Annotated in this window: 95 protein-coding genes and 1 pseudogene (1 of these 96 only partly in view); 48 read left to right on the forward strand and 48 right to left on the reverse strand. The window is 54.5% G+C overall.

Annotated features, from left to right (window positions below; genetic code table 11):
- From infA to trxB, 5 genes are all read right to left on the reverse strand, one after another.
- Positions 1 to 126, reverse strand: partial view of a translation initiation factor IF-1 gene (infA, locus tag ACMV5H_RS09685; RefSeq protein WP_002211347.1) — the 5' portion only. The gene continues 93 nt to the left of window position 1, outside the view; the window shows 126 of its 219 coding nt (coding positions 1-126); the start codon lies at positions 124 to 126; the stop codon falls past the left edge of the window.
- A 106-nt stretch (positions 127 to 232) separates the two neighbouring features.
- Positions 233 to 958 (reverse strand): leucyl/phenylalanyl-tRNA--protein transferase, encoded by a 726-nt coding sequence (aat, locus tag ACMV5H_RS09690; RefSeq protein WP_414821750.1) that lies wholly within the window; start codon positions 956 to 958, stop codon positions 233 to 235.
- Positions 959 to 988: 30 nt separating this feature from the next.
- Entirely contained in the window at positions 989 to 2,725 is a 1,737-nt protein-coding gene (gene cydC, locus ACMV5H_RS09695; RefSeq protein ID WP_115159635.1) for a heme ABC transporter ATP-binding protein/permease CydC, read from the reverse strand.
- A 2-nt stretch (positions 2,726 to 2,727) separates the two neighbouring features.
- On the reverse strand, positions 2,728 to 4,494 hold the full coding sequence (cydD, locus tag ACMV5H_RS09700) for a heme ABC transporter permease/ATP-binding protein CydD (RefSeq protein WP_179253657.1): 1,767 nt from the start codon (positions 4,492 to 4,494) through the stop codon (positions 2,728 to 2,730).
- 258 nt (positions 4,495 to 4,752) lie between these two features.
- Positions 4,753 to 5,724, reverse strand: a complete 972-nt coding sequence (gene trxB / locus ACMV5H_RS09705; protein ID WP_115159636.1) for a thioredoxin-disulfide reductase — start codon at positions 5,722 to 5,724, stop codon at positions 4,753 to 4,755.
- A gap of 697 nt (positions 5,725 to 6,421) precedes the next feature.
- On the opposite strand from trxB, the gene lrp reads away from it, so the two are divergent.
- The 12 genes and pseudogenes from lrp (at position 6,422) to ACMV5H_RS09765 (ending at position 23,400) form a co-directional block, all read left to right on the forward strand.
- Positions 6,422 to 6,916: a leucine-responsive transcriptional regulator Lrp gene (lrp, locus tag ACMV5H_RS09710; RefSeq protein WP_021804943.1), complete on the forward strand. Its 495-nt coding sequence runs from the start codon at positions 6,422 to 6,424 to the stop codon at positions 6,914 to 6,916.
- A gap of 120 nt (positions 6,917 to 7,036) precedes the next feature.
- On the forward strand, positions 7,037 to 10,498 hold the full coding sequence (locus tag ACMV5H_RS09715) for a DNA translocase FtsK 4TM domain-containing protein (RefSeq protein WP_414821751.1): 3,462 nt from the start codon (positions 7,037 to 7,039) through the stop codon (positions 10,496 to 10,498).
- A gap of 185 nt (positions 10,499 to 10,683) precedes the next feature.
- Positions 10,684 to 11,295: an outer membrane lipoprotein chaperone LolA gene (gene lolA / locus ACMV5H_RS09720; RefSeq protein ID WP_024529867.1), complete on the forward strand. Its 612-nt coding sequence runs from the start codon at positions 10,684 to 10,686 to the stop codon at positions 11,293 to 11,295.
- 7 nt (positions 11,296 to 11,302) lie between these two features.
- Positions 11,303 to 12,646: a replication-associated recombination protein A gene (locus ACMV5H_RS09725; protein ID WP_037375016.1), complete on the forward strand. Its 1,344-nt coding sequence runs from the start codon at positions 11,303 to 11,305 to the stop codon at positions 12,644 to 12,646.
- 108 nt (positions 12,647 to 12,754) lie between these two features.
- Positions 12,755 to 14,047: a serine--tRNA ligase gene (serS, locus tag ACMV5H_RS09730; protein ID WP_115159637.1), complete on the forward strand. Its 1,293-nt coding sequence runs from the start codon at positions 12,755 to 12,757 to the stop codon at positions 14,045 to 14,047.
- Between the two features lie 261 nt (positions 14,048 to 14,308).
- On the forward strand, positions 14,309 to 16,759 hold the full coding sequence (ynfE, locus tag ACMV5H_RS09735) for a selenate/tellurate reductase subunit YnfE (protein ID WP_115159638.1): 2,451 nt from the start codon (positions 14,309 to 14,311) through the stop codon (positions 16,757 to 16,759).
- A 211-nt stretch (positions 16,760 to 16,970) separates the two neighbouring features.
- Positions 16,971 to 19,420, forward strand: a pseudogene (gene dmsA, locus ACMV5H_RS09740) (dimethylsulfoxide reductase subunit A).
- A 10-nt stretch (positions 19,421 to 19,430) separates the two neighbouring features.
- Complete coding sequence (locus tag ACMV5H_RS09745) at positions 19,431 to 20,048, forward strand: DMSO/selenate family reductase complex B subunit (RefSeq protein WP_021804936.1); 618 nt, start codon at positions 19,431 to 19,433, stop codon at positions 20,046 to 20,048.
- 1 nt (position 20,049) lies between these two features.
- The gene (locus tag ACMV5H_RS09750) at positions 20,050 to 20,910 is read left to right on the forward strand and encodes a DmsC/YnfH family molybdoenzyme membrane anchor subunit (RefSeq protein ID WP_094982381.1); all 861 of its coding nucleotides are present in this window, start codon (positions 20,050 to 20,052) and stop codon (positions 20,908 to 20,910) included.
- 48 nt (positions 20,911 to 20,958) lie between these two features.
- Positions 20,959 to 21,567 carry a Tat proofreading chaperone DmsD gene (gene dmsD / locus ACMV5H_RS09755; RefSeq protein ID WP_021804934.1) on the forward strand — a complete coding sequence of 203 codons (609 nt, stop codon included), beginning with the start codon at positions 20,959 to 20,961 and terminating at the stop codon, positions 21,565 to 21,567.
- Complete coding sequence (gene napF, locus ACMV5H_RS09760; RefSeq protein ID WP_021804933.1) at positions 21,567 to 22,133, forward strand: ferredoxin-type protein NapF; 567 nt, start codon at positions 21,567 to 21,569, stop codon at positions 22,131 to 22,133. The genes dmsD and napF overlap by 1 nt, the downstream gene beginning before the upstream one ends.
- Positions 22,134 to 22,254: 121 nt before the next feature.
- Positions 22,255 to 23,400, forward strand: coding sequence for an MFS transporter (locus tag ACMV5H_RS09765; protein WP_414821752.1), 1,146 nt, complete (start codon positions 22,255 to 22,257; stop codon positions 23,398 to 23,400).
- Positions 23,401 to 23,452: 52 nt separating this feature from the next.
- Here ACMV5H_RS09765 and pflA read toward each other — a convergent pair whose 3' ends face one another.
- The 4 genes from pflA to ycaO all read right to left on the reverse strand — a co-directional run bounded on the left by pflA (position 23,453) and on the right by ycaO (position 29,919).
- The gene (gene pflA, locus ACMV5H_RS09770; RefSeq protein WP_059200390.1) at positions 23,453 to 24,193 is read right to left on the reverse strand and encodes a pyruvate formate lyase 1-activating protein; all 741 of its coding nucleotides are present in this window, start codon (positions 24,191 to 24,193) and stop codon (positions 23,453 to 23,455) included.
- Between the two features lie 309 nt (positions 24,194 to 24,502).
- The gene (gene pflB / locus ACMV5H_RS09775) at positions 24,503 to 26,785 is read right to left on the reverse strand and encodes a formate C-acetyltransferase (protein ID WP_021804926.1); all 2,283 of its coding nucleotides are present in this window, start codon (positions 26,783 to 26,785) and stop codon (positions 24,503 to 24,505) included.
- A gap of 60 nt (positions 26,786 to 26,845) precedes the next feature.
- Complete coding sequence (gene focA, locus ACMV5H_RS09780) at positions 26,846 to 27,706, reverse strand: formate transporter FocA (RefSeq protein WP_024484609.1); 861 nt, start codon at positions 27,704 to 27,706, stop codon at positions 26,846 to 26,848.
- Positions 27,707 to 28,155: 449 nt separating this feature from the next.
- The gene (gene ycaO / locus ACMV5H_RS09785) at positions 28,156 to 29,919 is read right to left on the reverse strand and encodes a 30S ribosomal protein S12 methylthiotransferase accessory factor YcaO (RefSeq protein WP_179253665.1); all 1,764 of its coding nucleotides are present in this window, start codon (positions 29,917 to 29,919) and stop codon (positions 28,156 to 28,158) included.
- 148 nt (positions 29,920 to 30,067) lie between these two features.
- On the opposite strand from ycaO, the gene ansB reads away from it, so the two are divergent.
- From ansB to lpxK, 10 genes are all read left to right on the forward strand, one after another.
- Positions 30,068 to 31,114, forward strand: coding sequence for an L-asparaginase 2 (gene ansB / locus ACMV5H_RS09790; RefSeq protein WP_414821753.1), 1,047 nt, complete (start codon positions 30,068 to 30,070; stop codon positions 31,112 to 31,114).
- A gap of 85 nt (positions 31,115 to 31,199) precedes the next feature.
- A complete protein-coding gene (locus ACMV5H_RS09795; protein ID WP_059200392.1) occupies positions 31,200 to 31,892 on the forward strand; it encodes a DUF421 domain-containing protein in 693 nt (230 codons plus the stop codon).
- Positions 31,893 to 32,140: 248 nt separating this feature from the next.
- A complete protein-coding gene (serC, locus tag ACMV5H_RS09800; RefSeq protein WP_094982378.1) occupies positions 32,141 to 33,226 on the forward strand; it encodes a 3-phosphoserine/phosphohydroxythreonine transaminase in 1,086 nt (361 codons plus the stop codon).
- A 116-nt stretch (positions 33,227 to 33,342) separates the two neighbouring features.
- Entirely contained in the window at positions 33,343 to 34,629 is a 1,287-nt protein-coding gene (gene aroA, locus ACMV5H_RS09805) for a 3-phosphoshikimate 1-carboxyvinyltransferase (RefSeq protein ID WP_021804921.1), read from the forward strand.
- Between the two features lie 192 nt (positions 34,630 to 34,821).
- Complete coding sequence (gene cmk / locus ACMV5H_RS09810) at positions 34,822 to 35,511, forward strand: (d)CMP kinase (protein ID WP_021804920.1); 690 nt, start codon at positions 34,822 to 34,824, stop codon at positions 35,509 to 35,511.
- Between the two features lie 191 nt (positions 35,512 to 35,702).
- Complete coding sequence (gene rpsA / locus ACMV5H_RS09815; RefSeq protein WP_021804919.1) at positions 35,703 to 37,379, forward strand: 30S ribosomal protein S1; 1,677 nt, start codon at positions 35,703 to 35,705, stop codon at positions 37,377 to 37,379.
- Positions 37,380 to 37,441: 62 nt separating this feature from the next.
- A complete protein-coding gene (ihfB, locus tag ACMV5H_RS09820) occupies positions 37,442 to 37,726 on the forward strand; it encodes an integration host factor subunit beta (RefSeq protein WP_004928264.1) in 285 nt (94 codons plus the stop codon).
- A 231-nt stretch (positions 37,727 to 37,957) separates the two neighbouring features.
- Positions 37,958 to 40,246 (forward strand): ComEC family protein, encoded by a 2,289-nt coding sequence (locus tag ACMV5H_RS09825; RefSeq protein WP_414821754.1) that lies wholly within the window; start codon positions 37,958 to 37,960, stop codon positions 40,244 to 40,246.
- Positions 40,247 to 40,281: 35 nt separating this feature from the next.
- Positions 40,282 to 42,027, forward strand: coding sequence for a lipid A ABC transporter ATP-binding protein/permease MsbA (gene msbA / locus ACMV5H_RS09830; protein ID WP_021804917.1), 1,746 nt, complete (start codon positions 40,282 to 40,284; stop codon positions 42,025 to 42,027).
- Complete coding sequence (lpxK, locus tag ACMV5H_RS09835) at positions 42,027 to 43,004, forward strand: tetraacyldisaccharide 4'-kinase (protein ID WP_209522290.1); 978 nt, start codon at positions 42,027 to 42,029, stop codon at positions 43,002 to 43,004. Before msbA ends, lpxK begins: the two co-directional genes overlap by 1 nt.
- Before the next feature lies 1 nt (position 43,005).
- Here the strand turns inward: lpxK and ACMV5H_RS09840 are convergent, their stop codons facing one another.
- Positions 43,006 to 44,412: a VOC family protein gene (locus tag ACMV5H_RS09840; RefSeq protein ID WP_021804915.1), complete on the reverse strand. Its 1,407-nt coding sequence runs from the start codon at positions 44,410 to 44,412 to the stop codon at positions 43,006 to 43,008.
- Positions 44,413 to 44,929: 517 nt separating this feature from the next.
- On the opposite strand from ACMV5H_RS09840, the gene ACMV5H_RS09845 reads away from it, so the two are divergent.
- The 6 genes from ACMV5H_RS09845 to ACMV5H_RS09870 all read left to right on the forward strand — a co-directional run bounded on the left by ACMV5H_RS09845 (position 44,930) and on the right by ACMV5H_RS09870 (position 49,151).
- Positions 44,930 to 45,139: a cold shock domain-containing protein gene (locus tag ACMV5H_RS09845; protein ID WP_021804914.1), complete on the forward strand. Its 210-nt coding sequence runs from the start codon at positions 44,930 to 44,932 to the stop codon at positions 45,137 to 45,139.
- 220 nt (positions 45,140 to 45,359) lie between these two features.
- On the forward strand, positions 45,360 to 45,581 hold the full coding sequence (locus tag ACMV5H_RS09850) for a cold-shock protein (RefSeq protein ID WP_021804913.1): 222 nt from the start codon (positions 45,360 to 45,362) through the stop codon (positions 45,579 to 45,581).
- A gap of 110 nt (positions 45,582 to 45,691) precedes the next feature.
- Positions 45,692 to 46,918, forward strand: a complete 1,227-nt coding sequence (locus ACMV5H_RS09855; protein ID WP_414821755.1) for a winged helix-turn-helix domain-containing protein — start codon at positions 45,692 to 45,694, stop codon at positions 46,916 to 46,918.
- Between the two features lie 273 nt (positions 46,919 to 47,191).
- Positions 47,192 to 47,374, forward strand: coding sequence for a Trm112 family protein (locus ACMV5H_RS09860; RefSeq protein WP_021804911.1), 183 nt, complete (start codon positions 47,192 to 47,194; stop codon positions 47,372 to 47,374).
- Positions 47,371 to 48,120 (forward strand): 3-deoxy-manno-octulosonate cytidylyltransferase, encoded by a 750-nt coding sequence (gene kdsB / locus ACMV5H_RS09865; protein WP_021804910.1) that lies wholly within the window; start codon positions 47,371 to 47,373, stop codon positions 48,118 to 48,120. Before ACMV5H_RS09860 ends, kdsB begins: the two co-directional genes overlap by 4 nt.
- 134 nt (positions 48,121 to 48,254) lie before the next feature.
- Entirely contained in the window at positions 48,255 to 49,151 is an 897-nt protein-coding gene (locus tag ACMV5H_RS09870; protein ID WP_021804909.1) for a YcbJ family phosphotransferase, read from the forward strand.
- On the opposite strand, the gene elyC is transcribed toward ACMV5H_RS09870, so the two are convergent.
- Positions 49,148 to 49,921: an envelope biogenesis factor ElyC gene (elyC, locus tag ACMV5H_RS09875; RefSeq protein WP_021804908.1), complete on the reverse strand. Its 774-nt coding sequence runs from the start codon at positions 49,919 to 49,921 to the stop codon at positions 49,148 to 49,150. The two genes, ACMV5H_RS09870 and elyC, sit on opposite strands and share 4 nt — an antisense overlap.
- Positions 49,922 to 50,073: 152 nt before the next feature.
- Between elyC and cmoM the strand changes: the two genes are divergently transcribed.
- The 7 genes from cmoM to ACMV5H_RS09910 all read left to right on the forward strand — a co-directional run bounded on the left by cmoM (position 50,074) and on the right by ACMV5H_RS09910 (position 60,838).
- Positions 50,074 to 50,859, forward strand: a complete 786-nt coding sequence (cmoM, locus tag ACMV5H_RS09880) for a tRNA uridine 5-oxyacetic acid(34) methyltransferase CmoM (RefSeq protein ID WP_414821756.1) — start codon at positions 50,074 to 50,076, stop codon at positions 50,857 to 50,859.
- Positions 50,856 to 52,178 carry a chromosome partition protein MukF gene (gene mukF, locus ACMV5H_RS09885; protein WP_021804906.1) on the forward strand — a complete coding sequence of 441 codons (1,323 nt, stop codon included), beginning with the start codon at positions 50,856 to 50,858 and terminating at the stop codon, positions 52,176 to 52,178. The genes cmoM and mukF overlap by 4 nt, the downstream gene beginning before the upstream one ends.
- Entirely contained in the window at positions 52,159 to 52,887 is a 729-nt protein-coding gene (gene mukE / locus ACMV5H_RS09890) for a chromosome partition protein MukE (protein ID WP_021804905.1), read from the forward strand. The genes mukF and mukE overlap by 20 nt, the downstream gene beginning before the upstream one ends.
- On the forward strand, positions 52,884 to 57,323 hold the full coding sequence (gene mukB / locus ACMV5H_RS09895) for a chromosome partition protein MukB (RefSeq protein WP_414821757.1): 4,440 nt from the start codon (positions 52,884 to 52,886) through the stop codon (positions 57,321 to 57,323). The genes mukE and mukB overlap by 4 nt, the downstream gene beginning before the upstream one ends.
- 219 nt (positions 57,324 to 57,542) lie before the next feature.
- Positions 57,543 to 59,393, forward strand: coding sequence for a L,D-transpeptidase (gene ldtD, locus ACMV5H_RS09900; RefSeq protein ID WP_094982374.1), 1,851 nt, complete (start codon positions 57,543 to 57,545; stop codon positions 59,391 to 59,393).
- A 180-nt stretch (positions 59,394 to 59,573) separates the two neighbouring features.
- Positions 59,574 to 60,122 (forward strand): YcbK family protein, encoded by a 549-nt coding sequence (locus ACMV5H_RS09905; protein ID WP_021804901.1) that lies wholly within the window; start codon positions 59,574 to 59,576, stop codon positions 60,120 to 60,122.
- 68 nt (positions 60,123 to 60,190) lie between these two features.
- Positions 60,191 to 60,838, forward strand: coding sequence for an MBL fold metallo-hydrolase (locus tag ACMV5H_RS09910; protein ID WP_414821758.1), 648 nt, complete (start codon positions 60,191 to 60,193; stop codon positions 60,836 to 60,838).
- A 62-nt stretch (positions 60,839 to 60,900) separates the two neighbouring features.
- Here ACMV5H_RS09910 and ACMV5H_RS09915 read toward each other — a convergent pair whose 3' ends face one another.
- From ACMV5H_RS09915 to ACMV5H_RS09935, 5 genes are all read right to left on the reverse strand, one after another.
- A complete protein-coding gene (locus ACMV5H_RS09915) occupies positions 60,901 to 62,091 on the reverse strand; it encodes an amino acid aminotransferase (protein ID WP_021804899.1) in 1,191 nt (396 codons plus the stop codon).
- A 246-nt stretch (positions 62,092 to 62,337) separates the two neighbouring features.
- On the reverse strand, positions 62,338 to 63,450 hold the full coding sequence (gene ompC, locus ACMV5H_RS09920; protein ID WP_414821778.1) for a porin OmpC: 1,113 nt from the start codon (positions 63,448 to 63,450) through the stop codon (positions 62,338 to 62,340).
- 303 nt (positions 63,451 to 63,753) lie between these two features.
- Positions 63,754 to 65,154: an asparagine--tRNA ligase gene (gene asnS, locus ACMV5H_RS09925; protein ID WP_414821759.1), complete on the reverse strand. Its 1,401-nt coding sequence runs from the start codon at positions 65,152 to 65,154 to the stop codon at positions 63,754 to 63,756.
- Between the two features lie 279 nt (positions 65,155 to 65,433).
- A complete protein-coding gene (pncB, locus tag ACMV5H_RS09930; RefSeq protein ID WP_115159649.1) occupies positions 65,434 to 66,639 on the reverse strand; it encodes a nicotinate phosphoribosyltransferase in 1,206 nt (401 codons plus the stop codon).
- 253 nt (positions 66,640 to 66,892) lie between these two features.
- Positions 66,893 to 68,593, reverse strand: a complete 1,701-nt coding sequence (locus tag ACMV5H_RS09935) for a GGDEF domain-containing protein (RefSeq protein WP_059200404.1) — start codon at positions 68,591 to 68,593, stop codon at positions 66,893 to 66,895.
- A gap of 344 nt (positions 68,594 to 68,937) precedes the next feature.
- Between ACMV5H_RS09935 and pepN the strand changes: the two genes are divergently transcribed.
- Positions 68,938 to 71,553 (forward strand): aminopeptidase N, encoded by a 2,616-nt coding sequence (gene pepN, locus ACMV5H_RS09940; protein ID WP_179247838.1) that lies wholly within the window; start codon positions 68,938 to 68,940, stop codon positions 71,551 to 71,553.
- 31 nt (positions 71,554 to 71,584) lie between these two features.
- On the opposite strand, the gene ssuB is transcribed toward pepN, so the two are convergent.
- The 5 genes from ssuB to ssuE are packed head-to-tail and all read right to left on the reverse strand — an operon-like array spanning position 71,585 to position 75,887.
- Positions 71,585 to 72,358, reverse strand: coding sequence for an aliphatic sulfonates ABC transporter ATP-binding protein (ssuB, locus tag ACMV5H_RS09945; protein WP_094982372.1), 774 nt, complete (start codon positions 72,356 to 72,358; stop codon positions 71,585 to 71,587).
- Positions 72,358 to 73,149, reverse strand: coding sequence for an aliphatic sulfonate ABC transporter permease SsuC (gene ssuC / locus ACMV5H_RS09950; protein WP_046808141.1), 792 nt, complete (start codon positions 73,147 to 73,149; stop codon positions 72,358 to 72,360). The genes ssuB and ssuC overlap by 1 nt, the downstream gene beginning before the upstream one ends.
- Positions 73,150 to 73,160: 11 nt before the next feature.
- Complete coding sequence (gene ssuD, locus ACMV5H_RS09955) at positions 73,161 to 74,309, reverse strand: FMNH2-dependent alkanesulfonate monooxygenase (protein ID WP_179247839.1); 1,149 nt, start codon at positions 74,307 to 74,309, stop codon at positions 73,161 to 73,163.
- Between the two features lie 15 nt (positions 74,310 to 74,324).
- Positions 74,325 to 75,290 carry a sulfonate ABC transporter substrate-binding protein gene (locus tag ACMV5H_RS09960; RefSeq protein ID WP_115159653.1) on the reverse strand — a complete coding sequence of 322 codons (966 nt, stop codon included), beginning with the start codon at positions 75,288 to 75,290 and terminating at the stop codon, positions 74,325 to 74,327.
- A gap of 18 nt (positions 75,291 to 75,308) precedes the next feature.
- Complete coding sequence (gene ssuE, locus ACMV5H_RS09965; protein WP_115159654.1) at positions 75,309 to 75,887, reverse strand: NADPH-dependent FMN reductase; 579 nt, start codon at positions 75,885 to 75,887, stop codon at positions 75,309 to 75,311.
- Positions 75,888 to 76,363: 476 nt separating this feature from the next.
- On the opposite strand from ssuE, the gene pyrD reads away from it, so the two are divergent.
- Complete coding sequence (gene pyrD, locus ACMV5H_RS09970; protein ID WP_021804888.1) at positions 76,364 to 77,374, forward strand: quinone-dependent dihydroorotate dehydrogenase; 1,011 nt, start codon at positions 76,364 to 76,366, stop codon at positions 77,372 to 77,374.
- Between the two features lie 156 nt (positions 77,375 to 77,530).
- Entirely contained in the window at positions 77,531 to 78,079 is a 549-nt protein-coding gene (locus ACMV5H_RS09975; RefSeq protein ID WP_021804887.1) for a cell division protein ZapC, read from the forward strand.
- Positions 78,080 to 78,085: 6 nt separating this feature from the next.
- On the opposite strand, the gene ACMV5H_RS09980 is transcribed toward ACMV5H_RS09975, so the two are convergent.
- The gene (locus ACMV5H_RS09980; protein WP_414821760.1) at positions 78,086 to 79,189 is read right to left on the reverse strand and encodes a YcbX family protein; all 1,104 of its coding nucleotides are present in this window, start codon (positions 79,187 to 79,189) and stop codon (positions 78,086 to 78,088) included.
- 104 nt (positions 79,190 to 79,293) lie between these two features.
- Between ACMV5H_RS09980 and rlmKL the strand changes: the two genes are divergently transcribed.
- The 6 genes from rlmKL to rmf all read left to right on the forward strand — a co-directional run bounded on the left by rlmKL (position 79,294) and on the right by rmf (position 87,342).
- Positions 79,294 to 81,414: a bifunctional 23S rRNA (guanine(2069)-N(7))-methyltransferase RlmK/23S rRNA (guanine(2445)-N(2))-methyltransferase RlmL gene (gene rlmKL, locus ACMV5H_RS09985; RefSeq protein ID WP_414821779.1), complete on the forward strand. Its 2,121-nt coding sequence runs from the start codon at positions 79,294 to 79,296 to the stop codon at positions 81,412 to 81,414.
- A 5-nt stretch (positions 81,415 to 81,419) separates the two neighbouring features.
- Positions 81,420 to 83,324, forward strand: a complete 1,905-nt coding sequence (locus ACMV5H_RS09990) for an ABC transporter ATP-binding protein (RefSeq protein WP_115159656.1) — start codon at positions 81,420 to 81,422, stop codon at positions 83,322 to 83,324.
- Positions 83,325 to 83,443: 119 nt separating this feature from the next.
- Positions 83,444 to 84,718, forward strand: coding sequence for a membrane integrity-associated transporter subunit PqiA (gene pqiA, locus ACMV5H_RS09995; protein ID WP_223499623.1), 1,275 nt, complete (start codon positions 83,444 to 83,446; stop codon positions 84,716 to 84,718).
- The gene (gene pqiB / locus ACMV5H_RS10000) at positions 84,705 to 86,351 is read left to right on the forward strand and encodes an intermembrane transport protein PqiB (protein ID WP_059200412.1); all 1,647 of its coding nucleotides are present in this window, start codon (positions 84,705 to 84,707) and stop codon (positions 86,349 to 86,351) included. Before pqiA ends, pqiB begins: the two co-directional genes overlap by 14 nt.
- A complete protein-coding gene (pqiC, locus tag ACMV5H_RS10005) occupies positions 86,348 to 86,905 on the forward strand; it encodes a membrane integrity-associated transporter subunit PqiC (protein ID WP_021804881.1) in 558 nt (185 codons plus the stop codon). The genes pqiB and pqiC overlap by 4 nt, the downstream gene beginning before the upstream one ends.
- Positions 86,906 to 87,174: 269 nt before the next feature.
- Positions 87,175 to 87,342 carry a ribosome modulation factor gene (gene rmf / locus ACMV5H_RS10010; RefSeq protein ID WP_071680718.1) on the forward strand — a complete coding sequence of 56 codons (168 nt, stop codon included), beginning with the start codon at positions 87,175 to 87,177 and terminating at the stop codon, positions 87,340 to 87,342.
- Positions 87,343 to 87,412: 70 nt separating this feature from the next.
- Here the strand turns inward: rmf and fabF are convergent, their stop codons facing one another.
- The 4 genes from fabF to ACMV5H_RS10030 form a co-directional block, all read right to left on the reverse strand.
- The gene (gene fabF, locus ACMV5H_RS10015) at positions 87,413 to 88,687 is read right to left on the reverse strand and encodes a beta-ketoacyl-ACP synthase II (RefSeq protein ID WP_094982367.1); all 1,275 of its coding nucleotides are present in this window, start codon (positions 88,685 to 88,687) and stop codon (positions 87,413 to 87,415) included.
- A complete protein-coding gene (locus tag ACMV5H_RS10020) occupies positions 88,684 to 89,208 on the reverse strand; it encodes a winged helix-turn-helix transcriptional regulator (RefSeq protein WP_115159657.1) in 525 nt (174 codons plus the stop codon). The genes fabF and ACMV5H_RS10020 overlap by 4 nt, the downstream gene beginning before the upstream one ends.
- Before the next feature lie 117 nt (positions 89,209 to 89,325).
- Entirely contained in the window at positions 89,326 to 89,844 is a 519-nt protein-coding gene (gene fabA / locus ACMV5H_RS10025) for a bifunctional 3-hydroxydecanoyl-ACP dehydratase/trans-2-decenoyl-ACP isomerase (protein ID WP_024485665.1), read from the reverse strand.
- 68 nt (positions 89,845 to 89,912) lie between these two features.
- Positions 89,913 to 91,661 carry an AAA family ATPase gene (locus tag ACMV5H_RS10030; protein ID WP_181817547.1) on the reverse strand — a complete coding sequence of 583 codons (1,749 nt, stop codon included), beginning with the start codon at positions 91,659 to 91,661 and terminating at the stop codon, positions 89,913 to 89,915.
- Positions 91,662 to 91,869: 208 nt separating this feature from the next.
- Between ACMV5H_RS10030 and matP the strand changes: the two genes are divergently transcribed.
- On the forward strand, positions 91,870 to 92,328 hold the full coding sequence (matP, locus tag ACMV5H_RS10035) for a macrodomain Ter protein MatP (protein ID WP_037375184.1): 459 nt from the start codon (positions 91,870 to 91,872) through the stop codon (positions 92,326 to 92,328).
- Positions 92,329 to 92,393: 65 nt separating this feature from the next.
- On the opposite strand, the gene ompA is transcribed toward matP, so the two are convergent.
- Complete coding sequence (gene ompA, locus ACMV5H_RS10040) at positions 92,394 to 93,476, reverse strand: porin OmpA (RefSeq protein ID WP_021182055.1); 1,083 nt, start codon at positions 93,474 to 93,476, stop codon at positions 92,394 to 92,396.
- Positions 93,477 to 93,835: 359 nt separating this feature from the next.
- Positions 93,836 to 94,342 carry an SOS-induced cell division inhibitor SulA gene (sulA, locus tag ACMV5H_RS10045; RefSeq protein WP_115159659.1) on the reverse strand — a complete coding sequence of 169 codons (507 nt, stop codon included), beginning with the start codon at positions 94,340 to 94,342 and terminating at the stop codon, positions 93,836 to 93,838.
- A 232-nt stretch (positions 94,343 to 94,574) separates the two neighbouring features.
- Here sulA and ACMV5H_RS10050 point away from each other — a divergent pair, with 232 nt between their 5' ends.
- Positions 94,575 to 95,231: a TfoX/Sxy family DNA transformation protein gene (locus tag ACMV5H_RS10050; protein ID WP_115159660.1), complete on the forward strand. Its 657-nt coding sequence runs from the start codon at positions 94,575 to 94,577 to the stop codon at positions 95,229 to 95,231.
- Positions 95,232 to 95,235: 4 nt separating this feature from the next.
- Here ACMV5H_RS10050 and yccS read toward each other — a convergent pair whose 3' ends face one another.
- Both yccS and ACMV5H_RS10060 read right to left on the reverse strand, forming a co-directional pair.
- On the reverse strand, positions 95,236 to 97,371 hold the full coding sequence (yccS, locus tag ACMV5H_RS10055; protein ID WP_179247845.1) for a YccS family putative transporter: 2,136 nt from the start codon (positions 97,369 to 97,371) through the stop codon (positions 95,236 to 95,238).
- Between the two features lie 34 nt (positions 97,372 to 97,405).
- The gene (locus tag ACMV5H_RS10060) at positions 97,406 to 97,849 is read right to left on the reverse strand and encodes a YccF domain-containing protein (protein ID WP_024485658.1); all 444 of its coding nucleotides are present in this window, start codon (positions 97,847 to 97,849) and stop codon (positions 97,406 to 97,408) included.
- 155 nt (positions 97,850 to 98,004) lie between these two features.
- Between ACMV5H_RS10060 and helD the strand changes: the two genes are divergently transcribed.
- Complete coding sequence (gene helD, locus ACMV5H_RS10065) at positions 98,005 to 100,059, forward strand: DNA helicase IV (protein ID WP_209527723.1); 2,055 nt, start codon at positions 98,005 to 98,007, stop codon at positions 100,057 to 100,059.
- A gap of 33 nt (positions 100,060 to 100,092) precedes the next feature.
- Here helD and ACMV5H_RS10070 read toward each other — a convergent pair whose 3' ends face one another.
- A complete protein-coding gene (locus ACMV5H_RS10070) occupies positions 100,093 to 100,551 on the reverse strand; it encodes a methylglyoxal synthase (protein ID WP_414821761.1) in 459 nt (152 codons plus the stop codon).
- Positions 100,552 to 100,678: 127 nt separating this feature from the next.
- Positions 100,679 to 101,338: a DUF2057 family protein gene (locus ACMV5H_RS10075; protein WP_414821762.1), complete on the reverse strand. Its 660-nt coding sequence runs from the start codon at positions 101,336 to 101,338 to the stop codon at positions 100,679 to 100,681.
- A 238-nt stretch (positions 101,339 to 101,576) separates the two neighbouring features.
- On the opposite strand from ACMV5H_RS10075, the gene ACMV5H_RS10080 reads away from it, so the two are divergent.
- Positions 101,577 to 101,990, forward strand: coding sequence for a CoA-binding protein (locus ACMV5H_RS10080; protein ID WP_414821763.1), 414 nt, complete (start codon positions 101,577 to 101,579; stop codon positions 101,988 to 101,990).
- 98 nt (positions 101,991 to 102,088) lie between these two features.
- Here ACMV5H_RS10080 and hspQ read toward each other — a convergent pair whose 3' ends face one another.
- From hspQ to ACMV5H_RS10160, 16 genes are all read right to left on the reverse strand, one after another.
- Positions 102,089 to 102,406 (reverse strand): heat shock protein HspQ, encoded by a 318-nt coding sequence (gene hspQ / locus ACMV5H_RS10085; protein WP_021182046.1) that lies wholly within the window; start codon positions 102,404 to 102,406, stop codon positions 102,089 to 102,091.
- A gap of 61 nt (positions 102,407 to 102,467) precedes the next feature.
- Positions 102,468 to 103,652: a 23S rRNA (cytosine(1962)-C(5))-methyltransferase RlmI gene (gene rlmI, locus ACMV5H_RS10090; RefSeq protein ID WP_414821764.1), complete on the reverse strand. Its 1,185-nt coding sequence runs from the start codon at positions 103,650 to 103,652 to the stop codon at positions 102,468 to 102,470.
- A 67-nt stretch (positions 103,653 to 103,719) separates the two neighbouring features.
- The gene (locus ACMV5H_RS10095; protein ID WP_414821765.1) at positions 103,720 to 104,775 is read right to left on the reverse strand and encodes a tyrosine-type recombinase/integrase; all 1,056 of its coding nucleotides are present in this window, start codon (positions 104,773 to 104,775) and stop codon (positions 103,720 to 103,722) included.
- A complete protein-coding gene (locus ACMV5H_RS10100; RefSeq protein ID WP_414821766.1) occupies positions 104,717 to 104,968 on the reverse strand; it encodes an excisionase in 252 nt (83 codons plus the stop codon). Before ACMV5H_RS10100 ends, ACMV5H_RS10095 begins: the two co-directional genes overlap by 59 nt.
- 830 nt (positions 104,969 to 105,798) lie before the next feature.
- Positions 105,799 to 106,452 carry a hypothetical protein gene (locus ACMV5H_RS10105; RefSeq protein ID WP_414821767.1) on the reverse strand — a complete coding sequence of 218 codons (654 nt, stop codon included), beginning with the start codon at positions 106,450 to 106,452 and terminating at the stop codon, positions 105,799 to 105,801.
- 199 nt (positions 106,453 to 106,651) lie between these two features.
- Entirely contained in the window at positions 106,652 to 107,191 is a 540-nt protein-coding gene (locus ACMV5H_RS10110) for a hypothetical protein (RefSeq protein WP_414821768.1), read from the reverse strand.
- Positions 107,192 to 107,200: 9 nt separating this feature from the next.
- Complete coding sequence (locus ACMV5H_RS10115) at positions 107,201 to 107,401, reverse strand: hypothetical protein (RefSeq protein ID WP_414821769.1); 201 nt, start codon at positions 107,399 to 107,401, stop codon at positions 107,201 to 107,203.
- Positions 107,402 to 107,438: 37 nt separating this feature from the next.
- Positions 107,439 to 107,729: a hypothetical protein gene (locus ACMV5H_RS10120; protein ID WP_414821770.1), complete on the reverse strand. Its 291-nt coding sequence runs from the start codon at positions 107,727 to 107,729 to the stop codon at positions 107,439 to 107,441.
- Positions 107,722 to 108,087: a hypothetical protein gene (locus ACMV5H_RS10125; protein WP_414821771.1), complete on the reverse strand. Its 366-nt coding sequence runs from the start codon at positions 108,085 to 108,087 to the stop codon at positions 107,722 to 107,724. Before ACMV5H_RS10125 ends, ACMV5H_RS10120 begins: the two co-directional genes overlap by 8 nt.
- Positions 108,087 to 108,473 carry an HNH endonuclease gene (locus ACMV5H_RS10130; RefSeq protein WP_414821780.1) on the reverse strand — a complete coding sequence of 129 codons (387 nt, stop codon included), beginning with the start codon at positions 108,471 to 108,473 and terminating at the stop codon, positions 108,087 to 108,089. Before ACMV5H_RS10130 ends, ACMV5H_RS10125 begins: the two co-directional genes overlap by 1 nt.
- 38 nt (positions 108,474 to 108,511) lie before the next feature.
- Complete coding sequence (sra, locus tag ACMV5H_RS10135; protein WP_414821772.1) at positions 108,512 to 108,727, reverse strand: stationary-phase-induced ribosome-associated protein; 216 nt, start codon at positions 108,725 to 108,727, stop codon at positions 108,512 to 108,514.
- Entirely contained in the window at positions 108,717 to 108,956 is a 240-nt protein-coding gene (locus ACMV5H_RS10140; protein ID WP_414821773.1) for a hypothetical protein, read from the reverse strand. Before ACMV5H_RS10140 ends, sra begins: the two co-directional genes overlap by 11 nt.
- A complete protein-coding gene (locus tag ACMV5H_RS10145; protein WP_414821774.1) occupies positions 108,953 to 109,216 on the reverse strand; it encodes a hypothetical protein in 264 nt (87 codons plus the stop codon). The genes ACMV5H_RS10140 and ACMV5H_RS10145 overlap by 4 nt, the downstream gene beginning before the upstream one ends.
- Positions 109,213 to 109,767 (reverse strand): hypothetical protein, encoded by a 555-nt coding sequence (locus ACMV5H_RS10150; protein WP_414821775.1) that lies wholly within the window; start codon positions 109,765 to 109,767, stop codon positions 109,213 to 109,215. Before ACMV5H_RS10150 ends, ACMV5H_RS10145 begins: the two co-directional genes overlap by 4 nt.
- Positions 109,764 to 110,357 carry a hypothetical protein gene (locus ACMV5H_RS10155; protein WP_414821776.1) on the reverse strand — a complete coding sequence of 198 codons (594 nt, stop codon included), beginning with the start codon at positions 110,355 to 110,357 and terminating at the stop codon, positions 109,764 to 109,766. The genes ACMV5H_RS10150 and ACMV5H_RS10155 overlap by 4 nt, the downstream gene beginning before the upstream one ends.
- The gene (locus ACMV5H_RS10160; protein ID WP_414821781.1) at positions 110,357 to 111,058 is read right to left on the reverse strand and encodes a PD-(D/E)XK nuclease-like domain-containing protein; all 702 of its coding nucleotides are present in this window, start codon (positions 111,056 to 111,058) and stop codon (positions 110,357 to 110,359) included. The genes ACMV5H_RS10155 and ACMV5H_RS10160 overlap by 1 nt, the downstream gene beginning before the upstream one ends.
- Between the last annotated feature and the right edge of the window lie 124 nt (positions 111,059 to 111,182).

A 111,182-nucleotide genomic window follows, 5' to 3' on the forward strand; every position in this document is an offset into this window, starting at 1 on the left:
TTTGCGCATTTTACCGGAGATATGAGCGGTAACCACGTGCCCGTTTTCCAATTCAACACGGAACATGGTGTTCGGCAGCGTATCAAGAACGGTGCCCTGCATTTCAATATTGTCTTCTTTGGCCATCGAATCCTCTAGGTGTAACTACCTTAGTTTTTAACCGGCAAGATAATGCCGAAAAACCCACATTATGTAAAGGAGTGTCGGTGAACAATGCACCGATTCCACAAAATTAGTCAGTTTGGGAGGGCAGTTCAACCAGCTGTGGGGGTATGACTTGCGCTGTCCAGCATTCCGGCGCTAACACCCTGCGCTGAAGGTTGCTCAACTGCTGCAAAAATTGGCGGCGGGGAATTTCTCTCGCTCCAAGCCGGGCAGTGTGAGCGTTAAGCACCTGACAGTCAACCAATTCTCCTCCATAAGCGGCAAAATGGCGGCAAAACTCCCATAAAGCACACTTTGATGCGTTGGTGGTGCGGCTAAACATCGATTCACCGCAGAACAGCGCTCCCTGGGCGACACCGTACAGGCCGCCGACCAGCTCTTCCCCCTGCCACACCTCAATGGAATGGGCGTGCCCAAGGTGATGCAGTTGTAAATAGGCACGCTGTACCTCCTCGCCGATCCAGGTGCCTTCATCGGGGCGGTATGCACAGGCGGCGATCACGGCGGCAAAATCATGATTGAGGGTAATGCGGAACGGCGGGTTGCGCAGGAATCGCTTGAAGCTGCGGCTGACATGGTAATCCGTTGGGAACAGCACCGCTCGAGGGTCCGGTGACCACCATAGGATGGCTTCCCCAGGCGAATACCAGGGGAAGATCCCGCGCTCATAGGCTGCCAGCAGCCGCGCAGGCGTCAAATCGCCACCGATGGCCAGCAGTCCGTTAGGATCGTGCAGGGCGGCCTCTGGTGAGGGAAACGCTACAGACTGCGATGACAGCTTAACAATGCGCATAAAACCTCTTAGCGTCGCCCACAGGCGGTTCTACAGCGATAGATTACTGATACGTTGGTGGAATTGGGCGTAGCGGCCAGGTTGGCGCATTAGCGCCGCGTGGCTGCCTTGTTCCACGATACTGCCGCCATCCATTACGCAGATGCGATCGAAATGCTCCAGCCCATAGAGTCTGTGAGTCACCAGAATTAACGTCTTGCCGCGGCAATGCTGGCGGAGCAGGGCCAGGATCTGTTGTTCGGTTTCGGCATCCAGTCCTTCGGTTGGCTCATCAAGCAGCAATAGCGGGGCTTGATGCAGCAGGGCACGGGCAATGCCCAGACGGCGTTGCTCACCACCGGAAAGCTGGCGGCCACCTTCACCCAGCCAGGCATTCAGCCCCTCATTTTCCAGCAGCTTATCCAGACCAACTTGTTGCAGTGCGAGGTTTAAGTCCTCATCGCTGGCCGCAGGTGCGGCGATACGCAGGTTTTCACGCAGCGTGCTGCTGAAGATATGCACCCGCTGGCTCACTACCGTAGTCATGGCGCGCAGCGTAGCTTCATCATAGCTGGCCAATGGTTGGCCGTTGAGCAGGATTTGGCCGCCGTCGGCATTCCAGGCGCGGGTCAGCAATTGCAATAGGGTCGATTTACCACAGCCGGTACGGCCCAACAGCGCAATGTGCTCTCCAGCGGCGATGTTCAGCGTCACGTTGTTCAACACCGGCAGCGGCTGGTCGGGATAGGTGAAAGACACCTCGCTCAGTTGCAGTTCTGCGCCCGGCTGTGAAGCTGGGCCACTGGCAGGGAAGGTGACTTCCGGTTGCTGATCGATGATCTGCTTGACCCGGGTCGCCGAAGCGATCACCTGGCCCAGATGTTGGAACGCGGCGGCGACGGGCATCATGGCTTCAAAAGAGGCCAGGGCGGCAAAGGCAAACAGGGCAATCAGGGCCCCGGGTTGGGTATCGCCACCGATCCCCGCAGCGGCAAGCCACATCAATAGCGTGACGGTGAGGCCACTTGCCAGGATCATCAGCGCCTGGGCAATCCCCCCAAGTGAAGCCTGTTGCCACTGACGGCTCTGCCAGCGCTGTTCGGTTGCGTTGAGCTTATGCCGGAAACTGTCCAGCGCACCAAACACCACCAGTTCGGCCTGCCCCTGGAGCCAGGCGGTCAGGTCGGTGCGGTACTGGCTGCGTAACAGGGTCAACTCTCCCCCGATGGGCTTACCTGCGCGATAGAAGACCGGCGGAACGGCCAGCAACAGCAATAACAATATTCCGCCCAGCGTCAGGGCTAACGGAACATCCAGCCAACTGAGGCCGAAGGTGACTACCACAATCACCACCGCAGCGCTGACCATTGGCGAGATAACGCGTAGGTAGAGGTGATCTAGCGTATCAACGTCGGCAACCAGGCGGTTAAGCAGCTCAGCCTGACGGAAGCGGGCAATACCACCCGGTGACAGCGGCAGGATCTTGCGGAAGGTAAATACCCGCAGATGGGACAACACGCGGAAAGTGGCGTCATGGCTGACGACCCGTTCTGCATAACGCCCGGCGGTACGGAAGATTGCCGCGCCCCGTACGCCAGCGGCCGGTAGCATGTAGTTGAAGGTATACAACCCCGCCAACCCGGCGAGCGAAGAGGCGGCCAGGAACCAGCCGGACAGCGCCAGCAGGCCGATACTGGCCAGCAGGGTGACGATAGCCAGCACGATACCCAGTAAAATCAGAAACGTGTGGCGGCGATACAACGCCAGGAATGGCAGCAAAACGCGCATGATTATAGCTCCCCGCTGCGGTGTGCAATCAGTTTGGCAAACAGACCGGGCTGGGCGCTCAGCGTGGCGTAGTTGCCCTGCTGCACGATTTTGCCGCTGTCCATCACCCAAATCTGGTCATAATCTTCGGTATCTTCCAACTGGTGCGTGACCAACAGCGTGGTCTGCTGATGGGAGGCGGCATTAAGCGCCTGCATCACCAAACGTTCGCTGTGGGCGTCCAGGCTGGCCGCAGGTTCATCCAGTAACAGCAAGCGGCGGGGGCTGAGCAGTGCTCGCGCCACGGCCACACGCTGAGCTTGCCCAACGGAAAGGCGGGCAGCGCCATCGCCCAGATCGGTTGCCAATCCCTTCGGTAAATGCGGCAGGAATTCACTGACGTAAGCCTGTTCGACGGCCTGCTGCAATTGGGTTTCGCTGGCCTGTGGGTAGCCGAGCAGAATATTGTCCCGCAGAGTTTGGGCTGGCAGATGGGGGTTTTGCCCCACCCAGCCCAGTTGCTGACGCCAGTTAACCGCATCCAGCTCGCGCAGTTCGATGCCGTTGATCAGCAACGAGCCACGATAGGGCAGGAAGCCCAGCAGCAGATTCAACAACGAACTTTTCCCCGCACCGCTAAGCCCGACTAAGGCAATGCGCCGGTTGGCAGGCAAGGTAAAATCAAGGGGGCCTGCAAGCACTATCCCATTGGGCGAGAGGATTTCCAACTGCTGTGCCCGTATGGTCAGTGGTTCTTCGCTATTTAGCGTTTGAGAGCCATTGCCAACCTGCTCGCCCTCGGCGGCCAGGAAGGTTTCCAGCGCTTCGGCAGCGCCCACGGCCTGGGCTTTGGCATGGTAAAAGGCGCCCAGATCGCGCAGCGGTTGGAAAAACTCCGGTGCCAGGATCAGCACCAGAAAACCGGCAAACAGCGTTACGCCCATGCCATAGCTGCCAAAGTCCAGTTCACCGAGGTAGGAGAAGCCAAAATAGACCGCCACCACGGCGATGGAAATCGAGGCGAAGAACTCCAGCACGGCGGAGGAGAGGAAGGCCAGACGCAGCACTTCCATGGTGCGCTGGCGAAAATCTTCTGAGGATTTGGCAATGTGATCGGTTTCCGCCTGGCCGCGATTAAACAGACGCAGGGTATCCAGGCCGCGCAGGCGATCGAGGAAATTGCCGCTGAGCCTTGCCAGCGCGACAAAGTTACGGCGATTGGCATCGGCCGCACCCATACCGACCAGTGCCATAAACAGCGGGATCAGTGGGGCGGTAGCCAGCAGGATAAACCCGGCCGCCCAGTTGATCGGGAAGACGGTGATCAGGATCAGCACTGGGATAAACACGGCCAAATACATTTGCGGCAGATAGCGGGAATAGTAATCCTGCATATCCTCAATCTGCTCAACGATGATGCTGGCCCAGCTCCCGGCGGGCTTGCCCTGGATCCAGGCGGGGCCAAGCTGTTGCAGCTTATCCAGCACCTGCGAACGCATACGCTGGCGAATGACCTGCCCGCAGATGAAGCCAACCCGTTCGCGCAGCCAGCTCAGGAAGGCGCGCAGGGCAAAGGTGGCGGCCAACCAGATAAACGACGAAACCAGTTCGCCACGGGGCTGATGTTCAATAATCAGCGCATGGAGCAGTGAGGCCAACAGCCAGGCCTGGGCGACGATCAAAATGCCGCTTGCCAGGCCTAACAGCATGGATAAACGTAGCCAACGCTGCGCCAACGTACTCTGTGTTTTGAGCCAACGGGTTAACTGGTGCTGTCTGGTTTTTTTCATCAGGTGTCTGCGTCGCCGATGCCTGTTGTAGCAGGCTTGGTTAACGTACTGTTAAAAAAGTGTTTGTCTCAGCGGGAAATAAGACAAGTGAATGCTAATGTTACCTCGTCACTCGGTAGACGTGAACTAAATATCCCTTTCATCACTTGGGTAACAGTCACGTTTTTAGCGCGGATGGGGTTGTTTTGAACTTTGAGGGGCGGGGGGATAGAAATAAGGCGGCCAACAGGCCACCTCGCTATCATTGCTGATGGGGGCTTACTTAACTTCGGCCTGTGCGATACCGTCGAGATAGCGTTCGGCATCCAGTGCGGCCATACAGCCGGTTCCGGCTGAGGTGATCGCCTGGCGGTAAATGTGATCCATGACGTCACCTGCGGCAAATACGCCAGGAATGGAGGTCTGGGTCGCGTTGCCGTGAATACCGGACTGCACCTTGATATAGCCGTTTTCCAGCTCAAGCTGCCCGCCAAAGATCGCGGTGTTCGGGCTGTGACCGATCGCGATAAATACGCCGGCAAGCTCTAACTCTTTGGTTTGCTCTTCGTCCTTGGTGCTGCGTAAGCGCATCCCGGTGACGCCCATCTGATCGCCCAACACTTCGTCCAGCGTGCAGTCCGTATGCAGGATGATGTTGCCGTTCTTCACTTTTTCCATCAGGCGATTGATCAGGATCTTTTCGCTGCGGAAAGTGTCACGGCGGTGCACCAGGTGAACCTCAGAGGCGATGTTTGACAGATACAGTGCTTCTTCCACGGCGGTGTTGCCACCACCGACTACGGCGACCTTCTGGTTGCGATAGAAGAAACCATCGCAGGTGGCACAGGCGGAGACCCCTTTGCCCTTGAAAGCTTCTTCCGATGGCAGGCCTAAATAACGGGCCGATGCGCCAGTAGCGATAATCAAGGCATCGCAGGTATATTCGCCGCTATCACCCAACAGGCGGAAAGGGCGGTTCTGCAGATCGACACTGTTGATATGGTCAAACACGATCTGGGTGTCGAACTTTTCTGCGTGCTCACGCATCCGCTCCATCAGCGCCGGGCCGGTCAAACCTTCGGCGTCGCCTGGCCAGTTCTCGACTTCGGTGGTGGTGGTCAGCTGACCGCCTTGCTCCATACCGGTGATCAATACCGGGTTCAGGTTCGCGCGTGCTGCATAAACCGCTGCGGTGTAGCCAGCCGGGCCAGAGCCCAGGATCAATAATTTGCTATGTTTAGCCGTGCCCATGAATAACCTCGTTTCCCACAATGGCGGACAATGAAACCGATTGTAGGGAAAATGCGGCAGTAAAAAAAGCGCCAGGGGATGTTGTTACCGATTTGTTTGATAATCAGCGCCTATTAGCCGCGATTTTATCCTTGGGCTGGGAGAGGTAACAGCAGCAATAATTTTGTACAGCAATGGGTTAAAAATGCGTTTTTTGTCGGGTTTATGTGGGCAACTACCCGGTTTCGGGTAGGGGAAATTCCTAATAAAAAATCAGGTGCTCAGTTTTGCTGGCGGTACGTTCTACTGATTTTAGTTCTTTTACTTTGACAATCCGCTGCGCATTTGCGAAAACATCATTGGAAGAAGAAATTAACCCCGTGTCAGCTGCAAATCGTAGGCATTTTCGCCACCCAGGCAGAATATTGTCGGGGCGCGACGGGTGAGGGAGGGTTTGCCCTGACGGGGTTGATGGATTTCTGAACGTAAATCATTTGAATTCGTTGCCCAGAGGTGACAGACAGGCTGGGCAACGGCGGAAGATGGTAGTGACAAAGAGTGACGAAGCACAAGGGCGGTTGGTATTACGTATCCTGTTCCCTCAGGGGGATGAACCGCTAAACACTGGCATCGGGTCTTCGCTTGGAACAAATCCTTGCACATTGACGTTGGCTAGGGTGTGGCAAGTGCAGGGAAGAACATAAGAGAGACAATAATAATGGTAGATACTAAAAAACGCCCGGGTAAAGATCTCGACCGTATCGATCGCAACATCCTTAATGAGTTGCAGAAGGATGGGCGCATTTCGAACGTCGAACTTTCAAAGCGCGTGGGGTTATCCCCAACCCCTTGTTTGGAGCGTGTGCGCCGTCTTGAGCGTCAAGGCTTCATTCATGGGTATACCGCATTGCTTAACCCGCATTATCTGGACGCTTCCCTGCTGGTCTTCGTGGAAATCACGTTGAACCGCGGTGCGCCGGATGTGTTTGAGCAATTCAACTCTGCGGTGCAAAAACTTGAAGAAATTCAGGAGTGTCATCTGGTTTCCGGTGATTTCGACTATCTGTTGAAAACCCGTGTACCAGATATGTCAGCTTATCGTAAGCTGTTGGGCGAAACTCTGTTGCGTTTACCGGGGGTGAATGACACCCGTACTTACGTCGTGATGGAAGAAGTCAAACAGAGTAACCGTCTGGTTATCAAAACACGGTAAGGTGCAGGTGCAAAACCTGATTAAATTCGTTACACTCCTGTTTATTCATACAGTTTTGGCGCCGGGGAAACTTCTCGGCGCCGTTACTCTATCCGTCAACAGGAACCTGGAGTGCCTTTCTTGAGCCAGGAATACACAGAAGATAAAGAAGTTACCCTGAAAAAACTCAGCAGTGGGCGACGTTTGCTCGAGGCTGTGTTGATCGTGGTGGCAATTTTTGCCGTTTACCTTATGGCTGCATTGGTCAGTTTCAATCCTTCCGATCCTAGTTGGTCGCAAACTGCCTGGCATGAGCCTATCCACAATCTGGGCGGCGGGGTAGGCGCATGGTTGGCCGACACGTTGTTCTTCACCTTTGGGGTCCTTGCCTATGCGATCCCACCGATTATGCTGGTGTTGTGCCTGTCTGGTTACCGTCGGCGCGATAACGGCGATTACGTCGATTTCTTTGGGCTCTCGTTACGTTTGATCGGCACATTGGCGCTGGTGCTCACCTCGTGTGGCCTGGCGGCGTTGAACGTTGACGATCTCTATTACTTCGCTTCCGGCGGGGTGATTGGCAGCCTGCTAAGCAATGCCATGTTGCCGTGGTTTAACGGCATTGGCGCCACTTTGGCGCTGCTCGGCATTTGGGCAGTGGGGCTGACGCTGTTCACCGGTTGGTCATGGCTGGTGATTGCGGAAAAAATTGGTGGTGTCGTGCTGGGCGCCGCTACCTTTATGACTAACCGTTCACGCCGTGAAGACCGCTATCACGACGATGACGATGTCGTGTTCGACGATCGCGAAGAAAGCGGCCAACCTGTGGCACCTGCTGCCATGGCAGTAGATGAGGAAGACGCGTTGTTCTCTGCCTCTTCCGTGACCGAAACCGCCGAAGAAGCAGCGCAAGATGCCGCAGATCCTTTATTAAGTGGGTTGCGTGCCAGCGATGATGACCTCCCGCTTGCCGAGCCAGCGCCGGTCGTTACTGATATCCCGGTAATGCCGAAAGCGGCCGTTCAGGCTCCGGTCACCGTAGCCCCGACAGCGCCTGCTTCCATCAATCAGCATCCATTAACCCCTGCGCAGCCACAAGACACGCCGCCGCTGTATTCGTTTGAACTGCCTGAAGAGACACCGGCACCGAGAACGACGCGCGTAACGGAGCCTTATCTTGAGGAACATGAGCCGCGCCTGGGTGACTGGCAGACCCCCGTTACGCCAAAACCAGAGCCGTCACCGTTTGATTTCTCTGCGGCTCAGCGGGATAGCGACGATGTTATTGGCTCAACGGGTTTCAGCGCCAGAGAGGTAGTGAAGCCAGCGGCGGTTGCCACAGCAACCGCTGGCGCGGTGAACAACACCTTCATGCCTGCGTTTACAGCCACCAGTGATGCGAGCTCGCAGATCAAGCAGGGCATCGGCCCGGAACTGCCACGGCCAAATCCGGTGCGTATTCCAACCCGGCGTGAGCTGGCCTCCTACGGCATCAAGCTGCCTTCGCAGCGGATCGCGGAGCAGGAGCAGCGCAACCGTGGGGATGAACCTCAGCCAGAACCGTTCAGCAACCCGCAGGAAGAAGATGAAGTCCTGCAAGAAGCTGCATTGCGTCAAGCCTTTGCCGAACAGCAAAGCCAGCGCTATGGCGAAGAGTATTCGCAAGAACAACAAGATGACGAAGATGCGCAGCGTGAGGCCGAACTCGGTCAGGCATTTGCTGCGCAGCAACAGGCACGCTATGGCGTAGAAGAGCCGCAGCCTGAACCAGAACCGGCTCCGGTGACTCGCCCGGTGGATACCCGCCAGGCCTACAGTTTCTCACCGATGGCAGATCTGGTGGATGACGGCCCAACCGAGCCGCTGTTTACCTTGTCGCCACAGCTTGAGGATAGCATCGAGCTGGAAAGCGAGTTGGAAGATGATGTGCCGTTCGGGCAGTTTGAGCCTGAGGTGCCCGCTTATCAGGCGCCGCGTCCGCAAACTAACCCTGCGCCTGGTTACCAGCCGCAACAGACTTATCAGCCACCCGTTCAGCAGCAACCGCCAGCACCAGCGATGGACAGCCTGATCCATCCATTCCTGATGCGTAATGATATGCCGCTGCAGAAACCGACTACGCCACTGCCAACGCTGGATCTATTGACCGAGGCCCCGAAAGAGGTCGAACCGGTCGATACCTTTGCGCTGGAACAGAAAGCGCGGCTGGTGGAAGCCAGCCTGGCGGATTACCGCGTCAAGGCCGACGTGGTCGATATTCTGCCTGGTCCGGTCATTACCCGCTTCGAACTGGATTTGGCTCCTGGCGTCAAGGCCGCGCGTATCTCCAACCTGTCGCGCGATCTGGCCCGCTCATTGTCAACTTCCGCCGTGCGTGTGGTGGAAGTGATCCCGGGTAAGCCATACGTCGGCCTGGAACTGCCGAACGTCAAACGGCAAACCGTGTATCTGCGCGAAGTGCTGGATTGCCCAGCCTTCCGCGACAACCCATCGCCTCTGGCGATCGTATTGGGTAAAGATATCGCGGGTCAGCCAGTGGTCGCCGATCTGGGTAAAATGCCGCATCTGCTGGTGGCCGGTACCACCGGTTCCGGTAAGTCGGTTGGGGTCAACGCCATGATCCTCAGTATCCTGTATAAGGCCACGCCGAAAGAAGTGCGCTTTATCATGATCGACCCGAAAATGCTGGAACTGTCGGTCTACGAAGGCATCCCACACCTGCTGACCGATGTGGTTACCGACATGAAAGACGCCGCCAATGCATTGCGTTGGTGCGTGGCCGAGATGGAGCGCCGCTATAAGCTGATGTCTGCCCTGGGGGTTCGTAACCTGGCAGGCTACAACGAGCGGGTCGATCAGGCCGAGGCGATGGGGCGACCAATCCCGGATCCGTTCTGGAAGCCAAGCGACAGCATGGATATCACGCCGCCGGTGTTGGAAAAAGAGCCGTACATCGTGGTGATGGTGGATGAATTTGCCGATCTGATCATGACGGTGGGCAAAAAGGTTGAAGAGCTGATCGCTCGTCTGGCACAGAAAGCGCGTGCTGCGGGGATCCACCTGGTGCTGGCAACCCAGCGTCCTTCGGTGGATGTGATCACCGGTTTGATCAAGGCCAACATCCCGACGCGTATCGCCTTTACCGTATCGAGCAAGATCGACTCCCGCACCATTCTCGATCAGGGCGGAGCGGAATCCTTGCTGGGGATGGGTGACATGCTGTATCTGGCACCGAACTCTTCAATACCGGTGCGTGTGCACGGGGCGTTTGTCCGCGATCAGGAAGTTCATGCCGTGGTCAAAGACTGGAAAGCGCGTGAGCGGCCGCAGTATAAAGAGGGTATTCTCAGCGCCGGTGAAGACGGTGAGGGTGGCGCAGGCGGTGGTCTGGACGGTGACGAAGAGCTGGATCTGCTGTTCGATCAGGCGGTCGAGTTTGTGGTGGATAAACGCCGCGCCTCGATTTCCGGTGTACAGCGTCAGTTCCGCATCGGCTACAACCGCGCCGCGCGTATCATCGAACAGATGGAAGCGCAGGGCATTGTCAGCGAGCAGGGGCATAACGGTAACCGTGAGGTGCTTGCCCCGCCACGGCATGATTGATTGCCATCAGGCGCTGTAACCATCATAAAAGGGCCGCTTTGCGGCCCTTGTGCAAAGAAGCGTAAACCCCTGCTTTATCGGAATCGTGCTCTGGCTGTCGGCCGAGCGCTTCGGGTAGAGTGGAGGTGTTCAGGGTTATATTGACCCAGCTTGCGGTAAACGCATTTCATAAGGTAGCTGAAATAATGAAAAAACTGTTGATGGCCTGTTGTCTGCTTTCGGGATTCGCGTCTACTTCCGTGTTGGCGGATGCTGCGCAAGATTTGCAAAGTCGTCTGGCGAAAGTAAACAGTTTCCATGCCAGCTTCTCCCAATCTGTCACCAGTAGTGACGGCGCTGCTGTGCAGCAAGGGGAAGGCGAATTATGGGTAAAACGCCCCAATCTGTTTAACTGGCACATGACCTCGCCGGATGAGAGCGTGCTGGTTTCGGACGGCGAGACCCTGTGGTTCTACAACCCGTTCGTCGAGCAGGTGACGGCCACCTGGCTGAAGAACGCCACTGGCAATACGCCCTTTATGCTGATCACCCGTAACGATGCTAACGACTGGAAAAAATACAACGTGAAGCAGAAGGGCGATGATTTCGAACTGACGCCAAAGGCCAGCAGCGGTAATCTGAAGCAGTTTGCCATCACCGTGACCAATAGCGGCACCATCAAGAGCTTTGCTGCGGTTGAGCAAGATGGCCAGCGCAGCGCTTATCAGTTGAAGAGCCAGCAGAGCAGCAGCGTTGATGCTGCCAAATTCAAATTTACCCCACCGAAGGGGGTGACGCTGGACGACCAGCGCCAGTGAGGTCTACGTGAGCAACATGTCACTCGATTTTTCCCACAATGAGTTCCAGCCACTGGCCGCGCGTATGCGGCCAACCACGTTGGCACAATACATTGGCCAGCAGCATTTGCTGGCCCCGGGCAAGCCGTTGCCACGCGCCATCGAGGCTGGGCAGTTGCACTCTATGATCCTGTGGGGGCCGCCGGGAACCGGGAAAACGACGCTGGCAGAGTTGATTGGCCGCTATGGCCGGGCCGATGTTGAGCGCATCTCAGCGGTAACCTCCGGCATCAAGGAGATCCGCGAAGCTATCGAGCGCGCCCGGCAAAACCGCGATGCAGGCCGCCGCACCATCCTGTTTGTTGACGAAGTCCACCGCTTCAATAAAAGCCAGCAGGATGCCTTCCTGCCACATATCGAAGACGGCACCATTACCTTCATCGGCGCCACCACGGAAAACCCCTCCTTTGAGCTGAACTCGGCGTTGCTGTCCCGCGCGCGGGTCTATCTGCTCAAAGCGCTGACGGCGGACGACATCGGCCAAGTGCTGGATCAGGCCATGGAAGACAAGGCACGAGGTTTTGGCGATCAAAACATCGAGCTGCCGCCGGAAACCAAGCGCATGCTGTCGGAACTGGTGGGTGGCGATGCCCGCCGCGCCTTGAACAGCCTGGAGATGATGGCCGATATGGCGGAAATCGACGGCAAAGGCATGCGGGTATTAACCCCGGAACTGCTCAAAGAGGTCTCCGGTGAACGCAGCGCACGCTTCGATAACAAAGGCGATCGCTATTACGATCTGATTTCAGCGCTGCATAAATCCGTGCGTGGCTCGGCACCGGATGCCGCCTTGTACTGGTATGCACGTATTATTACTGCTGGTGGCGATCCTCTATATGTGGCGCGCCGCCTGTTGGCCATTGCCTCTGAAGACGTTGGCAACGCCGATCCACGCGGAATGCAGGTGGCCATTGCCGCCTGGGATTGCTTCACCCGCGTTGGCCCCGCGGAAGGGGAACGCGCCATCGCACAGGCGATCGTTTATCTGGCCTGTGCGCCAAAAAGCAACGCCGTCTATACCGCTTTTAAAGCCGCCATGCGTGATGCCAAAGAGATGGCGGACTATGACGTGCCGGAGCATCTGCGTAACGCACCGACCAAGCTGATGAAAGAAATGGGGCTGGGCGCAGAATACCGCTATGCCCATGACGAACCCAACGCCTACGCGGCCGGAGAGAGCTATTTCCCGGCGGAAATGGCCACCACGCGCTACTATCATCCAACCTCGCGCGGGCTGGAAGGCAAAATCGGTGAAAAGTTGGCATGGCTGGCTGAGCAGGATCAAAATAGCCAGACAAAACGCTACCGCTAGCGTTGCCGTTGCGGTAAGGTTAGCGGGTATCACACTTCTTTTATGCGGCTATACCGTTGCGGCATAAAACACAATTTCTCTTTCAATAACAACAAGCACAGGATTAGCATGCTCGATCCCAATCTGCTGCGTAATGAGCTAGACGCAGTCGCCGTAAAACTGGCTCGCAGAGGCTTTAAACTCGATCTGGATCTGCTGCGTTCGCAAGAAGAGCGCCGTAAGGTTCTGCAGGTAGAAACTGAAACACTGCAGGCAGAACGTAACTCCCGATCGAAATCCATCGGCGCGGCCAAAGCGCGCGGTGAAGATATCGAGCCACTGCGTCGCGAAGTGAACGAACTGGGTGACAAGCTGGATGCTGCCAAGGCCGCACTGGATAAGCTGCAGAACGAGATCCGTGATTACGCGTTGGTGATGCCGAACGTGCCGGACGATGCGGTGCCGGATGGCAAAGACGATAGCGAAAACCTGGAAATCTGCCGCTGGGGCGAACCGCGTCAGTACGATTTCCCGGTACGCGATCACGTTGAGCTGGGCGAAATGGCCGGTGGGCTGGACTTTGCCGCAGCGGTGAAACTGACCGGTGCGCGCTTTGTGGTAATGAAAGGTCAAATGGCTCGTATGCACCGTGCGTTGGCCCAGTTCATGCTGGATCTGCACACGCAACAACACGGCTATCTGGAAACCTACGTGCCCTATCTGGTGAACCATGCCACGCTGTACGGGACTGGCCAGTTGCCGAAGTTTGGTGAAGATCTGTTCCATACCAAACCGCTGGAAGAGGAATCAGAAAGCAGCAACTATGCGCTGATCCCAACTGCGGAAGTGCCAGTCACCAACCTGGTGCGTGACGAGATCCTCGATGAAGAAGATCTGCCACTGAAGATGACCGCGCATACACCATGCTTCCGTTCAGAAGCCGGTTCTTACGGGCGTGACACCCGTGGCCTGATCCGTATGCACCAGTTCGACAAGGTCGAAATGGTCCAGATCGTGCGCCCAGAAGACTCGATGAATGCGCTGGAAGAGTTGACCGGCCATGCGGAGAAAGTGCTGCAGCTGCTGAACCTGCCATATCGTAAAGTGCTGCTGTGCACCGGTGATATCGGTTTTGGTTCCTGTAAAACCTACGATCTGGAAGTGTGGCTGCCTGCGCAGAACACCTATCGCGAGATCTCTTCCTGCTCCAATATGGGAGATTTCCAGGCTCGTCGTATGCAGGCTCGTTGCCGCAGCAAGACCGAGAAGAAGCCACGCCTGGTGCACACGCTGAACGGCTCTGGTTTGGCCGTAGGCCGTACTCTGGTTGCCGTGCTGGAAAACTACCAGCAGGCAGATGGCCGTATTCAGGTGCCAGAAGCATTGCGCCCTTACATGGGCGGCCTGGAATATATCGGTTAACCCACCTCACGGTGTTAACGAAATAGTGTATCGAAAGCGCCTACGGGCGCTTTTTTTGTATGAATGTTTTTTATTTACGAATGAAAGCACCATTTATTGATAGCAGACAAAGTTTCTTACCTCCTTGTGAGTAATATCCTTACCTATGGAGGGGGAATTATTTTTCCACATCAAACCACCCAGCACTAATTCAGCTTCCTCCTGTCTCTGCCGACCAAGGCATGACTTTTCCCGTTGTTCGGGCAAGACCTGGAGTGAGCTATGTCGAAGCAAAAATCTGCAACATCATCCAACGGTATCAGCCGCCGTACGCTAATGAAATCCGGCACGGTAGCGGGTTTGACCCTGGCTGCTGGCGGTTTTTCGTTGCCTTTTAGCCGTCATGCCGTGGCAGAAACGGTCGGCACCGCGGTACAACCCGTGCCGCAGGATAAAGTGGTGTGGGGAGCTTGCTCGGTTAACTGTGGCAGTCGATGCGCCTTGCGGCTGCACGTGCGCGATGATGAAGTTTACTGGGTGGAAACCGACAACACGGGCGACGATGTTTACGGCAACCACCAGGTGCGTGCCTGTCTGCGTGGCCGCTCCATGCGGCGGCGCATGAACCATCCGGAACGACTGAATTACCCGATGAAACGCGTCGGCAAACGTGGCGAAGGCAAATTCAAACGCATCAGTTGGGAAGAGGCTTACAGCGAAATTGCCGCCAACCTGCAACGTATCGTCGCCAAATACGGCAATGAAGCGGTTTACATCAACTACACCTCCGGCATTGTCGGCGGCAATATTACCCGTTCTTCACCCTATGCCTCGCTGGTCGCCCGCCTGATGAACTGTTACGGCGGTTTTCTCAGCCACTATGGCACCTACAGTACCGCCCAGATCGCCTGCGCCATGCCTTATACCTACGGCAGCAATGAAGGTAACAGCACCTCTGATATCGAAAACAGTAAGCTGGTGGTGCTGTTCGGCAACAATCCGGCGGAAACCCGCATGAGTGGCGGTGGTATCACCTACTTTCTGGAGCAGGCACGGGAACGTTCAAACGCGCGCATGATCGTCATCGATCCGCGTTATACGGATACGGCTGCTGGGCGAGAAGATGAGTGGATCCCGATCCGGCCTGGTACAGATGCTGCACTGGTCGCCGGATTGGCGCATGTGTTGATCAGCGAGGATTTGGTCGACCAACCGTTCCTGGATAATTACTGCGTGGGTTACGATGAAAAAACCTTACCCGCCGGTGCACCTGCCAACGGTCATTACAAGGCCTATATTCTGGGGCAGGGCGAGGACGGTGTTGAGAAAACTCCCCAGTGGGCATCGCAAATCACCGGCATTCCGGCCGAGCGCATCATCAAGCTGGCACGTGAGATTGGCAGTGCCAAACCGGCCTATATCTCTCAAGGTTGGGGGCCACAGCGCCAGGCAAATGGTGAGCTCACCTCGCGGGCCATTGCCATGCTACCTATCCTGACCGGCAACGTAGGGATTAACGGCGGTAACAGCGGTGCGCGTGAATCAACCTATACCATCACCATAGAGCGGATGCCGGTGCTGGAAAACCCGGTAAAAACGCAGATTTCCTGCTTCAGTTGGACCGATGCCATCGCCCGTGGCCCGGAAATGACCGCCAAACGTGATGGGGTACGCGGCAAAGACAAGTTGGACGTGCCGATCAAGTTCATCTGGAACTATGCCGGTAACACCATTACCAACCAGCACTCCGATATCAACAAAACCCACGACATTCTGCAGGATGACTCCCAGTGTGAAATGATCGTGGTGCTGGAAAACTTTATGACCTCTTCGGCGAAATACGCCGATATTCTGCTGCCGGATCTGATGACGGTCGAGCAGGAGGACATCATCCCGAACGATTATGCCGGCAATATGGGCTACCTGATTTTTATCCAGCCGGCCACTTCTGCCAAGTTTGAGCGTAAACCTATCTATGAAGTGATGAGCGAGGTGGCGCGTCGCCTTGGGCCTGAGGTACACCAAAAATTTACCGAAGGGCGCACCCAGGAGCAGTGGCTGCAATACCTGTACGCCAAAATGCTGGCGAAGGACCCGCAGCTACCTTCCTATGAAGCCTTGCGCAGCATGGGGATTTACAAGCGTAAAGACCCGAATGGGCACTTTGTGGCCTATAAAAAATTCCGTGACGATCCCGTAGCTAACCCGTTGAAAACGCCTTCAGGCAAGATCGAGATCTATTCTGCCAAGTTGGCAGAGATCGCCAACAGTTGGGAGCTGGAGAAGGACGAGACCATCAGCCCGCTGCCGGTCTACGCCTCAACCTTTGAAGGTTGGGATGATCCGTTGCGTAACACCTACCCGCTGCAAATGTTCGGTTTCCACTATAAGGCCCGGACCCACTCCAGCTACGGCAATATCGATGTGCTGCAGGCGGCTTGCCCGCAGGAAGTCTGGATCAACCCGCTGGATGCCAGCCAGCGCGGCATTGCCAGCGGTGAAACGGTGCGGGTATTCAATGGCCGTGGCGAAGTTCGCGTGGCCGCCAAGGTGACACCGCGCATCATGCCAGGCGTGGTAGCTATGGGGCAAGGAGCCTGGCATCAGGCCAACATGAACGGCGATCGTATCGATCACGGTGCCTGCATGAATACGCTCACCACCCACCGGCCATCGCCGCTGGCGAAAGGTAACCCGCAGCATACCAATCTGATCGAGATCGAAAAGGTATGAAATAATAATCATTATCAACAATGGCAGTGATATCAACTATTTATTGATTGTGAACAAGGTGGAACTACCTATTTAGGAGGATAGTTCCACCTAGAGCAGGTCAAAATAAAAAAACCATTACCTGCCATTTTAAAACCGATCTGCGTAGTTGATTGCAGATTTTCCTGTAGCCATACCCCTGGCTGATTGAAGCAACCCAGAGCGAAATATTATGAGCGAGTCCCCCAAAAAACCTTTAACCGGCTTTCAGTGTTCCAGACGAAAGCTGGTTAAAAATAGTGCCATTGGCGGGCTTGCCCTTGCCGTTGGTGGCGTTTCCCTGCCTTTCAGCCGTCGTGCCAACGCTGAAACCTCTCCGACATCCGCCCTTGCCAAACCCGAAGAAAAAGTGGTGTGGAGTGCTTGTACGGTAAACTGCGGTAGCCGTTGTCCCCTGCGGATGCATGTGGTCGACGGTATGATCAAATATGTCGAAACGGATAATACTGGCAACGATGAGTACCAAGAGTTGCATCAGGTTCGTGCCTGCCTGCGTGGGCGCTCAATGCGCCGCCGCGTGTATAACCCGGACCGCCTGAAGTACCCCATGCTCCGCGTGGGCAAGCGGGGCGAAGGAAAATTCAAGCAGATAAGCTGGGATGAAGCCTACACGCTGATCGCTGACAACATGAAGCGCATCATCAAAGACTATGGCAATGAAGCCATCTATTTGAACTACGGCACCGGCACCTGGGGGGCACAATAACCCGCTCTTGGCCACCGGGCTCTACGTTGATCGCGCGCCTGATGAACTGCTGCGGCGGCTATCTGAACCACTATGGTGACTACAGCACCGCGCAGATCGCCATGGGGCTGAATTATACCTATGGCGGTTGGGCGGACGGTAACAGCCCGACGGACATCGAAAACAGCAAGCTGGTGGTGCTGTTCGGCAATAACCCAGGCGAAACCCGCATGAGCGGCGGTGGGGTCACCTACCTGCTGGAGCAGGCGCGTGAGCGTTCGAATGCGCGCATGATTGTGATCGATCCGCGCTACACCGATACCGCTGCCGGTAGGGAAGACGAGTGGATCCCGATTCGCCCTGGCACCGATGCGGCACTGGTTGCCGGGTTGGCGCATGTGTTAATCAGCGAGAACTTGGTCGATCAGCCGTTCCTGGATAAATACTGGGTGGGTTACGACGAAAAAACCTTACCTGCGGGGGCTCCAGCTAATGGGCACTATAAGGCCTATATCCTGGGCCAAGGTGAAGACGGCATTGAGAAAACGCCTGTCTGGGCCTCAAAAATTACCGGTATCCCGGCCGATCGCATCGTCAAACTGGCGCGCGAAATTGGCAGTACCAAACCGGCGTTCATTTCCCAAGGTTGGGGGCCGCAACGCCATGCCAACGGTGAATTGACCTCACGCGCCATCGCCATGTTGCCGATCCTCACCGGTAACGTCGGGATCCATGGCGGTAACACGGGGGCGCGCGAAGGCTCCTACGGCCTGCCGTTTGTTCGGATGCCGACCTTGGAGAATCCGGTTAAAACCAGCATCTCCATGTTTATGTGGACCGATGCCATTCTGCGTGGGCCGGAAATGACCGCCAAGCGTGACGGCGTGCAGGGCAAGGACAAGTTGGACGTGCCGATCAAGTTTATCTGGAACTATGCCAGTAACTGTCTGATCAACCAGCACTCAGAAATCAACCGTACCCATGACATTCTGCAAGACGAGAAGAAGTGCGAGATGATCGTGGTAATCGATAACCACATGACCTCGTCGGCGAAATATGCCGATCTGGTGCTGCCAGATTGCACCGCCTCTGAGCAGATGGACTTTTGCCTGGATGCCTCAAGCGGCAATATGGGCTACGTCATCTTCGCCGATCAGGCGATCAAGCCGCAGTTTGAATGTAAGAACATTTATGAAATGACCAGCGAGATCGCCCGGCGTATGGGGGTTGAGCAGGCCTTCACCGAGGGGCGGACTCAGGAAGAGTGGCTGCGTCACCTTTATCAGCAATCCCGCGAAGCCATTCCGGCGCTACCGGAGTTTGAACAGTTCCTCAAGCAAGGGATCTTCAAGCAGCGCGATCCCGATGGTCACCATGTGGCTTACAAAGCATTCCGGGCCGATCCGCAGGCTAATCCACTGAAAATACCTTCAGGCAAGATCGAGATCTATTCTGCCCAATTGGCAGAGCTGGCAGCGACTTGGGAATTATCCAAGGACGACGTTATCGATCCGCTGCCGGTGTATGCGGCCGGTTTCGAAAGCCTCGAGGATCCGTTAAGCGGCAAGTATCCATTGCAGATGACCGGTTTCCACTACAAGGCCAGAACCCACTCTACCTATGGCAACGTCGACGTGCTGAAGGCCGCTTGCCGCCAGGAGATGTGGATCAACCCGATTGATGCGCAATCCCGCGGCATAGCCAACGGAGACCTGATCCGTATTTACAACGATCGGGGTGAGGTACGTATTAATGCCAAGGTGACGCCGCGCATGTTGCCGGGCGTGGTAGCAATGGGCGAAGGAGCATGGTATGCGCCAGATGGTAGCCGTATCGATCATGCTGGCAGTATCAACGTCTTGACCACCCAGCGGCCGTCGCCGCTGGCCAAGGGCAATCCTTCTCACACCAATCTGGTCCAGGTCGCCAAACTTTAAGGAGTAGCTGATGACTACGCAATATGGATTCTACATTGATTCAAGTCGTTGCACCGGCTGCAAAACCTGCGAGCTGGCCTGCAAAGACTATAAAAACCTGACCCCGGACGTCAGCTTCCGCCGCATCTACGAGTATGCCGGGGGCGACTGGCAGCAGGACGGCGATAGCTGGCACCAGAACGTGTTTGCCTATTACTTGTCGATCGCCTGTAACCACTGCGAAGACCCGGCCTGTACCAAAGTGTGCCCAAGTGGCGCCATGCACAAGCGGGAAGACGGCTTTGTGGTGGTGAACGAAGAGATATGTATCGGTTGCCGCTACTGCCATATGGCTTGCCCATACGGCGCACCGCAGTACAACGAAGCGAAAGGCCACATGACCAAGTGCGATGGCTGCTACGAGCGCGTCGCCGTTGGCCAAAAGCCGATTTGTGTCGAGTCCTGCCCGCTGCGTGCCCTGGACTTTGGCCCGATCGACGAACTGCGTAAACAACATGGCACCCTGGCGCAAGTGGCACCGTTACCGGCCGCGCATTTCACCAAACCGTGCATCGTACTGAAACCTAACGCCAACAGCCGCCCGAGTGGTGACACTACCGGCCATCTGGCTAATCCGAAGGAGGTTTAAAATGGGAACGGGATGGCATGAATGGCCGCTGATGGTGTTCACCGTATTAGGGCAGTTTGTGGTGGGCGGCGTCATCGTAATGGGGCTGGCGTTGATCGCCGGTAATCTGACCGATCGCCAGAGCAAGGCGGTACACGGTTCTATGTTTTTCCTGTGGTTGCTGATGGGGATCGCCTTTATCGCCTCCGTGATGCACCTGGGGACGCCGATCAGGGCCTTTAACTCGCTCAATCGCATCGGTGAGTCGGCGTTGAGTAATGAAATCGCCAGCGGTTCGGTATTCTTTGCGGTTGGTGGCCTCTATTGGCTGCTGGCCGTGTTGAAAAAAATGCCGCCGGCGCTGGGTAAAGCCTGGCTGGTGCTTACCATGGTGCTAGGCCTGCTGTTTGTCTACGCCATGACGCGTGTCTACCAGATTGATACCGTACCGACTTGGCACAACGGTTACACCACGCTGAACTTCTTCCTGTCGGTGTTTATCGGCGGGCCGCTGTTGGGCGTGTTGCTGCTGCGGGCCGCCGGTCTGCAAGTGGCTGGTCGTGGTCAATTGATGATGATCAGCGTGCTGGCGCTGCTGCTTAGCCTGTGCTCGGCGCTGTTGCAGGGCAGTGAGTTGGCGACCATCAGCAGCTCGGTACAGCAGGCGTCGGCGCTGATCCCGGAATACGGTCAACTGATGGTATGGCGGCTGGTATTGCTGGTTCTCGGCCTGGGGTGCTGGATTTGCCCGCAGTTGCGCCGTGGTAACGCCAGTGTCATGGGGTTGATCTTGGGCTTTGTGTTAGTCTTTGCCGGTGAGTTGATTGGCCGTGGCGTGTTCTACGGCCTGCATATGACCGTTGGCATGGCCGTGGCTGGCTAACGTTAATCTGGGCGCGGCCTGGCTGCGCCCCTGGAGAAGCCCCAAGTTATGATGCTTGAAAAAATTGCCCTGACTGGCCGTGTGCTAGGTGTTTTATTGTATGCCCCACCGGAGAGCAAAGAGTGCCAGCCTTTACTGGACTCCCTGGCCGACCCGCAGTGGTTGACTGAATGGCCTTATGAAGGCGCTCAAGAGGCAGCAGCCCTGATTGCGGAAGGTTTGACTGGAAACCAGCCAGAGACGCTGTCAGAAGCTTATCAACGCCTGTTTGTTGGCCCACATACGCTGGTTGCTCCGCCTTGGGGCTCGGTCTATCTGGATAGAGAGAGCGTGCTGTTTGGTGATTCGACGCTGCGCCTGCGCCAATGGCTGCGGGTGAACGGTATCGAAGCCCAGCGCGACCAGAATGAGCCGGAAGACCATATTGGCACTTTGCTGATGATGGCGGCCTGGTTGGCCGAAGAGAAGCAGCACAAAATGATTTCCGGGCTGATTGCGCTGCACATTCTTCCTTGGGCTCCGCGTTATCTGGAGCTGCTGCAGCAACATGCCGGACATCCGTTCTATCAAGGTGTGGCTCAGCTGGCACAAATCACGCTGGCAGCCTGGGCGGAAGAGTGCCCGTCACCGGTGCCGAGCCTGGAGCTGTATTTCTAATGAACAACGACCAGCAGTTATCTGCGCAAGGCAATAGCCGCCGCCGGTTGCTGACTGGTTGGCTGGATCGTAGTAAAGCCTTGCCGGAGCAGGAAGTCCCCTCTGTGACATTGCCTGCGGTGGCTCGTCCACCTCAGGCTTTGCCGGAGGCGTTGTTCAGCGCGTTGTGCAACGGCTGTGGCGGTTGCGTGAGCAGTTGCCCGTACGGTTTATTGAACCTCGAGCAAGGCAAGCCGGTATTGAGCATCGATTTCACCGAGTGTGATGTCTGCCGCAAATGCACCGCCGCCTGTCAAACCGGGGCGCTGCGTGACAAAATGCCCTGCGACACGCTGCTGCGCCCGCAAATCAGCCATAGCTGCCTGGGGCGGCAAGACAGCTGCCGGATGTGTACCATCAACTGCCCGCAACAGGCATTATCCTTCCAGCTTTCTGAAAACGGTGCCCGCCAATTGCAGTGTGACGATACGCTGTGTAATGGCTGCGGGCTCTGCAAGCTATCCTGCTTTCACGGGCATATTTCCCTGGCAGCTTCGGGTGAAAAATCGTTGCCGGAACAGCTATAAAGCCAGTTTTAACCCGTTGTTAAACATATTGTGCGATCGCCCGTTAACCGCCGATTGACTTTTTTATCGCCAGTGGCATGATGCGCGCACTCTACTCTGTCTGTTCGGTTTCAATTTCACTATGTCCGCATATTCTCGCCCAGTGCTTATGTTGCTCTGCGGCCTATTGCTGCTTACGGTTTCCATCGCCGTTTTGAACACTTTGGTTCCCCTCTGGTTAACCCATGCTCAATTGCCAACCTGGCAAGTGGGAGTGGTCAGTTCGTCTTACTTTACCGGGAACCTGATGGGAACGCTGGTGGCGGGCAAACTGATCAAGCGGATTGGCTTTACCCGCAGCTATCATCTTGCCTGTCTGGTCTTTGCCTTCGCTACCGTGGGTATGGTGCTGTCGCTGGACTTCTGGAGCTGGATCGGCTGGCGCTTCTTTGCCGGGGTAGGGTGTGCCTGGATTTGGGTGATCGTTGAAAGCGCGCTGTTGCGCAGCGGTAATTTGAGTAACCGTGGCCAACTGTTGGCGGCGTATATGATAGTTTACTACCTCGGTACGGTTGCGGGGCAGTTGCTGCTAAGCAGTGTTTCAACCGAGCTGCTGGATGTGGTGCCGTGGGTGACCGCCGTTGTGATGGCCGCTATGTTGCCGATGCTGTTTGCGCGGGTTAATAACCAAGATGATGAGCCACAGCAGGCCTCAATCTGGCAGATGTTTAAACGTCGTGACGCCCGGTTGGGCATCAACGGCTGTATTATCTCGGGGATCGTGCTGGGTTCGCTGTACGGCCTGATGCCGCTGTATTTAAACCATCAGGGGATGAGTGATGCCAACGTGGGTTACTGGATGGCGCTGCTGGTCAGTTCCGGCATCGTGGGTCAGTGGCCTGTAGGGCGTTTGGCCGATCGCTATGGCCGCCTGTTGGTGCTGCGCATTCAGGTGTTCGTGGTGATCCTTGCCAGCATCGCGATGCTGGGTAACTATGCAATGGCTCCGGCGCTGTTTATTCTGGGCTGTGCTGGTTTTACCTTATACCCGGTGGCGATGTCCTGGGCCTGCGAAAAGGTGCTGCCGCATCAGTTGGTGGCGATGAACCAGACATTGTTGATGAGCTATACCGTCGGCAGCTTGCTAGGGCCCGCGATGACGTCGATGCTGATGCAGAGCTACTCTGATCGGCTGCTGTTTGTGATGATTGCGGTAGTGGCTTTGGTTTATCTGGTTATGCTGCTGAAGAAGCCCGACCATCACCACACCCCGCTGGCTGCGGCCTGAAAGACAAAACCCGGCAGATGCGCCGGGTTTTTTGTTTCGAGCAGGGGGAGGCTTAATAGATCACTTTGTGACCATAGCCTTCGAGGATCCCTTTCACGCGATCCATGGTGTCGGCCTTAGGCGGATGAACGCCGTCCAACTTGTACTCTTCACCCATCGCGATCCATTTGTGCTTGCCCAGTTCGTGGTAAGGCAACAGCTCGATCTTCTCGATATTGGTCATATCCTTGGTGAACTCACCGAGCAGATGCGTCGATTTATCATCATCAGACCAGCCTGGCACCACCACGTAGCGGATCCAGGTGCGTTGATTACGTTTGGCCAGATAACGAGCAAACTCCAGCGTACGATGGTTGGAAACTCCCACCAGGTTCTGGTGAATATCATCATTCATCTGTTTCAGATCGAGCATCACCAGATCGGTGGTATCCAGCAGCTCATCAATCACCGGGTCATAACGGCGGACAAAACCGTTGGTGTCCAGACAGGTGCTGATCCCTTCCTTGTGACAGGCGCGGAACCAGTCGCGAACAAATTCGGCCTGCAGGATCGCTTCGCCGCCGGACGCCGTTACGCCGCCGCCGGAAGCGTTCATAAAGTGACGGTAGGCCACGGTATCAGTCATCAGCTCTTCAACCGTGACCTCCTTGCCGCCGTGGGTGTCCCAGGTATCGCGGTTATGGCAGTACAGGCAGCGCATCAGGCAACCCTGGAAGAACACGATAAAGCGGATACCAGGGCCATCAACGGTGCCACAGGATTCGAAAGAGTGGATGCGGCCTTTCAAGGACATTGCGGGTTTCTCCAAAATCGACTGTCAAACGCAGTCTACAATAGGCTGGTAACCGCCAGGCAGGGATCAACGATGTGGCGAAAAAAGGCGCCAGGTAAAACGATTCCTGTTGGCCGGTTACGTACCGGTTCACTGTTTTGCCAGATATCCATGCAGTATATACCCATCACAGGCTAATCAGCAGCGTAGATACCTGGCAAAACAGACTCAAGACCAGAGTCAGGGGGGACTTAGTAAAAAGGCCGGAATATCCGGCCTTGGTAACACTTGTTCAGTGGGGCAGAGTGATCCGCCCCGGAGAAACCGCGATTAGATCGACTGGGTGAAAGTACGAGTAATCACGTCTTGTTGCTGTTCTTTAGTCAACGAGTTGAAGCGCACTGCGTAACCCGATACGCGGATGGTCAGCTGAGGATATTTCTCAGGGTTTTCCATCGCGTCCAGCAGCATTTCACGGTTCATCACGTTCACGTTCAGGTGCTGACCGCCTTCGATGGACGCTTCGTGGTGGAAGTAACCATCCATCAGACCCGCCAGGTTGGCTTTACGCACGTCGTCATCTTTACCCAACGCGTTAGGCACGATGGAGAAGGTGTAAGAGATACCATCTTTCGCATAGGCAAACGGCAGTTTGGCTACGGAGGTCAGAGAGGCTACAGCACCTTTCTGATCGCGGCCGTGCATTGGGTTGGCACCTGGACCAAATGGAGCGCCAGCACGACGGCCATCTGGGGTGTTACCGGTTTTCTTACCATAAACCACGTTAGAGGTGATGGTCAGCACGGACTGAGTTGGTACCGCATTACGGTAGGTACGCAGTTTCTGAATTTTCTTCATGAAACGTTCTACCAGGTCGCAAGCGATGTCATCTACGCGAGAATCGTTGTTACCGAACTGCGGGTATTCACCTTCGATTTTGAAGTCGACAGCCAGGCCGTCTTCATCACGGATGGTGGATACTTTGGCGTACTTGATGGCAGACAGGGAGTCGGCTGCTACGGACAGACCCGCGATACCACAAGCCATGGTGCGATAAACATCACGGTCATGCAGAGCCATCAGCGCAGCTTCATAGCTGTACTTGTCGTGCATGTAGTGAATGATGTTCAACGAGGTCACATACTGCTTGGCCAGCCAGTCCATGAAGTGGTCCATACGTTCCATGACTTTGTCATAGTCCAGTACGGTGTCCATCATTGGGGCTTCTTTCGGGCCAACCTGCATTTTCAGTTTTTCATCAACGCCGCCGTTGATTGCGTACAACATGGTTTTCGCCAGGTTGGCACGCGCACCGAAGAACTGCATTTGCTTACCGACAATCATCGGGCTGACGCAACAGGCGATGGCATAGTCATCGTTGTTGAAGTCTGGGCGCATCAGGTCGTCGTTTTCATACTGTACGGAGGAGGTGTCGATAGACACTTTCGCGGCGTATTTTTTGAAGTTCAACGGCAGTTTTTCAGACCACAGGATGGTCATGTTTGGCTCTGGAGATGGCCCCATGGTGTACAGCGTGTTCAGGAAGCGGAAGCTGTTTTTGGTTACCAGCGTACGACCATCAACACCCATACCGGCCAGGGATTCTGTTGCCCAGATTGGGTCACCAGAGAACAGCTCATCATATTCAGGAGTACGCAGGAAGCGAACCATACGCAGTTTCATGACCAGGTGGTCGATCAGTTCCTGCGCTTGCAGTTCGGTCAGTTTACCGGCCTTGATATCGCGCTCAATGAACACGTCCAGGAAGGTAGATACGCGGCCGAAGGACATGGCTGCACCGTTCTGGGATTTCACCGCGGCCAGGTAGCCGAAGTAGGTCCACTGCACGGCTTCTTGAGCGGTGCTGGCTGGGCCGGAAATGTCGTAGCCGTATTTGGCGGCCATTTCTTTAATCTGCCCCAGGGCGCGGTGCTGTTCAGCAATTTCTTCGCGCAGCTGGATGGTCATTTCCAGATCTTCGCCATTTTCCAGACGAGTCTGCAGAGACTTGAACTGGTTCAGCTTGTCGGCCATCAGGAAGTCGATACCGTACAAAGCAACGCGACGGTAGTCACCGATGATACGGCCACGGCCATACGCATCTGGCAGACCGGTCAACACGCCAGATTTACGGCAGTTCAGGATGTCTTTGGTGTAAACATCGAATACGCCCTGGTTGTGGGTTTTACGGTATTCGGTGAACACTTTCTTCACTTGTGGATCCAGTTCACGGCCATAAACCTTGCATGAACCTTCAACCATCTTGATGCCGCCGAATGGGATCAGCGCGCGCTTCAGAGGAGCATCAGTCTGCAAACCAACGATGGTCTCCAGATCTTTGTTGATATAGCCCGCATCATGAGAAGTCACGGTGGAGACGACGTTGGTATCGAAATCAACTGGCGCATGGGTGCGGTTTTCCAGTTTGATCCCTTCCATAACCTTGTCCCACAGAGTGGTAGTGGCTTGACTTGCACCAGCCAGGAAGGATTCATCACCCTCGTAAGGAGTGTAGTTTTTCTGGATGAAGTCACGTACGTTGACTTCTTTCTGCCAGTCACCTTCGCTGAAACCTTGCCAAGCGGTCGCTAACTTCTCGTTAAGTTCGGTCATTATACACCTACCTTCTAATGTGGATTTCTTTGTAAACCCGGCGCCGTGCCAGCCAACAGATTAGTGATTCTGTTTGCCGCCACGCAGATAAATTACCCAGTAAGTCAACCCAACCAGTAGACCACCGCCAATGATGTTACCGATGGTGACGGGGATCAGGTTGTCGATGATAAAGTTGCTTACGGTCAGATGAGCGAATTGCTCGGGTGCTGCCCCCACGGCTTGCCAAAACTCTGGCGTGGCAAAGTGCTTAACCACTATACCCATAGGGATCATAAACATGTTGGCGATACTGTGCTCAAAGCCGCTGGCAACGAACATGGCTACCGGCAGGATCATGGCGAACATCTTGTCCATCAGGCTGCGGCCGGAGTAGCTCATCCAGACGGCCAGGCAAACCATCAGGTTAGCCAGAATGCCCAGACAGACGGCTTCGATAAAGGTGTGGTGCAGTTTATGGTCGGCGGTTTGCAATACGTTCAAACCCCACAGGCCATTGGCCGCCATATACTCGCCTGAGAACCAGATCAGAGCAACGAAGAACAGGGCACCAATCAGGTTGCCAATATAGACGTTTAACCAGTTAAGAGCCAATTGCCCCCAGGTAATACGCCCGCTGGCTTTGGCAATCACGGTCAGTACGGTGGAGGTAAACAGGTCCGCCCCGCAGACGACGACCAGCATTAACCCCATGGAAAAGCAGATACCACCCACCAGCTTGGCGAGGCCGAAAGGAATGGCGGCGGTGCCGGTGGTCGCTGTGATATAAAAAACAAAGGCGATAGAAATGAACACACCTGCGGTGATCGCTAAATAAAAAGTCGTCAGCGGATGCTTGGTGGCTTTATACACCCCCGCATCCTCGGCAACTTTCGCCATCGCGGCAGGTAACAGCATATCGAAGGGGTTGTCAGCTCTCACACTAACTCTCGCTCTTAAGGGTTATTACAACACACTGAGATACTAGCAAAGCAGTATAGGGTAAAAATTGACTTGGATCATAACGCGCGGAAGTAAAACGGCTTAAAACCGCAAATTTAGTAGGGTTTATTGAGTTATATTATTGATTTTAATGTAAAAAATATTTTTTAATGTTTACAAAAAATTTTGAAGTTAACGGCGTTTTGGACTGGGAAGGGTTAAATTTTTGTACTTATTGTCGCTTTTTGATGAATAAGCATTAATTGACGGTTAATTAATATTTCACGCTGACGTAACAATTGGCGATGTAATTATCCTGTTGGCTGATAAGTGCGCTTTTGATAAAAACATTCAACGTCAGGGTTTGCCTGTTTTTTGATCGGCAATCGGGTCAAGGCTGCTTCTTTGGGAGTAACGCCGGTAAGGTTCTACCGGCGTATCAATCTGGCTTATGCCTGCGCCCAGTGACGGCGTTTGGCAGTTTGCAGCTTTTCGTAAGCCGCCAACAGCGCTTGGTGGGCCGGCAGGGCTTTCAATTCACTGTCGATGGCAAACAGGCCGTTGAAGCGCTCTTCACCGCTCATGGCCTTCGATGCCGCGTCAACCGCATCCTGACCATACATCTTCACGAAGGCCGTGTGATATTGAGCAGGATCGCGTTCTGGCTCCAACGCCAACAGCAGCAGTGTCTGCAGGCAACGATAGTAGTTACTGCGCTCTGGGGTAAACAGCGAGGCGTTGAACTCCTGCGTCCACTCGGCCCAGATCAGTGCCTGCTCGAGATCGCCACCGGCCAATGCCAGCATGGATTTCAGTTCGCCAACGCGCAGGGTGTACCAGGCGTTGTCTTTACCAGAGGCAATGCCCAGCAATTCACGTACGCGGGTGAAATCGTCCAGCCCTTCATCATCCAACTGCTGGATCAGAGCCAGGTACTCTTCCGGCTCCCACTCGCTGCCCGGCAGTTGCAGCAGGGTTTCACGCAGGTGCGCGCCCATGCTGTTGTTTGCCAGCAGCAGATCCTCTGCCGGATAGATGTCGGACATCCCCGGTACGATGATACGGCAGGCGTACACGTCCAGGTGCTCGTAATCGGCGATGTACACTTCGGCATCTTCTTTATTAAAGATGCTCATCAGGGTGGCGAACTCTTCCTGCGTGCTGCCGCTGAAACTCCAGTCGACAAACGGATAGTCGGCATCCTGTTTGAACAGATCCCAGGAGATCAAACCGCTGGAATCGATGAAGTGAGTTTCCAGGTTGGCGTGCTCGGCGACTTCTTCGTCGTCGAAGGTTGGTGCGGTAAATACATCCAGATCTTTCAAGCCGCGGCCTTGCAACAGCTCGGTAACCGTACGCTCCAGCGCGACCCCGAAATCAGGGTGAGCCCCAAAGGAGGCAAAGCAGGTGCCGTTGGCAGGGTTGAACAACACCACGCAGATCACCGGGTAGTTGCCGCCTAACGAAGCATCATAAGAGAGGATCGGGAAACCTTCGGCTTCCAGCTTGGCGATCGCCTCAACCACGTCAGGATAGCGGTTCAGCACTTCGCTCGGGATTTCCGGCAGGCTGATGGACTCGGCGATGATGCGGTTTTTCACATAACGCTCGAACACCTCGGAGAGGCCCTGAACCCGCGCTTCGTTGGCGGTATTGCCAGCGGACATGCCGTTGGACACGTACAGGTTGCCGATGATGTTCATCGGAATATAAACGGTCTGCTGATCTGACTGGCGGGTGAATGGCAGGGCGCAGATGCCACGATCGCTATTGCCAGACTGCAGATCGATCAGATCGCTGGCAGTCAGTTCCTGCTCCGGATCGTAGAAAGCGTGCGTGCGCTCATCCAGGATGCCTTGTGGCAGTGAGTTGTCAGCCGGGATCGGGAACCATTTCTCATTGGGATAGTGAACGAAATCGCCTTCGGCAATCTGTTGGCCCAAATAGAAATCGGCGAAGAAATAGTTGGTCGACAGGCGCTCGAAATACTCGCCCAGCGCGGAAGCCAGCGCGGCCTTTTTGCTGGCACCTTTACCGTTGGTGAAGCACAGCGGGCAATCGCGATCGCGGATATGCACTGACCAGACGTGTGGCACCGGATTCAGCCAGGAGGCTTCTTCGATATTGAAACCCAGATCGGTTAATTTCTGCTGAAAACGGGCGATGGAGTCTTCCAGCGCAGCGTCTTTGCCAGGAATAAAAGTTTGCGTCATTGTCTTCACTTATGTGGCGTACTAAAAACGCGCAATGATACGGGGTTTTGTTCTCAAGCTCCACGTATTCCTAAAGCCGATCAGAAGTCACAGTTTTTCTAGGGATAAAGACGATAATTCAGCGGGTTAACAATAATGGAGAAACGTAATGAAATCAGTGAAACTCAGCGTGTTGGCACTACTGTTGGCCGGGGCATGCGGCTCGGCACTGGCGTTACCTAACATCACCTTGCTGGCCACCGGCGGGACTATCGCTGGCGGCGGCGACTCGGCCACCAAGTCTAACTACACCGCAGGTAAACTGGGTGTAGAGGCGTTGGTGGATGCGGTGCCGGAGTTGAAAAAGGTTGCCAACGTGCAGGGCGAGCAGGTGGTCAACATCGGTTCGCAGGATATGAATGACGAAGTTTGGCTCAAGCTGGTCAAGAAAATCAATGCGGACTGTGCCAAAACCGATGGCTTCGTGATCACCCACGGTACCGACACGCTGGAGGAGACCGCTTATTTCCTGGATCTCACCGTCAAGTGCGATAAGCCGGTCGTGATCGTGGGGGCGATGCGCCCGGCAACGGCCATGAGTGCCGATGGTCCATTTAACTTGTATAACGCAGTTGTCACAGCCGCTGACCCTCAATCGGCCAAGCGTGGCGTGCTGGTGGTGATGAATGATACGGTGCTCGATGGCCGCGACGTGACCAAAACCAATACCACCGGCGTACAGACTTTCCAGTCGCCTAACTTTGGCCCGCTGGGGTACATCCACAACGGCAAAATCGACTACCAACGTTCGCCACAGCGCAAGCACACTAGCGAAACGCCGTTTAACGTCGACCAGATGAGTACGCTGCCGACGGTTGGTATTATCTATAACTATGCTAACGCGTCCGACGCGCCAGCCAAGGCGCTGATCGCCGAAGGTTATCAAGGGATCGTCAGCGCCGGGGTGGGTAATGGCAACCTGTATAAAACCGTGTTTGATACGCTGGCCACGGCGGCCTATAACGGCGTAGCGGTAGTGCGTTCCTCCCGTGTGCCTACTGGCTCCACTACTGAAGATGCGGAAGTGGATGATACTAAACTCGGTTTTGTGGCAGCCGGAACGCTGAATCCGCAAAAAGCGAGAATTCTGCTGCAACTGGCATTAACTCAAACCAAAGACGCCAAACAGATCCAGGCGATGTTTAATCAGTATTGATCCCTGACTCAAGTGGGGGCGTAATGCCCCCATTTTCCCCGCTCCGACTATGCTGTAGGAAATCTCTTTTCGCAGGAACGATTTCATGCAGGCATTTGATATCCAAAGAATGGCATTTGACGAGACCACGCCAGAGTTCCTGGCCGAGGTGGCGCTACGCTGCCTGTTCACTTTTCTGCTGGTGTTTATCTTCTTAAAAATGACCGGGCGCCGTGGCGTACGCCAAATGTCGCTGTTTGAAGTGCTGATCATCCTGACTCTGGGGTCCGCCGCGGGTGACGTCGCGTTTTATCACGATGTTCCTTTGCTACCGGTGCTGATGGTTTTCGTTTGTATGATGGTGATGTACCGCTTTTCCACCTGGTTGATGGATCGCTTTCAAAAACTCCAGACCTGGATGGAGGGCGAGCCGCTGATTCTGGTCAGTGAGGGGCTGTTCGATTGGGATATCCTGTGCCGGGAAAATATCACCCATGATGAGTTCTTTATGGAACTCCGTCAGGCCGGTGTTGAGCACCTTGGGCAGGTGAGATTGGCCATCCTTGAGGTGAACGGCACCATATCGGTGTATTTCTACCCGGATGAGCAGGTACGGCCAGGATTACCAGTGTTACCGGCACAATGCGTCAAAAGCGTGGTTGAGATTGATGTGGAGGGTGACTATGCCTGCGGGATGTGTAGCCTGATCTCCACCTTGACGCCATCACCCGAACACGACTGCCCACGCTGTGGTAACCGTAAATGGATCGCAGCCTTGTCCCATAGCCGGGTAAGCTGAATACAGCACAAAAAACCGCGTTAACCCGCTGAATACGCCAGTGTCACAGCGTTTTATGGCATAAATAAACCCTGAGGCCGCAGAGCCTGTTATTTGCGGTCTCGCCAGTTTCTCACCCTTGGAACAATAAGCATTGCAGCCGGGTTACGTGAGTGATAAAACCGATAGAGTTGGTTAACATCAGAGTTAACTTCGGGCATATGTCGAAAGCCGATTTTTACGGCGCACAGTGAATGTGGTGAGGGGAAATGACTCAGGTTTATAATTTTAGCTCAGGCCCGGCGATGCTGCCGGTTGAAGTGTTGCGTCGTGCGGAACAAGAGCTGTGCAACTGGCACGGTCTTGGCACGTCGGTGATGGAAATCAGCCATCGCAGTAAAGAATTTATCGCCGTCGCCGAACAGGCCGAACAGGATCTGCGCGATCTGCTGAAAGTCCCCGCCAACTATAAAGTGCTGTTCTGCCACGGCGGTGCCCGTGCCCAATTCGCCGCGTTGCCACTGAACCTGTTGGGTGATAACACCACCGCCGACTATATCGATGGTGGCTACTGGGCGCACAGCGCGATCACCGAAGCGGAAAAATACTGCCAACCCAACGTGATCGACGTCAAAACCACCGCTGACGGCTTAAGCGGCATCAAGCCGATGAAAGAGTGGCAACTGAGCGATAACGCGGCATACGTCCACTATTGTCCGAACGAAACCATTGACGGTGTGGCCATTGATGAAACGCCAGACTTTGGCGATAAAGTGGTGATTGGCGATTACTCTTCGACCATCCTTTCCCGTCCGTTGGACGTCAGCCGTTTCGGCGTTATCTATGCGGGCGCACAGAAAAACATTGGCCCCGCTGGCCTGACGCTGGTGATTGTGCGTGATGACCTGCTGGGTAAAGCACGCCGTGAAGTCCCGTCGATCCTGGATTACACCGTGTTGGCAGAAAACGACTCGATGTTCAACACGCCGCCAACCTTCGCCTGGTATCTGTCTGGCCTGGTATTCAAATGGCTGAAAGAGCAGGGCGGCCTGGTGGAAATGCAAAAGCGTAACCAGGCCAAGGCCGAGTTGCTGTATAGCACTATCGATCAGTCGGACTTCTACCGTAGCCGTGTGGCCGTTGCCAACCGCTCCTGGATGAACGTGCCGTTCCAGCTTGCCGATCCTGCGCTGGATAAAGTGTTCCTGAGCGAAGCAGAAGCCATTGGCCTGCAGGCGCTGAAGGGCCACCGCGTAGTAGGCGGCATGCGTGCTTCCATCTATAATGCGATGCCGCTGGCCGGCGTGAAGACCCTGACCGACTTTATGGTCGACTTTGAACGCCGCCATGGTTGATTGCCACCGCCCGCATTGAACGGGCGGTCGTACCGCTGTTGTCCTTTTGCATTAAAGCGGCTCCGGCATTATCCCGGGGCCGTTTCGTTTATCAGATTCTGGAGAGTTTTGTTCACATGGTGGATTCCCTGACGTTACAACCGGTTGCTTTGGTCGATGGCACCGTCAACTTACCCGGCTCCAAGAGCGTATCCAATCGGGCTTTGCTACTGGCTGCACTGGCGCGGGGAACGACCCGGCTGACCAACCTGCTGGACAGCGACGACGTGCGTCATATGTTGAATGCCTTGCAGGCGCTGGGAGTGAGTTACCAGCTCTCCGACGATCGCACCACCTGTTCCGTTGAGGGTAATGCTGGCCCGTTGGTTGCCGCGCAGCCGCTGGAGCTGTTCCTCGGTAATGCCGGTACGGCAATGCGTCCATTAGCGGCAGCACTGTGTCTGGGAGAGGGCGACGTGGTGTTGACCGGCGAACCGCGCATGAAAGAGCGCCCGATCGGCCATCTGGTGGATGCCTTACGCCAGGGCGGGGCGCAAATCGATTACCTTGAACAAACCGATTATCCACCTGTGCGCCTGCGTGGCGGTTTCCGCGGCGGCGACGTAAGCGTTGACGGCAGCGTATCCAGCCAGTTTCTGACCGCCTTGCTGATGATGGCACCGTTGGCGGCCCAAGACACCGCTATCCATATTTTGGGTGAGCTGGTTTCCAAACCTTATATCGATATTACCCTGCACCTGATGAGGACTTTCGGCGTGGAAGTCACGCACGACAACTATCGCGTGTTCCATATCCGTGGGCAGCAGACTTACCGTTCACCAGGCGACTATCTGGTAGAAGGCGATGCCTCTTCAGCATCCTATTTCCTGGCCGCTGCGGCGATTAAGGGCGGCACAGTGCGTGTTACCGGTATCGGTAAGAAAAGCGTGCAGGGCGATACCAAATTTGCCGACGTGCTGGAAAAAATGGGCGCGCGCATCACCTGGGGCGATGACTTTATCGAGTGCAGCCGCGGTGAGCTCAAAGGCATCGATATGGACATGAACCACATTCCAGATGCGGCGATGACCATTGCCACCACCGCGCTGTTCGCGGCCGGGCCGACCACCATCCGCAATATCTACAACTGGCGGGTAAAAGAAACCGACCGTCTGGCGGCGATGGCAACAGAACTACGTAAAGTTGGCGCCGAGGTGGATGAAGGTGAGGATTACATCCACGTCGTGCCGCCAAGCAAGCTGCAGTTTGCCGAGATCGGCACTTACAACGATCACCGTATGGCGATGTGCTTCTCGCTGGTGGCGCTGTCGGATACGCCGGTGACCATTCTTGATCCGAAGTGTACCGCCAAGACCTTCCCGGACTATTTTGAGCAGTTGGCGCGTATCAGCCAGTTGGCCTAATCTTCTCTATATCCGTTATCAATGGGCCTCGTTTGAGGCCTTTTTTGCGATTAGTGCCCATCTTTTCGGCAATCAGACAGTTCGCGGTAACAGTAAACTCCACAGGCGCGTATAATACGCCCCCGAATCTGCTCCTACTTGGGCAGACAGCAGGGCGTGTTCCTGTGAGGTTCCTACCTGAAGGAGAGAGAAATGACGGCTACAGTTCCGGTGATAACCGTTGATGGACCAAGTGGTGCAGGCAAAGGCACGCTGTGCAAGGCGCTGGCAGAATCCCTTGGTTGGCGTTTGCTGGATTCCGGCGCGATTTATCGCGTACTGGCCCTGGCAGCGTTGCACCATCAGGTGGATATCACCTCTGAAGAGGCGTTAGTCCCCTTGGCCGCCCATCTCGACGTCCGCTTTGTTGCTCAGGACGGCAAGCTGCAGGTTATTTTGGAAGGTGAGGACGTCAGTAATGAGATCCGCACCGAAACCGTTGGCAATACGGCTTCGCAAACGGCCGCATTCCCACGAGTTCGTGAGGCGCTGCTGCGCCGCCAACGCGCATTTCGCGAGGCACCGGGCCTGATCGCCGATGGCCGTGACATGGGCACGGTGGTGTTCCCGGATGCGCCGGTTAAAATTTTCCTTGACGCCAGTTCCGAAGAGCGTGCGCATCGTCGCATGCTACAGTTGCAGGAAAAGGGCTTTAATGTTAACTTTGAACGTCTTTTAGCCGAGATAAAGGAGCGGGATGACCGTGACCGTAATCGGGCTATTGCGCCACTGGTACCGGCTCTCGATGCCCTCGTGTTGGATTCTACCAGCATGTCGATCGAGGAAGTGATCCAGCGGGCGTTGGCATATGCACATGAAGTTTTGGCGTTGCCGCAGCAATAAGCGCGGCGGCGTTTTTAGCTTTTTGTCATATTTGTCATCGTACTGCATAGCAGTAACTGAATATATCGGGTAAAATTTTACCCCTGTAACCTAAACCTTGTCGGCAGGAAGCCAATGGCAAGGTATGTGAAACAACCCCATTCGGCGGGACGCTAAATGGACGTTAAACTATAGAACCCTGAAGATTAAACATGACTGAATCTTTCGCTCAACTCTTTGAAGAATCCCTGAAAACAATCGAAACCCGTCCGGGTTCCATCGTTCGTGGTGTTGTTGTTGCTATCGATAAAGATGTCGTACTGGTTGACGCCGGTCTGAAATCTGAATCTGCCATCCCGGCTGAGCAATTCAAAAACGCCCAGGGCGAGCTGGAAATCCAGGTTGGTGACGAAGTTGACGTTGCGCTGGACGCTGTTGAAGATGGCTTCGGTGAAACTCTGCTGTCCCGTGAGAAAGCTAAGCGTCACGAAGCTTGGATCACGCTGGAAAAAGCTTACGAAGAAGCTGAAACTGTCGTCGGTGTTATCAACGGCAAAGTTAAGGGTGGCTTCACTGTAGAGCTGAACGGTATTCGTGCGTTCCTGCCAGGTTCCCTGGTTGACGTGCGTCCAGTTCGCGACACTCTGCACCTGGAAGGCAAAGAGCTTGAGTTCAAAGTCATCAAGCTGGATCAGAAGCGCAACAACGTTGTTGTTTCTCGTCGTGCAGTAATCGAATCCGAAAACAGCGCAGAGCGCGATCAACTGCTGGAAAACCTGCAGGAAGGCATGGAAGTTAAAGGTATCGTTAAGAACCTCACTGACTACGGTGCATTCGTGGATCTGGGCGGCGTTGACGGCCTGCTGCACATCACTGACATGGCTTGGAAACGCGTTAAGCACCCAAGCGAAATTGTCAACGTGGGCGACGAAATCACTGTCAAGGTGCTGAAGTTCGACCGCGAGCGTACTCGTGTATCTCTGGGCCTGAAGCAACTGGGCGAAGATCCATGGGTTGCTATCGCTAAACGTTACCCAGAAGGCACCAAGCTGACTGGTCGTGTTACCAACCTGACTGATTACGGCTGCTTCGTGGAAATCGAAGAAGGCGTTGAAGGTCTGGTACACGTTTCTGAAATGGATTGGACCAACAAAAACATCCATCCGTCCAAAGTTGTTAACGTGGGCGATGTAGTGGAAGTGATGGTTCTGGACATCGATGAAGAACGTCGTCGTATCTCCCTGGGCCTGAAGCAGTGCAAAAACAACCCATGGCAGCAGTTCGCAGAAACCCACAACAAGGGCGACCGCGTTGAAGGTAAAATCAAGTCTATCACTGACTTCGGTATCTTCATCGGCCTGGACGGCGGCATCGACGGCCTGGTTCACCTGTCTGACATCTCCTGGAACGTTGCAGGCGAAGAAGCAGTTCGTGAATACAAGAAAGGCGACGAAATCGCAGCTGTGGTTCTGCAAGTTGACGCAGAGCGCGAGCGTATCTCCCTGGGCGTGAAGCAACTGGCTGAAGATCCGTTCAATAACTACCTGTCTATGAACAAGAAAGGTACTATTGTTACTGGTAAAGTCACTGCAGTTGACGCCAAAGGTGCTACAGTTGAATTAGCAGGCGGCGTAGAAGGTTACCTGCGTGCTTCTGAAGCCTCTCGCGACCGTATTGAAGACGCAACTCTGGTTCTGAACGTTGGTGACGAAGTTGAAGCTAAATTCACTGGCGTTGACCGTAAGAACCGCGTTGTAAGCCTGTCCGTCCGTGCGAAGGACGAAGCTGACGAGAAAGATGCAATCGCTACGGTTAACAACACCAAACCGGAAGAAAGCAACTTCTCTAACGCTATGGCTGAAGCTTTCAAAGCGGCTAAAGGCGAGTAATGACGGGGGGCGGTTTCTGACCGCCCCGATACGGTAGTTTAGCTGCAAAGCTTGGAGGAACTATGACCAAGTCTGAACTTATTGAAAGACTTGCTGGCCAGCAATCTCATATTCCGGCGAAGGCCGTTGAGGATGCAGTGAAAGAGATGCTCGAACACATGGCAGCTACGCTAGCCGAAGGTGAGCGCATCGAGATCCGCGGATTCGGCAGTTTTTCTCTTCACTACCGTGCTCCGCGCGTCGGCCGTAACCCTAAAACGGGTGACAAAGTTGAGTTGGACGGCAAGTACGTCCCTCACTTCAAGCCAGGTAAAGAGTTACGTGACCGTGCCAATATCTATGGCTAGTCGCTGACCACCCATAGTGTTGTTGCTTGTAAAGAATATAAAACGGTGCCTTAGGGTGCCGTTTTTTTTCGCCTGAAAACCCTCCCATACCTGCCAAAATTTGCGCTCCGCTCCGCAACCTTTCCTGCAAATGCCAAATAGCCAACCGATTGTTTACGACCTCCTTTCCTGAGTAGCAACCTGCAACTGGCGGTTATTCGTCTGAGAAGTCACATTTGTTGCAGGATAAACTTGGCAAGGAGCGCGGAAATCAGGATCTCACTGGATAGGGCCGCCATCGCTTTGGTGATGGGGATGCTGCCGATACTGTTTTTGCCCCACTTACCATCGTGGCCTTTATTGATGGGGCTAGCCGTTGCGGCTTTGTGGCTCTGGCGATATAAGCCGAATCCATGGCGCCAGGCACTATGCTGCTGCCTGCTGGGCTTTATCTACGCCACCGGCAGTGCCAGCCTGTTGATGCAGCAAGTCGCAACGTTGACGACCAACGGCGATAAAGCCGTGATTGCTTCCGTGCGTAGCATTTGGCTGAACGGGGCTGAAACGCCACAGGTGCAACTGCGTATTGAGCAGGTTGGCGGGCGATGGCTGGTTCCTGCATTGTCCTTTACGGCAAACTGGCGTGGCGAAAAGCCCTGTGCGGGGCAACGTTGGGCAATGAAGATTCGCTTCCGTCCGGTACATAGCAGCCTGAATGAAGGGGGCTTTGACGGGCAGCGTTGGGCCATTGCTAATCGGCAACCGTTGCGTGGCTTTGTACGTTCTGCAACGGCACTGGATAAGGGCTGCAACTGGCGCCAACTGATCGTCAAACAAATGGATCAATCGTTCATTCCACTGACGCAACGCCCGGTGTTGCTGGCGCTGGCGTTTGGCGAACGCTCGCTGATGAGTAATGAACTGCGTGGGCAACTGATGAAAACCGGCGTGGCTCACCTGATGGCCATTTCTGGCCTGCATATTTCCCTGGCCGCTGCCTTTGCCTGGGGGCTGGCACGTGGCGTGCAGTTTTTGTTGCCCGCGCGATACATCGGCTACCGTTTGCCGCTGGTCGTCAGTTGGTTGATGGCGCTGTGCTATGTGTGGTTGGCAGGTGGGCAACCTCCGGCAATGAGGGCCTTTATTGCCTTGTCTCTGTGGCTTTGGCTGCGCCTTAAAGGAGTTTCCTGCACTTCCTGGCAAATCTGGCTGTGGTGTATCAGCCTGCTGTTGCTGTGCGATCCTATGTCGGTGCTTTCGGACAGCTTCTGGCTCTCCGCCCTGGCGGTTGCGGCCTTAATCTTTTGGTTCGAATGGGCACCGTTGCCCAGGCGCTTCAGCACTTCTTGGGGTTGGGCACCTCTGCGTTGGCTACACATGCAACTAGGTATGACGCTATTGCTGATGCCGTTACAATTTGGCCTGTTTCATGGCTTGAGCTGGACATCGTTACCCGCCAACCTTTGGGCGGTACCGATCGTTTCTCTGCTGTCGGTTCCGTTGATATTGTTGGCATTGATGCTGTTTTTTATTCCGCCGGTAAGCCACTGGTGTTGGCAATTGGCCGATCTTACCGTCAGTTGGGCCTTATGGCCGCTTCCCGGGCTCGAGCAAGGGTGGCTAGAGGTTGGGGCTGCCTTGCTGCAATTTAGCGCCCTTGGGTGGTTAGCCGTGGTTTGCTGGCGTTTTCGCTGGTGGTATCACTTTCCTGTTGGTTGTGCCGTTGTGGTACTAGGTTGCCTATTCGGGCGGGAAAGATCGCCAGAATATCGCTGGCGGGTAGATATGCTCGACGTAGGGCACGGCCTGGCGGTGGTGATCGAGCGAGAAGGTAAGGCCGTCATCTTTGATACGGGCAACCGCTGGCAAGCCTCCAGCGCGGCAGAGCGCAACATTTTGCCATTCCTGCGTTGGCGGCAGATCTCGCTGGAGCAAATCGTGATCAGCCATAGCCATCTGGATCATATCGGCGGCTTGCCGGTACTCGAAGCGGCGTTTCCACAGGCCAGCGTGCGTACGCCGATCGTTAACGTTGGCCACCTGCCTTGCGTACAAGGGCAGCGATGGGTGTGGCGAGAGCTAAACTTTCAGGTGTTGTGGCCTCCTGCAAGGGTGGATTATGCCGCTAACGATGATTCCTGCGTAGTGCGTGTCGATGACGGCAAGTTCAGCCTGTTGCTGACGGGTGATATTGAACGCCGAGCTGAGCAGGCATTGCTGAAACAACGTGCGAATTTACCCAGCACTATCCTTCAGGTGCCACATCACGGCAGCAAGACATCTTCAACGCCGCCATTTTTGCGTGCCGTTGCCCCCGAGCTGGCGTTTGCCTCGGCATCCCGCTATAACGCTTGGCGGTTACCGGCAGCAAAAATAGTCAAACGCTATCGGGAAAATCACATTCCCTGGCGTGATACGGCCCGCTCAGGGCAGCTCAGCGTGTATTTTTATCGTCATGATTGGCAAGTTAAAGGCTTTCGCGAACAACTAAATCCACGTTGGTATCATCAGCGGTTTGGCGTTGAGGGGGATAATGAGTAGAATGGGCCGCTATTTCTTCCGATGCTGGTATTTGCATGATGAATGATAAAGATCTGTCCACCTGGCAGACGTTCCGCCGCCTCTGGCCGATGATCACACCGTTTAAAACCGGGTTGGTGGTCGCCGCCATTGCGCTGGTTTTAAACGCCGCGGGGGATACGTTGATGCTGTCCCTGCTCAAACCGTTATTAGACGACTTTGGTAAAGCCGATAGCCGAGTCTTGCATTGGATGCCGTTGGTCGTGATTGGCCTGATGCTGATGCGTGGCATCACCAGCTATGTCTCCAGCTACTGTATTTCCTGGGTGTCTGGCATGGTGGTAATGCAGATGCGCCGCCGCCTGTTCGGCCATATGATGCGAATGCCGGTGGCCTTTTTTGACCAGCAATCAACAGGAACTCTGCTTTCACGTATTACCTACGACTCGGAACAGGTAGCTTCATCCTCTTCCAGCGCGTTGGTTACCGTGGTGCGTGAAGGGGCCTCGATCATCGGCCTGTTCATCATGATGTTTTATTACAGCTGGCAGCTCTCACTGATCCTGATCGTGCTGGCACCGATCGTTTCCTTCGCGATCCGCCTGGTCTCCAAACGTTTCCGCAATATCAGTAAAAATATGCAAAACACCATGGGGCAGGTGACGACCAGTGCAGAACAGATGCTGAAAGGGCATAAAGAAGTGCTGATCTTTGGTGGCCAACAGGTGGAAACCGAGCGCTTCAACACCGTCAGTAACCGCATGCGTCAACAGGGGATGAAGCTGGTTTCGGCTTCTTCTATTGCCGATCCTATTATTCAGTTGATCGCCTCATTGGCATTGGCGTTTGTGCTGTTTGCAGCAAGCTTCCCTAGCGTGATGGATACGCTGACCGCCGGTACCATTACCGTGGTGTTCTCCGCCATGATTGCCTTGATGCGTCCACTGAAATCCTTGACCAACGTGAATGCCCAGTTCCAGCGCGGCATGGCGGCCTGCCAGACGTTGTTCTCGATCCTGGATTTGGAACAGGAAAAGGATACCGGTACTCGCCAGGTTGAACGTGCCAAAGGTGATATCGAATTCCGTAATGTGACCTTCGCCTATCCTGGGCGCGAGATCCCAGCGCTGCGTGATATCAATCTGAGCATTTCAGAAGGTAAAACGGTAGCGTTGGTTGGTCGTTCTGGTTCGGGTAAATCGACGATTGCCAACCTGCTGACGCGGTTCTACGACGTGCAGGAAGGGCAGATCCTGATGGATGGCCACGACCTGAGGGAATATACCCTGGCCTCGCTGCGCGATCAGGTTGCCCTGGTCTCACAGAACGTCCACCTGTTCAATGACACCATTGCCAACAACATTGCCTATGCTCGTGAAGAGCGCTACAGCCGTGAAGAGATCGAGAAAGCGGCGCGCATGGCCTATGCCACCGACTTCATTGATAAAATGGAGCAGGGTCTGGATACGGTGATCGGTGAGAACGGCGTGATGCTTTCCGGTGGTCAGCGTCAGCGTATTGCCATCGCTCGTGCCTTGCTGCGAGATTGCCCAATCCTGATCCTGGATGAAGCCACCTCCGCGCTGGATACCGAATCCGAGCGTGCGATCCAGGCGGCCTTGGACGAACTGCAGAAAAACCGTACCTCATTGGTGATTGCCCACCGTCTGTCGACTATCGAGAAAGCCGACGAGATCCTGGTGGTTGAAGATGGGCGTATCGTTGAACGTGGCCAGCATGCCGAGTTGATCGAGCAGAAAGGGGCTTACGCACAACTTCACCGCATGCAGTTTGGTCAGTAATGATAGAGCGTATCTGGTCAGGTAGTTCACTGGTTTACCTGCTGCTGTTGCCGCTCTCCTGGCTGTATGGCCTGGTGAGCGGCCTGATCCGCCTTAGCTACCGCTGTGGCTTGCGCAAGAGTTGGCGTGCGCCGGTGCCAGTGGTTATCGTGGGGAACCTCACTGCGGGTGGCAACGGTAAAACACCGATGGTGATCTGGTTGGTTGAACAGCTGCAACAGCGTGGCTACCGGGTCGGCGTGGTTTCCAGAGGTTACGGCGGCAAGTCGGCGGTCTATCCGCTGGTGCTGGATGCTCAGACTACCACCCGGCAGGCCGGTGATGAACCCGTGCTGATCTTTCAGCGCACCGGGGCACCGGTGGCTATTTCGCCAAAGCGCGCCGAAGCGGTGCAAGCCTTGTTGAACCAGGGCAAGCTTGATTTGATCATCACCGACGATGGCCTCCAGCACTATGCTTTACAGCGTGATTTTGAGCTGGTGGTGATCGATGGCGTTCGTCGCTTTGGCAATGGCTGGTGGCTACCTGCTGGCCCAATGCGTGAGCGTGTGTCCCGCTTAAAGACGGTGGATGCCTGTGTGGCAAATGGCGGTGTTGCCCAGCCGGGGGAAATCGCCATGAAGCTCCAGGCGCAGGATGCGGTGAATATCGCCAGCGGTGAGCGCCGCCCGGCGATCGAATTGCCCCACGTGGTGGCGATGGCAGGGATCGGTCATCCTCCAAGATTTTTTGCCACGCTAGAAAAGTTGGGGGTTGAAGTCGATCGCGAGGTTGCTTTTGCCGATCACCAGGAATACAACCACGGGCAGTTAGCCGCATTGGCGAGCCAAGGCCAAACGCTGCTGATGACCGAGAAGGATGCGGTGAAATGCCGTGCCTTTGCCCAGCCTGACTGGTGGTATTTACCGGTTGAAGCGGTACTTCCCACCGAGCAGGCCGAGCAACTGTTGCAAGGGATCCAGAAGTTAATCAAATAATCTAAGCTTCCAAAGCGTGCAAGCCCAAGGCTTGCGCGCAAGCTTGCAGTGAGCGCTGCTGTGTTTGCTGGTAAAGCGCCAACTCATCAATCACGCCTGCCCCTAATGCCTGTTCAAACGCCGCACGGCTTGATGACGCCGCGTATTGCGCATGGCGGCTCCCCCCCAGATTAGACTGAAAAATTCCGGCGGCGCTGACCGGCAGGAAATCCTCATACACCAACGGCTGGAAGCGGATGTAGTCCAGTGCGATGAGCTGTTCAAGCGTGCTGTGCTGCTCAACGGTCTCTTTAGCCGCCAGCCCGCATTCGGTAGGGAAATAGCGGAACCAGGCTAATTGCTGCACGCGCAGTGTATTGTAATCATCCGGGAAGGCTTGGAAATGCTCAGCCAGCAGTTGGTAATAGCGTGGAGCATTATCTTCCGTAGCCGGAACCTGTAATGCATCCTGGGCGGCCTGCAGCAGGCGATCGTAAAGCGCTCGCCCTTTGGCGGTCAGGGCTACGCCCCGTTGCTCAATTTCACCGAAACGCGCGGTATGATGGCCCGCAACCTGATGACCGTCGGGTTCGATAAACAGGACTTGTTCCTCTAACGCTTTGAAACTGGTCTGGCGTAGCAGAATAGGGCAGTTGCGTGTAGGTGGGCCTTCGATCACCGCTTTAGGCGGGATCCCGCGTTCTGGCATTGCCGCCTGTACTCGATCGATATCCAGCGTTCTTGGTGTCAGGTGGTTGATATGCGGCCCTTTGAAGGCGACGATATCGGCGATCAGGCGATGTTGATTGTGCAACTGTTGATACTCGCTGGCGCTGACGGTGGCCAAACGGTGCCAACGGAAGGTTTCGAGCGCCTGGGCAACGAATTCTTGCGCTTGTTCAGCATCGAGCCCGCCCTGAACTTCATGTAACGCTATCAGCTCCAAAGCCCGCTCGGTAAAAATGCAGCGGCGATCCAGCAGCCGTTGTGCCAGCTCGCGTAGCGCCACATTCTCAATCAGTTCCAGCCGTAGCAACGAAGTAAAGATGCGAAACGGGCTGACTTGCAGATCGGCTTCATGTACGGCACGAAAGGCGGTGGAGTGGACAGGGACGCCAGCAGCGGTGAGATCGTAATAACCCACAGGAGACATGCCCATGACGGCAAACAGTCGTCGTAAAGTCTGCAATTCAGCTGCCGTGCCGACGCGGATAGCGCCGTGGCGCTCCATCGATAATCGACCGATTTCACCGGTAATCTGCAACCCATGTGCCAAGGCTGAATCTTTACTCAGCACCTCCCGATTGGTTTCAGCGACCAGTTCGATCAAGTCACCATACAGTGGCACCTCTTGTTGATACATGGCCGACATTGCCAGGGAAAATTTGGCGCGAATGTCATTCGGCGAGACGAAGTGCTGGTCGATCATACTGCTAGCTCCTTAGCTCAATAAAATCTGAAAAATGCGGTTTAGGCCGCCAATAGTGCTGGCCAGATGACACCTCACCGTGTTTTTGACTCAAGTCTAGTCAGTTGGTTCGTGATTTGTTATCGATTGGCTAACGATATTAGTGTTTTATGCGTTGGCTCTCATTTGCAGGTATCACCCCAAGTGGTGAGTGATGAGCGAAATGCTCTTTCGGTGAGCTAAAAAAAAGAGGGGTTTAAATTTTGAAAATCAGTGTGATAGGAATATTTTTGGCGGATATAGCTAAAAAGTGTGATAAACCTCTTGTCTTGATGATGAGTTTATGAGTTAATGCATACCGGCCTGTGATGCAGCGCTATTTATGTACGAGTATAGATTAAGTAGTTCCTCCCAAGACGTTATCATCTGATTCCGCTTCAAAGACGAACCTTCTAAGTACCTCCCATAAGTAATGATTCTGAAAAACGGCCAAATTGCCATAGGGCAGGTTTTTGTAACTATTTAAAAGGTAATAGTAATGTCTAAGAAGACTGGTCAGGTTAAGTGGTTCAACGAAAGTAAAGGTTTTGGTTTCATTGAACAACAAGATGGCGGCAAAGATGTATTCGTACACTTCTCTGCAATCATGACCGAAGGTTTCAAGACTCTGGCAGAAGGCCAGCGTGTTGAGTATACCATTCAGGACAGCCCGCGCGGGCCGGCTGCCGCCAACGTTGTTGCTCTGTAAGTTTACAGGGAATAGCGTATAGAGAGCTTAATACAACCATAATGACGCGTTTATGCTGAGTTATGCGGAAGATATTAAGCTCAAACAGCCCGCCGTAGTGCGGGTTTTTAATTTTTGCTCACGAGAGGTTTGTTACGAGAAACTTTAGGATGGGCTGGTAGCGTCCACACAATAACAAAAATAACGTTGTGAAGGATGCTCAAGTGAAAGGATATAAAATATGTTTAAGAATACAATGCTAAAAATGGGCCAAGTGAAATGGTTTGATCAGGCTCAAGGCTATGGTGTTATTTCACCGGTCGATGGTAGTGACGAAATTTATGTTAGCCGCCGTGCTATCGCCAATACCAAGAACAAGTCATTAAACGAAGGTCAGAACGTCGAGTTCTCGATTTATCGTAGCTCTCACGGGCTGTCAGCGGCAGACGTTATCGCGTTCTGACCCAAACTTTCCTCGCCAGTGCCGGTGCCGCCACCCCATGCACTGGCGAAGAAAATTTCTCCAGGATCCTCTATCATCAGGCCATTGCTCAATGACCCTTGGATATCAGGATGCCAATCCCCGTTATTTCGCTTTCCTCTGCCCGCGCGCTTCATCTTGCCGCTCAAGGGCTGCTATCCCCGATCAAACGCCAGGCTTGCCCCGATGATGTAATTACCGCCATCGATCGTATGGGGTTGCTGCAAATTGACACCATCAGCGTGGTGGCCCGCAGCCCTTACCTGGTGCTGTTCAGTCGCTTGGGTGATTATCGGCCAGAATGGCTGGAACAGGCCTTGGCTAGCCGCAAACTGTTTGAGTACTGGGCGCACGAAGCCTGTTTTCTCCCTATCGATGACTTTGGTCTGTTACGCCACCGCATGCTGCAACCTCAGGGGATGGGGTGGAAATACTCGCAGGAATGGGTGCAACAGCACCAACAGGCTATCGATGAACTGCTACAGCATATCGCGGTAAATGGGCCGGTGCGTTCGGCCGATTTTAGCGCCGAAAAGAAAGGCGCTAACGGCTGGTGGGATTGGAAGCCGGAAAAGCGTCATCTGGAAATTCTGTTTACCTCTGGCAAGTTGATGGTGGCTGAACGCCGTAATTTTCAACGTGTCTACGATCTCACCGAACGTTTATTGCCGCAGTGGGATGATGATGTACATGCCTTACCTCTGGCGACGGCGCAGCAACAGATGCTCACCCGCAGTTGCCGCTATCTCGGCGTGTTTAAAGCCGAATGGCTGGCGGATTATTACCGCTTGAAACGCGTCGCCCCCAGACCGTTGTTGGCAATGCTATTACAGCAGGGAGAGATCTCCCAGATCGCTATCGACGGGCTGGAAGGGGAATTTTATGTCCATCAGTCGCTGGCAGCCGAGTTGGCGCTGGCGGTACAAGGGAAGTTGAAATCTACGGTAACTTGCCTGCTGTCTCCTTTTGATCCGGTAGTGTGGGATCGGCGGCGCGCGCTGGAACTGTTCAACTTTGACTATCGGTTGGAATGCTACACGCCAAAAGAAAAACGCCAGTACGGCTATTTCACTTTGCCGTTGTTGCAACGGGGTGAACTGATTGGCCGGGTAGATGCGAAAATGCACCGCAAACAGGGCGTGTTTGAAGCGATCAGTTTCCATCTTGAATCTGGGGTCAAGCTGGGTAAGCAGCGTTGTCAGGATATTCGTCAGGCAATCACCCGTACGGCGAAATGGCACGGGGCGCAGCAGATTTCGCTGGGCGATGTTCCGGCGCTGTTGGCCGCAGAGTGGGGGCAGGGCTGGGAAGTAGAATAACTAACGCCCCTCGCCCTAAGCTTTGTTAGTTGCTGTAGTTGGCAAACAGCGCGATGATTTTATGAAGACGTTTGATCATTTGCAGGTTCTCATTTTTTTGTGATGTAAATCACAAAAAATTCTACGCCTGCTAATGGAGTGATTCAACCCCCGCAGAAAAATTTCCCGTTCGGCAACCGTCTGAGCAAATCAGGCGGTGATTAACCGGCCCTATGGCGTTATGCTATCGTCACGCACTTTCCCTAGTTAGCATATCTTCCCCCTGGAGGAAGCATGGATCACCGTTTACTCGAAATCATTGCCTGCCCGGTTTGCAACGGTAAGCTCTATTTCAACAAAGAACATCAGGAACTGGTCTGCAAACTGGACGGCCTGGCCTACCCATTACGTGATGGTATTCCGGTATTGCTGGAAAACGAAGCGCGCACCATCCCACTGGACGAGAAACACGCATGAGTTTTATCGCTATCATCCCGGCGCGTTATGCGTCCACCCGCTTGCCGGGTAAACCGTTGGCGGATATCCACGGTAAGCCGATGGTGGTGCATGTGATGGAACGAGCCCGTGAATCAGGGGCTTCCCGCGTGATTGTCGCCACCGATCACCCTGAGGTGGCCAAAGCGGTCGAGGCTGCCGGCGGTGAAGTTTGCATGACCAGCCCGGACCACCATTCCGGCACCGAACGCCTGGCGGAAGTGATCGAAAAATGTGGCTTTGCCGATGATGAAATCATTGTCAATGTGCAAGGCGATGAGCCGATGATCCCGCCGGTTATCGTGCGTCAGGTGGCAGAAAACCTGGCGGCCAGTAGCGCAGGGATGGCCACGCTGGCGGTACCGATCGAAACCGCAGAAGAAGCCTTCAACCCGAATGCGGTCAAGGTGGTGATGGATGCGCAAGGCTATGCGCTCTATTTCTCACGTGCCACCATCCCTTGGGATCGTGAGCGTTTTGCTCAATCAAAAGAGACTATTGGCAATAGCCTGCTGCGGCATATCGGGATTTATGCTTACCGCGCCGGTTTTGTCCGCCGCTACGTCAACTGGCAACCAAGCCAGCTGGAACAGATTGAACTGCTGGAGCAGTTGCGTGTGCTGTGGTACGGCGAAAAGATCCACGTCGCGGTGGCGCAGGCCATTCCGAGCGTCGGTGTCGATACCCCGGAAGACTTGCAACGAGTGCGGGACAGCATCAAGCGTTGAGTCATCTATTGGCCGGAGACCCCGGCCATCTCAATTCCCTGATTTACCCTTTTTATTGATCTGCATTGAAGAATTTCTCCGCTCACCGTTCAATGATGACAGTTGCTTATCCTTAATGTGGAGGGGGTCGTTCCATGGAGCAGCTGCGTGCCGAATTGAGTATTGTGCTGGGAGAGTCCGTTGGTCGTCTGGAACGCGTCAGCGAACAGCCTTATGCCCATCTGTATTCACTGTACGATCGCCAGGATCATGCGATCCCGCTGATGGCGAAAAGCTTCGTCTGTGAGGGCATTGCCCAGCAGGAAGCTTACAAGTTATCCATGCTGGCGCGTGAAGGGGACATTCGTCTGCCAACGGTGTTTGGCGTGGTCTACACCCGGCAAGCGCCCTACAAAGAGATATTGCTGATCGAACGCCTGCGTGGCGTCTCGGTCGAGGCTCCAACCCGGACTTTGGCCCGTTGGGAAGCCTTGATGGACCAGATTGTCGACGGCATGCTGGCCTGGCACCGTATCGATAGCCACGGCTGCGTGGGCACGGTTGACAGCACGCAGGAGAATGACTGGTGCAGTTGGTACCAGCAGCGTATCGAAGTACTTTGGTCAACTCTGGGTAATATGAACTCGCCGCTGTTAAGCATGGCAGACCGCCGCCTGCTGTACCGCACGCGCGAAATGCTGATCGACTTCTTTGCCGATTTTGATGACCCTTGCGTGCTGGTGCACGGTAATCTGGGGTTACGCAGCATGCTGAAAGATGCCAAAACCGACCAACTGCTGGCGATGCTCAACCCAGGCATGATGCTGTGGGCGCCACGGGAATATGAGCTGTTCAGGCTTTGCGAGGCGGAGATGCCGGATCAATTGCTGTTCCACTACCTACAGCGTGCGCCAGTGGCGGAGTCTTTCCTGTCTCGTCGTTGGCTTTATGTGGTGTGGGAGGCGGTAGCCAGGATGATCCATACCGGCAAGCTGGATCGCCCGGCGTTCGATCAGGCCGCACAACAGCTACGGCCCTGGCTGGCTCACTAATTGCTGCTGACTTCACCATCCCCTTTTAGCTGCTGCCACAGGCTGCCCAGCGTTTCATATGCCGCCCGTTCGCTGTGCCCAAGGAACATCGCGGAAGGCATCACCCGATCCCAGATATTCAGCGGTGAGGTAATGGCCAGTTGATTGGCCGGAGCCGGGATTGGGTGCAGGCCCTGAGCCTCAAAGAAGCGCATGGCACGCGGCAAGTGATTGGCAGATGTCACCAGCGCAAACGGCTGTTTCCCTACCAATTTGGCGACCTCTGCGGCTTCCTGTTCGGTATCCCGCGGGCGGTCCACCAGCACGATGTCGTTGGCAGGCACACCCAGGCTTTCCGCCACCAGTGCTGCGGTGGCCGCGCTGCTTTGCGTTTTCGCGCCTTTTCCACCGGTAAAGACCATCTTGCTACCCGGGTGCGACAGGTATAGCCTGACGCCTTCGGTCACTCGTGGCAGGCTGTTGTTGAGCAGGTTAGAGCTGGGGGCCCAGTCCGGGTTATAGGTATAACCGCCGCCAAGCACCACGATATAGTCAATCTGGCCGTTGCCTCTATAGGTCGGGTAACTGGATTCTAACGGCTTCAACAGGCGATCGGCGACCGGTTGCAGGCTGAGCAACAGCAACAGCAGCCAACTCAGGCTTAATATGACTTTGCCGCATTTCTGCCAACGGGTAAACCACAGCAGCAATAATGCCAGCCCCATTAACAACAGCAGGGCGGGTAGAGGCATCATCAGGCCGCCAATGAATTTTTTTAAGTGAAATAACATCAAAAATCAGGTCCTTTTGGGCGAAAAAACGACATCTGGCCGCATTCATGCGGCAAGAAGATTTATTCTAAGCCAGTCTGTGCCAAAATAGCAGGTTTGAATGGGCAGGCGCTTTGCCGTCGGCCAAGATAGAATCAGCGGAGCCGTTGTCCATGCAGGATCGCAATTTTGACGATATTGCCGAGAAGTTTGCGCGTAATATTTACGGCACCACCAAGGGGAAAATCCGTCAGGCGGTAGTCTGGCAGGATCTGACCACGCTGCTGGATCAGTTACCACAGCGGCCGCTGCGCATTCTGGATGCTGGTGGGGGCGAAGGCCACATGGCCTGCCAACTGGCAGAATTAGGACATCAGGTCTTGTTGTGCGATCTTTCTGGTGAGATGATCCAACGCGCTGCGTTGCTGGCCGAGCAGAAAGGTGTGAGCCAGAACATGCAATTCATACAAAGTTCGGCGCAAGAGATTGGTCAGCATTTGGCACAACCGGTCGATCTGATATTGTTCCATGCGGTTTTGGAGTGGATCGCCGAACCGCAGGTGGCCTTGCAGGCGTTGTATGACTGCCTGGTGCCCGGGGGCGCACTGTCACTGATGTTCTTTAATGCCAACGGTTTGTTGATGCGTAATGTGGTGTTGGGCAACTTCCAACTGGTGGATCCCGAGGTCAGGCGGCGTCGCAAGCGCTCGCTGTCGCCGCAGTATCCACACAGCCCACCGCTGGTCTACGGCTGGTTGGAGCAGATGGGCATGCAGATTTCAGGCAAAACCGGCGTGAGGGTTTTCCATGATTATCTGCAAAGCAGGCAGCTACAGACCCAAAAATTTGAAGAGTTACTGGCGCTTGAACAGCTTTATTGTCGGCAAGAGCCTTACGTGAGTTTGGGGCGCTATATTCACGTCTCGGCGCATAAACCGAACCTGAAGGACGAACTATGAGTGAATTTTCCCAGACAGTACCCGAACTGGTCGCCTGGGCACGGAAAAATGATTTCTCTATTTCGCTCCCCACTGAGCGTCTTGCGTTTTTGCTGGCTATCGCCACGTTAAATGGTGAGCGGCTGGACGGCGAGATGAGCGAAGGTGAGCTGGTTGATGCATTTCGCCATGTCAGCAAAGGGTTTGAACAGACGCATGAAACGGTGGCGATACGCGCCAACAATGCGATTAACGACATGGTGCGCCAGCGCCTGTTGAACCGTTTTACCAGCGAGTTGGCGGACGGCAATGCCATCTATCGCCTGACGCCGCTGGGTATTGGTATTACCGATTACTATATCCGCCAGCGTGAGTTTTCGACCCTGCGCCTTTCCATGCAGTTGTCGATCGTGGCGGAAGAGTTGAAGCGTGCGGCAGATGCTGCCGAAGAGGGTGGCGATGATTTCCATTGGCACCGCAACGTCTTTGCTCCGCTGAAATACTCGGTAGCGGAAATCTTCGACAGTATCGATCTGACCCAGCGCCTGATGGATGAACAGCAACAGAGCGTGAAAACCGATATCGCGGCGCTGCTCAACCAGGATTGGCGTGCGGCGATCTCCAGCTGTGAGATGCTGCTGTCGGAAACCTCCGGTACCTTGCGTGAACTGCAGGATACGCTGGAGGCCGCAGGTGATAAACTCCAGGCCAACCTGCTGAGGATTCAGGACGCCACGCTGGGTGAGATGGAGCTGGGCTTTGTCGATAAGCTGGTGTTTGATTTGCAAAGCAAGCTGGATCGCATCATCAGTTGGGGCCAACAGGCGATTGACCTGTGGATCGGCTATGATCGCCACGTGCACAAGTTTATCCGTACCGCCATCGATATGGATAAAAACCGCGTGTTTGCCCAACGCCTGCGCCAATCGGTACAAAACTACTTCGATAATCCTTGGACGCTGACCCATGCCAACGCCGATCGTCTGCTCGATATGCGTGACGAAGAGCTGGCGTTGCGCAGTGAAGAGGTCACCGGGGAACTGCCGCCAGATCTGGAATATGAAGAGTTCAGCGAAATTCGCGAACAGCTGGCAGCGATGATCGAACAGGCACTGAAGATTTATCAGGAACAAAAGATGCCGCTCGATTTAGGGGCAGTGATGCGCGATTATCTGGCGCAATATCCGCGTGTGCGTCACTTTGACGTTGCCCGCATAGTGGTCGACCAGGCAGTGCGCCTTGGTGTGGCTGAAGCTGATTTTTCAGGGTTGCCCGCGCAGTGGCAGGCAATCAATGATTACGGAGCCAAGGTACAGGCCCATGTCATCGACAAATATTGAACAAGTAATGCCAGTCAAGCTGGCCAAGGCATTGTCTAACACGCTGTTTCCGGCGTTGGACAGCCAATTGCGCGCAGGTCGTCACATCGGTATCGATGAGTTGGACAACCACGCATTCCTCATGGATTTTCAAGACGAGCTGGAAGAGTTTTATACCCGTTACAGCGTCGAGCTGATCCGGGCGCCGGAAGGGTTCTTCTATTTGCGCCCGCGCTCGACCACGCTCATTCCACGCTCGGTGCTTTCCGAGTTGGACATGATGGTCGGCAAGATCCTGTGCTACCTCTACCTGAGCCCCGAGCGCCTGGCGCATGAAGGTATTTTCAGCCAGCAGGAGCTGTACGATGAGCTGCTGAGCCTGGCGGATGAGAGCAAGCTGCTGAAGTTCGTCAACCAGCGCTCCACCGGTTCGGATCTTGACCGTCAGAAGCTGCATGAAAAAGTGCGCTCCTCGCTCAATCGCCTGCGCCGTCTGGGCATGGTGTATTTCATGGGCAATGACAACAGCAAATTCCGCATTACCGAGGCGGTGTTCCGCTTCGGTGCCGATGTGCGTAGCGGTGACGATCCGCGCGAAGCCCAGTTGCGGATGATCCGCGACGGTGAGGCGATGCCGGTAGAAAACAGCCTGTCACTGAACGATGAAGTTGATGCGGAAGATGCGCAGGCAGAAGCCACCCAGGACAGTGCAGAGGATGAACAGGAATGATTGAACGCGGTAAATTTCGCTCACTGACGCTGGTTAACTGGAACGGTTTCTTTGCCCGAACCTTTGATCTCGATGAGCTGGTCACCACGCTTTCGGGCGGTAACGGGGCCGGTAAGTCCACCACCATGGCGGCCTTCGTCACGGCGCTAATCCCGGATCTGACGCTGCTGCACTTTCGTAACACCACCGAAGCCGGCGCCACCAGCGGTTCACGCGACAAAGGCCTGCACGGTAAATTGCGTGCCGGTGTCTGCTACTCAACGCTGGACGTAGTCAACTCACGCCACCAGCGTGTGGTGGTCGGGGTTCGTCTGCAACAGGTTGCGGGGCGCGATCGTAAGGTCGATATCAAACCTTTCACCATTCAGGGGCTGCCAACGGCAGTGCAACCGACCGAACTGCTGACCGAGACCGTCGGTGAGCGTCAGGCTCGGGTTCTTTCGTTGCAGGAACTGAAAGAGCGTGTTGAAGAGATGGAAGGGGTGCAGTTCAAGCAGTTCAACTCCATCACCGATTACCACGCCCTGATGTTTGATCTGGGGGTGCTGCCCAAGCGCCTGCGCACTTCCTCCGACCGTAGCAAGTTCTATCGTCTGATCGAAGCCTCGCTGTACGGCGGGATTTCCAGTGCCATTACACGTTCTCTGCGTGATTACCTGCTGCCGGAAAACGGCGGCGTGCGTAAAGCGTTCCAGGATATGGAAGCCGCTCTGCGCGAGAACCGCATGACGCTGGAAGCGATCCGCGTCACCCAGTCGGACCGCGACCTGTTCAAGCATCTGATTTCCGAAGCGACCTCGTACGTTGCCGCAGACTACATGCGCCATGCCAATGAACGGCGTATCCATCTGGATGGGGCGCTGGTATTGCGCAACGAGTTACTGAGCAGCCGCAAACAGCTGGCCGCCGAGCAGTTCCGCCACGTTGAAATGGCGCGTGAGCTGGCTGAGCAAAGCGGTGCCGAATCCGATCTGGAAACCGATTATCAGGCCGCCAGCGATCACCTCAATCTGGTGCAGACCGCAATGCGCCAGCAGGAAAAGATCGAACGCTATGAAGGCGATCTGGAAGAGCTGACCTACCGTCTGGAAGAACAGAATGAGGTTGTCGCCGAAGCGAGCGAGCAGCAGGCGGAAAACGAAGCGCGTGCCGAAGCCGCAGAGCTGGAGGTGGATGAGCTGAAAAGCCAGCTCGCCGATTACCAGCAGGCGTTGGACGTGCAGCAAACCCGTGCCATTCAATATCAGCAGGCACTTCAGGCTCTTGAGCGCGCCCGTGCGCTGTGTCAGGTACCGGAACTCACCGCCGAAAATGCCGAAGAGTGGCTGGATACATTCCAGGCGCGTGAGCAGGAAGCGACAGAGTCCCTGTTGCAGTTGGAACAAAAGTTAAGCGTGGCGGATGCCGCTCACAGCCAATTCGAGCAGGCCTATCAGCTGGTGGGTAAAATTGCGGGCGAAGTCAGCCGCAGTGAAGCCTGGCAAACCGCGCGTGAACTATTGCGTGACTGGCCTTCGCAGCAGCATCAGGCCGAGCGTGTGCAGCCGTTGCGGATGCGTTTGAGCGAGTTGGAGCAACGTCTGCGCTCGCAGCAGGATGCCGAACGTCTGTTGCAGGAGTTCTGCAAACGTCACGGGCAGAGTTATCAGCCGGATGAACTTGATGCCTTGCAGCAAGAGCTGGAAGAGCGTTTGGAATCGTTGTCCCAAAGCGTCAGCGAGGCCGGTGAGCGCCGGATGGAAATGCGCCAGGAGCTGGAGCAGATCCAGCAGCGCATCAAGGAGCTGACTGCCAGGGCACCGATTTGGTTGGCCGCGCAGGATTCACTGACCCAGCTCAGCGAGCAGAGCGGTGAAGCCTTCGAAGATGGTCAGCAGGTTACCGAATACATGCAGCAACTGCTGGAGCGCGAACGCGAAACCACGGTTGAACGTGATGAAGTGGTCAGTCGCAAGCGTGAAATCGAAGCGCAGATTGAACGTCTCAGCCAGCCGAGCGGGGCAGAAGATCAGCGTCTGGTAACGCTGGCGGAGCGCTTTGGCGGTGTGCTGTTGTCTGAAATCTATGACGATGTCACCATTGACGATGCCCCGTACTTCTCTGCGTTGTACGGCCCGTCGCGCCACGCGATTGTGGTGCCGGATCTGTCGCTGGTGCGCGAGATGCTGGAAGGGTTGGAAGACTGCCCGGAAGATCTCTACCTGATCGAAGGGGATCCGCAGTCGTTTGACGACAGCGTGTTCGCCGTCGAAGAGCAAGAAAAAGCGGTGGTGGTGAAAATCGCCGATCGCCAGTGGCGTTACTCGCGCTACCCTGAGGTGCCGCTGTTTGGCCGTGCTGCCCGGGAAAATCGCCTGGAAGTGCTGTACGCAGAACGTGACTCCTTGGCCGAACGCTACGCCACCTTGTCATTTGACGTGCAGAAAACCCAGCGTTCTCACCAGGCGTTCAGCCGCTTTATCGGTTCGCACCTCGCCGTGGCGTTTGACGCGGATCCTGAAGCGGATATCCGTGCTCTGAACAGCCGCCGTGGTGAAATTGAGCGTGCGCTCAATAACCACGAAGCGCAGAACCAACAGCAGCGTCAGCAATACGATCAGGCCAAAGAGGGCATTTCCGCACTCAACCGCCTGATGCCGCTGGTCTCACTGCTGAATGATGAAACCTTGCAGGATCGTGTCGAAGAGATCCGCGAGGAAATGGAAGAGGCGCAGGATGCTGCGCGCTATATCCAACAGCACGGCGTTTCCTTGGCCAAGCTGGAGCCTATGTTATCGGTGCTGCAAAGCGATCCGGAGCAACATGAGCAGCTTCAGCAGGACTATGCACAGGCCCAGGCCACCCAACGCCAGGCCAAACAACAAGCCTTTGCCCTGACGGAAGTGGTACAGCGCCGCGCTCACTTCAGCTATACCGATTCTGCTGGCATGCAGAATGCCGATAACGATCTCAACGATAAACTGCGTCAACGCCTGGAACATGCGGAAGCGGAACGTACCCGCGCCCGCGAGCAACTGCGCCAGTATCAGACCCAGTTTACGCAATACAGCCAGGTACTGGCCTCGCTGAAAAGCTCTTATGACGCCAAACGCGACATGCTTAAAGAGCTGAGCCAGGAACTGGTAGACATTGGCGTGCAGGCCGATGCTAATGCCGAAGCCCGCGCGCGGCAGCGCCGGGACGAATTACATGCCTCGCTGAGTAATAACCGTAACCGCCGTAACCAGTTGGAGAAACAGCTGACCTTCTGCGAAGCGGAAATGGACAGCCTGCAAAAGAGACTGCGCAAGCTGGAGCGTGATTATTACCAACTGCGTGAGCAGGTGGTGACCGCCAAGGCGGGCTGGTGTGCCGTGATGCGTCTGGTGAAAGACAACGGGGTTGAACGCCGTCTGCACCGTCGTGAACTGGCCTATATGGACGGTGACGAGCTGCGTTCGATGTCGGATAAGGCATTGGGTGCGCTGCGTCTGGCGGTGGCGGATAACGAACATCTGCGTGACGTGCTGCGCCTGTCGGAAGATCCGAAACGGCCAGAGCGCAAGATCCAGTTCTTTATCGCGGTCTATCAGCATCTGCGTGAGCGTATCCGTCAGGATATTATCCGCACCGACGATCCGGTCGAAGCTATCGAACAGATGGAGATCGAACTGGGCCGTCTGACAGAAGAGCTGACCGCCCGCGAACAGAAACTGGCGATCAGTTCGAAGAGCGTGGCGAACATTATCCGCAAGACCATTCAGCGCGAGCAGAACCGTATCCGGATGCTTAACCAGGGGCTGCAAGCGGTTTCCTTCGGTCAGGTGAAGAGCGTGCGGCTGAACGTCAACGTACGGGAAGCGCATGCCACCTTGCTGGATGTGCTCTCCGAGCAGCAGGAACAGCATCAGGATCTGTTTAACAGCAACCGTCTGACCTTCTCGGAAGCGTTGGCCAAGCTGTATCAGCGCCTGAACCCGCAGATCGATATGGGCCAGCGCACGCCACAAACCATCGGTGAAGAGCTGCTGGATTACCGTAACTATCTGGAGCTGGAAGTGGAAGTGTTCCGTGGCTCCGACGGCTGGCTGCGTGCGGAAAGTGGCGCGTTGTCTACCGGGGAAGCGATCGGTACCGGTATGTCAATTCTGGTCATGGTGGTGCAGAGCTGGGAAGAGGAATCACGCCGCCTGCGGGGTAAAGATATTTCGCCTTGCCGCCTGCTGTTCCTTGATGAAGCCGCGCGTCTGGATGCCAAATCCATCGCCACGCTGTTTGAGCTGTGCGATCGTCTGGAGATGCAGTTGATTATCGCTGCACCAGAAAACATCAGCCCGGAAAAAGGGACCACCTATAAACTGGTGCGTAAGGTGTTCCAGAACCATGAGCATGTGCACGTGGTTGGCCTGCGTGGGTTCGCCAGTGAACAACCAGCTTTAGATTCGGTGTCGGAATAAACGCCACAAAGCTAAAAAAGTGCACTATAAATCTGAAAATAGCCGCCTGAAGGTGGCTATTTTTTTGCATGACGAGGATGATAGGCGTGTTTTTTTGCCGGTGGTAAGCTGGAATGAAACGGTTATTTACGGCGCTGAGAGCAAAAGCGCCGTTCTGTTTGTATACTGAAACTAATAATAGTCCGTGCGGTATTTTTGTGAGCCTACAGGGGGCAAGGGATGTTGCTTAAAAATGGAAACTCAGTACGACGTCTGGCATTGAGTTGCGCAATAGCGTGTGGTTTTGCCGTGTCGTTTTCCGCATGGGCAACCGTTCCGGCGTTACCGGTGGCGTCATCGTCATCGGGAATGTCCGTGGCACAAAGTCGTGCCGAACTGCTGGCGGCATTGCCGAAAAGCGTTGTGCCTTATTATCTCTCCACTTTGGCACCGCTGTACGCTGCCAATCAGATGCAGCCTATGTGGCAAGATCGGGAAGCGGTACAGCAATTTCAGCAGCAACTGGCTGAGTTGGCCATTTCTGGCGTACAGCCGCAGTTTACTCAATGGGTAAAACTGCTGACCGATCCGCTCATCACCGATATGGCACGTGATATTGTGCTGTCGGATGCGATGCTGGGTTATTTGCAGTTTGTCTCCTCAATCGGGGCTAACGGCAACAACTGGTTGTACAGCAATGTTCCTTACAAGCTGAAGGTGCCAGCGAATACGGTGATCAACCAGTGGCAGCTCTCGATACATCAGGGCAAAACGCTGGCGTATATCAACTCGTTGGCCCCGCAGCATCCTCAGTACGCCAAAATGCATTTGGCGCTGCGCGAAATGCTGGCAGCTGGGCGCCCGTGGCCACAAATGACCAATGGTGCAAGCCTGCGTCCAGGTCAGCTCAGCGACGATATTCCCGCACTGCGCGATATTCTGGCGCGTACCGGAATGCTAATCGCCACTCCGGCGGTAGCATCTGCTTCGCCTGAGCCTCAGGTCACCAACGCCAGCGCGACGACCCCGGCGGCGGATGACGATCTGTCGGTGGATGAAGAGAAGGATCGTGCTACCGCAGCGGCTGTCGTAAGCCCGGGCGCGGCATCGATCAAAGATCTTGCTCCCTCTCCAGAAGCGACCGCACAGGTACAACCTGCAAGTCCGGTTTCGGTAACGGATAATCGTTACACCGAAGATCTGGTGGAAGGGGTCAAACGCTTCCAAATCTGGCAAGGGCTGACGCCTGATGGCGTTATCGGTGCCCGGACGCGTGAATGGCTGAACGTTTCGCCACAAACTCGAGCTTCACTGCTGGCGTTGAACATCCAGCGCCTGCGCATTCTGCCTGGGCACGTTGATACCGGCATTATGGTCAACATCCCGAACTACTCGCTCACCTACTATCTGAATGGTAATGAAGTGTTATCTTCGCGGGTGATTGTTGGCCGCCCGAGCCGCAAAACGCCATTGATGAGCAGTGCGCTGAATAACGTGGTGGTCAACCCGCCGTGGAACGTGCCAACCAAGCTGATCCGTGAAGATATCGTGCCCAAGGCCATGCATGATGCGAGCTACTTCCAGAAACACGGCTATCGGGTATTCTCTGGCTGGAGCAACGATGCGCAAGTGATCGATCCGGCAATGATTGACTGGAGTGTGGTTTCACCACGCAATTTCCCTTACCGCATCCAGCAGGCGCCGGGGACCAGCAACTCGTTAGGGCGTTTCAAGTTCAACATGCCGAGCTCGGATGCCATCTATCTGCATGATACCCCGAACCACGGCCTGTTCCAGAAGGATATCCGGGCGTTAAGCTCTGGCTGTGTGCGCGTTAACAAGGCTTCCGATTTGGCCAATATGTTGTTACAGGATGCCGGTTGGAACAACGCGCGTGTTTCCTCCACGCTGAAAGGCGGCAATACGACGTATGTGAACATCCGCCAGAACATCCCGGTGCAACTGTATTACCTGACGGCCTGGGTCTCTGATGATGGCAAGCCACAGTTCCGTACAGATATTTACAATTATGATGCGACAGTGAGATCGGGTGCACAAATTTTGGCTCAGGCCGAAAAATTGATGCAATAAATGCAGTAATTCTAGATAAATAACGGTCTGAATGTCTGGCCAGTAACAGGCTCTGTTTTTTGTGAGCACGGGTAAACCACAGCGTATCGCGGGTTGACTCCGCATACGCTGGCGGTTATGGTTCGGGCAGTGCGCAGTTTTGTGCATATATTTTGACATTCTTGCCGAGTTTAAAGAGTCATGGACAAAATTGATCATCATCGCCGTAAATGGCTGGCGTTAGGTAGCGCCGCCGTGGGTATCGCACTGCTTCCAGGGCAGGCGTTTGCCAGTCTTTCTACCTCTCGCCCACGTATTCTGTTGTTGAATAATCTTAATACCGGCGAATCCATCAAGGCCGAGTTCTTCAACGGTAAAGGTTACAATAAAGAAGAGTTGGCACGCTTGAACCATATCTTCCGTGACTATCGGGCCAATAAGGTCAAGAGCATCGATCCGGCTCTGTTTGATCATCTCTATCGCCTACAGGTAATGCTGGGTACCAGCAAACCGGTACAGCTGATTTCCGGCTACCGTTCAATGGCGACCAATACCGAAATGCGTGAGCATAGCCGTGGCGTGGCGAAGCAGAGTTACCACACCAAAGGCCAGGCGATGGATTTCCATATCGAAGGGATCCAACTGAGTAATATCCGTAAGGCCGCGTTAAAAATGCGCGCCGGCGGGGTAGGCTATTATCCACGTAGTAACTTTGTGCACATCGATACCGGCCCGGTGCGGACCTGGTAATCATTGTGCATCATGATCGCTGAATGGCACCCGGCCCTTGGGCGTGGTGCCGTTGTCGTTGGAGCTTTATGAAATACCATATTATCCCCGTTACGGCGTTCAGTCAGAACTGTACGCTCATCTGGTGCGACGTGACCAAACAGGCGGCGCTGGTCGATCCTGGTGGCGATCCGGAAAAACTGAAGGCTGCCATTGCCGAAAAGGGCGTGCAGGTCAGCCAGATTTTGCTGACGCACGGCCATCTCGATCACGTAGGCGCGGCGGCAGAAATGGCCGAGCATTATCAGGTACCGATCTATGGGCCAGATAAGGAAGATGCCTTCTGGCTTGAAGGTTTGCCAGCACAGAGCCGTATGTTTGGCCTGGATGAATGCGCCGCTCTAACGCCGACCAAATGGCTGGAAGAGGGGGATAAAGTGCAGGTGGGTGAAATGTCGCTGAACGTACTGCATTGCCCTGGCCATACACCTGGTCATATCGTTTTTATCAACGAACAGGCACGTTTGGCATTAGTGGGTGACGTGTTGTTCAACGGCGGCGTTGGCCGCAGCGATTTCCCGCGCGGTGACCATCAGGCGCTAATCGCTTCAATCAGCAACAAATTACTGCCTCAGGGCGACGATATGGCGTTTATTCCAGGACATGGCCCGGTGTCTACCTTTGGCCATGAACGTCAAACCAACCCGTTCCTGCGCGAAGAACCGGCTATCTGGTAAAGACACCTCTCGCAAAAGAACAAAGGGGCGCAAATGCGCCCCTTTTTCAATGCAAAATCAACTTACAGCACGGCAACGATGGCTTCGCACAGCGGCGCCATATTGTCCGGCGTCATCCCTGCCACGTTAACGCGGCCGGAGTTAACGGCATACACGCCAAATTCATCACGCAGACGCAGAACCTGCTCTTTGGTCAGGCCGCTGAAGGAGAACATGCCGTTCTGGTTGATGATAAAGCTGAAATCCTGCTGCGCCCCTTTCTCCTGCAGGGTATTAACGAACAACTGGCGCATACGGTGAATGCGCTGACGCATGTCGGTCAGCTCTTGTTCCCAAATGGCGCGCAGCGCTGGGTTACCCAAGATGGTGGCAACTACGGCCGCACCGTGTGACGGCGGGTTCGAGTAGTTGGCACGGATCGCGGCTTTCACCTGGCTGAAGGCACGCTCGGCGGTTTCTGCATCGGCAGCTACCACGGTGCAGGCACCGACACGCTCGTTATACAGGCCAAAGTTCTTCGAGTAGGAGCTGGCAACGATCAGTTCCTGATGTTTGGCAGCAAAGATACGCAGACCCTGGGCATCTTCTTCCAGGCCCTTGGCGAAGCCTTGGTAAGCGAAGTCGAACAGCGGCAACCAACCCTTGGCTACGGACAGTTCAGCCAACTGAGCCCATTGTGCTTCGGTTGGATCGATACCGGTAGGGTTATGGCAGCAACCATGGAACAGCACTACGTCGCCGGCCTGAGCCTGGTTCAGGCTGGTGAGCAGACCGTCGAAGTCCAGCGCATGGTTGGCGGCGTCGTAATAGTTGTATTCCAACACTTCCAGGCCAACGGCACCAAAGACGTTTTTATGGTTTGGCCAGCTTGGATTGCTGACCCAGATACGCTTGGCGCTGGTCTGGTTGGCAATAAAGTCGGCCGCGACACGCAGGGCACCGGTACCACCAGGGGTTTGCGCGGTACGGGCACGCTTGTCGGCAATGATTGGGCTCTGCTTGCCGAACAACAGTTCTTGCGTGCAGCTGGCAAATTCAGGAATACCTTCAATACCCAGGTAGTTTTTGGTGGTCTCATTTTCCAGCAGATACTGTTCAGCTTTTTTAACGCTGGTCAGCACCGGCGTTTTGCCGGTTTCGTCTTTATAGACGCCAATCCCCAGGTTGATTTTATTCTCACGCTTGTCGGCGCGGAAAATGTCGGTCAGACCGAGAATCGGGTCGGCAGGTGCAGCGGTGATTTTTTCAAACATGTCAGATGATTCCATGGCCTAGAGTTAAGCAGACAGAAACATCAGGGTAGCGCCAGTTATCGCCTTTGCCAACCGTTTGCGAGAAAAACACCTCGATCTTGTGACGGCGGCAGATTCAGCACAAAAAATGACGGGGAAGGGCGGATTGGCAGAATAAAAAATTGGCGGAAGCGCTAAAAACAAAAACAGGGCCGAAGCCCTGTTTTTTAACTTAGCTGACGGCGAGCCGTCATCAAGTGCAACAACTTAGAACTGGTAAACCAGGCCGGTAGCTACGATGTTGTCAGTAGCGATGCCGTTAGCACGAGTGAAGTCGTTGTCGTCCAGCAGGTTGATTTTATAATCAACGTAGGTAGACATGTTTTTGTTGAAGTAGTAGGTAGCGCCAACATCAACATATTTAACCAGGTCAGAGTCGCCGCCGCCGAAGTTACTGCCGTTTGCGTTACGGCCAGCCAGGTTTTTACCTTTAGACTGCAGGTAAGCGATGGATGGACGCAGACCGAAATCGAACTGGTACTGTGCTACCACTTCAAAGTTCTGAGTTTTGTTGGCGATGGTGAAGTCTGATTCGCCGTATGGAGTCATGTTGCGAGTTTCCGCATACATGGTTGCCAGGTAGACGTTGTTGGCATCGTATTTAGCACCAACGGTCCATGCTTCAGCGTCTTTACCACCGGCAGTAGACAGATTGGTTTGAGCGTCAGTACGGTCAGAACCAGAGTAAGCTGCACCTACGCTCACGCCTGAATCCAGAATTGCGTAAGTAGAGGACACACCCCAACCGTCACCGTTTTGTTTCTTCAGCTCACGCTTGTCGTTTTCGTTCTTGCCTTGGTACTGCAGAGCGAAGTTCAGGCCATCAACCATACCGAAGAAGTTGTTGTTACGGTAAGTAGCAACACCGTTGGTACGACCGGTCATGAAGTTGTCGGTGTTGGTGTAAGTATCGCCACCGAACTCTGGCAGCATATCTGTCCAGCCTTCAACGTCATACACAACGCCGTAGTTACGGCCGTAATCGAATGAACCGAATTCAGCAAATTTCAGACCTGCGAAGCCCAGACGAGTCTTAGTACCTTCGGTACCTTGTGACTCAGCGTGGTTAGCTTGCACGTTGTATTCCCACTGGCCGTAACCGGTCAGTTGGTCAGTAATCTGGGTTTCACCTTTGAAGCCAAAGCGCACGTATGACTTGTCGCCATCTTCGCTTTTGTCTTTAGAGAAGTAGTGCAGGCCGTCAACTTTACCGTACAGATCCAGTTTGTTGCCGTCTTTGTTGTAGATTTCAGCTGCGTTGGCTGCACCAGCTGCTAACAGAGCTGGGATCACTACTGCAAGAATGTTGCGCTTCATCATCATTATTACCCTCATTGGTTTTATTCGGACACCTTGCCACTGCCGCCAATAATTCTTTTGGAACTATTGTTGATAGATTGGTGCCGTCCTGTGTCTGCACGCAGTGTTCCATTCACGGGCAGGTTTATCTAGAACGAAAATGCTACCAATGTCGTAATCTGGTTTCAGAAAGAAACGATGTGTAACAATTTGTGTATTTTAGGGAGCTTTGTGATGCAGGTCAATAATCAAAAATGCGAAAGGCCAGCTAAGCTGGCCTTTATTATGTAAAGAAAATGTTTAAATTATGCTGGGTTTTATGACTTAGAAGCTGGCGTTACGTGGCGTTCTTGGGAACGGGATCACGTCACGGACGTTCTGCACCCCGGTTACATAGGCGATTAAACGCTCAAAACCTAAGCCAAAACCAGAATGTGGCACGGTGCCATAGCGGCGCAGGTCACGATACCACCAATAATCTTCTTTATTGAGGCCCATCTCTGCCAGACGCTGATCCAGCACATCCAGACGTTCTTCACGCTGAGAACCACCGATGATTTCACCAATGCCCGGTGCTAGCACATCCATCGCCGCAACGGTTTTGCCATCTTCGTTCATGCGCATGTAGAAGGCTTTGATATCTTTCGGGTAGTTTTTCACCACTACCGGAGCCTTGAAGTGTTGCTCGGCCAGATAGCGTTCGTGTTCAGACGACAGATCGATGCCCCAGGAAACCGGGTTCTCGAAGGTCTGGCCGGAAGCGAGCAGGATCTCGACCGCCTCGGTGTAGTCCACCTGGGCGAAATCGGAAGAGACAAAGCGCTTCAGACGTTCGATGGCGTCTTTATCTACCCGCTCAGCAAAGAATTGCAGATCGTCGGCACGTTCATCCAGCACCGCCTGGAAGACATATTTCAGCATGCTTTCGGCCAGCCCGGCAACGTCGTCCAGGGTAGCAAAGGCAACTTCCGGTTCGATCATCCAGAATTCCGCCAGGTGACGACTGGTGTTCGAGTTCTCGGCACGGAAGGTGGGGCCAAAGGTATAAATTTTTGACAGCGCACAGGCGTAGGTTTCGCCGTTCAACTGGCCGGATACGGTCAGGAAGGCTTCTTTACCGAAGAAATCCTGGCTGAAATCGACGGCACCTTTATCAGTGCGTGGCAGGTTTTCCATATCCAGCGTGGAGACGCGGAACATTTCACCGGCACCTTCGGTATCAGAGGCGGTGATCAGTGGGGTGGAAACCCAGAAATAACCGTTCTCGTGGAAGTAGCGGTGGATTGCCTGTGCCAAGGTGTGGCGAACGCGGGCAACCGCGCCAATCAGGTTGGTGCGTGGGCGCAGGTGGGCAACTTCGCGCAGGTATTCGATGCTGTGGCGTTTGGCCGCCATTGGATAGGTGTCAGGATCGTCAACCCAACCCACCACCTTGATGGCTGTGGCCTGCAGTTCGAAGCTCTGGCCTTCACCCGGCGAAGGTACCACGGTACCGGTCACTTCAATGGAACAGCCGGTGGTCAGGCGTAACACTTCGTCCTGATAATTCGGCAGAGAATCATTAACGACGGCCTGTAACGGATTAAAGCAGGAGCCGTCATAAACGGCGAGGAAGGAGATACCAGCTTTAGAATCTCTCCGGGTACGTACCCAACCGCGCACGGTGACTTCACTGTCAACCGCAGCACGACCTTGCAGTACGTCGACTACAGGCACTACGCTCATAGATTTCTCTCTTATAAGTTTTTCAGAAATAGGCTAACAACCCAAGAATTTGGGGATGTTGCTATGTTACTTGCCGCGTTGCAGAGCACAAGCAGAAATCATCAGAATGAGACAACATTTATTGCAGTGGGATAAAAAAACAGGAGGTATATAAAGGAAGAGGGGGAACGCCGGTGAGAAATGCCCACACGGTTTGTATCCCCGGCTGACTCTTGTTCTTTAATGCAGCGCCGTACAGTTCCCTCTCCCAGTGGGAGAGGGTTGGAGAGAGGGGGCACCTTAACTGGCTTTCTTCACCAGCGGCAGATCGAAGGCTTTGCGCAGCGCTTTGACAAACGCGGGGTCCTGGCAGATGGTTTTGCCTGGGCTATCGGACAGTTTGGCTACCGGCTTGCCTTTACACTCGACCAGCTTGATCACAATATTTAGCGGCTTGACGCCGGGGATATTGCAGGTCAGACGCGTGCCGATACCGAACGCCAGGTTGATGCGCCGATCAAAGTGGCGATACAACGCCAAAGCCTTATCCAGATCCAGATTGTCTGAAAACACCAGCGTCTTGCTCATGGGATCGATCCCCAATTGCTGGTAATGGGCAATGGCTTTTTCACCCCATTCGATCGGATCGCCAGAGTCGTGGCGCAGACCTTGATAGCTCTGGGCAAACTGCTTGCCGAAATCACGCAGGAACGCATCCATGGTGATACAGTCGGTCAGTGCAATGCCGAGCTGAGCGGGATATTCATCCAGCCAGGCCTGCAAGGCGGCACGTTGGCTGTTGGCCAGTACCGGGCTAATCTGTTGATGAGCCTGGAACCACTCATGGGCTTGCGTGCCAACCGGGATCAGATCCAGCCGATGCGCCAAATCGTAGTTACTGGTGCCAGCCAGATAGGGGAATTCGGTTTTCAGCGTGCTGACAATGGCCTGTTGCACCTCGCGGGAGAAGCGGCGACGGGTGCCAAAGTCCATCAGCTTGAAGCGTGAAATATCAATATCCCCGCTCAGTTGCTTGAACTGCTCCAGGTTCTGGCGCAACTGGCTGATTGCCATCTCTGGCGTGGCCTGTGGAGAGCGCTGGCGGTGCACGACTTCGCTGATCACGGCCAACAACGGCACTTCCCACATAATCACTTCGCGCCAGGGGCCAGCGATACGGATATGCAATTTGCCGTCGTGATTGCTAATGCTGACCTGCTGCGGATCGTAGCGAAACTCCCGCAGCCAGCTCAGGTAATCCTGATGGAAGAAAGGCAGGCTGGAGAGATAGCGGTGTTCGGCTTCGGTTAGCGCCAACTCGCTCATCATGGCAACCTGCGCGCGGATCTCGTCGGCATATTCGCCCAGCAGTTCGTCGCCACGGCAACGAAACTCCGCCGCAACGGTAATTGCGGGGTAGCGATGGAACACTGCTTGCTGCATATGAAGCTTGTAGGCGTCAGTATCAAGCAGTGAAGTCAAAATCGGGGAAGCGTATAGAGTCATATCGCGTTACAGCATCCTCGTCAGGCGCGTGTCCAAATCCGGATAATCAAAAAAGTGGGGGGAGTATACCCGGATTATCCTGTTATTGAAGCCTCATCACACCACAAATGGCCGGAACGGGTCGAGGATAAAACGTGCCTTTATTTTACCGGGGGCATAACCTCAGCCAGAAAAAGCCATTTAATCCAATAAACTGAATGGCTTAGTTGATTTACTCATAAAAATTATGAGGTTAATTATTTTAAACACCGATTCAGATAAAACCGGTTGGCGTATAAATACTGACCCGATTGCGCCCGCTCTTCTTACAAAAATAGAGCGCTTCGTCGGCCTGTTTGATGGCTGGATGCAGTTGTGACAGGTCGCCTACGGCAGCGATACCACAGCTGATGGTAAAGCGCACCCGTTTTCCGTTGAGCAACTCCAGGCACATTTGTTGGGTTTGTTCACGCAGGGCTTCCATCATGCTGCGGGCATTTTCCAGGGAACAGTGGCCGAGCAGCAGGGCAAACTCCTCACCGCCATAGCGGCAAAAGATATCGCTGGAACGGAAGGTGTTACTTAACGACTGGGCGAACATTACCAGCACTCGGTCGCCGACATCGTGGCCATAGGTATCGTTAAGACGCTTGAAGTTATCGATATCGATGAGACAGAACGCCAGCGGATAGCTACTCTGCGCAAGCATCTCACACTCGAGGAAAAATTTGCGGCGGTTATAAATGTTGGTTAAGGGATCGAAGAATGACGAGACTTCCAGCTCTTTGATTAGCTGCTGCTTTTCGTTTTCCAGCGCGATCTTGACCTGATTGTATTGTTTGAGCTGGGTGATGGCGTCACTGATGGCGATCAGCTCTTTGCTGTAAAACGCGTCGTTGTCATCAATATTCATATCGCCTTGTGACAGGCGCAGAATATTTTTATGCGTTTTGGTCAGCCAGCGGGTGATGTTGGAACAGAAGATCATGGAAGGCAGCAGGATGAACAGGGCAATCAGCCCACTCAGAGAAATCATGCCGTAGATGGCTGTCTGGCTATCATACATTTTGGCTTCGGAAGCGGCCATCTCCAGCTCAAAGCTACGCTCATAGAGCCTTTGGGAAAGTCTGTCCATCTCCTCGATATAGCCGGCGATCAGGTTGATGTCATAGACGGTATTATGGGTAATGGCTTGATATAACCCGTCTGAAATGTTGCTGATCCGATGGCTGGAGATGTTACGGAGTATCTCATCCACCAGCTCAGCAATCTGCGGATCGTTATAGGCCAGCTTTAAGAACGCCAAACGAGTACCGAGCGGGGTGAACACCCCGGTCAACTGGATGGCCTTCAGATAAGCATTCTTGCGTTCCTGGCTGCTGAGATTGACGTCGATAATCTGATCGATCAGTTCGGTCAGCGACATATTCAGCCGGTTATTAAGGCGAACGGCCTCCAAAAATAGAAATGAGTCGGCATTGATCAGCCGGGTGTCGTAGGTATAACGGTAGAAGGCTTTGGTGGTCTGGACGATATAATAGGCGCTGTTGATATTGAACAGATTGCTGTTGGCAGTATCGACTTGCGTGACCTGACGCGAATCGTTATCCAGCAGCCTTTCCATCCAATCGAGCATGGAAAGTATGGCAATCTTTTGCCGAATGCCCAGGCGCAGAGCGAGGTCGGCGTCGACATTGGATTTAACAATCGCGATTTTTTCACGTGCCTGTTGATCGGCCTGTTGCCATTCAGCTTGGGTGACGGATTTATCCGCCAGACCTAATCGTTTTAACCGGTGTGCCAGCAGTGTAGCCTGAAAGGCCTCGGCCACCTCTTTGGTCCTGCTGATTTTGTACAGATTTTCCAAGCTTTGCTCATGGCTGGCACGGGCCTTTATCAGCCCATTGGCGATAAAAACCGCAAAGGACAGCATGATGGCAAAGGTGAAGAAATAGATCAGGTATTTTACTTTCATGCCAATCTGTTTCTCCTACTGGTTCTTGGATGATTATATCATTGCTACCGCTGGTTTTCCTCCGCAATTCGGTTGCCAACGGGGACGGAACTGCGCCTGCTTAAGCATAAAATGCTGAGTTTGACGTTAAGCGAAGCGCCAGGGTAGCTGGAGCATAGCAAACAACAGCGAATGTCTGCGTGAGTCGTGTGATTTCTTGGTGCGATTTGCTGCCATTTCTGGGTTTTTTTTATAGCTGTGATACAGTTTATTCACAATCGGGCCATTGAGGTACCGCGTCGTCCTGCACGGCGGTGCGCTCCGAGTCCGGGATCTGTAACTCACTGAGACGTCAAAGGGTTTTTATGACACAACAGCCACAGGCGAAGTATCGCCACGATTATCGCGCCCCAGATTATACCATCACCGATATCGACCTGGATTTTGAACTGGATGCAGACACCACGCGCGTTACCGCCGTCAGCCAGATCAAACGGCAGGGTGCCGCCGGTGCCCCATTAACGTTGAATGGCGAAGACCTGACTCTGGTGAGTATTCAAGTTGATGGGCAGCCGTGGAGCGCCTATCGCCAGCAGGAAAACCAACTGGTGATTGAACAACTGCCGGCTCAGTTTACCCTGACGATCGTCAACGACATCCATCCGGCGAAAAATAGCGCGTTGGAAGGGCTATACCTGTCTGGTGAAGCGCTGTGCACCCAATGCGAGGCCGAAGGCTTCCGCCATATCACCTTCTATCTGGATCGCCCAGACGTGCTGGCCCGTTTTACTACCCGCATCGTCGCCGATAAAGCACGTTATCCGTTCCTGCTGTCGAACGGCAACCGGGTGGCTGAAGGTGACCTGGCAGACGGCCGTCACTGGGTGCAATGGCAGGATCCGTTCCCGAAACCTAGCTATCTGTTTGCGCTGGTGGCGGGGGATTTCGACGTGTTGCGCGATAGCTTCACCACCCGTTCTGGTCGTAAGGTGGCCTTGGAGCTGTTTGTCGATCGTGGCAACCTGGATCGTGCCGATTGGGCCATGACCTCGCTGAAAAATTCGATGAAGTGGGATGAAACCCGCTTTGGCCTGGAATACGATCTGGATATCTACATGATCGTCGCCGTGGATTTCTTCAACATGGGGGCGATGGAGAACAAAGGGTTAAATATCTTTAACTCGAAGTATGTGTTGGCCAAGGCAGAAACCGCCACCGACAAGGATTACCTGAATATTGAAGCGGTGATCGGCCACGAATATTTCCATAACTGGACCGGCAACCGCGTGACCTGCCGCGACTGGTTCCAGCTTAGTCTGAAAGAAGGGCTGACCGTGTTCCGCGATCAGGAGTTCAGCTCCGACCTGGGTTCCCGTTCAGTCAACCGCATCGATAACGTGCGGGTTATGCGTGGGGCGCAGTTTGCCGAAGACGCCAGCCCGATGGCGCACGCGATCCGGCCGGATAAAGTGATCGAGATGAACAACTTCTACACCTTGACGGTGTATGAGAAAGGATCCGAAGTGATCCGCATGCTGCACACGCTGCTGGGGGAACAACAGTTCCAGGCGGGGATGCAGCTCTATTTCGAACGCCACGACGGCAGTGCGGCCACCTGCGATGATTTTGTGCAGGCAATGGAAGACGCTTCCAACGTCGATCTGTCGCTGTTCCGCCGCTGGTACAGCCAGTCTGGCACGCCGCTGCTGACGGTGCGTGATGACTATAGCGCCGAGGATCAGCAATACCGCTTGCACGTCAGCCAGAAAACCGCGCCGACGGCCGATCAGCCAGAAAAACTGCCGTTGCATATTCCGCTGGATATTGAGCTTTACGACAGCGAGGGCAACGTTATTGCCTTGCAGAAAGACGGTTCCCCGGTCAATAACGTGTTGAACGTCACCGCCGCCGAACAGACTTTTGTGTTTGATGGCGTCGCGCATAAGCCGGTTCCTTCGCTGCTGCGTGAGTTCTCGGCACCGGTCAAGCTGGATTATCCGTACAGCGATCAGCAACTGACGTTCCTGATGCAGCATGCGCGCAATGAGTTTTCCCGCTGGGATGCCGCCCAGAGCCTGCTGGCCATTTACATCAAGCTGAACGTGGCCAAATATCAGCAGAAACAGCCGTTGTCGCTGCCGCTGCACGTGGCAGATGCCTTCCGGGCGGTGCTGCTGGATGAGAAGCTGGATCCGGCCCTGGCCGCGCAGATCCTTACGCTGCCATCGGAAAACGAAATTGCCGAGCTGTTCGCCATCATCGATCCGCAAGCCATCTCTGCGGTGCATGAAGCGATCACCCGTTGCCTGGCTAAAGAGCTGGCCGATGAGTGGCTGGCGGTGTATCACGCTAACAAAACTGAAGGGTACAGGGTTGAGCACGGCGATATTGCCAAGCGTTCGCTGCGTAACATTTGTCTGCACTATCTGGCTTTCGGCGATGTAGAGCAGGCTGACAAGCTGGTGGTGCAACAGTTCCAGCAGGCTGACAACATGACCGATTCGCTGGCGGCACTGGCTGCGGCGATGGGGGCACAGTTGCCTTGCCGTGATGCCTTGATGGCCGAGTTTGATGAGCGCTGGCATCACGATGGTCTGGTGATGGACAAGTGGTTCATCCTGCAGGCCACCAGCCCGGCGGCAGACGTACTCGGTAAGGTACGTTCGCTGTTGCAACACCGTTCATTCAGCCTGAGTAATCCAAACCGCACCCGCTCGTTGATTGGTGGGTTCGCTTCGGCTAACCCGGCGGCGTTCCATGCGGCAGACGGCAGCGGCTATCAGTTCCTGGTGGAGATCCTCAGCGATCTGAACAAGCGTAACCCACAGGTTGCTGCGCGGCTGATTGAACCACTGATCCGCCTGAAGCGTTACGATGCCTCTCGTCAGGCGTTGATGCGTCAGGCTCTGGAGCAGTTGAAAGGGCTGGAGAACCTGTCTGGCGATCTGTTTGAGAAGATCACCAAGGCGTTAGACGCGTAAAAGCAAGGGGGCGGCATTTGCCGTCCCCTGATTAATTTGCCACCCGGCGGGAAGTCCCAACGGTTTGCGGTGGCGCCAACACTCTTGCCAACACTTCTGCTTCCAACTCTGCCAGCTTTACCGAACCTTTTCGGCGCGGTCGTGGCAAATCAATAGTCAGATCCAGCCCGATACGTCCTTCTTCGATTAACAGCACCCGATCGGCCAGTGCGATCGCCTCGCTAACGTCGTGCGTGACCAGCAGTACGGTGAAGCCATGCTGTTGCCAAAGCGTTTCGATCAGCCCCTGCATTTCAATACGCGTTAACGCATCCAGTGCCCCCAAGGGTTCATCCAACAGCAACAAACGTGGGCGATGGATCAACGCACGGGCCAGGGCGACACGCTGTTTCTGCCCGCCAGACAGCGCGGCTGGCCATTCATTGGCACGGTCGGCCAGCCCAACGGTGGTTAACGCCTGCAATGCAGCATCACGCCAGTTGCCGCTCAGGCCAAGCCCCACGTTGTCGATCACCTTTTTCCATGGCAGCAGGCGAGCATCCTGAAACATCAGACGCGTATCGTCTTTGGCGTGGCTGAGTGGGGCATTACCGCTCACCAGGGTCCCACTGTTGGCCGTTTCCAGCCCTGCGAGCAGGCGTAATAAGGTGCTTTTACCACAGCCGCTGCGGCCAACCACGGCCACAAACTGGCCCGCGGTGATGCGGAGTTGCAAATCGTCCAACACGGTGCGGTTGCCATAACGTTTGGCGATGCCTTCCAGCGTAATGGGGGTGCCTTGCGGAATACGAGTCGGGGCCGTCATTATGCTTCTCCTGATTTCAGTTGATAGGCCGGGTGCCAGCGTAACCAGACACGTTCGAGCAGTTGTGCGCAGGCATCGGCCAGTTTGCCGAGCAGGGCATACAGAATAATGGCGACCACCACTACATCGGTCTGTAGAAATTCACGGGCGTTCATTGCCAGATAACCGATGCCAGAGTTGGCGGAGATGGTTTCGGCGACGATCAGCGTTAACCACATAAACCCGAGCGCAAAACGCACGCCGACCATGATCGAAGGCAACGCGCCGGGTAACACCACCTGCGTAAACAGGCTAAAGCCGCTCAGGCCGTAGCTGCGCGCCATTTCCAGCAGGCCACGGTCGATATTCTTGATGCCGTGATAGGTGTTCAGATAGATCGGGAATAGCGTACCCAGCGCCACCAGAAAGATTTTGGCGGACTCGTCGATGCCGAACCACAAGATCACCAGCGGGATTAGCGCCAGATGCGGCACGTTACGGATCATCTGTACCGAGCTGTCGAGCAAACGCTCTCCCCAACGGGACAGGCCGGTAATGAACCCTAGTACCAAGCCAATGCTGCCACCGATACTGAAGCCAATCAGCGCACGCCAACTGCTGATGGTCAGGTGTTGCCACAGCTCGCCACTTTTGGTTAAGGCCCAAAAGGCTGCCACCACGGCACTCGGCGCGGGCAAGATACGGTTAGACAACCAACCCGCCTCAACGGCGGTCTGCCAGCCAATCACCAGCGCTACCGGCAAAGCCCAGGGGGCTAGCCGGTGCAGAATTTGTTGTGCACCGATCGCCATCACTGTTCTCCTCAGCTTTGTGACACTTTTTGTGGGATATAGATATTGGCGACCGCTTCGCCCTGTGGCTTGATCGCACGCAACTGGGTCGGTTGTTCGCTGGTCGCCAGATCGAGATGTGGGAACAGCAGTTCACCTACGCGATAGGCCTCTTCCAGATGCGGGTAACCGGAAAGAATAAAGGTGTCGATGCCCAGATCGGCATATTCCTGAATGCGCTCAGCGACCGTCGGACCATCGCCCACCAACGCAGTGCCCGCACCGCCACGCACCAATCCGACACCGGCCCACAGGTTAGGGCTGATTTCCAGATTGTCTTTCTTGCCACCGTGTAAGGCCGCCATACGCTGTTGGCCAACGGAGTCGAAGCGGGCAAAAGCTTTCTGTGCATCCGCAATGGTTTGATCATCGAGGTTGGCGATCAAACGGTCGGCCGCCTGCCAGGCTTCTGCGGTGGTTTCGCGCACGATAACGTGCAGGCGAATACCGAAGCGGACTTTGCGCCCCAGGGCCGCTGCTTTGGCTCGTACTTCCTCTATTTTTTCTTTCACCTGGGCAGGGGGTTCTCCCCAGGTCAGATACAGCTCGACCTGCTCGGCTGCCAGATCCTGTGCCGCCTCAGAGGAGCCGCCAAAATACAGCGGTGGGCGAGGTTGCTGCACCGGCGGGAACAACAGCTTGGCACCTTTTACCTGAATATGCTTACCGGCGAAATCGACAGTTTCACCTTCCAGCACTTTGCGCCATACGTGGGTAAACTCGGCGGAGGCTTCATAGCGTTCGGTGTGGTTAAGGTGCAAACCTTCCGCTGCCAGCTCTTCCGGATCGCCACCGGTCACCAGATTGAATAGGGCGCGGCCGTTGGAAAGCCGATCCAGCGTGGCGGCCTGCCTGGCTGCCAAGGTCGGGGAGATGATGCCGGGGCGCAGGGCCACCAGGAATTTCAGCCGCTGCGTGACCGGAATTAATGAAGCGGCAACCAGCCAAGAGTCTTCGCAAGAGCGCCCCGTTGGGATCAGCACGCCGCCGAAACCAAGCCGGTCAGCGGCCTGGGCGATCTGCTGAAGATAACCGTAATCGACCGCCCGTGCCCCTTCTGAACTCCCGAGATAGTGGCCATCGCCGTGAGTCGGTAAAAACCAGAATACGTTAATGCTCATAGGGTTCTCTCCTGATTATTGTGCGGCTGGATGCCAGACGCGTTGAGAAATATCGACCTGCACCGGAACCAACCGGTTGGCGAAAAAGAGATCGGCGGTTTTTTGCTGGGCAGCAATGGTGGCGTCCCCTAGGGGTTTGATGGCCGTCGGTGGGCGATGATCCAGATAGCTGGCAATTACCGCTTCCGGTAAGCCCATCGCCTTGGCCAGCAAGGTAATGCTCTGCGCCCGATCGCTATGCGTCAGCGCATCGGCCTGGGTCAGCACCGCCAGCACCTGCTGGATGAACGGACCGTTGGCTTCGGTATAAGGGCGAGCGGCCAGGTAGAAAGAACCGGTCTGGTTCAGTTCGCTGCCATCGGTCAATACCCGCACTCCGCCTTGCAGCAACGCGGCAGAATAGTAGGGATCCCAGATCACCCAGGCATCGACGTTGCCCTGTTGGAAGGCCGCTCTGGCATCGGCGGGCGTCAGATAAACCGGTTGGATATCGGTAAACCTCAGGCCGTCCCTTTGCAGTGCCCGCAGTAGCAGGTTGTGTGAACTGGAGCCTTTCTGGAAGGCCACTTTATGGCCTTTCAACTCGGCGACGCTGTGGATCGGGCTATTTTCCGGCACCAGGATCACTTCCGCCTTGGGTTTTGGCGGCTCTACGCCGACGTACAGCAGGTCGGCCCCGGCGGCTTGGGCAAAGATAGGCGGGATATCGCCGGTGCTGCCCAGATCGATGCTGCCGACGTTCAGCGCCTCGAGCATCTGCGGGCCCGCCGGGAATTCGATCCAACTGATGTTGGTGGCAGGAAAGCGTTGTTCCAGCAACTGGTGGGTTTTGGCCAACACCAGACTCACCGAGCCTTTTTGATAGCCAATACGAAACTGAGCAGGCGCGTTATCTTGTGCGACGGCGGTATTGTTCAGCGCCAGCGCCATAATGGCGGCCAGCGCACCGGTGTTAAGCCAACGGCGGAAAGAGAGGGGCATGATGATTTCCTTAGGCGGTTAGGCAGTTTGCCGGGTTAACAGAGAGGCGGCGGTGTTTGGCACCGGCGGTTTACGGCGGCTGAGCGCCAGATAAAAACTGTCCAACGCTTCGTTCAGGCGTGCGGCCACCCCATCGGATAGCTGGGCCTGTTCACCGTTAAGTACTATCTGGCCGTCATCGGCAAACACGCCGTGCAGCACTTCCTGGGCTTTCAGCGCCGTCAACACTGGCTTCAACGCATAGTCCACCGCCAGCATGTGGCCAATGGAGCCGCCGGTGGCCAGCGGCAAAACCACTTTGTGTTCCAGCGCGCGTTCAGGAAGCAGATCGAGTAAGGTTTTCAGCGCGCCAGAAAACGATGCCTTATAAACCGGCGTGGCGATCAAGAGGCCATCCGCAGCGGCAAGTTGCGCGGCGAAGGCTTTAATATCAGGGCTGTTAAAATTGGCGCGCAGCAGGTCTTCCGCCTGAAAATCGTGCAGGGTATAGGGGATCACTTCCACCTGCTGCTGTTGTAGCCAGCGTTGGCTCAGTTGTAACAGCGCCGCCGAGCGTGAGGGGAGCCTTGGGCTGCCAGCTAGAGATAAAACGCGCATCGCCACTCCTTATATCAAAAAGTTATCAATGTTAAATTAATGTTCGTAAAGTGTTTTAAAGCTAACAGCAAAAGGGGGTGATTTTTAAATCTCATTTTTTGATTTTGATATGCGTAAAGGGGGAAAAGCGGGGAAGTAGTGCCATACAAGGGAAACGATTGCGCTAAACGCGCTTTTTTTGCCTTTAATCAATTCCAATTGGCGAGGGGATACCGGATAATACGCCCCCGGTCGACAGGCCTATCCTGCTGACTTGAGGTTGTCGCTAAATAACCGCAACACCGAAAGCCTGAAGCAGGTGGGGATCATGCAGGTTAGCCGACCGTTGAGCGCAAGGATGCGCGATTGCGAGCCCCCAGGGATGGGTTTACGGCGTGTCGGCGTTCTGCATGATCCCCACCTGTATCCCCATCAGGCACAGCGATTGACTTGCGACCTCAAGTCAGCAGGATATCACCGGGAAATCAGGAGAGTACATGTACTACCCCATCGTCAGGAAAGCCTTGTTCCAGCTCGATCCCGAGCGCGCTCACGAATTGACCTTCAGTCAACTGCGCCGTATTACCGGCACCCCACTAGAGTTTCTTATCCGTCAGTCGGTGCCGAGCAAGCCGGTGAGCTGCATGGGGCTCTCTTTTAGCAACCCATTAGGTTTGGCCGCCGGTCTGGATAAAGACGGCGAATGCATTGATGCCTTTGGTGCGATGGGCTTTGGCTTTGTTGAGGTCGGTACCGTTACGCCGCGTCCGCAAGCGGGCAATGATAAACCGCGTCTGTTCCGCCTGGTCCCGGCCGAAGGGCTGATCAACCGCATGGGGTTCAATAACCATGGCGTAGACAATCTGGTTGAAAATGTTAAGAAATCCCATTTTGGCGGCGTGCTTGGGATCAATATCGGCAAGAATAAAGACACGCCGGTCGAGCAGGGCAAAGACGATTATCTGATCTGTATGGATAAGGTTTATCCGTATGCCGGCTATATCGCGATTAATATCTCATCACCCAATACCCCGGGATTACGATCCTTACAGTATGGTGAAGCGCTGGACGATCTGCTGGCGGCGATAAAAAATAAGCAGGCCCAATTGCAGGCTCGCCATCACAAATATGTGCCGGTTGCGGTAAAGATCGCGCCGGATCTTTCAGAGGAAGAACTGATCCAAATAGCGGACAGTTTAGTGCGTCATAATATAGATGGGGTCATTGCCACCAATACCACTCTCGATCGTAAACTGGTTCAGGGGTTGAATTACTGCGATCAGGCAGGGGGATTAAGTGGCCGTCCGGTACAGTTACGCAGCACTGAAGTGATCCGCCGTTTGTCGCAAGAGTTGCAAGGGCGCTTGCCGATTATCGGCGTTGGTGGAATTGATTCCCTGACGGCGGCGCGGGAAAAAATGGAGGCCGGGGCAACGTTGGTACAAATTTATTCCGGTTTTATCTTCCACGGACCGCGTTTGATTAAAGATATCGTTACCCATATCTAATATTTTACCTTTCATTTTCGACCGGGGGTTTATTTCTGCCCCCGGCTCGTCTATATTTTGTTCGGTAGCGGAATTATCCGATGTTTAAGCAACCTTTCTGGTGATAAAATCGCCTTTTGCGTAATACGCGTTGGCATGTGGTGAGAAGGATAAGCAATGAAGATAAAACCTGACGACAATTGGCGTTGGTATTTTGACGCTGAGCACGATCGACTGATGCTCGATTTAGCCAATGGTATGATCTTCCGTTCACGCTTTCCGGCAAAAATGCTAACCCCGGACGCCTTCGCTGAATGTGCATTCTGCGTCGATGATGCAGCGCTTTATTTTGATTATGAAGAACAGTGCAAACAGATAAAGCTCAGCCATGAACAACGTGCCGAGTTGGTATTAAATGCGCTGGTGGCCTTCCGTTTTCTCAAACCCCTGATGCCCAAGAGCTGGCATTTTGCTCAGCAACACTATCCGCTACGCCCAAAAAATGGCGAGTTGGCGGCGGTGAAGGTGATGGATAGCGGTGTCGAGGCGCGTCTGCTGGTGGTGGAAGCCGGGGATAATGCCAGCCTGTGCTTGCTGGCACAAAATCAGCTGGCGTTGGCTGGGCGCACCATGGTGTTGGGGGATGCGATAAAAGTGATGCACGATCGCTTGAAACCTTGCATCCCGGATGAACAGTCTGCCCCGGCTTACGACAGGGCAGTGTAATAAGCGTTACGCCAGCTTCACATCGCTTTTAGGAATACAGCTGCAACAGAGGATGGTGCCGTTGGCGGCCACTGCGCTTTTCTTTAGCGGGGCAACCTCGCCCTCCACCAGCGTTATCTTGCAACTGCCGCACAGGCCAGCCCGGCAGGAGTAAGGGATGCGAATGCCTTGCTGCTCCAACTGCTCTAACAAGATCTGCTGGTTATTACCGGCAAACACCTTTCCTTGATACTCAATGCTCACGCTGGTGGTGCTGTCCTGCGGTGCTTGTAGGCTTTCGACGACCTTGCCTGCCCCATAAGGCCGCGGCGGTTTGGTTGACAACACTTCAACACTATCGCCGACGCGGATAATACCGCTGTTACGGGCAATCATGTTTTGGCCAAAGTCGACGTCGCCATTATCGGCAGTGCGGAACTGTTGTAGCGTACTCAACGGCTCGCCGCTCGGGTGTTTACGGCCACGTTCGACGCTGACCGTGGTCAATACGCAGCGGCTGCAAGGTTTTACCAGATCGAACATCACGTCGCCGACGCGGATCACCTGCCAACCATCTTCTGCCCAGGCCGGGCTGCCGGTCACCACCAGGTTCGGGCGGAACTGCTCCAGCCTGATGCTGCTTGGGCAACGTTGCTGCAGATCCTGGAACGAAGCTTCATTAATCAGCAGATAAGGGTAACCGTCGGCAAAGGAGAGTGGGATTTCCGGGTGCTTCTTTACCCTGCGGGTTAATTCAGGCCCAACCCAGCGCAGCTGGACCTCGCGCTGAAAATAACCGCTTAGCCAACTGTTGATGGCCACCGGGGCGATCAACGCGGTGAAATGGTTGCCCCACACCTCGGTCGGCTGCGCATCGGGGGCGAAATCAATGAAGCGGATCGCCGCGCTTTCACCGTCCGGTGCGGTCAGAAACAGACCATCCGCCAACAACGCCGGGGTAAACAGCACCATCTGCGGGTATTGGCGGGCGGTGATGAAGGTACCGTTTGGCTCGGTGATCATGAAAGAGCGATCAAAAGCCAGGCCGTTGCTGGCCACCTGAGCGTGAGAAAGCTGCAAACCCCGTAGTGATTTGACCGGATGAACGTAAAGTCGGGAGAGCGTGATCACCCCTGCCTCCGTGCGATAAATGAAATAGAAGGGAGCAACTTTATGACAAGCGGTCTGGATTAGCTATAATGCGCAACAATTTTCTTTTTGGTGATAAGCACGATATGAACACTCTGTTTGCCAGCACGGCGCGTGGACTGGAAGAACTGTTAAAAAGCGAACTGGAGCGGCTTGGCGCTCACTCCTGCAAAGTGGTGCAGGGGGGAGTACATTTTCAGGGTGACGATCGTCTTCTGTACCAAAGCCTGCTCTGGAGCCGCCTGGCTTCGCGTATTCTGTTGCCGCTGAATGAATTTCGCGTGCACAGCGATTTGGATCTGTACCTCGGTGTGCAGGCCATTGACTGGCCATCGATATTTGGCCTGGATAAAACCTTTGCCGTGCACTTCAGCGGCCTCAATGAAGAGATCCGCAATAGCCAATATGGTGCGCTGAAGGTCAAAGACGCCATTGTGGACAGCTTTACCCGCAAGCTCAACGATCGGCCAATGGTAGAGAAACAGCAGCCGGACATTCGGGTGAACGTTTTCCTGCAGCGTGATATGGCCAGCGTAGCGCTCGATCTGAGCGGAGAAGGTTTGCACCAGCGCGGCTATCGCGATCTTACCGGCCAGGCTCCATTGAAGGAAAACCTGGCGGCAGCGATTGTCCAACGTTCCGGTTGGCAACCAGGGGCGCCGATGCTGGACCCGATGTGCGGCTCTGGCACGCTGTTGATCGAAGCGGCGATGATCGCCTCCGATCGCGCGCCTGGCCTGCATCGTCAACATTGGGGCTTTACCGCCTGGAACGGCCACAATGCCGAACTGTGGCGTGAAGTGATCACCGAAGCGCAGGTGCGTGCGAAACGTGGCCTGCAAGAAACCCCGTCACGCTTCTTCGGTTCCGATATCGATCGTCGTGTCATCGAAATGGCGAAGGGTAATGCCCGCCGCGCGGGCGTGGCCGAATTGATCACCTTTAACGTTAATGACGTCAGCAAACTGACCAACCCACTGCCGGAAGGCCCGGTAGGCACGGTGGTCAGCAACCCGCCATACGGTGAACGCCTTGAGAGCGAACCAGCCCTGATTGCGCTGCACAATATGTTAGGGCGCATCATGAAGAGCCACTTTGGTGGCTGGCAGCTTTCGTTGTTCAGCGCCTCACCGGAACTGCTCAGTTGCCTGCAGCTGCGCGCAGAGCGCCAGTTCAAAGCGAAAAACGGCCCGTTGGACTGCGTACAGAAAAACTACCAGCTGGCAGAAAACCCGCAGGGTGCTGGTGGTGTGCAGGTGGCAGAAGACTTTGCCAACCGTCTGCGCAAGAATCTGAAGAAATTGGATAAATGGGCAAAGCAGCAGGGGATCGAGTGCTATCGCCTGTATGATGCCGATCTGCCTGACTATAACGTGGCGGTGGATCGCTATGGCAGTAAGGTGGTGGTGCAGGAGTACGCGCCGCCGAAAACCATCGACGCGCAGAAAGCCCGCCAGCGCCTGTTTGACGTGATTAACGCCACGTTAGCGGTACTGGAGCTGCCTTCGAATCAGCTGATCCTGAAAACCCGCGAACGTCAGAAGGGCAAAAATCAGTATGAGAAGCTGGCGCAGAAGGGGGAGTTCCTGCTGGTAGAAGAGTTCAATGCCAAGCTGTGGGTCAACCTGACGGATTATCTCGATACCGGGTTATTCCTCGATCACCGCATCGCTCGCCGTATGCTGGGTGAGATGAGCAAAGGCAAAGACTTCCTCAACCTGTTTGCCTACACCGGCACCGCAAGCGTACATGCCGGGTTGGGGGGCGCACGCAGCACCACCACGGTGGATATGTCGCGTACCTATCTGGAATGGGCGGAGAAGAACCTGAGGATTAACGGCCTGACCGGTAGACAGCACCGCCTGATCCAGGCAGATTGCCTGTCCTGGCTGCACAATGCCGACGAACAGTTCGATGTGATCTTTATCGATCCGCCGACGTTCTCCAACTCCAAGCGGATGGAGAACACCTTTGACGTACAGCGCGACCATCTGGCGCTGATGAAAGATTTACAACGGATACTGCGTCGTAACGGGACCATCATGTTCTCCAACAACAAACGCGGTTTCCAGATGGATCTGGCAGGTCTGAACGCACTGGGTCTGGAGGCGAAAGAAATTACCGCCAAGACACAGTCAGAAGACTTTGCCCGTAACCGTCAGATCCACAACTGCTGGCTGGTCACCCACGCCGGCGAAGGAAAATAATTACTATGTCGTTAATCAGCATGTCCGGTGCCTGGCTCTCTTTCAGCGATGCACCTTTGTTAGACAACACCGAAATTCATATTGAAGACAATGAACGCGTCTGCCTGGTTGGGCGCAACGGGGCCGGTAAATCGACCCTGCTGAAGATCCTGGGTAAAGAGATCCCCTTGGACGATGGGCGCATCATTTACGAGCAGGATCTGATTGTGGCGCGTTTGCAGCAGGATCCTCCGCGCAATATCGGCGGCACGGTGTTCGACTTTGTGGCCGAAGGCGTGGCCGAGCAAGCGGAACACCTGAAGGCGTATCACGCTATCTCACATCAGGTGGAGCTGGATCCGAGCGAAAAGAACCTGACGCGTATGGCGCAGGTCATGGAAATCCTCGATCACCAGGGCTTATGGCAGCTAGACAGCCGTATCAGTGAAGTCCTGTTGCAACTTGGGCTGAACGGCGATGCGGAGCTGTCCTCCCTGTCCGGTGGTTGGCTGCGCAAAGCGGCACTGGGCCGGGCGTTGGTCAGTTCACCGCGCGTGTTGCTGCTTGATGAACCTACCAACCACCTGGATATCACCACCATCGACTGGCTGGAAGGGTTCCTGAAAGAGTTTCAGGGCAGCATCGTCTTCATCTCGCACGACCGTTCGTTTATCCGCAATATGGCCACGCGCATTGTCGATCTCGATCGCGGCAAGCTGGTGTCATGGCCGGGCAACTACGAGCTGTACCTGGAAAGCAAAGAAGAAGCGCTGCGGGTGGAAGAGCTGCAGAACGCCGAATTTGACCGCAAACTGGCGCAGGAAGAAGTTTGGATCCGCCAGGGCATCAAGGCACGCCGCACGCGTAACGAAGGCCGGGTGCGCGCTCTGAAAGCGTTACGTAACGAGCGTTCACAACGTCGTGAAGTGATGGGCACCGCCAAGATGCAGGTGGAAGAGGCCGTGCGTTCGGGCAAGATTGTGTTCGAAATGGAAGACGTCAATTATCAGGTCGCCGACAAAGTGCTGGTCCGGGGCTTCAGTGCTCAGGTGCAGCGCGGTGACAAAATCGCATTGGTGGGGCCAAACGGCTGTGGTAAAACCACCTTGCTGAAATTGATGCTCGGTCAACTGAAAGCCGACAGCGGGCGAGTGCACTGTGGCACCAAGCTGGAAGTGGCTTACTTTGACCAGCACCGCGCCGAGCTGGATCCAGAACGTACCGTGATGGACAACCTGGCAGAAGGTAAGCAGGAAGTGATGGTCAATGGTCGTTCGCGCCATGTGCTGGGCTATCTGCAGGACTTCCTGTTCCACCCTAAACGGGCAATGACGCCGGTCAAAGCGTTGTCGGGCGGAGAGCGTAACCGCCTGCTGCTGGCTAAATTATTCCTTAAACCGAGTAATTTACTGATCCTCGATGAACCAACCAACGATCTGGACGTCGAAACGCTGGAACTGTTGGAAGAGATGATCGATAACTACCAGGGCACCGTATTGCTGGTGAGCCACGATCGTCAGTTTGTTGATAACTCCGTGACCGAGTGCTGGATTTTCGAAGGCAATGGCGTGATCGACACTTACGTCGGGGGCTACTACGATGCACACCATCAGCGTGCCACCGCCAAGCCGATCCGCACGGTAGCCACCAGCCAAACCAAGGCTGCGGTGGAGAAAAAAACCGAGCAGCCCAAGAAATCAGCAGCCAAACTGAGTTATAACCTGCTGCGCGAACTGGAGCAGTTGCCGCAGCGCCTTGAACAGCTGGAAATGGATATTGAAGCCTTGCAGGCACAGGTGAGTGACGCAGGGTTCTTCTCACGCCCGCACAGCGAAACCCAGCAGGTGCTGGCCGATCTTGCCACTGCGGAGCAGGCACTGGAACAAGCCTTTGCCCGTTGGGAAGAGCTGGAAGCAATGAAAAACGGCTGATCGGAAACGGGTTGCCCGCATGCTGCTGCTGTGGGCAACCCAGGCTGTACCGATGAGCGACACGGTTAAGGAGGATAATGGTGTGTTCCCACGAAAGTCATAAGCAGCAGAGTCATGCTATGCATGGCGAGCCTCAACAGGATAACCTGATACTGTGCCCACAATGCGATATGCTGGTGGCGTTGCCGCCTTTGCAATCAGGCTCCAAGGCCGTTTGTCCCCGTTGTAAAACGACACTCAGTGCCCGCTGGGCAGAACCGCGCAAACAACCGATTGGTTTTGCCCTCAGCGCGTTATTCATGCTGGTGTTAGCCAATATCTTCCCGTTTATCAATATGCGCGTTGCCGGTCTGGGTAATGAAATCAAACTGATCCAAATTCCTCAGGTGATGGTGGCAGAAGACTATGCCAGCATGGCCACCCTGTTTATGGTGTTTGTGCAACTAATCCCGGCGTTTTGCATGTTGGCGATTATTCTGCTGTGTGCCAGGGTGCGGCTACCACGACAATGGAAGATCTGGATGGCCAAAGTGCTGTTCCAGTTGAAGACCTGGTGTATGGTCGAGATCTTCCTGGCTGGCGTGCTGGTTAGCTTTGTCAAACTGATGGCTTATGGTGATATCGGCATTGGTTCCAGTTTCGTCCCTTACTGTCTGTTTTGCCTGCTGCAGGTGCGAGCCTTCCAATGCGTCGATCGCCGCTGGCTGTGGCAGGATATTGAACCCGCCCCGTTGATTGATCGCCCGTTGCAGGTTGGGCGTACCGGTCTGCGTCAGGGAGTTCGTTCCTGCTCCTGCTGTACGGCCATCCTGCCCGCCCAGCAGTCCAAATGCCCGCGTTGTCACACAGTGGGCTATTTACGCCGCCGCCACAGCCTGCAATGGACGATGGCGTTATTGGTCACCTCGATCATATTGTATATTCCGGCGATGCTGATGCCGATTATGATCACCGAGGCGTTGGGCAATAAAATGCCATCAACGGTCATGGCCGGGGTGGTGCTGCTATGGGGAGAAGGGTCCTATCCGGTGGCGATGGTGATTTTCATTGCCAGTATTATGGTGCCCTCGCTCAAGATGTTGGCTATTGGCTGGCTATGCCTGGATGCCAATGGCAAAGGCAAGGCCAATGCCGATAGCGAGCGTATGCATCTGATTTATGAAGTGGTGGAGTTTGTTGGCCGTTGGTCAATGATCGACGTGTTTGTGATCGCCGTGCTTTCGGCGTTGGTACGTATGGGACAGTTGATGAGTATTTATCCAGACATTGGGGCGCTACTGTTCGCCATGGTGGTCATTCTCACCATGTTTGCTGCTATGGCGTTTGATCCCCGTTTAACCTGGGATCGCGCAAATGAAACAATAAAAAAGGAGCCGCAAGGTGACGGAAAGTAATCATGGCGTCGCGGATGTTGAGAAGATCAAGCGCTGGTCGCCGGTGTGGATCATTCCCATTGTCACCGCGTTGATCGGTGCGTGGATCCTGTTTTATCACTTCAGCCATCAAGGGCCGCAAGTGACGTTGGTCACGACCTCCGCCGAAGGTTTGGAAGCGGGAAAAACCAAGATCAAAAGCCGCAGTGTGGATGTCGGTACGGTGGAAAGCGTCACCCTGAGCGAAGATTTGAGTAAAGTGCTGGTTCAGGCTCGCCTGAACTCCGGCATGGAAAAGCTACTGCGTGACGATTCGGCCTTCTGGGTGGTGAAACCGCAGATTGGCCGTGAAGGCGTCTCCGGGCTGGGGACCTTGTTCTCCGGTGCCTACATTGAATTGCAACCGGGCAACAAGGGCAAGGTTGGAAAAGCGGATTATCAACTGCTGGATGCTCCGCCGCTGGCCTCTCCCGATGCCAAAGGGTTGCGCGTGATACTGGACAGTGACAAATCCGGCCAGTTGAACGCTGGCGATCCGGTACTGTTCCGTGGCTACCGCGTTGGCTCGGTGGAAACCAGCTATTTCGATCCCAAGCTGCGCTCCATGCGCTATCAGCTGTTTATTACCGCGCCTTACGATCAGTTGATCACTACCAACGTCCGGTTCTGGAAAGACAGCGGCGTTGCCTTCGATATGTCCGCACAAGGCATGCGTGTGGAAATGGGATCCTTGGCGACGCTGTTTAGCGGTGGCGTCAGCTTTGACGTGCCAGAAGGTTGGGAGCGTGGCCCAGCGGTGAAAGAAAAGGCCGAGTTTGCTCTGTTCGATAGCCAGCGCAATATTCAGGATTCGCTGTATACCGAGCATACCGATTATCTGGTGTTCTTCTCCGAATCAATCCGTGGGCTGCAACCGGGGGCTCCGGTTGAGTTCCGGGGTATTCGCTTGGGTACCGTGGGGCAAGTGCCATTCTACAAAGAGGGTATGCGCCAGCGGTTGGATAACGACTACCGTATTCCGGTGCTGATCCGTATTGAGCCTGAGCGCTTTAATCAACAATTGGGCAAGAACTTCGATATCGCGCAGCATTTGAAAGATGCAGAGTCGCGTGGCCTGCGTGCCGCGCTGAAGTCAGCCAACTTGCTGACTGGCGCGTTGTATATCGATCTGGACTTCTATCCACAGGAGAAAGCGTGGAAGGGGCCGCGTGAGTTGTTCGGCTATCCGCTGTTGCCAACCACCAGCGGTGGCCTGGCGCAGATCCAGCAGAAGTTGATGCAGACGCTGGACAAGATCAATTCGATGCCGATCAATCCAATGATCAACGAAGCGACCAAAACGCTGGCCGAAAGCCAGAAGACCATGAAAGAAACGCAGAAAACCCTGCAGTCGCTCAATGACATCATCAGCAGTAAAGAGATGAAGGCATTGCCTGAAGATATGCAGAAAACCCTGCAAGAACTCAATCGCAGCATGAAGGGGTTCCAGCCAGGCTCACCAGCCTACAACAAAATGGTTGGCGATATGCAACGTCTCGATCAGGTGCTGCGTGAGCTGCAACCGGTTCTGCGTACCTTGAATGATAAGAGCAACGCCCTGGTATTTGAAGCCGCGGGCAGTAATGACCCTCAGCCGAAGAAGGCCAAAAAATGAAAAAATGGATCCCGGTAGTTCTGGCGCTGTTGCTGAGCGCCTGTAGCAGTACGCCCAACAAGACTTACTATCAGTTACCGGCGTTGGGAACCCCGACTCAGGTGAGTGGCACCCAGGCGTCGCGCCAGCTGTGGTTGGAGCACGTCAGCGTGGCGGATTTCCTGGCGCAGAGTGGGGTGGTCTACCAGACCAACGACGTGCAGTTTGTGATTGGGCAAAACAACCTGTGGGCCAGCCCGTTGGATCAGCAACTGCAACAGACATTGGTGACCAACCTGGGCAGCGCTTTGCCGGGTTGGGTGGTGTCATCACAGCCGATGAGCAGCGATCAGGATGTGCTTAACGTCACCATCAGCGGCTTCCATGGCCGCTACGACGGTAAAGCGATCGTCCGTGGTGAATGGGTGTTGAGCCATCAGGGCAGGCTGATCAAACGGCCATTCAACCTGGAATTGAAACAGAGTGAAGATGGCTATGACGCTTTGGTCCGCACCTTGGCCCAGGGTTGGTTGCAGGAAGCGCAGGAGATTGCCGCACAGGCAGCTCGCCTTTAATCATAGCTTGTAATAATTCGTTCTAAAGCCATCCCGGTAAGGCAAAGTAAAAGCCTTGCCGGGATTTTTTTCTTTTATTATCATGAAATTAAATCCAGACCAGCAATATCAGCCACTTAGCTTATGCGCCGTGCATAGCTCACAAATATGACAACGGTATGAAATTTGAACGTTGATCTTCTCGCCATTTAGGGCTATTCCTTAAATGTGGCTGTATTTCGTGCGGCCATTGTTTTCTTTCCACAGAGTAACAACGAGGGAAACGAGGCATGAAGAGACAGAAAAGAGATCGTCTGGAGCGGGCTGAATCACGCGGTTACCAAGCAGGTATTGCAGGGCGTTCGAGGGAACTTTGTCCCTACCAATCTTTAGATGCCCGGGCTAACTGGCTGGGAGGGTGGCGAAAAGCCATGGAGGACAGGGCTGTGACCGCTTAAGCGGCTCTCTGTCATGAATTAAGGAACGACCTCCGCCAAACAAGCGGAGGTTTTCGTTTTAAGCGTAAAATTATTCCTGCCAGCGTTTCAGCAAAATACTCGCGTTGACTCCCCCAAAACCAAATCCGTTCGACAGGGCATAGGTCATTGCCATCGGTTCCGCCTTATTGGCCACCAGATGCAGACCGGCGGCGGCAGGGTCTGGATTATCCAGATTCAGGGTGGCCGGAGCGATTTGATCGCGCAGTGCCAGCGCGGTGAAAATGGTTTCCAGTCCGCCTGCGGCTCCCAGCAGATGGCCAGTGGCCGATTTGGTGGAGGTGATGGCGATATGCCCATCGGTGCCGAACAGGTGTTTGATGGCGTTGATTTCACCCAGATCGCCAACCGGGGTTGAGGTGGCGTGCGCATTCAGATGCTGAACCTGATCGGGCGTGACGCCAGCCTGTTTCAGCGCAATCTTCATCGCCCGATAGGCGCCGTCGCCATCTTCGGCCCCGGAGGTCATATGGTAGGCATCCGCACTGGTGCCGTAACCGACAATCTCTGCTAACGGCTTGGCACCACGTGCCAACGCATGTTCCAACGTCTCGATCACCAACATCCCGGCACCTTCACCCATCACAAAGCCGTCGCGGGCGCTGTCAAACGGGCGTGACGCTTTGCTAGCGGCATCCGCTGGCGTGGTTGACATGGCTCGGGCAGCGGCAAAGCCCCCCAGGCTGACGGTATCGATAGCGGCTTCCGTTCCGCCGCATAAGGCGATATCGGCTTCATCGTTGCGGATCATCCGCACTGCATCGCCAATGGCCTGCACGCCTGCCGCACAGGCGGTGACCGGTGCGCCAATCGGCCCTTTGAATTGATGCTTGATGGAGACATGGCCCGCGGCCAGGTTAACCAAAAAGGAGGGAATGGTGAAAGGAGAGAGGCGCTTCGGCCCGCGGCTATCTGTGGTGCGCACCGCGTGGGCGATAGCTGGGAAACCACCAATACCAGAGGCGATCACGGTGGCCGTCCGTTCCTGTTTCTCCTCACTATCGGCGCTCCAGCCAGCCTGCTTAATGGCTTCGTCAGCGGCGGCCATCGCCAGCAGTATAAAGCGGTCCATTTTCTTTTGGTCTTTCGGTGCCACGCTCAGGTCGGGATCAAAACCGGCAGCGGCATCCTGCTCCAGCGTGGGCACCTGGCCGCCGATCTTGACCTGCAAATCTGCCACCATCTCTTCGGGTAGCGGGCTGATCCCGGACTGACCCGCCAACAGGCGTTGCCAGATCGGCTCTACGCCGCAACCCAAAGGAGAGACGGCCCCCATACCGGTGATAACTATACGACGACTGCTCATAGTGACTCCTTGGATGATTCATTAGGTAAGGTGTAGTGATGCTGCATCAGAGAAGCACGGCGTGACATGGCCTCTCCGGCCGCAGGGCCTGCCGCCAACGTGATGTGCTGCAGAGCGATAGGCTGCTGGGTTAGCGCATCGATTAATAGAGGCTGTATTGGTTGACCGCTGCGTCGATCGACCAGTTCCGCGCTGTGTGCCCCTTCAGTCAGATGAGTATTGCCCCACTGGAACAACGTCACCAATACTGGAAAGAAATCCTTGCCGCGCTCGGTGAGCAGATATTGGTAGCGTATCGGGCGAGTCTGGTAGCGCTGCTTATACAGAATGCCGCTTTCCACCAGAAATTTAAGCCTGCGGGTCAGCAGCGTGGGGGATAGCCCCAGGCTTTGCTGAAACTCGTCAAATTTGCTCAAGCCATGAAAGGCATCACGCAGGATCAGGATGCTCCACCATTCCCCCACGCGCCCCAACGAACGGGCGATTGGGCAGGGGGTCGTTGCAAAACTGGTTTTTTTCATGCTGCCCTCTTGGTGGATACATTTATTGTAGTCACTGTGTGGCGATTAAACGGCCAGAACAGTAATAACAAAGGGGGGGGGAAATAAACGGCGACCGAGATAGGCCGCCGTAAGGCGTTAGAACGCCGCAGCGTCCTTGAACAGGCCCACTTTCAGATCGCTGGCGGTATAGATCACTTTGCCATCGCACAGCACTTCGCCATCAGCCACGCCCATAATCAGCTTGCGGATGATCACGCGTTTGAAGTTGATGCGGTAGGTGACTTTTTTGGCGGTTGGCAGCACCTGTCCGGTGAACTTCACTTCGCCGACGCCCAGAGCACGGCCTTTGCCTTCGCCGCCCATCCAGCCGAGGTAGAACCCTACCAACTGCCACATGGCATCCAGACCCAGGCAGCCAGGCATGACCGGATCGCCAATAAAGTGACAATCGAAGAACCACAGATCCGGATTGATATCGAGTTCAGCTTCTACATAGCCTTTATTGTGGCTACCACCGTCTTCGGTCATCTTGACCACGCGGTCCATCATTAACATGTTACCTGATGGCAACGGCGGCCCACCGGCGCCAAACAGTTCGCCACGGCCCGATGCTTCGAGATCTTGTTTCGTATAGGATTCGCGTTTATCTACCATGTTCTCAGTAAACCTTATTTTGATGAAGGACGCAGATTAACTTACACGTGTACGCTGAACAAGTCCGATCAGCCACGGCTGAACCAGTTAAGCCAGCGCAATGGCCACGGCAAAGGACGCCGTTCTGGCAACATGGCCTGTGCAATTCGCTCCTGGATGGCAGCCAGCAAGCTAGGCTGTTGCTCATCGGTGAACGGGTAGCCGGTCAATAATGGCAAGGCTTCTGCAACGCTATCTACCGCCCACAGATGGAATTGCCCTTCACGCACCGCGTCGACGACGTCTGGGCGCAGGCAAAGATGCCGTACGTTGCTGGCTGGCAGGATCACGCCCTGTTTACCCGTCAGGCCACGGCGTAGACAAACCTCGAAGAAACCTTCAATTTTTTCATTTGCGCCACCGATCGGCTGCACATTACCAAACTGGTCAACGGAACCGGTCACGGCAATTTGCTGAGTGATCGGCTGCTGTGACAATGCACTGATCAGAGCGCAGAGTTCGGCCAGTGAGGCGCTGTCCCCGTCAACTTCGCCGTAGGATTGCTCAAAGACGATAGAGGCGGAGAAGGGGAGCTGCTGATCGAGATCCAGTTCGGAGATCAGGAACGCCTGCATGATCATCATACCTTTGGCGTGCAGATTGCCGCCCAACTCGGCCTTGCGCTCCACATCGGTGAACTCGCCATCGCCCAGGTGGACCACACAGCTGATGCGTGAAGGTTCGCCAAAGCTGCGTGGATGCCCTGGATAATCCAGCACCGACAGGCCGTTAATCTGACCAATCACCTCACCTTCGGTTTCGATCATGATCTGGCCCAGCTCAATCTCGTCCTGCATGCGTTCTGACAGATAGCTTTCACGCCATTCGCGGGCATTCAGCGCCGCTTCTAACGCTTTAGCGGTGATCTGATCATCTTCGGCATACAGAGCGGCCTCAGAAAGCTGCTGACTGACCCACAGTGGTGATAGCGGTAGGCTACCCTGGTCACCGGTATGGCGCACCGCCTGGACCATCAGAGGCTGCCAGGCGTCCGCTGCCAGCGGTGGTAATTGCTGCTCGGCGACCACGCTATTGATATAGCCACACCATTGCACCATATCGTCTGGCTCGGTGAGCTGCAGATCGTCTTCATATTCACCGTAGACGGCCTGCCCGCAGACTTCAGGCTCCATATCATGGAAATCAGCCAGGCCATGGCGATCGCCCACCACAATCAGGCGTAACTCCAACGGCATCGGCGGGATGGAAATCGGCAGTGGCCGGGCTTCATCTGGCGTCAGCCACTGGAACTGGCGCTGGGTAATCATCTGCTTGAGACGCAGCCACAATAGCGGCTGTGCCAATAGGGCACGCGCCGACAGGATCAGCACGCCGCCGTTAGCCTGATGGACCAGGCCCGGCTGCAAGGTGATCGCACCATTATGCATTCTGACGCAGCCAAATAACTGTTCTGGCTCAACCCATTCCTGGTATACGCAAGCACCGCCTGCGGCAAAAGGCTCATCGCCGCGCATGGCATTCTTAATGCTGACGGTGTCGCCTTCAATCACGTAGTGACTGCCTTTAACGGTATTCTGCGGTTGCAACTCTTCTGCCGCTCGGGCGATCAACGCCAGATACTCACGTGTTTCCTGTGCTTTCAACAGCATAAAACGTGGCAGAGACAGCGGATGCAAAAACAGCGTCAGCGCATTCTCCAAACGGGGCTGGATTGCAGAAAAGGCCACGGGTGCCAATTGAGCAGCGGAATCGAAAATCGCCTGATAAGGCGTAGCAGCAGGCAACAGAGATTGCCATTCAAGTCGGTTATTGGTCAAAGTGTTAGATGCAATCGTCAAAAAGGGAAAGCGCGATTATACAAGAATAACGCCAGCTTGATACCTCCAGAGTCATTGTTGAGCATCGGAGTTTGACATTGCTCGATGACAGTGCAAAAAACAGTCAAAAACGGCGGGTAATTGCCGAGGAAAAATTGGCTAAAGCTGTTATGCTTATTAAAGTTACACGGTCACAGCAGAGTTCATGATGAAATATCAGCAACTGGAAAATCTGGAGAGCGGTTGGAAATGGAAGTACCTGGTGAAAAAGCACCGGGAAGGTGAAGCGATCACCCGCTACATTGAAAACAGCCTTGCTCAGGAGGTCATTGACCAACTGCTGAAGCTGGAAAATGAACCGGTCAAAGTGCTGGCGTGGATCGATGAGCACATGAATCCGACGCTGGATAACCGGATGAAGCAAACCATCCGCGCCCGGCGTAAGCGTCATTTTAACTCAGAACATCAGCATACGCGCAAGAAATCGATCGATCTGGAGTTCCTGGTTTGGCAACGTTTGGCTGCGCTGGCGCATCGCCGTGGCGTCACGCTATCGGAAACCATCGTACAGCTGATCGAAGATGCCGAGCGCAAAGAGAAGTATGCCACCCAGATGTCATCGCTGAAACAGGATCTACAGGCGATCCTGGGTAAGGATGATAAATAGCATTACCCAATGTTAAGGCCAAAAAAAACCCCGCAATGCGGGGTTTTTTACTAAGAAGCGCTTACTTAGCCCTGAGGCTGAGAAACAACTTCTTTGATGCCTTTAACTTCGATCTCTACGCGACGATCTGGAGCCAGACATGCGATCTGAGCTGCAGTTGCGCGGCCTGAACGGTAGCCACAAGAGTCACCGGTAACTGGGTTAGCTTTACCCATGCCACGTGCAGAGATCTTGTCTGAAGGGATACCTTTAGACACGAGGTAATCCACAACGCTTTGTGCACGTTGCTCAGACAGGCGCAGGTTGTATTCTGCTGAACCTACTGCATCAGTGAAGCCCAGAACGACAACAGAACCGTCTTTCGGATCCAGTGAGCTCAGTTGGGTGTACAGCTGATCCAGAGCTTGTTGGCCTTCTGGCTTCAGGGTAGCTTTGTTGAACGCGAACAGAACGTCAGAAGTCAGAGTGAACTTCTTGGTCTCAACAACTGGAGCTGGGGCTGGAGCTGGGGCTACTACTGGAGCAGCAACTTCCTGGCCAAAGCGGTAGGAAACACCTACGCTCAGCATGCCGTTGTCTGGACGTGCACCAACGGTACCTGCGTCACCGATGTTGTTAACCCACTGGTAGTCCAGGCGGGTAGCCCAGTCACGAGTCAGTGCGTATTCAACACCCACTGCTGCCAGTGGAGAAACGCCAGTGTCATGGTTGCTCAGGCGCTGATCGGTTGCACCGTAGTGAGCGTTCGAGTCTGCACGCCAAACCATACCACCCAGACGGGTGTAGATGTCCAGATCGTCCATGATTGGGTAGCTCAGTTTAGCTGCCAATTGAACGCCTTGAGCTTTAAAAGCACCGTTGTTCACGCTGCCTTTGTAAGGCATACGGCCAAGCCAGTCGTAGCCCATTTCGAAGCCCAGGTATTGGTTCGCTTGGTAACCCAAGAACGCGCCTGCACCCAGTTGGCTTTTATGAGTAGGACCGTTGCCGATACCATTCTCATAGCCGTTACCGTAGAAACCGGTGTCATGATACTGGGACCAACCCAGTTTGGCACCAGTGTACCAAGTGTCGTCTTTTGGTGCGGCTTGCGCTACTGTAGCGAAACCTGCCAGTGCCACTGCTAATGCGATAGCTGTCTTTTTCATTTTGCGCCTCGTTATCATCCAAATAGGCAATGAGCTTTAAAGCTGCTTTAAGCCCTTGGTTTAAATTCCTTCGCCAAGGTTTGAGCCCTCGTTTGTTACTCTGCCAGTTTTTCTGGCGTTATAGAGCAACCTTGGCGATGTAAAGTCTACAACGTGGCGCGAAAGTTACAAGTGTGATGTGATAAAGCTCTAAAAAAAAACATGGAATTAGACATATCCTCTAACATATCGGGGCGCTAAACGAGACTTTTTTTCATATGGAAGGTGGCGCCGAACCGCAGCCAACCTAGCTTCTCGCCCGATCTGCCTGCGATTGCCAGACCAAGCGATAAAAGTGATGGGAAAAGTCCTAAATTTACTTAATGATACAAAGAAGAGTGAATTTTTAAGGTTGAACAGTGTCTGTCGGCAGCAACGATGTCACGTTGGGGTCGCATAATGAACCCATAGGCATTGCCCAATTCTGCCGCTCGACTCAGCCTTAGACGATCCTCTTGTGTCAATTCTGGTAACCAGCCTAGCACCACACTGTAATTTCCTGTCAGTAAAGCCTTCTCCATGGCATCTACGGTAGCCAGTGGATTGATCTGATTAAGCTGTACGACCTTATCAACCGGCAGGCTGGCCTGCTGCAGCCAGGTTTTGCTCAGTTTCTGCTGCGGGGTCAACCACAGTAACCAGCGTGATTGCTTGCCCAACTGCTGCAACAAAGGCACCAATAACTGAGCTACGGCGGGTTGCCGCTCATTGTAAACAAGCTCACTGATTAGGCCATTTTCGTTGCCCTCTTGCGCAGGGTTCACCGCTTGCTTTGCCGGCATTGGGGATTGGCTAAAATGAGGTTGATAAAGTGATTGAGTACGCATGTCGTCTCCCGCCCGTAGTGTTACTGTATGTATATACAGTATAGCCATCGAAACAGAAGATCAACCCAAATTTTCGTAACGCTTCGCATAATTGAGATTATTTATTGTACGTCTTGAATTTATGATTGGCACGACTAGGGATAATGCGTATTTTTTTTAATTAGTTGTTCCCGTTACGTTTATTCCAACCAAAACATGCCTAATGGCTGTGGCTTCATATAAGGAGAGTTAAATGAATGGAGGATCGTTAAGGAGGATCGAACAGGCAAAGTCCTGCTTTGCCGCCCTGGGAAATATTGCCCTACGCTCGCAGTTTGGCGGCTATGGCCTGCTGGCGGACGGCACAATGTTTGCGGTCATTACCGAAGGTGAGCTGTATTTGCGTGCAACGGAAAGTCTGGAAACCGCTTTTCGTGAGCGTGGCATGGTGAATATGACCTATTTAAAGCGAGGGGTCCCCATGGTCATGCGCTATTACTGGGTGAATGAAGAGTTGTGGCGGCAGCGTCGCGAACTGTGTGCGCTTGCTTGGCAGGCTATCTGTGAGACGCGTAAAGAGATAAAGGTAAAAAAACGCTGCAATGGCAGATTGAAAGATTTACCGAATATTGATGCCTCATTAGAGCGCCAGCTGTGGCGAGCAGGCATATGCAATATTTATGATTTTCGCCTGTTGGGGGCCAGAGATAGCTATCTGAAGCTGCTGCAACAGCAAAAAAATCTGGGCATGAAAGTGCTGATGTCACTGGCGGGGGCCATGGCGGGCTACCACCATGCCGCCTTGCCTAATCTACAAAGGGAGGCGTTGACCGAATGGTTCGAAAACAACGCGCTCTTTCCCACCTTTGAGGCGCGGTCAGAAGACCGCGCCTGCGGCCCACATCCTTGAACTATCAACCGGCTTGAGTAATTTGTGTATTGAGTGCTGTCAGCTCGGGTAGCAATTCGAGCACCAGGCCAATTTGCTGCAACACCAGCTGTTCTTTGCTTTCCGGCTCCGGAACCAGCGCAGTAATACGCTCGGAGAGGGCTTCCAGTGCCTGCGTGATACGCTGACGATCATGAGCGTCGTGGTGTAATGCACCATCAACATAGCAAACCGCATCGTTGAGCAAGTCCAGCACGGCGGCACTTTCCAGGCGCTCACGGTGGGCGCCCAGGGCGGAAATATAGCTCAGCAAGGTATGGTTCAGGCACAGCAGGCGGAATGCCGCTTCCTGAATGGTTTTATCGGCTTTAGGGTCAGCAGACATGTTAGAGATCACCGACGCCAATTCTGCATCGCTATTATGGGCATCGCGGCGGGCAATACGATAAGGCAGGCCGTTATCCTTGCCCTGATGGTACTGCACCAGAATGGCATCCAGATAGCGGCAGTCGGCATTCAGTGTCTTGCGCACCATGGCCGGTAACTGACGGAACTTCCAGTCTGGCCAGATAAAACTCACCGCTGCCCAGGCGATGGCACAACCCAGCAGGGTATCGTAGACGCGCGGGGCAGCCACTTCGAACCCTTCGCCCAGCAGGTTAAAGCATAGCAAGACCAACAGGGTGATAAACATCGTGGCGTGGGCATATTGCACGGTTCGGAAGGCGAAGAACAATACTCCGGAGATCACGATCAGGATCAATTGCCCTTCCAGTGAGGGCACAAAATACAGGATCGGCAGCCCGATCAAAATGCCCGCCAGAGTGCCGATGATCCTTAACGCCAAGCGCCTGCGTGTGGCGTTGTAGTTAGGCTGGCAGACAAACAGGCTGGTCAGCAGGATCCAATAACCGTGCTGCATCCCGGTCAGTTGAATAAACGCATAGCCCACGCACAACACCACCGACATACGGATGGCGTGGCGGAATAGGGCGGATTGTGGTGTCAGGTGGCGGCTGATACGCAGGCGAATATCGCTCCAACCGGTGAGCCGGTCGTCTGACAGGTTGTTTTCCTCGGCCTGGCCACTCGCCAAGGACTGCTCAGACTCGATATTGGCCAACTGAGCGTCAATTGCCCGTAAATTCTTCAGCAGATGGGATAGCGCTCTGGTCAGTTCGCGATTTTCTGGGGTAATGGTAATCCGGGTTAGCGCCTCTTCCAGGCGTGAAAAAGCGGGCTCAAAACGCGGGCTATGCAGATATTTCTGCCGTAGCAGTATCGACTGCGCCAGTTGCTGGCAGGCACGGGCCTGCTTGGCCAACAGACGCTGAAACCGGAACAGAATATCGCTGTGGCGGAACTGTTGGCTTAGCGCCTGATACTGTACGTGAGAAGAACTGGCGCGTTCATGGATATCCTGAGCGACAAAATAGTAGTGCAGCGTTCTGCGGGTGCCGCGCTGGCCACGGTCGCCTTTCAAGCGGGTCAGCAGTGAAGCCTTGGTCAGGTTCAGCGTGCTGACCAAGGTGCTGTTGGCCATCGCCACGTCAACCCACGGCAGGTCGGCGTCCGATTCGGCATCTGGATCGAACAGATTGGCCTTGGCATCCAGGTAGTTGGCCAACTGTTCATAGCAGCGGGCCAGGTTTTCCTGCAGGGGCTTGATAGGAAATAGCAGATGGCCGATCAGCGTCAGCAAGTTGTACCAAATGGCACCGATAATCAACAGAACCGGTTGCTGGTACCAGGCGTCGTACATGGAGGTGCCAAGCATGGTGTAGACGGCGATCAGCAAGGCACCGAAGGCGATAGTGGCGTAACGCTGCCCTAATGCCCCCAGCAGGATAAAGCCGCAGGTTGAGGTCGTCAGCCCGAGGGCAAACAGCCAGGGGTAAGGAAACAGCAGTTCAATCGATGTCGAGGCCACAAAAAAGCAAACTAGTGTAATGAGCAGATTTCGCAATCTTCCTGCCAGCCGGTCGTCCAGATCCGCTAGCGCGGCGGCAACGACACCCAGCGTTAACGGAATGGTCAGTTTAGGGACGCCCAACCACCAGGGTACCGCAGAGGCTCCAGCCAGCGCGATAAAAATACGCAGGTTATAAAGCAGGTTGCTGTTATAGGTATAACGCCGAATTTTGGGTGCTAAAGAGAGCACGACAAGCTCCTAAATGGGAGAAAGGTTAACGCGATTAAAAGCGGCGGCGGGCGTTCTCGATCCGCGCCTGTTGGGCCACCTCAACCGGCACGACGCGGCGGCCGACTGGCCACAGGGCGATAGCGGCTATCTTGAAATTGGCGATGCCTACCGGAATACCGATAATGGTGATGCACTGGGCGATGCCGGCAATAATGTGTGACAGGCACAGCCACCAGCCGAACAGGACCAGCCAGACGATATTCAGTAAAGAACCGCCGGCAGCCAGCAGGGCATTGCTTTTCTCTGGGTATAATTCATCGACATGGATCGCTTCGTTGCCAAATGGCAACAAGGAGATCTTGGTGATTTCCCAGCAGGAGCGGGTTAATGGCAGGGTGAAAATCAGCACGACGCTGAAGAAGGTGGCAATCAGCCAGCCAAGCGTGGTGAAAAATCCACCCAAAACGAAATTAAGAACGTTCAATACAGTACGCATAGTCGTCATTCTGCTCTAATGATGGCCAAACGGCACGGGGGAAGTATTCATCAGCATAACGCAAAAACTATTCTACCCTTTTTTTAACGCTAGAGTGCCATTGCTTAACGCGGGTAAACTGGCGGCAACTCTGAACATGATTATGGCGTGGGCATATGGAACTTAAAGCGACATCGCTGGGCAAGCACCTGGCACAGCATCCCTACAACCGCGTACGGTTGTTGCATGCCGGGGTTGAGGTGAGCGGTGAGAAGCATGAATACCTGATCCCTTTCAACCAGTTGATTCAGGTGCGTTGTAAACGCGGGATCGTCTGGGGGGAGCTTGAGTTCGAACTGCCGGATGAAAAGGTTGTGCGCCTGCACGGTACCGAGTGGCAGGAAACCCAGCGCTTTTACCACTATCTGCAGCAGTCCTGGCAGCAGTGGAGCAGCGAGATGAGTGAAGTGAGCGCCGAGGTATTGCAACAGCAGGTCGATCATATCCGCCAAATTGAGCAACAGGACAAGTGGTTCAAGCGTGCCGAATTGAGCAGCTTGCAGCAGCAGATCCGCCAGTCGTTTGGCGCATTGCCCATGCCAGTGGCGCGGCTGGAAGAGTTTGAAAACTGCCGTGAAAGCTATCATTTGTGCCTGCAGTGGCTCAAATCTGGTATGCGCAGCGTGGCGCAACGCAATCAGCGGTGGTGCGACCGGATGCTGGAAACCCACCAGGATTTCTTCCAGACCGTTGAAACGTCACCGTTGAATGAATCGCAAAGCCGGGCCGTGGTGAACGGCGAGGATGCCGTGCTGGTTCTCGCAGGAGCCGGTAGTGGCAAGACCTCGGTGCTGGTGGCGCGGGCGGGGTGGCTGCTACTGCGTCAAGAGGCTGAGCCTGAGCAGATCCTGTTGTTGGCATTTGGGCGCAAAGCCGCCGAAGAGATGAACGAACGCATCCAGGAACGTTTGGGCAGCGTGGCGATCCAGGCGAAAACGTTCCATGCGCTGGCGCTACAGATTATCCAGCAGGGTAGCCGGAAAGCGCCGGTGATCAGCAAGCTGGAAAGCGACAGTAAAGCGCGCAGGACGTTGCTAATTACCCACTGGCAACAGCAGTGTAGCGAGAAGAAAGCACAGGCCAAAGGCTGGCGGCAATGGTTAACGGAAGAGCTGGAGTGGGAATTGCCTGAGGGCGATTTCTGGCATGACCGGCGTCTGGCAGAGCGTTTGAGTGGGCGCCTGGAGCGCTGGCTTGGCTTGATGCGCACCCACGGAGGTAGCCAGGCCGAAATGATAGAGCAGGCCGATGAAGAGATCCGCGACCTGTTCAGCAAACGCATTCGCCTGATGGCACCGTTGCTGAAAGCGTGGAAAACCGCGCTGAAGGATGAGGGCGCGGTCGATTTTGCCGGGCTGATCCATCAAGCCGTTAATCTGCTGGAAAAGGGGCGCTTTATCAGCCCGTGGAAGCATATTCTGGTGGACGAGTTCCAGGATATCTCACCACAGCGTGCGCAACTGCTGGCGGCATTGCGTAAGCAAAACAAGCAGACCAGCCTGTTTGCCGTCGGCGATGATTGGCAGGCAATTTACCGTTTCAGCGGAGCAGAGCTGTCGCTGACCACCGCCTTTGCCGAGAACTTTGGCGTAGGCGAGCAGTGTGCGCTGGATACCACCTACCGCTTTAACGATCGGATCGGTGAGGTGGCCAACGGCTTTATACAGCAGAACCCGCACCAGTTGAAAAAACCGCTTAATAGCCTGACCAAGGGCAACAAGAAGTCGGTGGTTATCCTGCCGCAGGAGCAGTTGGAAGCGTTGCTGGACAAGCTAAGTGGCTATGCGAAGCCGCAAGAACGGATCTTGGTGCTGGCGCGCTACCACCATCTCAAGCCTGAGGTGTTGCAAAAGGCGGCAACGCGTTGGCCGAAGTTGAATATCGAGTTTATGACCATTCATGCCAGCAAAGGCCAGCAGGCTGACTACGTGATCATTGCCGGGCTGTATGAAGGCAAGGATGGATTCCCGGCGGAGGTCCGTGAATCCGTGCTTGAAGAGGTTTTATTGCCTCAGCCTGAGGATTTCCCGGATGCGGAGGAGCGGCGTTTGCTCTATGTCGCCCTCACGCGGGCCAGGCATCAGGTTTGGTTATTACAAGATCGCGAACGCCCGTCGGTATTTATCGAGCAGTTGCAAGAGATTGGCGTGCCGTCGCAAAGAAAGCCGTAAACCACAGGCCTGGCACTACACCAGGCCTTGGTATTATTTCAGGCGTTCGGCGAGGTACTTTTCGTAATCAGGAATGGCGATCACTACTTCGCTCTTGAACAGCGAGGAGTCGATCAGGAAATCGGCGGTGGAGCGGTTGGTCGCCACCGGGATGTTCCAGACCGTGGCCAGGCGCAGCAAGGCTTTGACATCGGGGTCGTGAGGGACGGCGTTTAGCGGATCCCAGAAGAAGATCAGCATATCGATCTTGCCTTCGGATATCAGTGCACCGACTTGCTGATCGCCGCCCATCGGGCCACTCAGCATGCTCTGCACCGGGATACTGCTGGCTCGCTGGATCAAATTGCCGGTGGTGCCCGTGGCATACAGCTGATGCTGGGCAAGTACTTCCTTATTGTCTTCAACCCATTTCAGCAAGGCCTGCTTGCGATGGTCGTGAGCAACGAGCGCAATATGCTTGCGTGCTGCGATGGTGCGGGTGGTTTGTTCCATGTCGCTGTCCTTGGAAAATCGAATGATTCGCCACAGATTACTGAAACTGTATTTCACTGCCTAGTGCTAACGCGGGAAATTGCGACCAAACCACGCCTTTACGGCATAAAGGCGTGGTTGGCAGCATTTAACGGTTGCGAGATTGGCTGGCCCAGGCGATAAACCGTTTTTGCGTCTCGGGATCGGCGCGCAGGAACCAGTATTGCAGCATTTCCTCGGCAACGTTGTCGCCGTTCAGGGGGATAACCGCTGGGCTACCCTGTGTCGCCGAGATCACGCTGGCACGCAGATGGGCTAACGCCGGAACGGAGGCCGGGCGATTTTGAGCGTTATAATCGGCAACGATCTTCTCCAGGTCATTCCCATTGGGTGGGGTTGTTAGTGGTAATACATCGTGTTTGATTGCCAACGGCTTGCCGTGGTTACCTAGAATTTTATAATTCGGCGCTTTATCAAACCGCTGGGCATCCTGCTCATTCTCGATACGCGGTAGCTCAATGGTGACGGCGCTGACGTTTTGACTATTGAACACCACAATCTGCGCGGATGAAGTGTAAAACATCTGAGACCGTGGTTCTTTACGTACGGATTTGGTGACTTTGAACAACAGCTGATGCTGCCCGTCATTTAATTCCAGACTATCGGCTCCTTTTAACAACGAGCCCGTCATTTGCTTGCCGTCGACCACCATCAGCTCGATGTCCGGGGAAAGCTTCAGGGTCGTAGCTGCGGCCGAAACGCTTAGCGATATTCCAAGCAGCCCCGCAACCACCAGACCAAATTTCATTGTTACTTCCTTTTCGTGAAACAGTATGACTAGTGTTGAATACGCCACTAGTTATGTCAAATCTTTTCAGAATGCCGTTTAATTTACATTTACACACATTTTGATGATATTTGAAATATGATTTGGCTCAAACCAGCCTGCAGGCAGTATAGATGCAGACTGATAACAAACTTAAACCGATGTTGGCGTTTCGGTTACACTGATGAAAATGCTTTTCGGAAAACATCAGGAGCGAAAAATGCAAGACCTAGCAATTGCAGAGGTACTCAAGCAGGTCAAAACCATTGCGCTAGTGGGGGCCAGTGATAAACCGGCGCGGCCCAGCTATGGCGTAATGGCTTATTTGCTGGCGCAAGGCTATCAGGTCATTCCGGTGAGCCCGAAGCTGGCCGGGCAGACGCTGCTTGGGCAGGTGGTTTATGCCTCATTGGAGTATATTCCTCATCCTGTCGATATGGTGGACGTGTTTCGTAACTCGGAGGCGGCGTATGGGGTGGCACAAGAGGCCATTGCGATAGGCGCCAAGGTGTTGTGGTTACAAATCGGGGTGATCAACGAACAGGCGGAAGCATTGGCCAAACAGGCCGGGTTAACGGTGATTATGGATCGTTGCCCGAAGATTGAGATCCCGCGACTGGGGCTGGCACGCTGATTGAATGAAAACGCCAGGATTGGCCCTGGCGTTTGAGACTGCTGATAGACTTCAACCCGTAACTCTACGTAGAGGCGCTGGTTTCTCAGGCTTGACGCTTAGTTACGCAGCCGGGGGGCCTGCAACTGGCTGCGAATGGATTCCGCCAGTTCATCCAGAGAAGGCTGTTCAGGGTGTGCATCCTGTGCTTCCCCCGCCAACTGCGCTTCTGCCAGATAAGTGTGAACCGGTTGGCCTTCGTCGTCTTCCATCACCACGTGATACCACGGCGCTAGGCGCAACTCGTCGTTGGCTGCAATCTCGTCTGCTTTTGGGTGCTCCAGAGAGTATTCTGGATCGACATCAATCACTACCCCCAAATACCCCAGCAGCCGGTGACGAACCTGCTGACCGATACCGAATTTGCTGGCTATCATATGACCTCCTGAGAAACAGTGCATTGAACTCTATATGAGGACAAAAACAGCGCATTTCAAGTTACATCACCCGGCAGGCAAACCCTTTCAGATACAAGCCTTCAGGATAAGTCGCAATCACCGGGTGGTCGGCAGCCTGTCGGAACTGCTCTACAAATTGTACATCACGCCCGGCATCTACGGCAGCATCGGCCAAAATTTTCTGGAACAGATCGGTCGGCATCAGGCCAGAGCAGGAGAAGCTGAGCAGAATGCCACCCGGGTTCAGCAACTGGAAGGCTAACATATTGATGTCTTTATAACCGCGACAGGCGCTGGCCAACTGATTTTTGTTTTCGACAAACTTCGGTGGATCCATGATGATCAGGTCGAATTTCTCACCCTGCGTGCGGTAGTTGCGCAGCAGTTGGAATACGTCATCACGTACAAACTCGGCCTTGCTCAAATCCAACTGGTTCAGTTCGACGTTCTGCTTGGCGATATCCAGCGCGGCCTGCGATGTATCTACGCTAATGACCTGCTCACACCCGCCCATCAAGGCAGACACCGCGAAAGCGCCGGTGTACGAGAAGCAGTTGAGCACGCGTCGGCCTGCGGAATAGTTACGCGCAGCCAGGCGGCTATCACGCTGATCGAGATAAAAACCGGTCTTGTGGCCTTGTTGAATGTCCACCAGCAGTTTCATACCGTGCTCGGTGATCGGTAGCAGGGCCGGGGGAAGATCGCCCAGCACCGGGCCTTGGGTAAGCGGCAAGCCCTCTTTCTTACGTACGGCAACGTCTGAACGATCGTAGATCGCGCATTCTGGGTAGCAGTGCTGGAGAGCAGAAAGCAGCGGGGCGCGCTGATATTCGGCACCGGCGGACAGTAACTGTAAAACCAGGAAGTTCTGGAAGCGATCGATGGTGATCCCCGGCATACCGTCAGATTCACCGGCGATCAGGCGATAACCGTTCAGCCCGTCACGCTTTGTGACCCAATCACGCCAGCTCTGTGCCTGCTGCAAGCGGCTGATAAAGAAAGCGATATCAATTTCTTCGTCCTGCTTGAAGGTCCAGACGCGTGCGCGAATCTGCGATTCTGGTGAATAGGCACCGCGTGCCAGCCATTTGCCCTGGCTGTCATGGATATCGATGGTTTCGCCGGACTGGGCTTTACCTTCGACACGGAGAACAGCGCCAGAGAAAATCCACGGATGGCGACGGAGTAAGGACTTTTCACGTCCTTTGGCAAGAAACAGGCGCATAATTTTTACTCTTTAATTACAACAGATTACAACTGACAGGTCACTATCAGTCAAAATAAAGTCACAATCATAAAGGAAGCTCCATCCATTCAGAGCCTCGAGAGTCCTGATAGCGAGCTGTCATTTCGGCTGATTTGTGACCCAAAAGGCGCTGGGCGAATTCACTTCCTCGCGCCTCTGTATGAAGACGGGCGGAAAGGCTTCTGATTTCGTGGAAAGATGGCGGATCTCCTTCCCACGATAAGCCGGATAGTTTACGCGATTTCGTGAAATAATCCGACATTGTTCTTTCGGCCACTTTGCCACCGGTGCGAGGTGAAATGATGTAGTCGCTGGTTTTCTTAATATCACCGATCAGTTGCTCAAGATTAACGTCGGCTATGCTCAGCCTCATCGGAATGGCCACCATTGATCCAGTTTTCCCTTGCTTGACCAGAAGCCTGTCGTTAGAAATATCCTCCCATTTCATATTGCACACATCACCCATGCGCTGCCCGGTTACTAGCGCCATATCAAGTGCAGGCACAAACCAAGAGGGGAGAGCGCTTGCGTATCGCCTTATGGAGTTGAAATCCGCCAGTGACAGACGTGATCGCTTGACGTCTGTCTTTGGGTTCCTGGTTGCTTCAACGGGATTGTGCTGAATAGCCCCATCTGCAATAGCCTCCCTGAAAATATCCAGTAGCGTTCCGCGCATGATTTTGGCACTTGAGCTTTTCCCCTGCTCAACGTAGTGGTTAACGAACCCGGCGATGTCCTTCGTTGTGAACTCAGCCATCGGCTTGTCTGGGAAGTAATCACGGTATATCCCAAGTTTGCTACGGTGATTTACCATCGTTGACTCCTTCAAGCCTCGGCGCTCAACAATGGCATCGTACCGGTCGAGCCACGCATGAAATGTAACCACGCCTTCTTCCTGGATGCGCTGTGCCAAAGTTCGCTCACCATCACCCGCCATAAACTCCAGATTTGCTGAGATTGCTTCAGTTATTGCCAGCCGCTTATCCCTCCCTAATCCGTACTCTTTACCCGTCCTTGGGTCGCGGTAGCAGTAGTAACCCCCATTACGAACATAGAGGTTTGGCGGAAGATCGCGCCGCCTTGAGTTCCTGACTCTTGCCATTCCTAATCCTCGTTAAAAGACCGCCAGGCTTCTTGCTTTGCCCGTCGATTCTCTTTGCGTTTTCGGACAGCAACCACTCCTTGCCATCCTTCTCCGGTGCAGGCCAGATTTTGCCTTCACGAATCAACCGCCTTATGGTTTCTTCGTTTCGCTTAATTGGCTGCCGCTCGTTCCATTGTCTGATTGTCAGCATGCAAACTCCCGCAAATAAGACGTGACGATCCCCACCCATGCAGTGGGCATTAGTTGGTAAATTAATAACTTGATAAGTTGCTAGTTACTTCTCTGCGTATACCTCATGACACACACAATTCAGCTGCAGCCACGCCGGTGGCCTTGTTGACAACAAGTGCGCAACCTTCAGGGCGTTTTTATCGAGGATTTGTCGGTAGGTGAGTGTGTTGCCTGGTTGGCTGAATTCTTTGATGGCTTCTTTGGCCGTACTGCGGATAACGTTGTTTGTGAGTATGTCCACGCCTTACCCCTCCATACCCATCCCCAATATCGCCGCCGCAGCGCACAATAGCGCGATGACTATCACCACCTCCCAATCAACTCTAATCTTCATGCAACCCTCCGATTCTTCAGGCTCCACTGATGGCGCTCGTTATCTTCCCTGCACTCTTTGCAGCAGAAGTTGGTTCCTGGCACTGATGGCTCACCGCAATCGCCGTTGAGGCAGATGGGCGACGGTGCTGGCTCGTGCTGCCGAGAGTTCAGCGCTACTTGAATGTTGAATTGCTCAAGCTCAGAAGCTTGGTCTAATTGGTCTGCGTGCATGGTTTGTCTCCTAAGCCTAATATTCTCTCGACATCATCAGCCGAACAGCCGGATGCCAAAGTCATATGCCCTTCATGCAAAGTCACTTTAACCGGTGCAGGCATGACCCCGCACTGGCTCCAAAGGCCTTGATGAATAACTTGCTCTAGCGAATCCGTGCTAACCCTGCCATCTGTGAAATAGGCGCGGGGAATCCTGACGCTGATGATGTTCATAGGGGATACTCCGAAGAGTGAAGGGTGATTACTTGGTAGGGGTAGGTGCTGCTGCCAGCATTGCGCGATAGATAAGCTCAACTCGGTGGCGCGGGCTCATGTTCAATGGTGAACTATCGATTTCCCTTCCGGCATTAATCATCGCTTCTGTCGGCTCAACCGGCACCAGCTTGTAGCCATCTGGAATAGCCGGAAGGCAGTTCTGTGCTGGGTCGAACCCAGACCATAAAACCCCTGAGCCATTGAGCATTGCGGCGCGGCAGGCGTTCCATGAGTCAGTCGCTGCGTTACACTCAGCAGCATCCCACTGGTATGTAACCCCTCTTGGTGCATATGTGCTGGCTAAAATCTCGATCCCATTCGGGGCGGCTACATCAGGCACCGCAGGCGCAGGCGGGGCGGTGAACATCTCACGAAATTCATAGTCAGCATCACCGGCATGCTTTTGCTTTAGCCTTTCGTACGTTCGTTTGTCGTTCAGTTTCACCCATGGCCCAGACTTGCCAATTTCCGAGTAATGTTGACGCCATTCAAACGTTTCGGGTTCGCTCTGCGCCTCCCTTACAGCCAGCAGCTCTTTCATGCACTCCAAATCTGCTTTTACTGCCTCCCAGTTTTTATGCTGCAACGTTATTTCAAGCCCACGAATGCGCTCTCTCAACTGCTCTGTTGTTCTTGTCATGCATCACCTCTTCACTTCGGATTTTTTGCAGTTCTGAAACACGTTTAAAGCCTCGTTCTTACAGTCTGGACATGTGATTTCACCGATAAAAGATTCTGACCATTCGCCGGTGTCACACCAGCCGCACAGGGTGGTGTGGTTGATCCCCGTTAGATGATTAAGCCCGTCGCCATCTATCATTTTTCTAACGTATGCCATATCACTCCCCCTCGACCTTGATGATCACATTCGAAGATTTAGCCGCAGCATTTATGCATGCAATGACGTCCGATTTTTCGTATGTGCCTAACGGGCCATGCCAGTAGCGTGTTGTTGGCAGGGTTAGCTTGATTGGAAGTGACAGTGACCCTGTAAGTAGTCGCTCTAAATTGCCCATGCTCTCGTCTTTAACTAGATACCCAACGAAATTGTCATTATCTACTACACATTCGCTGCTGATTTCTGCAAACAATTCCTTACCTTCTTTGTTGGGCTGCTGTAGTCGCTGCTCAAGCTCCCGAATTCGATTAAATGCCCACGCATTAGACTTAATTTCATTGTCGAGGCATATTTTTTGATGTGCGATTTGCTTATCTTTCTCTTCCAGCGCTGCCAGCAGTGCGGTTACGTACTCTTGCGAGTAGAGCGGAGCGCCGTTCTGCTTGCTGCATTCGCACCATTCTTTTTCGCCAGTCTCCGCATCTTGCCACTCGATGAAATATCCAACAGGCTGGCTAAGCGCTTCTAATTTATCTGTCATGCTGTCACCTCAGTAACTGTATAGATTTGTTGTTTGCACGGTTCCAGCAGAGTACAAAGACCAGTTATCAGACCTACGCTGCCCGCGAATTCGCTCCCTCTCCAACTCTTCCATTTGCCGGTTAAATTCACGCAGTGGGTCTGGAGCGTTTTGCTCGCGAGCCTGTCTGAGTAAATGCTCAAGGTATTTAATTTGCTCTTCAACTGTCATGCTGTTGCTCCTGCATCATGAGATAGACGACCATTGGTTAACTCCATTGCAAAACAGATGCGAAATACGAACCACGGCAGGGGGTATCACGCTGATGATTCCAAGAGCTATAACCATCAGGGCCGCCGATGGGGGATGCCTTGTAATGGCTCTGGTAATACTCAGCGCTTTTCCATTCTTTGGCGTATTCCTCATCTATCTGGCCCTGTTCGATTGCTGCCTTGATAATGGCCTCTCGGTCATAGTCGCCGCGCATGACAAGGAATCTCGCGTCATCGCTGCACATGTACGAACAAGAGCCATCGAATTTTTTTTTCGCCTTACTCATGCTTTGCTTCCTCCTGGGCGTCAACCCCATAGCTGCCATACCACCAACCGTCGTCACCCTTCGTGAGGTGGACGCGGATTGCCTTTTCTTCTGCCGGGATAACCTCATCTGCTGCTTTACGTGGAAAAGCGAACGAGTGCCCAACGCGCCCGCACAGCTTGTGAGTGCCAGCCTTGCCCGTTCTCAACCGGACTTGCTTCACTTCCGCATCGATTTGAACATCGATGGTTGGTTGTTTTGGGCCTTCGAAAACAGCATTCGTTATGTGCCCATTGCCAGTTCTGCGGAAAGTAACCACCGGCCCTTTTGTGTCATTGCGAGAAAACTTCCGCATAGTCTCAATTGATACGAATGCCATTAGTCTCTCTCCCCCTGTGTGCCATAACGTTCAAACCAAAACACAACCGGTTCATTGGTTACCTGAATTTGACCAAATCGCTCGGCGGTGCGGAAATTGACGCTGTATAAGCGGGCGCGTTCTGCCTGGGCAGCTATCTGCTCTCTGAACATTTCAATGCTGAATGTCGCTTTGAACAGGTTGCAAGGGGCGCAAGCTGGATACAGGTTTTCTGCGCAATCGCGATCCGCGTGCCAGACCTTGCCGGTGTCCTTGAGCTTGAATAAGCCTTTCTCCTTGGCCTGCATATCCTGCTCTAAAACCCGCATGACAGGTTCCGCGTGGTCAGCGTGCCAGCCGGTTTCTGGTAACTCACACCCGCAATAGGCGCATCGCCCGCCGAACATCTGCCGCAACTCAGCACGCTGCTTTTTCGTTAGCTTGCTCACTCTCTCTCCCCCTGTGTGTGCTGCCCCGACCTGAATGCCGCTCGTTCAAAAGCGATGCGTTGCCGCGAAAGATAAAAGCCTTCCGATACTGACCAGCTATTCGTTTGTGTTACAACCCACTTTCCGGTGTGTTTGCACTTTGCCTGGAACTGCGTATTGCTTAACCAATGTGGCATGTTCAAGACGCGCCGCGCCTGCCTGTTACTCTTCATGATGGGCCTCGCCACGAATCTTTAACATTGCATCTGCCAACGCATAGGCATTACGAGCAACATCATCTGCATTACCACGCTGTGCAGGGTGCGCCATGTCCTCGCCGTATGAGGTAAGCCAACCCTGCATAGCCAACCCCGCAAAGTAGTCACGAATAGACATCCCTGACGCGCAAACGCTAGTTTCATGCCAGATTGGAAACGCTGGCCCGCCCGTTTCTTTGCTCATGCCCGGCCCTCCCGCAGCTCGTAAGCAAACGCCCGCGCATCATCAGCGCGTTGCTGATATTTCAGGATTAAGGATTCTGACTTCGTGACACCATCATCACGCGCTGCGATAGAGGCCCAGGCATCCGCCAGTTTTTCTACTCCGCGCGCTTCAGCATCCGCCAGCTTTCGGACTAAATATGCAGCAAGCGACTCATTGACTTTCATGTCAGCGGGAATTGCCTTGCCACGGAGTACGCCTTCCATCTCAAATACTGTCATGACCGGATCCCCCGCAGCTGCTTGGCGAAATCATTCAGCACACCAACAATCGTAATGGCATCTGGTGTAGGGCTAATTGCGCAATGCAAATGCTCGATAGCCTTCTCAATCGCTTTAGCCTCTACTTCTGCCAGTGCTGATGCCGTGATGGGAGCCTCTTCCTTGATTAATTCCAGCGCCTGAGCGTGGCTAACGCTTCCCCGGTTCTGGTGTGCCGCCCATGCATCGATATCGTCAACCTCTTCGAGTTCTGGACAGTCAAGGCCAGGGCCTGCAATCGTATTGCCTAGCCATTCACGCGCTACATCAACGCGGCCCATTTCCAGATGCATGAGTGCGGCATTGATGCCAACCCAGTATTTATTCAGCACCCAGGCGTTTGATAGTTCGCTGGCTGCTTTTGGCAGTAACCGCGCATTCTCAGCAACAACAGCATCCAGCTGCTGCTTTTGCTTCACTACAGCTTCGTAAATACCGCCGTCTTTCACGCCGAGGAAGTCTTGAATGAGAGTGCATGTAGCTAGGGATGATGGGTGGTTTGTTTCGTTCATGGGTGAGTCTCCCCGGTGATATCGGCTTTTCTGGCGTTGTACATTTCGGTGAGTTTCTTCAGGTGGTCAGGATGCGCCGATAGGGCGGCCTCTCCGCGAGTATATGCCGCGTTAAGCTTTGGCAAATCCATCTTGCCAGCCTCTTCAGCGAACCAGCTCAGGAGCGCTTGAGGGTCTGAGATTTTCTCAGTTTTTGCCTGACTTGCTTCCAGCCGCTTAACTCGGTGCTCTGAGCGCTTTCCGCGTGACGTGGTGAGCATCAGCGAGAAGTTATCGGCGATATCACTCATTGCAGAAATCTTGATGCCGCCGACCGCTACGCCGCCATACTTCACTGTCGGGTCGCCAGTCAGCGTCAGGGACTTTCCAACCCATGAATGACCATCCGAACCCCATCCGCCAATCAGAACGCGGCGCATTGATTTTGATGGCTTGTACGGACGCCCGTCATATCCATCAAGGTCGATAAACACCGGCTGCTCTTTATTGCCAGCCCGGACAGACTTGATAACGGCGGTAATACATTGCGACTGGACGTCCTCAAAGTTGAGCTGGTCAGACTTTGGGACAATTGTTCTTGATAGATCCATTAGAGATATACCTCGTCGTCAATTTCATCATCAAATAGATATGCCGGGACGTTAATTTCGCTGGATGGCAACACCATTCCTTCGGTGCGCATTGTTTCGTCGCCCAGGCATTCGGTTAATTTTTGCATGGCCTCGAACATGGTCTTTCTGCCGAGATCGAGCGAGTCCTCGCCGATGTAATACATGCAGTTTTTATATGGGGCGTTGTTCTCTATCGCGAAGAAGCAGAACTGATTGAGGTCACGCCCCGTTGCCAGCTTCAGCACATACAGGTAAAAGGCAGCTTGAACGTGATAGTGATACTGGCCGAATGCGCTACTAAATCCGCGCTCTGTGGCGTCTCTACAGCTCTTTACGTCGAGAGGGTAAGCGTGACTATCGGATAGTCTGTCGAACCGGCATTTAAGCTTGAGGCCCGTAATAGGGCAGGTGGCAAACATCGATACTTCAGAGCGACCCTTTGCGCCGAGGTAGTCCATAAAATCTTCATTCAGGCGGGAAGATTCGACCATCCTGTTTATGGTTTCGACTTCACTGCCGATGAGGATTTTCTCTGGGTCATGGTCGACCGCTAGCGCTTTATATTCTATGGATGCCCGAGAGGTAATATCTGGCTCCAGAATGAAATCCCTTTCGAACATGTCAGGCTCAAGCAGAGCTGCGTGAATCGCTGTACCTATCTGCGCTGCCTTGCTGCCTATTAGGCGACAATTACTCTGACCTCTGTCGCGTCAATTACTTTGGCCGATTTGTAAGCTAAGCGTCCGATTTCCCAACTAATGGAGAGGTTGTGGCGCTTAACGACAAGCAGGTCAATCTCTATAT

The sequence above is a fragment of the Serratia sp. N21D137 genome (assembly GCF_047530005.1).
GTDB lineage: Bacteria > Pseudomonadota > Gammaproteobacteria > Enterobacterales > Enterobacteriaceae > Chania > Chania fonticola_B.

Bases quoted from the DNA above. Each gene is read 5' to 3' on its own strand.
- aat (WP_414821750.1), bottom strand. From the start codon at position 958: ATGCGCATTGTTAAGCTGTCATCGCAGTCTGTAGCGTTTCCCTCACCA.
- cydC (WP_115159635.1), bottom strand. From the start codon at position 2,725: ATGCGCGTTTTGCTGCCATTCCTGGCGTTGTATCGCCGCCACACGTTT.
- cydD (WP_179253657.1), bottom strand. From the start codon at position 4,494: ATGAAAAAAACCAGACAGCACCAGTTAACCCGTTGGCTCAAAACACAG.
- trxB (WP_115159636.1), bottom strand. From the start codon at position 5,724: ATGGGCACGGCTAAACATAGCAAATTATTGATCCTGGGCTCTGGCCCG.
- lrp (WP_021804943.1), top strand. From the start codon at position 6,422: ATGGTAGATACTAAAAAACGCCCGGGTAAAGATCTCGACCGTATCGAT.
- lolA (WP_024529867.1), top strand. From the start codon at position 10,684: ATGAAAAAACTGTTGATGGCCTGTTGTCTGCTTTCGGGATTCGCGTCT.
- serS (WP_115159637.1), top strand. From the start codon at position 12,755: ATGCTCGATCCCAATCTGCTGCGTAATGAGCTAGACGCAGTCGCCGTA.
- ynfE (WP_115159638.1), top strand. From the start codon at position 14,309: ATGTCGAAGCAAAAATCTGCAACATCATCCAACGGTATCAGCCGCCGT.
- ACMV5H_RS09745 (WP_021804936.1), top strand. From the start codon at position 19,431: ATGACTACGCAATATGGATTCTACATTGATTCAAGTCGTTGCACCGGC.
- ACMV5H_RS09750 (WP_094982381.1), top strand. From the start codon at position 20,050: ATGGGAACGGGATGGCATGAATGGCCGCTGATGGTGTTCACCGTATTA.
- dmsD (WP_021804934.1), top strand. From the start codon at position 20,959: ATGATGCTTGAAAAAATTGCCCTGACTGGCCGTGTGCTAGGTGTTTTA.
- napF (WP_021804933.1), top strand. From the start codon at position 21,567: ATGAACAACGACCAGCAGTTATCTGCGCAAGGCAATAGCCGCCGCCGG.
- ACMV5H_RS09765 (WP_414821752.1), top strand. From the start codon at position 22,255: ATGTCCGCATATTCTCGCCCAGTGCTTATGTTGCTCTGCGGCCTATTG.
- pflA (WP_059200390.1), bottom strand. From the start codon at position 24,193: ATGTCCTTGAAAGGCCGCATCCACTCTTTCGAATCCTGTGGCACCGTT.
- pflB (WP_021804926.1), bottom strand. From the start codon at position 26,785: ATGACCGAACTTAACGAGAAGTTAGCGACCGCTTGGCAAGGTTTCAGC.
- ycaO (WP_179253665.1), bottom strand. From the start codon at position 29,919: ATGACGCAAACTTTTATTCCTGGCAAAGACGCTGCGCTGGAAGACTCC.
- ansB (WP_414821753.1), top strand. From the start codon at position 30,068: ATGAAATCAGTGAAACTCAGCGTGTTGGCACTACTGTTGGCCGGGGCA.
- ACMV5H_RS09795 (WP_059200392.1), top strand. From the start codon at position 31,200: ATGCAGGCATTTGATATCCAAAGAATGGCATTTGACGAGACCACGCCA.
- serC (WP_094982378.1), top strand. From the start codon at position 32,141: ATGACTCAGGTTTATAATTTTAGCTCAGGCCCGGCGATGCTGCCGGTT.
- aroA (WP_021804921.1), top strand. From the start codon at position 33,343: ATGGTGGATTCCCTGACGTTACAACCGGTTGCTTTGGTCGATGGCACC.
- cmk (WP_021804920.1), top strand. From the start codon at position 34,822: ATGACGGCTACAGTTCCGGTGATAACCGTTGATGGACCAAGTGGTGCA.
- rpsA (WP_021804919.1), top strand. From the start codon at position 35,703: ATGACTGAATCTTTCGCTCAACTCTTTGAAGAATCCCTGAAAACAATC.
- ihfB (WP_004928264.1), top strand. From the start codon at position 37,442: ATGACCAAGTCTGAACTTATTGAAAGACTTGCTGGCCAGCAATCTCAT.
- msbA (WP_021804917.1), top strand. From the start codon at position 40,282: ATGATGAATGATAAAGATCTGTCCACCTGGCAGACGTTCCGCCGCCTC.
- lpxK (WP_209522290.1), top strand. From the start codon at position 42,027: ATGATAGAGCGTATCTGGTCAGGTAGTTCACTGGTTTACCTGCTGCTG.
- ACMV5H_RS09840 (WP_021804915.1), bottom strand. From the start codon at position 44,412: ATGATCGACCAGCACTTCGTCTCGCCGAATGACATTCGCGCCAAATTT.
- ACMV5H_RS09845 (WP_021804914.1), top strand. From the start codon at position 44,930: ATGTCTAAGAAGACTGGTCAGGTTAAGTGGTTCAACGAAAGTAAAGGT.
- ACMV5H_RS09850 (WP_021804913.1), top strand. From the start codon at position 45,360: ATGTTTAAGAATACAATGCTAAAAATGGGCCAAGTGAAATGGTTTGAT.
- ACMV5H_RS09855 (WP_414821755.1), top strand. From the start codon at position 45,692: ATGCCAATCCCCGTTATTTCGCTTTCCTCTGCCCGCGCGCTTCATCTT.
- ACMV5H_RS09860 (WP_021804911.1), top strand. From the start codon at position 47,192: ATGGATCACCGTTTACTCGAAATCATTGCCTGCCCGGTTTGCAACGGT.
- kdsB (WP_021804910.1), top strand. From the start codon at position 47,371: ATGAGTTTTATCGCTATCATCCCGGCGCGTTATGCGTCCACCCGCTTG.
- ACMV5H_RS09870 (WP_021804909.1), top strand. From the start codon at position 48,255: ATGGAGCAGCTGCGTGCCGAATTGAGTATTGTGCTGGGAGAGTCCGTT.
- elyC (WP_021804908.1), bottom strand. From the start codon at position 49,921: ATGTTATTTCACTTAAAAAAATTCATTGGCGGCCTGATGATGCCTCTA.
- cmoM (WP_414821756.1), top strand. From the start codon at position 50,074: ATGCAGGATCGCAATTTTGACGATATTGCCGAGAAGTTTGCGCGTAAT.
- mukF (WP_021804906.1), top strand. From the start codon at position 50,856: ATGAGTGAATTTTCCCAGACAGTACCCGAACTGGTCGCCTGGGCACGG.
- mukE (WP_021804905.1), top strand. From the start codon at position 52,159: ATGTCATCGACAAATATTGAACAAGTAATGCCAGTCAAGCTGGCCAAG.
- mukB (WP_414821757.1), top strand. From the start codon at position 52,884: ATGATTGAACGCGGTAAATTTCGCTCACTGACGCTGGTTAACTGGAAC.
- ldtD (WP_094982374.1), top strand. From the start codon at position 57,543: ATGTTGCTTAAAAATGGAAACTCAGTACGACGTCTGGCATTGAGTTGC.
- ACMV5H_RS09905 (WP_021804901.1), top strand. From the start codon at position 59,574: ATGGACAAAATTGATCATCATCGCCGTAAATGGCTGGCGTTAGGTAGC.
- ACMV5H_RS09910 (WP_414821758.1), top strand. From the start codon at position 60,191: ATGAAATACCATATTATCCCCGTTACGGCGTTCAGTCAGAACTGTACG.
- ACMV5H_RS09915 (WP_021804899.1), bottom strand. From the start codon at position 62,091: ATGTTTGAAAAAATCACCGCTGCACCTGCCGACCCGATTCTCGGTCTG.
- ompC (WP_414821778.1), bottom strand. From the start codon at position 63,450: ATGATGAAGCGCAACATTCTTGCAGTAGTGATCCCAGCTCTGTTAGCA.
- asnS (WP_414821759.1), bottom strand. From the start codon at position 65,154: ATGAGCGTAGTGCCTGTAGTCGACGTACTGCAAGGTCGTGCTGCGGTT.
- pncB (WP_115159649.1), bottom strand. From the start codon at position 66,639: ATGACTCTATACGCTTCCCCGATTTTGACTTCACTGCTTGATACTGAC.
- ACMV5H_RS09935 (WP_059200404.1), bottom strand. From the start codon at position 68,593: ATGAAAGTAAAATACCTGATCTATTTCTTCACCTTTGCCATCATGCTG.
- pepN (WP_179247838.1), top strand. From the start codon at position 68,938: ATGACACAACAGCCACAGGCGAAGTATCGCCACGATTATCGCGCCCCA.
- ssuB (WP_094982372.1), bottom strand. From the start codon at position 72,358: ATGACGGCCCCGACTCGTATTCCGCAAGGCACCCCCATTACGCTGGAA.
- ssuC (WP_046808141.1), bottom strand. From the start codon at position 73,149: ATGGCGATCGGTGCACAACAAATTCTGCACCGGCTAGCCCCCTGGGCT.
- ssuD (WP_179247839.1), bottom strand. From the start codon at position 74,309: ATGAGCATTAACGTATTCTGGTTTTTACCGACTCACGGCGATGGCCAC.
- ACMV5H_RS09960 (WP_115159653.1), bottom strand. From the start codon at position 75,290: ATGCCCCTCTCTTTCCGCCGTTGGCTTAACACCGGTGCGCTGGCCGCC.
- ssuE (WP_115159654.1), bottom strand. From the start codon at position 75,887: ATGCGCGTTTTATCTCTAGCTGGCAGCCCAAGGCTCCCCTCACGCTCG.
- pyrD (WP_021804888.1), top strand. From the start codon at position 76,364: ATGTACTACCCCATCGTCAGGAAAGCCTTGTTCCAGCTCGATCCCGAG.
- ACMV5H_RS09975 (WP_021804887.1), top strand. From the start codon at position 77,531: ATGAAGATAAAACCTGACGACAATTGGCGTTGGTATTTTGACGCTGAG.
- rlmKL (WP_414821779.1), top strand. From the start codon at position 79,294: ATGAACACTCTGTTTGCCAGCACGGCGCGTGGACTGGAAGAACTGTTA.
- ACMV5H_RS09990 (WP_115159656.1), top strand. From the start codon at position 81,420: ATGTCGTTAATCAGCATGTCCGGTGCCTGGCTCTCTTTCAGCGATGCA.
- pqiA (WP_223499623.1), top strand. From the start codon at position 83,444: ATGCATGGCGAGCCTCAACAGGATAACCTGATACTGTGCCCACAATGC.
- pqiC (WP_021804881.1), top strand. From the start codon at position 86,348: ATGAAAAAATGGATCCCGGTAGTTCTGGCGCTGTTGCTGAGCGCCTGT.
- rmf (WP_071680718.1), top strand. From the start codon at position 87,175: ATGAAGAGACAGAAAAGAGATCGTCTGGAGCGGGCTGAATCACGCGGT.
- fabF (WP_094982367.1), bottom strand. From the start codon at position 88,687: ATGAGCAGTCGTCGTATAGTTATCACCGGTATGGGGGCCGTCTCTCCT.
- ACMV5H_RS10020 (WP_115159657.1), bottom strand. From the start codon at position 89,208: ATGAAAAAAACCAGTTTTGCAACGACCCCCTGCCCAATCGCCCGTTCG.
- fabA (WP_024485665.1), bottom strand. From the start codon at position 89,844: ATGGTAGATAAACGCGAATCCTATACGAAACAAGATCTCGAAGCATCG.
- matP (WP_037375184.1), top strand. From the start codon at position 91,870: ATGAAATATCAGCAACTGGAAAATCTGGAGAGCGGTTGGAAATGGAAG.
- ompA (WP_021182055.1), bottom strand. From the start codon at position 93,476: ATGAAAAAGACAGCTATCGCATTAGCAGTGGCACTGGCAGGTTTCGCT.
- sulA (WP_115159659.1), bottom strand. From the start codon at position 94,342: ATGCGTACTCAATCACTTTATCAACCTCATTTTAGCCAATCCCCAATG.
- ACMV5H_RS10050 (WP_115159660.1), top strand. From the start codon at position 94,575: ATGAATGGAGGATCGTTAAGGAGGATCGAACAGGCAAAGTCCTGCTTT.
- ACMV5H_RS10060 (WP_024485658.1), bottom strand. From the start codon at position 97,849: ATGCGTACTGTATTGAACGTTCTTAATTTCGTTTTGGGTGGATTTTTC.
- helD (WP_209527723.1), top strand. From the start codon at position 98,005: ATGGAACTTAAAGCGACATCGCTGGGCAAGCACCTGGCACAGCATCCC.
- ACMV5H_RS10070 (WP_414821761.1), bottom strand. From the start codon at position 100,551: ATGGAACAAACCACCCGCACCATCGCAGCACGCAAGCATATTGCGCTC.
- ACMV5H_RS10075 (WP_414821762.1), bottom strand. From the start codon at position 101,338: ATGAAATTTGGTCTGGTGGTTGCGGGGCTGCTTGGAATATCGCTAAGC.
- ACMV5H_RS10080 (WP_414821763.1), top strand. From the start codon at position 101,577: ATGCAAGACCTAGCAATTGCAGAGGTACTCAAGCAGGTCAAAACCATT.
- hspQ (WP_021182046.1), bottom strand. From the start codon at position 102,406: ATGATAGCCAGCAAATTCGGTATCGGTCAGCAGGTTCGTCACCGGCTG.
- rlmI (WP_414821764.1), bottom strand. From the start codon at position 103,652: ATGCGCCTGTTTCTTGCCAAAGGACGTGAAAAGTCCTTACTCCGTCGC.
- ACMV5H_RS10095 (WP_414821765.1), bottom strand. From the start codon at position 104,775: ATGGCAAGAGTCAGGAACTCAAGGCGGCGCGATCTTCCGCCAAACCTC.
- ACMV5H_RS10100 (WP_414821766.1), bottom strand. From the start codon at position 104,968: ATGCTGACAATCAGACAATGGAACGAGCGGCAGCCAATTAAGCGAAAC.
- ACMV5H_RS10105 (WP_414821767.1), bottom strand. From the start codon at position 106,452: ATGACAAGAACAACAGAGCAGTTGAGAGAGCGCATTCGTGGGCTTGAA.
- ACMV5H_RS10110 (WP_414821768.1), bottom strand. From the start codon at position 107,191: ATGACAGATAAATTAGAAGCGCTTAGCCAGCCTGTTGGATATTTCATC.
- ACMV5H_RS10115 (WP_414821769.1), bottom strand. From the start codon at position 107,401: ATGACAGTTGAAGAGCAAATTAAATACCTTGAGCATTTACTCAGACAG.
- ACMV5H_RS10120 (WP_414821770.1), bottom strand. From the start codon at position 107,729: ATGAGTAAGGCGAAAAAAAAATTCGATGGCTCTTGTTCGTACATGTGC.
- ACMV5H_RS10125 (WP_414821771.1), bottom strand. From the start codon at position 108,087: ATGGCATTCGTATCAATTGAGACTATGCGGAAGTTTTCTCGCAATGAC.
- ACMV5H_RS10130 (WP_414821780.1), bottom strand. From the start codon at position 108,473: ATGTTCGGCGGGCGATGCGCCTATTGCGGGTGTGAGTTACCAGAAACC.
- sra (WP_414821772.1), bottom strand. From the start codon at position 108,727: ATGAAGAGTAACAGGCAGGCGCGGCGCGTCTTGAACATGCCACATTGG.
- ACMV5H_RS10140 (WP_414821773.1), bottom strand. From the start codon at position 108,956: ATGAGCAAAGAAACGGGCGGGCCAGCGTTTCCAATCTGGCATGAAACT.
- ACMV5H_RS10145 (WP_414821774.1), bottom strand. From the start codon at position 109,216: ATGACAGTATTTGAGATGGAAGGCGTACTCCGTGGCAAGGCAATTCCC.
- ACMV5H_RS10150 (WP_414821775.1), bottom strand. From the start codon at position 109,767: ATGAACGAAACAAACCACCCATCATCCCTAGCTACATGCACTCTCATT.
- ACMV5H_RS10155 (WP_414821776.1), bottom strand. From the start codon at position 110,357: ATGGATCTATCAAGAACAATTGTCCCAAAGTCTGACCAGCTCAACTTT.